The sequence below is a fragment of the Crocinitomix algicola genome (genome assembly GCF_001661595.2).
Taxonomy (GTDB): domain Bacteria; phylum Bacteroidota; class Bacteroidia; order Flavobacteriales_D; family Crocinitomicaceae; genus Crocinitomix; species Crocinitomix algicola.
Map to the genome: position 1 here is coordinate 173,015 of NZ_LYPF02000007.1, position 115,343 is coordinate 288,357.

The following is a 115,343-nucleotide window of genomic DNA, read 5'->3' on the forward strand; positions in this document are numbered from 1 at the left end:
GTTATCCTGTAACACATAGTTTGTTAAGTGCAACTGTGGTAGCTGAAAATTGTGCCCTTGCTGATGCTATGGCAACCGCATTTATGGTTAAAGGAACGGAAAAAACCAAAGCGTTCTTAAAAAACCGACCAGAATTGAATTTAGAAGTATATTTAATCTATACTGATCAAGATGGTGCATATAAAACATACGCAACTCCTGGGTTCAATGAATTGTTAGATTAACATTAAGGCATGTCATTCAAAAAAATTAATAAAAATCTGCTTAAAAAAATGCGTAGCGTAGGAATAGAAGATCCTACGACGTTGCAAGCTGAGTTAATTCCAAAAATAAAAAGTGGGGCTCATGTATTTGGAATTGGAGGTGAAGGAGCAGGGAAAACAGAAACGATTATTATCAGTACCCTACAACGGATTCAAATGCGAGCTCAAGGCGATAATCCAACGGCGTTAATTTTTGTAAAAGATAAAGCCGCTGTTTTAGCTTTGGAGGAACGTTTCAAGCCTTATGTGGAATTTAGTGATGTGCGGGTAAGAACAGCGTATGAGGAAAGGATTATCAATCATCAAAAGGATGAAATTTATTTGGGAGCAGATATTGTTATTGCAACACCGAAGCGATTGAGTAAGTTATATTTTTTAAACGGAATAAATTTAATGGAGCTAAAAATGATTGTTGTTGAAGATGCAGAGTTTTTAGTGGGTACAGATCAGCATACAGATATTCATCGCATTACAGAATCAATAAAGGCACAGCATGTCGTTTTTGCGAGCGCTTGGACAGATCATTTGGAAAAGCTAAAAGATTTGTTTATGGCTAATGCTCAAATTGTTAAGGTAGATTAAGCACAGTTTTTACAAATTCCTTTTGCTTGTATTTCTACAGCATCAATTTGGTACCCTTTAAGGTTGATTTCCGGATAATCATCTATATCCAAACAGAATATTTCAGCACAACTATTACATCGAAAGTGAATATGTTGATGTTGATGTTCTTTGGCATTGCAGTTGTCGTGGCATAATGCAAGCTTTTTGATATTGCCAGGCATTGTGATTTCATGAATAATTCCCTTTTCTATGAATGTTTTAATCGTTCGATAAAGAGTTATCCGATCAAATTCGCCAAGTTCATTTTCTATTTGTTCTGTTGAAATCGCATTTTTATGTTGTTCAAAAATGGTTAAAACAGCTAGTCTAAAGTCTGTTACGCGGAGTTTTTTGGATCGGAGTAAGTTTTTCATAAAAATAATTGCAACAGTATTGCAAAAAGATAGTACATTTGCAACGGTATTGCAAATATATGAAATTATTCTTTCTAAATATAGCGTTTTTTTGCTCGTGGATTGGTTTTGGGCAAACAATAAATATTACCGTATTGAATGAGGAGAATCAAACAATACCGTTTGCTTCTTGTTACGTTCAAGAGTTTGATGCGATGTATATCGCTGATTCAACAGGGAGAGTGAAACTAAAAGATGTCCCACCTGCTAATTATCATTTCGATTTTAACGCATATGGTTTCGATAAAGGACATTTGGATATTCGGATAAAGAATGATACTAGCTTTCAGTTTGTCTTGTTTGAGAATCATCGTGAGCTGGATGAGTTGATCATAACACATACTGGCGAATTACAACGAGAAAATATCACCAACGTCGCTCATTTAAAAATTAATGAGGTTAATCAAATCGCAACCACAACAATTGGACAAGCTTTAACTCAAATTCCGGGAGTATACGAAACTGGAATTGGAACGGGTATTAGTAAACCTGTTATTCGCGGTTTGTCTGGTAGTAGAGTGGTAACTTACATTAATTCATTACGAATTGAAAATCAACAATGGGGAGGTGATCACGGTTTGCCAATTACATCTTTAGGCGTAGGAGGTGTAGAGGTTATTAAAGGGCCGGCTTCTCTTTTATTTGGTGCAGATGCCTTAGGTGGTGTGCTTTATTTTGTAGATGAACCTTATGCTAAATCGAATAGTACAGAGCTTAGTTTTAAATCACAGTTTGAATCAAATACTTTGGGTACTGTAAATGAACTAGGTTATAAGATTAATAAGAATAAAATAAGATTGAATGCCTTTTTTGGATATGACAACCATGCCGATTATCAGCTGAGTAATGGTAAATATGTGCAAAACTCAAGGTTTCATCAGTACTCCGGTAAGCTTGCGCTTGGCTATAACACGGAGAAGTGGTTGGTAAATGTCCGGTATAATTTTTACAGAGGTCTGTTGGGGTTACCCGGACATACGCATGATAGTATCATTAATCCGGAAAGTTTTCAACGTGACGAGCAAAGTAGGGCGCATACCATCCCACAACAAGTAGCAACAAATCATTTTTTATCGGTAGAAAATAAGTTCTTTTTTGAAAAAGGTGAGTTAGTGGTTGGATTAGGAAATACAAACAATCATTTGGAAGAATTTGAAGAAAAAATTTTTACCCCAGCAATAAATATTAACTTAAATAATACCTTGCTTAATGCCAAGTTGAAGTATCAATTGTCTAAAAGAACAAAACTTGTAGTTGGTACTCAAGAAATGCTCCAGTTCAATAAAAATGCTCCCGGGGCTGAAGAGTTGATTATTCCAGATGCTCAAACATTAGATTATGGTGCTTTTGCTTTGTTGATGTCATCCATAAAAAAGTGGAAAATTCAGGGTGGAGCGAGGATTGATAATCGGACAATTGAAACAAGAGGCTCGGAGTTTTACAATTCGTATACCGGTTATAATTTTGCTTTTGGATTGGCCCGTATTCGACCAAAATCAACCACACGCTTTAATGTTTCATCAGGATTCAGAGCGCCAACTAGTGCTGAATTACTTTCGGATGGAGTTCATCATGGTGCTTTTCGATATGAACGTGGAAATCAAGGGCTAAAAACAGAGAAAGGATTACAAGTTGACTTGAGTTATGCAGTGCATTTTTCAGATTTAGAATTGATTATCAACCCTTTTTATCATCGTGTATACGATTATATTTATCTCCAAAAATCATCAGATTTGGTTGGAAGTTATCAAGTTTTCGACTATGTGCAAACGGATTTTGCTCAACTCTATGGAGTTGATTTTGGATTCCATTATCATCCTCATCGTGCACATTGGATGCATATTGAAACGAATTTTTCAACCATCTTCGCCGAAGATGAGTTTAAAAACGCACTTCCATTAATTCCACAAAGTAGAATTAACAATCAAATTCGTGCAGATTTAAAAGCGCCGCGTTTCTTCAAAAAATTGAACTTGATTGTTCAGTACAATTATTCATTCCTCCAAGATCGTGTTGGCATACTAGAAACACCTACGAACGATTATCATTTGGTGAATTTTGGGGCGAATGCGAAGTTGAAAGGAGAAAATCCAATAATAATTGGGATTGGTGTCAATAATTTACTCAATCAAGAATATACTAATCATTTGTCAGGCCTAAAGAATATTGGACTGGCAAATCCAGGGAGAAATGTTTATCTCTCCTTTAAATATCAGTTTGCTAAACCTTTAAAATCAAAATAAAATGAGAAAAGTTAGATTAACAATTGGAATTGCTGCAGTAGCCTTAGCTGGATTAACAACATCATGTAAAAAATGTCACGAATGTCATTATGATGGTCCTGATGGAGAAGTAGAATTAGGAGAAAAATGTGGAGACGATTTAGAAGCATTGGAAGATAATGGTTATACAGTAGACGGAACAAACTATACTGTTCACTGTCACGAACATTAATGGTGCAGGGTGTGCGCTTAAATTGATCAGTCAAAGAAAAATGAAATAAAACCTTTAAATTAATAGAGGTAGAATTAAATTTTTCTTAAATTTGCCCTCCGCAATTGGAAACTTCCAATTGAAGAAAACTTTGTCTCGCCAGAGATAAAAGCCCGAGTGGCGGAACTGGTAGACGCGCACGACTCAAACTCGTGTTCCATTGGAGTGCCGGTTCGATTCCGGCCTCGGGTACAAAGCCAGCTTTTAGCTGGCTTTTTTAGTATTTGGGATTTTGAGAGGGTTTTGTTGTTTTTGAGGGTTTGTTTTTTAGTCTTGGAAAGTGATGGTTAATTGGTTGGTTAACTGTCTCGTATAAATGTTGTAGCGGTTTTTTCTCCATTTTCTTTCGGCTAATTTACTACTTTCAATTTATACAAGAATTTTGAATTTAAGACTTTAACCGCTATTACATTTATACCATGTTAGCAAACGTTTCTTCTTTAACCTAAAGCCTCAATCTCGTCCAACATTTTTTGAACTTTATTCTCCGAATTTCTTTTTACAAATGGTCTGAAAATAAAAAACATAACCAATGTGAAAAGCGTAATCCCCGAATAGGTTAGAATCAAATGGAATTGATTATCTCTGACTTCCTGATAAATGAAAAATCCATAGCCTACTGCTAAAAAAAGCACAGAAACAATTAAATGCCAATTCATTTTTGACCCTTTTTGTTTTGACTTAATTATTAAGTTTTCCAGAAAGTCTCGATTGGATTTTAGTTCATCTTGAGTAAGATTTCTAAGTGTTCTGAATTTCAAAGCTATTCCAGACAAAAAACCTATGGCGATTAATATTTCTCCAAAAGTGGTAGTCCAAAGTAATGGCTTATAAAAAATGACAATTAAAGGAAGGATAACACCACAAGCAATAAAAAAAATGGTATTTAGAAAAGCATTTCTTTTTTTCTTAGCCTGGAAGTTTTTTATAACTGTTTGTATTTGTCCAGTATCGAGAGTATTCAATTTTCTATTGGAATTCCACAGTTCTTTTATGTTTTCAAAATCATCCATTTTAGTTGAATTTTTTAGTAAGTTTTGCTTTAATTCTATGAAATTTTACTCGAACATTGATATGTGAAATTCCTATTATTTCTGCAATATTTTCTTGAGGAACACCTTCGAGTGATAATGTGATTATTAACTTCTCCAATTCCGGAAGTTCAGAAATGTATTGATGTAACTTAGATAATTTTTCTTCTTGTTCAAAATTCGATTCTACATATTTTAAATTTATTGGAAGTTCAGTTTTGGTGTGCGACTTTTCTTTTTGAATTTGGCGCAGACATTTATTAGTTGCAATTTTGTATATCCAAGTTCCAACAGATGAACGTTTTTCAAATTTTGGAAGATACTCCCAAACTGATATGAAGGTTTCTTGGGTAATATCCTTAGCCAAGTCTTCGTCATTGAAATAGCCTAAACAAATTCGAAAAATTTTTGAAGAATAGGTACTATATATTTCGTCAAAGTTCACTTGTATAATTGTAATATTCCTTGAACATAAATACTGAAAATTAGGATTTTTTTAGATGAAGTCTGTCTTTTCTTATCAAAAGTAATCCAAGTATTTCAAATCCTACACCTATTCCTATCAATAATCCTTTTGCTAAATCTGAGATATGCCAAGAACTCAAATGTTCAATAATATTGGGAAGTATTACCATTAAAAGTCCAATTGAAATTAGTGGAAACCATTTTGATTTTTTTTTTGTATACATTTTTTAGAATTTTTATACCCTTTAGATACACAACGAAGTCAAATGTTACAGATAGATGTGATTTTTTTGCTTTCGGTTTCCAAATGTTTGCTCACAAGTGTATAAATAAACCTTTTTTAATATTAATTATTTAAAACCGTCTATACTCTTGAGAATAGTGGTGGTTGTAAGTCTTAGTGGTTTAAAGCTAGTTATTTTTATGAATTTCTTTAGGTGCAAAGTTGTTTTCTCTTTGTTATCGGAGTGAGGTTATGACTTAAAAAGTACGCTTTATCTCGGTATATGGTAGTATATATGTAACGTGATTATACCACCAGTATTAGTAAATAAACGCCACTAAACAAGATCCAAGTTTGTTTATTTTTTCCTCATGAATAGATAAGTGGATACAAAAAAATGAATAGAAATTTTTGTCTAAATAAAATTCATTAAAACACTAAAATGGGTGATTTTCTTAACCTAACTTAAGCAACAAAAAGCCGAAAATTTTGTCCAAATTCCTCAATTAATTTGAGGTCATCAGTGATGGAAAAGTTCGATAAATGTTGCGTTTCGGGTACATTAAAAGACTAGCCATTTTGGTTGGGCTTTTTTTGTAGGGATAAGGGAGGTGAAGTTGAGGTTGTTTGCGTATAGCGGTTAGGCTATCTGACGTGTCTTGAAGGGCATACACTACGCCCAAGTTAACTTCCGTTTTTTATTAACTTTTCTTTTTCAATTAGTATCAATATTCCTCCTAGAAAAAAACCGCTTATTAGTCCACCAAAATGAGCAGCATTGTCTACGCCACCTAATAGTCCGAACAACAGACTAACTCCTGCATAAAGTCCTAAGAGCATCCAAGTCATTCCACGCATATGTGCCGGATAAATTTTGAAAACAGTAAAAGCTAAAATCAATCCATAAAGGCCAAATATTGCACCTGAAGCACCTACACTTATTGTATTCTCGTGCCAATAAATACTTGCCATACTGGCTAGAATACCACAAACTATGAAACTTATTACTAGTTGAATTCTTCCGATAATTCCCTCAAGCATGCTAGCTCCTAATCCCAAACCGAACAAATTCATAAAAAGGTGTAATAATCCACTGTGAATAAATATTGAAGTGAAAAGTCTCCAATATTCTCCATTCATTACTTCAAATCGCCTGTTTCCTCCAATTTCCAACAGCTCTTTAGGTGTTGGTGAGACAATATTCAGTCCTGCGAAAATCATTATTACGAAAACAGAAATATTTAAAAGTAATAGGATTGCAGTAGCTTTATTAGGTCCTCTTGGATCTAAAAATTTCAGCATATCTTTAAGGTCGTCTTCTTTTAATGGCTTATCCTTTTTAAAATCTCTTAGTTCTTTTTCGTCAATTTTTGGAATAAGTATCATCAATAACAAAATAAAAGCTCCTATCCCAAATGAACCAAATATCCAAGGAAAGGTATTCCCAAGCCTTTCCTCAAAAACGTCAAATTTAGGAACAAGAATGATTTGTTCAGATTCGTTGATAGCAGGATTCTTTTCTTTGATTGCTTCTATAAAACCGTCTCTATCGTCCGAATAACCAAGTTTTTCAAAGTATTTCGCATTTTGGAAATCATAAGTGTGAAATTCTCTTTCAGATTTTTGAAGAAAATTTCTGTATTCTTTATCTTTTTTATTGTCACTAATTCGATTGCTCAAATTCTTAGTGTATTCAACTCCGTACCAAACATTATCGGAATTTTCAAAAGGACAGGCGAGATATAGATAGAAGTTTAAATTGTCATTGTTTTTACCTGAGGTCCTGGCTGTAATATATGAAAGGCTGGTATTTTTGGAAACTTGAAATGAACTGATGTCAAAGTACTTTTCATTTTTTTCATTTTTAGCTTCATATGGACTGGAGATTGATACGAGATCAAATGAGGCTTTTTCGAGATAATTCTGGCTTACAATTATTGGAGCTGCCATTGCTACTACCATCGCAAATTGATAGCCGAAATATCCGTTATCTCTTTTCCCCCTTATATTTAGTACTCTGATTCTTCTTCTAAGCCAAATTAATATTGGAACCCATGGAAGAACAAAAGGAATCCAAAAATTAAGCAAGTCTTCTTTTAATGGAAGAACTCCGAGTTTAATGTCAAAAGTCCACCTGAATAGGTTGTAAAAAAGAATAGTCCCAATTGAGACTACTAAAAATGGTAGGTATACTTCCTTTAGTTTTATTCCAATATTGTTCAAAGTTCGATTTGTTTTTTTAATGAGAGTTGATGTTTTGGCTAAGCTGCGTTTTAATGCTCTTTATTTTTTTGTTGGGGTTAGTTCTTTATTAAATTAATAATCAGCTTAGTTATTAGCTCTCTTTGTTCTGGTAAGCTTTGAGCAACGGCAAGTGCTAATGCGACAAGAGTGTTATCATTAATCTTCCTTTTTCCTTTTCGATTTTTGTGATAATTATTCTGCTCAAGAAACCACACAAACACGAATGATCCAATTCTTTTATTTCCGTCACTAAAGGCGTGTCCTTTTATTATTGAGTAAAGTAACTGAGCTGCCTGTTCTTCAATTGTTGGATAAGCGAGTTGTCCAAAAACTGTTTGGGAAATGCTTCCTAATATTCCCTCAAATGAATTGTCTTTTTCATTTCCGAAGATTTCGGATGCTTCTCCTTTTTGAATCAATGACTTTTTAAGTTCTTGGATAGCTTTCTTTACATCATCGTAGTTTATAGTGTAAATGACATCTTCATTTAGTCCTTCCATTGACAATTCTTCAGTGTCATATTTATTTAGAAGTTCAAACGATTTTGAATAGTGTCCTATTATAGAAAGGAAGCCAGCGGTTATTTGTTTTTGATTTTGAAAAGCAGTTTCATTTAAATAATCTATCTGTAATTCAAGTTCTTTAATTTTGTCAGCACTTGATTGAAGCAGGTTTTTATTTATGGTGTACCCTTTAATTAAGTATTCTTTCAATTTAGCTGTCGCCCATATTCTAAATTCCGTTGCTAGAGGAGATTTTACTCTATATCCAACAGATATTATTACATCTAGATTATAATGAACTACTTCTCTTTGTACTTCTCTACCTCCTTCTAATCGAACTTGTGCAATTTTTGCACTAGTTGCTGCTTCATCAAGTTCTCCTTCTTTATAAGCATTTTTTATATGTCGATTAATAACGGTTCTATCTCTTCCAAAAATATCTGCAATTTGAAGTTCAGTCGCCCAAAGAGTGTCAGAATCTTTGTCTAGAATAACTTGGTATTCAGTAACACCTTGAGCAGGCTTAAACGCAACAAATGCTCCATTCTCATCTATATTATTAGTTTCTTTACTCATTTTGTGTTTTCAAATTAACCCCAACGCTCCACTAAAACTACTAAACTTTATTTCCTTTTAAAGAGATAAAGTTCAGAAATAACCACAAACTCTCATTTATTTATAGTCAGGCATTCAGGACATAGGATGTCGAGTTATTTATGAATTAATAGTAGCAAAAGGAAGGCGTAAAAAGAAAGCGTTAATGGCCGTTTGCAACAAACTTTTAAAGCAAGTTTTTGCTATTGTTATATTTGGTAAATATGACGAAACTTATAGAAGTGTGCAGGTAAAATTTACTTGCTTTTTAGCACAGTTCTTTGTTAGGCAGTAGTTTTTATTTATTCAAATTTCTTTAATTCGTATGTGTTTAACTCCTTTTCTGGGTAGTCACCCAATTTATTCCATATTTCTACACAATCAATTAATCCATCAGTTAAGTGTACCGTTGTATCAGCAAGTACATTTAAATCCGAATTAATGAGTTCAAAATTCTCAATTTGATGATTATACTTTCCAAATAATTCGTCCAATTGAGAGTCAGATAGTCTATACTTTTTGTTGCCCTTTCGTTTTTTATTTTGTGAGTTTATAACTGTTTACTAGTACAGAAGCAGATATGTGTAAAATTCGTTCTAATTCCCTTATCATTTCTACCGTTAGTCTTTTCTTTTTATTCAAAACTTCGGATACTCTACTTTTTCCACCAATGATTCCAATTAAATCTTTCTGTTTCAAGTTCATTTCTTCCATTCTAATTTTAATTGCTTCAATGGGATCCGGCGATTCAATGGTGTAGTATTTATTTTCGTAATTTTCAATAAGTAATGACAAAATTTCAGCTTCATCTCCTTCTTTTGAATCAGGAGAAGCATCAAATATCAGTTCGAGTCTTTCCAGAGCTTTATCGTAGTCTTTTTCCGTTTTTATTGGTCTAATTTCCATAATTCACTAATTTATATTGCATTTGCATCAATTTTGTCGTATTCAGCGTGGGTCCCTATAAAGCTAATAAATGCCCATTGTCTTTCGTAGTTAAATTTAACAATAAGTCGATATGAATTCCCTTTTATATTGAACACAACTCTACTTTCTTTTAAAATACTAGCATTAATATATGTTTCTTTAACTTCGTTAGGTGAATTCCAATTAGAATTTTTTGCGGTCTCGTACCAAGTCTTAAGATATTGTTCAGAGTCTGCGTGTTTTTCCCAAAATTCCCGCAAGGTTTTCTTCGCTATTATTCGTTTCATAATTATTGCCTAATACAAAGATATAGATTAGTTCTCTAATTACGAACTTTTACGCCTTGTTTTTTCAATGAAGCCCAACGCCTTGACTAAAATAAGGAAACGGTTTGGTTAGGCAAGGTCTTTATTTTAGTCTTTGTTGTGTGCAGTTATTATTTATATTCTTTATGAGCACCAGTAATAATAGCAACTTTGTTGGTTAGGTTCCAGGCTTCATTTAATTCTAGTTCAACTTGCTCAAAATATGCATCGTCAAGAGTCTTTTCTTTTGGATTTCCTTCAAAGTAGGACAAGCGCACCTCTCTTCCATCTGTAGCTAACTCTCCATGAGCAAAGGCATTTCTGTAAGACATTGTTTTTCTCAGAAGTTGATCATAGTCGGACTTTGTTTGTCCTGTCAAAATACCATCCTTATTTATTATGTGGGTTATCAGTTTACGTTTAGCTGCAAAAGTACACCAATCAGACCTGAGAATCACGTCCTCAAATTCTTGGGTTGAATCTTTGTTAACGTCATGATCTTTGAAAAAATGATGAGAAATGATTCTCTCTAAAACTCGCTCAATATCAAAAGCCGCGTCAATAATTTTTGCTTTGTTTTGTTCAATTGGTGTCATTAATTCGTCCAATAGTGAAGGAGTGATTTTTTCAGTTGGACCGTTAAATGCTGATATCTTGACGCCCTTAGGGATTTTAATTATTTTCATTTTGCTTGAATTGCACACAACTTTTGACTAAAAATAATAAACTTTATTTCCTTTTAAAGAGATAAAATTCAGAAATAACTACAAACTCCCATTTATTTATAGTCAGGCACTCAGGTTAAAGCAGGTCGATTTATTTCTGAATTAATAGTAGCAAAAGGAAGGCGTAAAAAGAAATTGTTAATGGCCGTTTGCAACCTGTTTCAAAAGTAATTTAATTGAAAAATGAATTGTTTTTTAGCACAGTTCTTTGTTAGGCAACAGTTATATATTTCTTTTTCCAAAAAATGTAAGAAGTTATTATCAACAACAAAGCCAATGGTGGAGAGATATAGTCAGGAACTGGAGCATTTAATTCTGCTAAAAACGCCAATAAGAGGAGAAAGGAAAAACCACTATATGCCCATTCTTTCAAAACTTGTGATTTATTTGACCAAATGGCTATTAGCCCTAAAGTGTTCGCAGTCTTTAAGGGAAATATCAAATAAATTGGAAACCCTATCTCTGAAAACCTTTTTGCAAATTCAGGATTGAATATACTATTTCCGATAGTTGCCAACATCATCAGTGTAAGCAAACTGGTGAAATGAAGTAAATGATTTTTTTAGTCCTTGACTTCATTTCTGTTAATTCAAGGTTTCTAAAAGCTTTTCTAATCTATCCAAAGCTGAACCCCAACCGTTATAGAATCCCATTTCTTCTTGTTGTTTACAATATTCAGGCGTTGCGTGAATAACACTAAAAGTAAACTTGGTTTTATCTCCATCTGCTTCAAAGTAGGTTTGTAGTTCTACGTTTTCGGTCATAGGTTTAAAGTCCGCAGAGGTAATTATTTTCTTAAATTCTTCAATTTCTTTATATGTACCTTCCGATATAAATTCATTTCCGTCAGGCATTGGCATTGAATATTTCCATAATCCACCAACTCTAAAATCGTGTTGAATTATTTTAATATTCATTCCATTTGGAGCCCACCATTTTAAAATGTGATCGGATTGTGTCCAAGCATCCCAAACCAATTGTACAGGTGCATTAAGTGTTTTCTCTATTGTTAGAGTTCTGTTTGCTAAATCACTCATTTTTTATCGTTTTTAGTTTGTATTTGATAAATGTAATTTTCAAAGGAATCTATTCTGTCTTCCCATAATTTGTGGTATTGTTTTATCCACAAAAAAGCAGGTATTAGTTTTTGTGGTTGTATTAAACATAAACGCTCTCTACCGATTTGGTTAAAATCGATTATTCCGCATTCGTTTAAAATTTTTAAATGTTTAGAAATTGCAGGTCTACTGATTTCAAACTTTTCTGCAACTTCATTTACACTTAAAGTTTCAGTAGCAAGTAATTCAATAATTTCTCGTCTAATTGGGTCTGCTATTGCTTGAAAAACATCTCTTCTCATTATATGTGTAACTATTCGGTTACAAATATAAGAGTAACCGTTCGGTTACGCAAATTATTTTATCACAAAATGATTTCTGTACCGAATTTTAGCGGTGTTTTTTTGTTGTTGCTAACGTTTGACTAAAGTTAGCAATTTATTGCGGTGCTAAGTGGGCGGGAAATCCGGATAATGGGAGCAAGGGTCGGCTGCTCGGATATGGACACAATATGGGCGGTCTTTGTGCGCGGATGCGGGCGGCAGTTAACTTTAGTTACTGTGTTAGCTACAGTTTTTCTAATCTTTACTGACTTGAATCCCGTCTTTAAAGACTCTTGTCAAATAGATGACTCCTTCTTCGGTATAATAAAATAATGTACCGTTTCCGTTTGAGAGTGTACCGTGATCTAATTCTTTCCCATTCTTATCATACAAGTGGTTCACTTCTTTTAAGAGCCCATTTTCATATTCACGCTCAACCCAAAGTTGACCGGATGGGTAATAGTATTGAAATATATTGTCAAGTTTCCCGAGAATGTAAAAACATTTTTCTTTAATGTTTCCATTCTCATACCAATGAACAGATTTTCCATTGAGTTCTCCGTCTAAGTAGCTATTCTCAAATTTTTTATTACCGCTCTTATAGTATCCAATTGACGACCCACAAATAATACCGTTACAGAAATTATAAACATGTTTTATCTCTCCAGTTTCATAATAGATTTTAGTCTCGCCTTCACCTTTACCATGTCTATAATGAATTACTTGGTAAATGTTTCCGCTTGAGTAAAATGAAGTTAATTTTCCATTTACTTCTCCTTTTATTTCTTTGCTCTCAGCGGCTTTTTTTCCATTTGGAAAATAATAAATCATTTTTCCATCTCTAATATTTTCTGAATAGTTTGCAGTTAACGAAAGAAATTTTTTTCTTGTTTCATTCTCAATTAAATAAAGATTCCATTTACCGGTTCTTTTTCCAGCTTTATAGTTCCCTTCTCCGTAAGTTAAAAGGTTTTCAACATAATAATTAACTATACCTTCTTCCTCTTTATAATAATAGAATCGATCAAACAAAAATTCTTTCCAATGCCCTTCTTTCAGACCATTTTTGGTTTCCCCTTTTCCTCTTGGGTCAAAATATTTTGATGCTTCTTCATTTTTAACATAAATACCCATTATACTGTCGTTTATATAAGTTTGACAAAAAATGGTATTTAGATAAAGAACGGAAATTACCAAGAGTAATACTTTCATATTATTTGATTCTAATCGATATTGTAGCTAACGGTTGAATAAAATTAGGCATTTATGCCGAACCGCGCTAGCGGTGAATTTTATTTTTGTGTTGTAGCCTGTTTTATTTTTTCATTTATAATTTCGCTAATTTCATCTGCTCTATCTACAATCATAAAATGTTCGCCACCTTCAACTATGATTGTGTTTTTGCCTTTAGGAGCGAGCAACTTATCCTTTGAACCGCCTATTTTAATCAAATTTGGTAATCTTATTTGATTTTGCCAATTGATTAGCTCTCTTGTTGCCCATTTCGCAAAATTCAAATCCGTATCATCTAAAATGGAATTCAACAACTCCTTTTTATCTGTTCCAAATAGAAAATGAGCTATTGCTTTAGGAGGATTAAACAATCTTTCAGGTATCAACTCAATTAGTTTCGATTTCCCAGCAATTTTGATTACTCCACTTAAATCATCTCTTGTTTCTGCCGAAGAGATAAGAACTGACACCTCTGGGCTTAATAATTTACTAATTTCAACTGTTATTAGTCCTCCAAAACTGACTCCCAAAATTCCGAAGTTTTCATCTTGGTCTATTTCATATTCGTTAATTAAACGATTTGCATATTCAACTATGGATTCTTTACTTTTAGGTGCAATCCAAATTATGGGAACTAATTCATGTTCAAGAGACAAATACTTAAACACCCTTTCGTCTGCTCCTAGTCCGCTAATTGCATATATTTTCATTTTGTATACATATTGACACGTTCTATAAGTGTTTTTAATACTAAATTATTAGATGCACTTTTGTCAACAAATAACTCTACATCACCAATCATTTCATTTAAATGTAAATTAATTTCAGCCCCTTCAAAATCAAAAACCCAATAATATGATTCTAAATCATTCAGTTTTTGCCTGAATTTAATTTTAAGTTGTGTTTCAATAATTTGAGCTACTTTCTTAAACTCCTTTGAATATCCACTCGGTGAAATTACAAAATTATAGATTCTTTCTTTCTCTTCAATCTTCATTTCTATGGGCTACAACTTTTGTCTAAAAATAATAAACTTTATTTCCTTTTAAAGAGATAAAGTTCAGAAATAACCACAAACTCCCATTTATTTATAGTCAGGCATTCAGGACAAAGGATGTCGAGTTATTTATGAATGAGTAATATCAAAAAGAAAGCGTTAATGGTCGTTTGCAATAAACTTTTAAAGCAAGTTATTGTTATACTTGGTAAATATGATCACACCTCTAACAGGATGCAACCTGTTTCAAAAGAAATTTAAAAAAAATTAATTGTTTTTTAGCACAGTTCTTTGTGAGGTGATATTTTCTTTAAGTAGAGCATATACTTTTGCCAATTGATTATCTTCAATAATCTCTTTTTCGTATTTGAAATTGAGCTTTTCAAGAACGTTAATTGAACCTTTATTGTCTGGGAGAACCATTGCAATTATTTTTTCTAATCCAAGTTTGTTAAATCCAAGATTCACGCATGCCTTTCCAGATTCGGTAGCAATTCCTTTTCCCCAATATTCTTTCATAAACCTATATCCGAGATCCACTTCGTCCATATCATCAAGATATTTTAGTCCCGTAAATCCAATAAATTTATTTTCTCCTTTTAATTCAACAGCAAGCCGTCCAAATCCGTATTTTTCGTAATCTCCAAATACATTTTCGACAATCCTTCGTTCAATTTCTTTTTTAGATACAATTCCACCGTCTCCCGTGTATTTACTAACTTCTGCATCTAAATTCATGATATAGGATGACGCTATGTCTTCCATTTTAAATGGACGGATTAATAACCTTTCAGTTTCAATAAATAAATTCGGATTTGTCATTAGTATGTGTTTTTAATTACACGCAACGCCAGGCTGTCTAATAAGTAAAATTAAGTCCTTGAGAATTGGCTATTTCAAAATTTTCCAAGGTACCTGTCCAACTATCAAATGGTCAAAATTAGGTTATTAGACAGCCTGACGCTCCACTAAAACTAATAAACTTTATTTCTTTAAAAAGATTTAAAAACACAATCTAATAATTCAACCGTTGAATTTCCCTCAATTAGTATGGCCTTTCCCTCATTTTAGGTTGCTCACTTTAGGTTGTTCTCATAATTTTGGAAAATGTTCAAGTCTCCGTGTTTTATCTTTGCATCGTTGTTTATTTTGTTGGGTGAGGTTTCTTTTGCGCAATTTTGGAAAAAGCCGAATGAAGATGCCTTTAAGGCTCCAATAGTCCATGTTTATCCTTATAAAAATGGAGTGCAATTAATTGAAATTGATTATATCCAAACCTGGGATTCTTACACTTCTTATTTAGATGCTTTGCATCCAAGAGGATCGAGCTATAAAGTTGATATCGCTGCACCGCGTATGAATGCCTATGTTTTTAGAAATGAACAAAAACAAGTTTTTAAAGCCTATAACACTCATGAAAACTTAGATTCGCTGACTAAGCGATTTTACGATTTTAGTGTTGATTCTGTGTCCAACAATCAACAAGTGTTCGCTTCTTTTCCTGGTTTTTATAGGGGGGCATCTTTTAATAAAAAAGAGCAGACTCAGTCTCATTTTTTAATCTATAACATTAATGAAGTTTTTGATTTAGAACCTTATACTTCTGTCGAGGTTGCGTCCAATAAAGTTGGAATAATTGATGATTTGGGCAATGAACTAGTTCCACCAACTTATGCGTTTATTGAATTGTTTGAGCATGGTTTTTTGGCGAGAAATGAATCCAGTTTTGGGTTACTGAATTTTCAGTTGGATACTTTGTTGCCTTTTGGTTTTACACATTATCGATTTCTCCCTGAAAAAGAGGAGGTTTTATTGTTCGAGAATGACAGGGTAACAAATGTTTATCGCCGGTCCACCAATGCGGTTTTTGAGGTTGAGTTCTCGGATATTTTACCGCTTAGTGAAGGGCATCATTCCAACCGAACAGCAAATAAGTTAAGGTTGGCTCATCTGAATTATGCGTATCAAATAATTGACACAACTTATGCGCCAATCAATGAAGAAGTATATGAATTCGTAGAGGGACATCCGCAATTCAATTTAATTCGCGTAGTTAAAAATAAGCTATGGGGTTTAATTAATAAGAAAGGAGAAGAGGTTATTCCATGTAGTTATGATGATGTTTGGATAGTTAATCAAGATTCAAGCATCGTAAAATTGGAAGAGAAATATCACTGGTTGAATCATGAAGGAGAAGTTTTGGGACTTTGTGATCAACTGCCATTTCAAATCAAACAACGCCTCCATTATAATGTATTTCAACGGGGAGCATATTTCGGTATAAATAATGGACCGTTAATTTATACGCATGTAAGAAAGATCAATGATTCCTTATACATCGTTCAGAGAAATAATGAAAAATTTGGCATTGTGAATGAAAAAGGACAATTGCTAAGTGATTCTTATTACAATTCAATACATCCAATTAATGAGAACAGGAGTTTTGTCACCATGAATCGCACGTATATTCAAAAAGATGGATATTTCTATTCACAATCTTACTTCTATCAAGAGCGCCATGGAGCAATTTTAAATGATTTTGCACAAACCATTCCTTGTGTTTATCAGCAAATTGATGCTGTTCCTCACAACGGACTGATATTATTTAAAATCAACGATCGTTACGGGTATATGGATACCACAGGAAGAACCGTTATTCCCAACCAATTTAAAAAAGCATTTTCATTTAATAACGGACTAGCTTTAGTAGGAAACGACAGCCTTTATGGTTTAATTGGTACTGACGGCCAGGTCGTCATTGATATTGGATATCAGTCTTTAGGTTATTTAAAATACGGTATGATTATGGCGAAAAAAGAAGGTAAGTTTGGGGTGATCGATTGTGATGAGGACATTTTAGTACCGTTTAAATATGAAGGTCTAATGGTGCTTTCTGAAGACTATTTGAAAGTGCAACAAGACGGTAAGTGGGGGATGATTAATTCAAAATCAAAGGTTAAGATTCCTTTTGATTATGAATGGATTTCGGAGATAATTTGGGACAAATATGTACAAGTCAAACAAAATGGAAAGATTGGTGTTCAAACCCTCGCTGGTAAGGAGGTTTTTCCCTGTAAATTTGATCGAATAGTTTCTTGGAGTGCTAACCCAAATATGAATAACTATCAGATAAGGGTGGTCGATAATAAAGGAACTTATTGGTTGGATTTCCCAAGGTAGCTCATGATAGGCGCGAAATAAAAACACCGACACTTGATCCCGCCTTGGAAATGACTATGGATACTGGCTTGATGTTGGATGATGCAGATATTCAGGACCTTGTAAACTTTCTAAAAACATTGACTGATGAACGATACTTGAATAATGTTGAATATCAGCAATTGAACTATTAAGCCCCATAACTTGTCACGAACAAGAAATAAAACCTTATTTTAGGCGTTAATCAAACGATTCAAAACGAGATTAATGGATTTATTTTCATGTGTAAACCTAATTAAAGCATACGGAAACGGTGGATTTAGACTAGGAGAGGTATCAATCAACCTAGCGGCCGGAAAAATTACGGGTGTAGTAGGAGAAAATGGGAACGGTAAAACGACACTGCTTCGAATCATTGCAGGCGAATTATCACACGATCGAGGGGACCTTTTTTATTTTAATGGAAAACCTGCAGATACACTATCTTGGGAACAGATACGCTCTCGTATTGCCTATATTCCTCAACGAATTCCAAAATGGCATGGGTTTCTTCGAGATAACCTTGTTTTTCAAGCTAGTATTCGTGGAATTCACGGAGAAGATGCCGACCGATTAATTGATGATTTACTTCAAAAACTGGGTCTAGAAGAATACGCGGATTTAAAATGGAAAGAAATTTCAACCGGTTACCGTCTACGTTTTCAATTGGCGCGAATGTTAATTGGTAGTCCTGAATTATTAGTGTTGGATGAACCAATCGCCAATTTAGATATCAATGCACAAAATAAATTTTTATCGGATTTAAGGGAAATTGTTTCCGAACCTAATCGAAAAGTAAGTGTAATCCTTAGCTCGCAACAGCTCCATGAAATTGAAAATGTCTCCGATTCAGTTGTCTTTCTGAAAAAGGGAGCCATGGTTTACGCCGGAGAAGTCGATAAAATTGGAGAGACAAGAACTTTTAATGAATTCGAAATTCAAGTTAATTTATCGCAAGGAGTATTAGAGGAGTTGATTGGAGAAAAGGGTGTTTTAAAACAAGTGGGAAAGACAGCCCATGTCAAAGTACCGCTCTCCGTTTCTGCACAAGAGTTCTTAATGCAAGTACTCCAAAAGAACGGTAAAATAGCATACTTCAGAGATATTAGTTCGTCTACTCGTAGATTATTTAATGATTAAAACCTGACACGTGAATCTTTTAAAAAAAATTGATAATTACTTATTGCATTACTTTCCTTCAATTTGGGTGACACGGGTGCATTATTTTTTTCCGTTAGGATTAGTTTTTATTGCTTTGGTCCTTCTTTTAAACCTAGCAGTAGGATGGAATCCGGCTACAGATGAAGTGCCGTCTTCAGAATTATTAATCGTTAGTTTAATTATACCTGTACTCATTTATTTGGTCTATTGGTTTGTTTTTCAGGCACGATATAATGTTGCAAAAGCTGGAGGAAAAATGAACCTTGGGTTGGAATACTTGAACTATTTTTTATACGCTTTAGTTTTTTTTACTGCCCTTGCAGTGGTATTGATTGTTCCTTATTCGAATGATTTAAAAGTGAAATTTTCAACAAGTGCAGAAGAAGTTTTAGTTGATATCCAAAACTTGAATAAAGGTGAGGCTCTGATCGGAGGAACATATTTGGAGGTATTACCGAATGGAGATTTTAAATATGATGAAGTTGATTTTATTGATAATTGGGGTGCTAGTGCAGGCTATTATGGTGGAGGAACAGAACAAATTATTGGACGAGCTGAAGCAAAAAGAAGAATTGAGAATTATATCAAGTCTTACAACAAATATACAGATCATAAAATTTCCATATCAAGTAATGAAGTCATTCAGAATAAGTTAAATAATTTAGATGGGATTGGGTCTGATTATTATAATGAAGATTGGGGCATCAAAAAGAAGGTGCGTTTATTGAGGGACTTGCATTTTAATGGGAGAAGTAATATATGGAGTGATTTTGACTTTTGGATGATTTGGATCGTTGTTATCGGATGGTTGTCTTTAGTCGTTTGGATTTTTAAGCAAATGAAAACCCGGCAATTTGTCTTTGGTTTAATTAGTGTTTGTTTGACACCACTTGTGGCAGGAATTGTTACTTTTTTGATCTTTTCAATACTTCGTCGATCAAATGATAGTGCAGCTCAACTTGGGTTAATTATAGTTTTTTTAGCTTACCTCCTAGTTGCAGCCATTGTACTGCGAGGATTTTCCGAACGCAAATTAAATTTATCAGCCTATGTTATGACGATGTATCTTAATTTTTGGTTACCCATTTTACCACTGTTCATTTATGCTTTCATTTGGTCGAACAGAAATTATACTTGGTGGTATAAATATCAAGAAAGGCGTATTTTAGGTCTGAAAGAAGAAGAATTTGTCTATTGGACCTGTGTTGTACTCGGTGTGTTGAGTGTTGCAGTATTCAAACCAATTTATGCAAAATTTAGAAGTTTGCCCGCGCAGAAATAATCACGGCTCTATGAGTTCATGGCGCATCATAATATGAGTGATTATTGGGGGGAATAAGAGAGCAATTTTAAATGCAACAGGCGTATTGCTTGGAAAATTTCCGTAAGCATCCCAGCGATCATAATCTTCTGAAAAACTTGTTCTAATATCTAAATGTCCATCATCAAAGTTGGCATCCCAGTCATCCCAGTTTTCACTGTAAGAAGTGCGTACTGTTGCATTCCAGTCACTGTTTAAGTCATCGATTCTCCAGTTCTCCCAATCTTCATTAAAAGAGGTTCTAATTCTCAGTGAAAACTCATCGTTTTTTAAAGTCCAATGGTCCCAGTCTTCTGAAAAGTTGGTCTCAATTCTCGCTTCAAATTCGTCTCCGCTTACTTCCCAACTATCCCAATCATTTGTAAATCGTGTTTCAAGCTCATACGACAAATCGTCTATCTCAAATTCCCAATCATCCCAGTCTTCTGTAAAAGTGGTACTAAGTTTAATGTCTTCTGTAGTAATATCGGTATTAGGCTGAACGGGTTCAAGTTCACAATTCCACAATAATAAGGGTATAAATAGCAAGGTCATCAGGTATGATTTAAAAACTTTCACAATCCTAATTGAACAAAAATAATGCCTAAACAAAAACTCACCGGTCTTTTATAACAGTGAGTTTTATTTTGCATAAGAAATGCTTCGGGCTTAGGCTTTTTCACTTGCAATCATTATTTTACCTTCGAAAAGTGTATAATAAGCAGTTCCAATTTTGATGGTTTTATTGGTTTTGATATCCTGACAATTAATGTCCTGTTCTATGGTATGAATACTGCCTTTTGTATCGTATGCCAATTGGATATAATGCCTGTTTATTGTTCGATTTAATGCGCCGCATAAAACTATTCGAACCGGAACATTGAGTTGTTTAACCAAAGATAAATCTCTCGGTGTGGCAAAGTTGTCTGCAACTAATACAATTGCGTCACAATCCTTAAAATTAGATTGTACTGATAACATGGCTTCAACATTGTTTTCTTCTACATCTCCACCTCCGCCAGCGAGCATTGCTTTTTTTAAAGTGCTAAAAACAGAATCAAATATTGTATTGTTTACAGAATAAATCCCTCCAACCTCTCCAATCACTTTCGCGAAATCTGGTGTGGTGTCGCCATCGTTAAAAAAGGTGAATGAATCAATTTTATTTTGCTGTTGATTGTGTTTTAACCAAGCCAAAGTTTTTGCAATATAGGGAGACATACTTCCTGTGACATCCATCACTACATGCGTGTTTTGCCAATTGGTATTACGCTCATAAATAGTTTGTACAAGTTCATAGTCTCCTGCGTTAAACCAATCGTCAAGAACAGCTGTTTTGGCAGTTGTGGCTTCGGCATAGTCGCAATCCTTCACTTCTGTTAAATAGGTGCCTTGGTACAAATACAAATCAGGTACTTTACTCGTCGATACGTTTATTTGATGTCCCGCATACCTCGGAAGTTGCCTGATCTTTTCAACGAATTTTACTATCGTTGCGGTATCTGATAAATCTTTGAACTTTGTAACCTCATAACATGAACCAACTGCCAAATCAAATTCAGATGGAATGGCAGATATACTGGTTTTGACAGTTTTTTTTGAAGCGGTAGAGGAACCCGAATCAATACGGTGATTTCTGGAAGATGAAATCAGGTTTCCTTCAACTACTGAATCAATAAAGGCAATTTCTTTCGCTATTGTTTCGACAGTCGGTTTTGGTCGATAGTACACCACAAATCCATGAAACAAATTCTTGGCGTGAAATGCTGTTTTAGCGATAGTTTGGCCATAATCAGTCCATTGGATGTTTTTTTCAGTAACAAATGGGAAACGGTTTTTAAATTTTGCTACACGAGAATTGTTTAGTTTAAGTTGATCAAATGTAGGGTTGAGTGCGTAGGTAGTATATACCAAATCAATGCGTTCAACAATTCTATCCTCTAATGAATCGGGTAGTGCTTCAAGTGGATCGTCTAAATTAAAATTGACAGGGATTTTACACGAACAAACGCCTGGATTGGAATTTTCGATTTGGTAGGTGTCAACAAGTTTCACAGGACGCTGTTGAGTGAAACCGATGAGTTGAGTTAGAACGAAAATTGAGGAAAATAATAATTTCATAACACGTTTATTAAGAAATATCCTTTCTTCAAAAAAGTAACCTTATAGATCCATCTAATTTTATTTTTTTATCTAATCAGAAGTGCAAAATCCTATTAATTATAAACCTATTATCTCTTTTTTACGTAAAGTTTTTAACCTTGGAATTGGCATTATTGTTTAATTTCGTGACTCAAGTTTTAAAGAATTATGAAGTTACTTTTCGCATTAATAGGAATAGTTGTTTTATTTCACAATGGATTTGCACAAAATTTATACGATGCCGAACAGCTTACGGAAATAAGGTTGGAATTTGAAGTAGACGATTGGGATGATTCTTTAGATTTATACTATGCAAATGATGAAGGAGAGCGTTTAGTTGCAATCTGTTATATCAACGGGGATTTTTATAATCAAGTAGGGGTGCGCTTTAGAGGTGGCGACTCGTACGACCCGGACGGGTTGAAGAATGGTTTGAATATCTCTTTAGATTACATTACAGATCAAGAGTGCCAAGGGTATACAACCTTAAAACTATCGAATAATAAAAAAGATCCTTCTTATGTTCGAGAAGTGCTTGGGTACGAAATTGCTCGAAAATACATGGATGCCCCTTTGGCGGGGTTTACACAAGTCTTCATCAATGACAATTATTATGGTTTGTTTTCAAATGTTGAAGTTGTAAATGATGCTTACCATCAACGACGTTTGTATTGTGATCGTGATAATATTCGCTTTAAATGCAATCCGCCAAGTGACATTTCTTCGGGTGCTACTTTGGCTTATTTGGGTGAAGATTCTATAACTTATTATGATCATTATGAGTTGGAATCCCAAGAAGGTTGGGGTGATTTAGTGGACTTTATCTTTACGTTGAATTTTGACATAAGTGAATTGCCAGAACATCTTGATATTGATCGAACTTTATGGATGTTGGCTTTTAATAATGTTGTTGTAAACCTATCTTCATACACTGGATTCTCACAAGAAAATTACTATCTCTTAAAAGATAATAACAATCGATTTCTACCAATAATTTGGGATTTAGATGAGACTTTTGGAGGGAATAGGAAAATTACCGATGTACCGGCAACATTAGAAGAGTTAATAGAAATGGATCTGTTTCTTAGGGTTTCGGACGGAACACATCCATTAATTTTGCGTTTATTGTCGCATGCTTCATATCGTAAAAAATATATAGCGCACGCTAAAACAATTCTGGAAGAAAATTTTTTAAATGACTGGTATTTGGATCGTGCCCTAGCGCTCCAAACAATCATCAATGAATCTGTTTTGAATGAGTCTGACCCCTTTTTTTCTGAAAGCGATTTTTCTGAAAATATTAACCACACGATTTTCCATCCTGATGGAGATATTGTTGGACTTACGGAATTAATGGAAGGAAGAATTACTTATTTAACAAGTTTGCCTGAATGGTCGTTTGATGCCCCAATAATTTCAACGGTGAATACCCTACCAGCTCAACCATTAGCCTATAGTTCGGTAATTATAAACGCCGTCATCACTGATGCAAGTTCAGTGACGTTAAAATACCGTAGTGATTATCAAGATCAATTTAGCGAAATACAAATGTTTGATGACGGTCTTCATGATGATGGTGCAGCTGGTGATTTTGTTTACGGTGCTTCAATTGAAACAACGGCTAAAGATATTCAGTTTTATATTTATGCTGAAAATGAAAACGCGGGTAAGTTTTCTCCAGTTCGTGCAGCGCATGAGTTTTATCATATTGCACTTGCCGGTGAAGTTGTAATTAATGAAATCATGCCGCAAAACGATTTGTCGGTTGTAGATGAAGAAGGGAAATTTGAGGATTGGGTTGAGTTGTATAATCGCACCAATGAAAATAAAGATATTGGAGGCTATTACCTGTCAGATAGTCCTAGTGAAAACCCGCTGAAATGGAGAATTCCAGAGGGCACAATTATTCCTGCAAATGAATATCTTACAGTTTGGATGGATGAAGATACTTTAGATGAAGGGCTACATGCTAATTTCAAACTTTCTGCAAATGGAGAGTCGATTTCATTTTCCAGTCCTGAAGGGTATGAATTAAGTCGTGTGAAATATCCAGAAATGCCGTCGTCAACTACTTATGGAAGATACCCTAATGGTACAGGCCCCTTTATTCGAATGTTTCCTACTTTTGGTGCAGAGAATCGTTTTAGTCCCCTTTCCGTTAGAAGTAAAGGAACTGAACATCTTGAAGTCAAGCTTTATCCAAATCCAGCAACCACTCAGTTCACCCTTGAACTAACTGATGAAAATTGGGAAGATTATCTTGTTTTCAATGTACACGGGGCAATTATTGCGCAAGGATCTTTCTCTAAGCAAAAAACTATAGATGTTTCAGATTGGAAGGCAGGTCTTTACGTTGTTTATTTGCTTAATCGTGGCAGTTACCAAAAGTTGGTTGTGCATTAATAGTCTGTCATTCATTGTTTTACGTTTTATTATTTTGTTAAATTGAGAAAACTTAAAACATGATTTATGAAATTGTATTTTCTTTTTTCTAGTTTAATGTTAATTGCTTGTAAGCAAAATCAATCCAATTATAGCTATAGTGGAGTTGACCCTTTAATGCAACTGAGTCTTACAGCCAACCTATCATTCGAAGACAATAAAAAATCAAATGGCTCATTGAACAATTATTGTGAAACTAATTTTCAAGCTTATTTATATGATCCAGGCGAGGAGTATACAAACATAAGAGTTTCGCCAAATGGTAAAATTCTCAAGGCATTGCCGTGGAACGACGGCGAGGCGGAATATATGATTCATATAGTCGCTTCAGACGGGGACTGGTTTAAAATTGAAAGCCCTATTATTGGCATAGATGAGGATTTCAATATCAAAGGGCATTTTGCATGGGTGCATTCATCAGTGATTGCTTTTGACACGCGGAATTATGGTGGGCAAGAAATTTCGTTGTACACAGATCCGAACGACAACGGTCGAATAGAAAATTCGTTCAATAAAGAACTGGGCGGTTTAAGACCGTTAAAAGGGTGTGGTGATTGGGTTTTTATTAATACCGAAATTGATGGATTAACATACCGGGGTTGGATTAAAACTAAATGGATATGTGGTAATCCACTTACCAATTGTTCATAGTTTAAATCAAGTTCTTTAATGCAGGTTTTAGCGCGGTGAATTCAAATTTATAACCACTGTTTTTAATTTTTGTATTATCTATTCGACTACCTTTCAGTATAATATCTGCCATCTCACCAAACAATAATTTTAAAGCAAATTCAGGTACATTTGGCGCCCATAGTTTTTTACGCATTACATTAGCAATCGTTTGAGTCATGGTTGCATTTGAAACATGTTCGTCCGCTACAGCATTATACGGACCTTCAATGTCAGGATGTTCCAAAATGAATTGATATATCCCAGCGATATCATTCATGTGAATCCATGGCATATATTGTTTCCCAGAGCCAAGTGGTGATCCAATACCGTATTTTATAGGCTGAAGGATTTTGCTCAAAGCCCCCGAATCTTTTTCTAAAACAATTCCAGTTCTCACCATTGCAACTCTATCGCTTATCCTAGAAAATTGCGCAGCTGCTTTTTCCCAATCAATACTTACTTGCGCTAAAAAGTCATCTCCAAAATCATCATTTTCCGAGAATATTTGATCAACAGTTTGTGTGCCATAAATGCTTATCCCAGATGCCGAAATCAATCCTGAAAGGCGTTGCCCTTTTGGCCATTTATCTAAAAGCAGGTTTAAGCTTTTTATTCGACTATTTCTAATCCTTTCCTTTTGTGCTGATGTCCAACGGCCTGCGCTAACGTTTTCACCTGCTAAATGAACGATGTAATCGAGGTTTTCAAAGGCTTTTATGTCAAGCTCACTAGATTCAATATCCCATTTAAAGTTTTTATATTTTTTAGCAGGGTTAGGATTTCGCGTTAAATGTCTTACTTCAAAATTTGCTTGGGTAAGATTTCGACTTAATACCATTCCAATAGACCCACTTCCTCCAGTAATTAAAACAGTTTTCATATTTAAAGATAACAAATTGCGCAACAAAAAGTTTTGCGATACAGGCCCTAAATCATTAAAGTTGATTTTTTAACCAGCCTATAATTCACCTGCTTTTAATGAATGAACTGGGGGTAGACTTTTTGGAATTTTTTATTGGATAAAAATCTTTTGATGATATCCAATTTCAGGGATGCTGATAAAAAACAACCCTGTTTTATTCCAAGCTACCGTTCCAAAAGAGCTGATTTTTTCGGAGTATATTTCTTTGCCGTCAGCCTGATAAATAATAAATGTAGCATTGGTTTTTATATCCATACTTGAGTCAATTTGGAATTTACCATTTGAATAATGAATTTCACCCTGAGAAGAATGATCGATAATTATGGCTTTTGATAGCGTATAATTTCCGTCAAAATCAACTTGTTTAAGTTTGTAATAATGTTGTTTGCTTGAAGCTTCTACGTGGTTATTAATGTATTCGTAGTTTAATGGTTTTTGCGAATTGCCATTCGCGTTAACCGAACCGATTGATTTGTAAAATTGACCATCTTCGGACATTAATATTTCGTACGTGGCGATGTTATTTACAGTTCGTGTTTTCCATGCTAACCTGTGGCTATTTATACCTATCTGTTTTCCGCTAAAATCATCTAATTGAAGGGGGAGTAAACAGTTTGTACAATTCACCTCAATATTATCAAAGTGCCAATATTCATTTCCTGCCCAAGACATGCACGACAATCTAATTTCGAGGTTCGTACCGATATCCCCACAAGGCGACGTGTATAACATCGAACCACCTCCAATATCTCCAATTTGTATCATTTCGCCGGGTGATGCCGCTAAAGCGCAGGTAAATCCTGTAAATTCTGTCCAACCCATACCATCTACATTGTATTCGGCCTTTACCCAGTCAATGCAAGGTTCTCCAGTTCCTCCACAGTCTGCACAGTCTTCCATTTCGCCTGACTCCTCAAGGTCAAAACTAATCACAAAACCTAACGAACAAGAAGAGATATCAATTGACGAAGTGGTCCATTCTGCGGCAGGACTGTTGGTGTCTCGAGCTTCCAATTTTCCTCCAACAACTTTAAAATAATCAGATGCCGCAACTGAACCAGGGCAAGTTGAATTCCACGTGACACCTCCAACCGCGTCGCTTCCCGAAGTAGCGTCAGCGGCTTCATCAAAAGTTTCTGAAAATACGAGTTGCCCAAAGAGTAATTGAGTGGATAATAACGCAGTGAGTAGGAGTAGTTGCTTCATTTATAAAATAATGTTTTAAAATTAGCGTTTCTACTTCACTCTAACAATAACTGGGGGATTACTTAACCTAAAAATAAACTTTACCCATTTCCAGTAAATTCCTCAAGTCCTTGTTTATAAGTGTCAATAGCTCGTGTTCGTGCCATTTTATGCTCAACCATTGGGGCAACATAGCTGGTTGATTTATATTCAGGTACCCATTTTTGAATATACGCTTCGTTCTTGTCAAATTTTTCGGTCTGTAAACTCGGATTAAAAACCCTGAAATACGGCGCAGCATCGCAGCCGCAACCAGCAGCCCATTGCCAATTGCCGTTATTTGAAGCCAAATCAAAATCCAATAACTTTTCAGCAAAATATGCTTCTCCCCAGCGCCAGTCTATTAATAAATGTTTGACTAAAAAACTAGCTGTAATCATCCTAACCCTGTTGTGCATAAATCCAGTTGTATTTAATTCTCGCATGCCTGCATCTACAATCGGATAACCTGTTTCACCATTGCACCATCGTTTAAATTCTTCCTCATTGTTCCTCCAGTGTATGCTGTCGTACTTTTTTTTAAAAGAATCGTGCACTACGTGTGGAAAATTTGCCAGTATTTGAATGAAAAAATCTCGCCAAATCAATTCCGATAAATAGGTGTTGTTTTTCCGGTTTGAAAAGTAAACTAAGCTCCGTATACTTACGGTTCCAAACCTTAAATGATGCCCTATATGGGAGGTTTTATTAAGCGCTGGATAATCCCGATGTCGTTCATATTGATCAACACAGGATAGATCATAAGCTGGGGCATCAATCTCGCTTTTAATGAATCCGATATTTTGCAAGCGAGGTAATTCGTATTCCGAAGGGGCAAAATGCTGATTTAATTCAGGCATTTTTTTAGGAATTACAGCATTGTGTTTTGCGTGTTTTTCCAGCCATTTGTTCTTGTATGGGGTATAAACAGTGTAGGGGGTACCGTCCTTTTTCAAAATCTCATCAAATTCAAAAAAAACATGGTCTTTAAAATCATGAACTTCAACGGCATTCGATTCCATTAAAAACCGAACGTCTTTATCCCTTTGTAAGGTGTCTGGCTCATAATCCCTATTAAAATACAATGCTTCAATTTCACCTTCTTCCACTATTTTTTTCCAAATTGCTAATGGTTGTCCATGTTCTATCCGAATACTCGCCCCAAATTCTTTTAATTCATCATTTATTTTTTCAAGTGATTTCCAAATAAAACTAACTCGAGCATCATCTTTGGGTAGGTGGTCAAGAATTGTTGTGTCAAAAATAAAAACAGGTTGCACAGCTTTATGTGATTTTAAAGCATGTCTCAGTCCAGTATTGTCGTTCAAGCGCAAATCCCTCCTAAACCAGAAATACGTCAATTTTTGCATTTTTCGTTTACTTAAAAACAGTTGAATTTATATTTTGTTCGCTGTCAGTTTATCTTATACAGACGAAAGATTTTATGAAGACGTGATGTGAGAAAGATTTTTTTGGGCGTTCCTTTATCGCCAGCTATTACTGGCAATAAAGTCGAGCTTTTCGCTCTCGCTTCCGTCTGAGCCGGAGAGCTCAAACAAGTGCTACAATCTCTAACGCGGAGCATAAAGTTCACGTTAAAAATTGTGGAGCAATTAAACGTGTTAAGTTTGAATGATCAATGGTAATTTTAACAAAAAATAAAAGGGTATTTCTACTATCAGAATTACTCTTCTAAATTACTGCTCAACCACTGTTTCATGCGTTCTAAAGGAATGTTTTTTGCATTTGCTAGTCGCTCTACCTGATCAAGTTTAATTTTTCCAACACCAAAATATTGGGCCTCAGGGTGGGCAAAATACCATCCGCTTACCGATGCGGTAGGGTACATGGCCATTGAGTCAGTAAGACTAACCCCCGTTATTTCCGTTGCATTTAATAATTCAAATAAACCAGGTTTTTCGGTGTGGTCAGGGTTAGCAGGGTATCCTGGGGCAGGCCTAATTCCCCTATATTTTTCTTTAATTAAATCCTCTTTCGATAATTGCTCCTTTTCGTATCCCCAATAATCTTTTCGTACAAGCTCATGTAAACGTTCGGCAAACGCTTCTGCAAGTCGATCAGCCAAAGCTTTTAAAAGTATACTATGATAGTCATCATGGTCGGCTTCGTACTTCGCCAATTGTTCTTCAATTCCTTGACCCGCTGTCACCACAAATCCACCAATATAATCTTTAATTCCACTCTCCTTTGGTGCGATAAAATCGGCCACACATATATTGCTTGCTTTTGCGGCTTTTTTAATTTGTTGCCTTAAGCCGTATTGAGTATAAGCAACTTCAGTGCGTTCTTCGTTTTCGTATATTTCAATATCATCGTCATTTACTGAATTTGCAGGCCATATTCCAACAACAGCATTGGCAATAATCCATTTTTCGTTTATGATTTTGTCCAACATTTGATTGGCATCTTCAAACAGTTTCGTAGCTTCCGCACCCATGTCTGGATGTTCCAAAATTTGGGGGTATTTTGCCCTTAGTTCCCATGTATGAAAAAACGGCGTCCAATCAATATAGCCTCTTAATTCGCTTAAATCATAATCTTTTAAAGCAGTTGTTCCTATTTTTTTAGGTTGCGCAATGTCTTCAATTTTCCAATTTATTTTCAATTTATTCTCTCTGGCTTCATTGAGCGATAGGAACTTTTTGAACCCTTTTTTCTTGGCATAATTCGTTCTAACCTTATCATATTCAGCTTGAATGCTTTCAACAAATTGAGGTTTTTTATCACTTAATAACTCACTTACTACGGTCACCGATCGAGAAGCATCTAAAACATGAACAGTTTGTCCCTTGGTATAATGTTGATCAATTTTTACAGCCGTGTGTACTTTAGAAGTTGTTGCTCCACCAATTAATAAAGGTAAATTCATGCCGGCATTTTCCATTTCTTTAGCCACATGCACCATTTCGTCCAATGACGGCGTAATTAACCCACTTAATCCAATAATATCGACTTGGTGTTCTTGAGCGGCTTCCAAAATTTTGTTGCCCGGTACCATTACCCCCAAATCAATAATATCATAATTATTACATCCTAAAACAACGCCCACAATATTTTTACCAATATCATGTACGTCTCCTTTTACTGTGGCTAGCAACACTTTTCCTTTCGAGCGACTTTCAGTTTTTGAAGCTTCAATATAGGGGAGTAAATAGGCAACCGCTTTCTTCATCACACGAGCAGATTTAACCACTTGGGGCAAAAACATTTTTCCTGCTCCAAACAAATCACCCACGATATTCATTCCAATCATTAAATGTCCTTCAATTACCTCGATTGGTTCAGCGACTTCATTTCGAGCTGTTTCAACATCTTCTTCAATATAATCAGCAATACCTTTTACCAAGGCATGAGAAATACGATCCTGTAGCGGCGCTTCTCTCCATGATAAATCTATCGTTTTGGCTTTGCTTTCACCGGTTACCGTTTCAGCAAAAGCCAATAGACGCTCAGTAGCATCAGATCTTCTATTGAGTAAAACATCCTCGACATGGAGTAGTAAGTCTTTAGGAATGTCATCATATACCTCAAGCATCGAAGGGTTCACAATTCCCATATCCAATCCTTCCTTTATGGCGTGAAAAAGAAAAGCGGAATGCATCGCTTCACGTACTACATTATTTCCTCTAAATGAAAAAGAAACATTACTTATTCCTCCACTTACATGGGCTCCCGGTAAGTTTTCTCTAATCCATCTTGTCGCTTGAAAAAAATCTAGCGCATTTAGTTTATGTTCATCCATGCCCGTTGCAACTGGGAAAACGTTTGGATCAAAAATAATGTCTTGAGGAGGGAAATTAACTTCATCAACAAGTATACGATATGAGCGTTCACAAATGTCAACTCTCCTTTGGTAGGTGTCGGCCTGTCCATCCTCGTCAAAGGCCATAACCACAACTGCAGCTCCGTATTGGCGAATTTTTTTCGCTTCCGTAACAAATTTTTCTTTGCCTTCCTTTAAACTGATTGAGTTAACGACACATTTTCCTTGAACGCATTGCAGACCTGCCTCTACAATTTCCCACTTTGATGAGTCTATCATAATCGGTACGCGAGAAATATCAGGTTCAGATGCGATTAAATTCAAGAATTTAACCATAGCCTCTTTCCCATCAATTAAACCATCGTCCATATTGATGTCGATGATTTGTGCACCGCCCTCCACTTGGTTTCTTGCGATTGACAATGCTTCGTCATATTCCTCTTCCTTGATCAATCGTAAAAATTTTCGCGAACCTGCTACATTAGTGCGTTCACCAATATTGATGAAATTAACTTCAGGACTAACTTCTAAAGGTTCTAATCCACTTAATTTCATGTTCGGAAGATGATTCCACTTATACTCGTATTTTCCTTTGTAATCAGGATGTAAACTCATTCTAGGTCGTATTTCTGTCGGATGTTTTATAAATTTATAGTGTGAATTTTACATCACTACACTCCAGTTGTCATCACCTGCTTGACCGCCCCAATCTTTGAAACGTTCATCACCTCCGCGGGCAGCCCAGTCTGAGTCGATTGTAAGTTTTGAGCTAATGCCTCCACGTGGATTACAGATCATCATTAATCTTAGACGCTCTGGTTCATACACTTCCATTAAATGATCATAAAAAATATTGATCAATCGTTCGTATGAAACCACAATGTCTCTTAAATGATAAGCGTATTGTTTTAAAGATTTTAGCTCAATTATTTTTCCTTTTGGATAAAAGGTTAGAAATATGGTTGCAAAATCTGGTTGTTCCTGAACTCCTAAGAAAGTGAATTCTGGAATTTTAACTTTAATTTCATAAGCTTCTTTGGTCGGGTTTGGTAAAGCGACCAAAATACTCTTGTCTATTTCTTTGTACAATTTAGGCATGTTATTAATTTTTCGTATTTAATTGGTTATATTTTTCTGCTAGTAAGGCCATCTCTTTGATATGGTCAGGTGTTGTACCGCAACAGCCTCCAATGATATTCACCAGTTTCTCTTCTAAGAAAGTGTCAATTTGACCAGCCATCATTTCGGGACTCTCATCATATTCCCCCATTTCATTAGGAAGGCCAGCATTTGGATGAGCACTTATATAAAAAGGTGCTTTTTGCTTTAAAACCTGTAAATAAGGTCTTAACGCATCTGCACCCAAAGCACAATTTAAGCCAATGCTTAACAAATCCGCATGCTGCATAGAGATAAGAAATGCCTCTGTGGTTTGACCTGATAATGTCCTGCCACTGGCATCCGTAATTGTTCCACTTACCATGATGGGTAACTCGGTCTTTAGTTCGGTTTGTACTTCTTCAATAGCAAAAAGAGCGGCCTTCGCATTTAAAGTATCAAATATGGTTTCGACCAGTAATAAGTCTGCTCCTCCTTCAATTAATCCCCTCACTTGTTCAGAATAGGCTATGACCATTTTATCAAATGTGGTATTTCTAAAACCAGGGTCATTCACGTCTGGTGAAATCGATAAGGTCATATTCGTTGGTCCTATGGAGCCGGCTACGAATCGTGGTTTTGCAGGGTTTTTTGCTGTGAACTCTTCACATACTTCTTTCGCTATTTTCGCGCCATAATAATTGATATCATAAGCGGCTTTTTCTAAATTGTAGTCAGCTTGTGCTATCGTCGTTCCGCTAAAAGTATTCGTCTCTATTATGTCAGCGCCAGCCTCTAGGTATTCCGCATGAATGGCCTTAATAACATCCGGACGTGTTAAGACCAACAGGTCGTTATTGCCTTTTAATGAGTCGGGATGATTTTCAAACCAGCCTTTTCTGAAGTCTTCTTCCTCCAGTTTATAGCGCTGAATCATAGTTCCCATTGCTCCATCGAGAACCAGGATACGCGATTTTAATATTTCTCTAATGTCATTCATAGTTGAACGATTGTAGAGTGGACCGGGAAGTTTTGAAATGATTTTTAAAAGTTTCGCTTATATCGTTAATGCAAATTTGCTTAACAGGAATTGGCACCTTGTCCTCTTGAATGAGTTCGGTTGCCAAGGTTTCAAAGGGCCGGTCCCTCCACCTTTCTTTATAAGTGTAATTAAATTAAGAACTGGGACAAAGTTAGTTTTAAAGTTTTGATTTAACAAAAATATAAGCTGTTAAAAATTTTTTCTTTCGGTTGAAAATTTATCGACCTCTGGTATGAGGTGATGTTTGTTTTTTTTGAATTCGTCGAAAAGACTAGGTTTTACTGGTGTTTACTCAGTGTTAGGTAGTTTTTATTCTGTAAATTGGAATACCCTACCGTAACAACTAAACCTTATAAAATGAAAAAATTAGTACTGCTTCTAACTGTTATGTTAGCCTTACATAACGGTTATTCTCAATTCGAAATTGCGTGTGGATGTGATTATATCATCCCTGTTTCTGAGGAAAGTTTTGATGCTTCATTAGTGGCACCGGGGAAAGTGATTTGTATTGATGACGGTTATCGAGAAAGTCTAAAAATCACGAATGTTGAAGGAACTCCATCTAATCCTATTTTGATAAAAAATTGCGGAGGAGATGCTATTATCGGAGATGGCGTTAGTTCAGGCGGTTTACTTATTCAAAAATCAAAATACTTTAAACTGACAGGTGGAAGTTTTGGTGTTGGTACTTATGGTATTAAAATTAATGGGGGGAATTACAGGGGGTTAACTGTAAATAAAGGCTCTTCGAATTTTGAAATTGATCATATTCAAATTACAAACGTTAAAAATGCACCAGCAGTTAAAATTGGGGATAACCCCGATTGTACTAAAAAATACAATGCTGAAAATTTTAGCATGGACGATTGTAGTTTATATGATTTAAAAATAGAAGATTGTGATTTTGGTATCTTAATAGGACATGCCAAATACAACGTTGGTATTAATAGTTTTTTTTGTGGAAGAATATATCCTCATGGGCTGAAAAATTTGTCCATAAAGAATTCTATCATTAAAAATATCGCTTCAGGTTATGCCATTGCATGCTATGGAACTCAAGGTGTTTTTCATGGGAATAGAATTGAAAACACACAAACTGGTTTTAAAATAGGGACTCATTCGAATTTATACATTTTTGAGAATAAAGTGATCAATACATCGGGACATGGTTTGGAATGTAACGGTAGTGATTTTTTAGATTTACAGCAGAATTTGTTTGCTAATAATGGGGGTATTGCATCGAGTGCAATTGCGATCAATTATGGGATTGCATTAGATGGATTTACACTTGGTTTAAATATGGTGCACAACACTATTGTAGGTTCTGGAAAGTATAATTTGGAGGTTGAAGATGCGTTTTTGATTTCCGAATCAGGAGCGATAAAAAATAATTTATTTTGTCAACCGGATATTAGTTTGACATCTCCTTATGATGGAGCACCGTACGTTTTTATGGCTCCATCTCCTAGTATTGATGTTGCCAATAATGTTTATGGGCCTTCGATGTTTGACTTTGGTTTTGAAAACCCATTTACAAATGATTTTCGTTTGCAACATTCATCACCTGCAATCAACCAAGGAACAATATCAGGATTAATTTACGACTTAGACAATAACTACAGAAATCTTGCAGGTGCACCCGATGCGGGGTGCTTTGAATATCGACCAGAAAGAATAGGTTATTTTGATCAAATTCCTTTAAAAGGTTTATATGTGGACGGTTTTAAAGATATTATAGGGAACTATAGTGCAGAGACAGAATTGTTAAATTTTGCCAAAGACGAAGGTTTTAATTATTTGGTCCTATATAATCTCGCCTATATTCATGCTAATCTTTATGATTTAACAACTTATGGCGAAGCTGTTGTTCTTGCTAGCTTTATCGAAAGAGCGAAAAAAGAATTTGGGATTGTGCAGGTTGCAGCAGTAGGTGAAAAGGATGCTTCTTTTGATAAAATCGAAGCGTTTAATGATTTGTTCTCTAATAAATGGGTCAAAACAATTGACGTTTTAAATCTAGAGTTTGAATTCTGGGCCAACGAAGATTCGGATGTATTCGACTATTACGCAGATACCTACTTGACACCTGGAGGATATCCTTTAACAAATGAAGGCGCTTTTGATTTTTATATGGATCAACTTACCCTGATTGATTCCAGAGCAGATGAAATGGGAGTGATGAGTGAAATTTATTTAGGTAAGTTTGATTTGACTGAAGGCCTTGAATTGAGTGAGAATGTTGATCGAATTTTATTACATTATTACCGAACATCTGATGTTTATTTAGATGGTTCAAGTATCTACAATTATAATTCAGATCGCATAAAACATATTGGATTATCAACCAGAAAACCTGCCGTTATGCCTATTTTTTCTAACCGAGAATATCATATGGGCCCTTGGTTGCTTACACACGACATGGATCAGGTGATGGAAACATGGATGTCAGGAATCGATGCTTATGAAGATGATTTTTCTCCTGGTGTTCAAGATTTAAATATCGCGGGACATCAATGGTATAGATATACGAGTTTTGAAGGTGTAGAAGGGATTAGTTTTCAACCGCACGAGGCAAAGTTTGAAATAGACCAAAAGAATGTTCATATTATCAAGCCGGTGGAGGTGAATCAAATAGTTGTAGATGATTTGAATTACGATAAAAATGTTCAAAAAGCCTTGGCGCTATATGATTTAAATGGAAAATTAATCTCAGTAAACGAGTTGATAGGGATTCGATCTAAAGTGAATTTCAATGTGTCACCAGGGATGTATATTTGTACAGTTAGTAAAAATAATAGGGTGGTAGAAACGAAAAAAGTGGTGTTCAATTAAACCACTTTTTGAATATCACACAGCGATTTATAGTAACCACCTTTTTCGATTAAGGTGTCATGATTACCTTGCTCGACAATTTCACCATGTTTTAAAACAATGATCTCGTCTGCATGACGAATTGTACTCAAACGATGAGCGATAACCAAAGAAGTTCTATTTTTCATCAATTTATCAAGAGCGTCTTGAACAAGTCTTTCTGATTCAGTATCTAGAGCAGAAGTTGCTTCGTCTAAAATCATTATTGGCGCATTAGAGAGAACTGCTCGAGCTATGCTGATTCGTTGTTTTTGCCCTCCTGACAGTTTGTTGCCACGGTCGCCTATATTGGTGTCGTAACCGTTCTCTAATCCCAAAATAAATTCATGGGCATTGGCTACTTTTGCCGCTGCTATTATGTCTTCTTTAGAGGCTTCTGGATTTCCAAAGGCAATGTTATTTGAAACAGAGTCATTGAACAAAATAGATTCCTGAGTAACCACACTGATTAATTTTCTAAGGTCTTCTTTTAGAACCGATTTTACATTGATGGAGTCAATTAAAATTTCCCCATTAATAACATCGTGAAATCGCGGTATTAAATCGGCAATTGTTGATTTGCCACTACCTGATTCACCAACAAGAGCAATGGTTTTTCCTTTTTCTATTTCAAAACTAATATTCTTTAATACTAACTCATCCTCATAACCAAAATCTACATTGGAAAGCGTGATCCTATCTTTAATGTCTAACTTTTGCAGGGGTTCAACAGGGTTTTTAATTGGGTCTTCTAAGTCAATAATTTCATTTACACGTTGTAAAGAAACTTCCGCTTTCTTTAAATAGGTTAAAGCGCTTGCAATACTACTTATAGGTCTTAAAAATTGTGAGAATATAATGATGAACGTGATGAAATCGGCACCATCCATTGTAGAGGACTTGTCTAGAATTAAACCTCCGCCATACCAAACAATTGCAATAAGCACACAGGCTCCAAAAAATTCGTTTAATGGTGAAGCAAGGTCTTTTTTTCTGAACGTCCTTGTGATTAAATTTTGATGATGAATATTTTTATTATCGAATCGTGCTACTGCAATTTTTTCAGCGGTAAACGCTTTTATAACTCGAATTCCACCTAAACTTTCTTCGATGGTTGAGAGCAATTCGCTCATTTGCTCTTGCCCCTTCTGAGAGGTACGTTTCAAACTTTTCCTAATTCTTGAAATCGCAAGCGCGCTTATTGGGAGTAAAATCAAGGAAAATAAGGTGAGTTGTGGACTTAAATAGAATAGGATTGCCAGGTTGACGACTATAGCAATCGGCTCTCTAAATACAAGTTCTAACGTAGAAACGACTGCAATTTCAACTTCGTTTAAATCTGCCGTTAAACGGGTTAATAAATTTCCTTTTTTTTCTTCTGAATAATATGAAAGTGGCAAATACATGGCACGTGAAAATAATTTTCGTCGTAAATCTCTCACAACTGCCATTCTCAAAAAAGATTGATGATAAACTGCACTGTACCGGAAAAGGTTTTTTAAAAAGAAGGCAATTAAAACTGAGATACACACAAATTGTAGAGCTCCCATTTGTCCAGCTTCAAGAACGAATTCATATTTCCAAAACTCAAAATACTCTTTAAAATATTCGATAAAATTAGCCCTTTCGTCCCAATTTGGCTTTAATACAATTTCAGCGTTTGCAATTTCATTTTCTGTTTTTTTAAAGATAATTTCTAAAAAAGGAATGAAGAGCACTAAGGAAAGCAGGTTGAATATGACAAATAATAAATTGCTAAGAATCACGAGTATGGTGGTTCTTTTGTAGAGAAATGTATGTTTAAATAGTTGTTTGATGCCTTTCACAACGACAAAATTAGGATTGCTTTTTGAATAACGAGCAATATATTAAATTCTTTTATCACAGTAGAACGAATCCCAACGAAAATAATTTTAGAGACGATATCCGACTGAATTAAATTGTTTAAAGGTGCAAATTACTATTTTTGTATTATGGGATCAATAAGACAAAAAAAGGTGGAGGCCGTAATTCAGGCTGAGTTGGGAAAATACTTCCGTGAAAATGCGCGTTCAATTTGTTTGGGTGCTATGGTTTCTGTGACAGAAGTTCGGGTGGTGCCAGATATGTCATATCTCAAAGCATTCCTTAGTATATTTGGTCATCCTGATGTGAAAGAAGTTTACAATCATATCAAATCACATAAGGATGAAATTCGATACGAAATGGGGAAGCGTTTAGGAAAGTCAATGCGCCGAATTCCAGATTTAAGTTTCTACATCGACGATAGTATTGATTACGCAATGGAGATTGATAAACTCCTCGGTAAATAGGTGAATACCCCTTTTTTCATAGCAAGGAGGTACTTATTCTCCAAAAAGGCACAAAATGTCATTAACATCATTTCCGGAGTTTCTGTTTTCGGTATTATGGTGTCAACGGCTGCAATGGTTATCATATTATCGGGATTTAATGGTATTGAAGGTCTTGTAGTTAAAATGTTCGGATCGTTCGATTCTGATATTGAAATAACAGCAAAAAATGCTAAAACCTTTGATAAAAATTTCATTCCACCAACGATTTATGAGATTGATGGTTTAGTTAATTATACTGAGGTTATTGAAGAAATTGCCATTGTTAAAAACCAGGATAACTTTATTATAGGAACGATAAAAGGTGTTGCCCCAACTTTTTTGGAAATGTGTGAAATGAATAATCATTTGCTCGATGGTAATGCTAGAATTAATGATGATTTCGGTCCTGTTGCGCTCATAGGTGGCGGTGCTTTAGAAAATTTAGATGGTTATATTTTCCAAATTGAGGGACAGTATGAATATTTTACGGTTTATTCGCCAAACCGAGACAAGAAAATTAGTTCCAATAAATTGAAAAATATTGACGCATTTACAACTTCTCAAATTCCTGTCGGAGGAGTCTTTAGTTTTAATAATGATGTGGATCAAAACTTTTTAATTGTACCAATTGATTATGCTGCAGAAATATTTAACTACAACAATGAAATTACCCAATTGGAGCTAGACTTTGAAGATGGACTCGATTTAAATGAAGTCAAATCGAATTTAGAGGAATTGGTAGGACCAAGTTTTGAGGTTAAAACTAATTTTGAGCAAAATCAACTCATTTATGAAACCAGTCAAAGTGAAAAGTGGATAACCACCTTGTTGTTGGGGTTCATTTTTTTTCTTGCAACCTTTAATATGATTGCTTCAATAACGATGCTGGTTATTGAAAAAAAGAATAATATGAAAACACTTGATGCGCTCGGAGCAAAGCAAAGTCAGTTGCATAAAATCTTCTTTTTCGAAGGTCTTTTAATCAATGGTTTTGGTCTGATCTTTGGATTAATCATCGGATACGGTATTTGTTTCCTTCAACAGCACGTTGGGTTAATAAGAATGGAAAATAGTATGGTGGAATATTTTCCCATTATTTTTAAAGGGATTGATTTTGTGTTAATTTTAGGAATCACTTTATTTTTTGGTATTCTTGCAGCGTATCTCCCAAGTCGATTTTTGATTAATAGAATTTTAAATGAATAGTATATGAAAAATTTAATTGTCGGGTTTTTAGTTTTATTCTCATCCATAGTTAACAGTCAAAATAGAATGACACCTGAATTACTTTGGAAATTAAAACGTGTTTCTGGAATTCAAGTTTCTCCTGACGGAACACAGGTATTGTTCAGCTTAAAATCGTATAACCTAAATGTTAATAAGGGTGAAAACAACCTTTATGTTGTTCCTGTTGAGGGTGGAGAGATAAAGCAAATAACTGATTTTCCTGGTAATGAATTGAGTGCGCAGTGGCGACCAGATGGAAAAAAAATTGGTTTTATTATGAAATCTGAAAAAGACCAAAATTTAGCAATTTTTGAAATAGACCTTAACGGTGAAAACCTTCAACAAATTTCGCATACAAGCAATCAAATTAGTGAATTCAAATACTTTCCAAATGGCAAGCGAATTTTGTTTTCTGCGGATGTAAAAATGAGAAAAGTCAACTCTAGGGAGATTGTTTCGGACTTACCTTTGTCTAACGCTAGAGTGATTGATGATTTAATGTATCGTCATTGGAGTACATGGGATAATGGAATACGTTCGCATCTGTTTATTGCTTCAATTGAAAATGGAATAATGCAGGGTGACGGAACGGACATTATGAAGGGGGAAGATTTTGACGCTCCTTTGAAACCATTTGGTGGACTAGAACAAGTAACAATTTCGCCTGATGGTGTTGAAGTTGTCTATGCTTGTAAAAAAATGACGGGTAAAAATTATGCAATTAGCACAAATGCTGACCTTTGGTCGTATAATGTTTTATTGCGTAACTCTAATAACCTTACGAAAAACAATAAAGGATATGATTTAGATCCGCAATTTTCGCCAGATGGTAAAAAACTTGCTTGGCTAAGTATGGAGCAGGATGGTTTTGAGTCGGATAAGAACGATATTGTGATTTACGATTATGAGACCAGTTTAAAAACGAATTATACCAATAAATACGATATTACTGTTTCCGGATTCACATGGAATGATAAAGGGGATAAAGTTTATTTTAAGTCGGTTAAAGAAGCAACTTATCAGCTTTTTGAATTGGATTTGAAGAATGGAAAAATTCAACAACTTACAACTGGCGATCATAATTATACTTCAGTTGATTTTGCGGGGAAATATTTAGTTGGTGGCCGTCAATCTATGAATCACCCAACCGATATTTACACGGTAAAAATAAAATCAGGTGAACAAACGAAAATAACGGATGTGAACAAAGCTATTTACGATAACTTGGAAATAGGTAAAATTGAAAAACGATGGGTGTCAACAACGGATGATAAAAAGGAATTAGTTTGGGTCATATATCCTCCAAATTTTGATCCAAATAAAGTATATCCCGCATTATTGTATTGTCAAGGTGGACCGCAAAGTGCAGTGAGTCAGTTTTTCTCTTATCGATGGAATTTCCAGTTAATGGCTGCAAATGATTATATCGTAATTGCTCCAAATAGACGAGGTTTGCCAGGTTTTGGTCAAGAATGGAATGATGCAATTTCAGGAGACTGGGGTGGTCAACCTATGGATGATTATTTATCAGCAGTTGATGAGATTAAAAATGAACCTTATATCGATGCCAATCGAATTGGTGCCGTTGGAGCGAGTTATGGAGGTTATTCGGTTTATTACTTAGCAGGTATTCATGAAAATCGCTTTAAGTGTTTTATTTCCCATTGCGGTTTGTATAACCTTGAAAGTTGGTATGGAACTACAGAAGAATTGTTTTTCGCGAATAAAGATATCGGTGGACCGTACTTTTCTCCGATTGTTCCTACTTCTTATAAAAAATTCTCACCTCATAAACTGGCACATAAATGGAATACACCAATGCTGATTTTTCATGGGGAGCAAGATTTTAGAGTGCCTTTAAATCAGGGATTGGAAGCATTTCAAGTATTACAATTAAAAGGAATTGACAGTCGAATGATTCTTTTCCCAGATGAAAACCATTGGATACTCTCACCACAAAATGGAGTTTATTGGCATCGCGAATATTATAAGTGGTTAGACCAGCACTTAAAATAATTTGGAGTTTAAAAAATTGATGCTATCACCTTTTCTTTGTAGGATTGGCCAATAGGAATATGCTTGTCTCCTATTAATAAGTTGCCTGATTCTAAAGCGTTAACCATGTTTGCGTTTACAATAAATGACTTGTGGCAACGAATGAAAGTAGAACTCGGTAGTTTGCTTTCCAATGATTTTAACGACATTAAAGCGGTTATCCTACCTGTAGGGACATGGAATGAAACGTATTCACGCATTCCTTCTATGTATTTAATGTCCGCGTAATGAATTTTATAAAGCTTGTGATCGGCCTTAACAGTAAGGTAGTTATTTTTAAATTCAGGTGTTTCTTGTTTGTGACGCATTTCAAAAAGTTCCTTTGCCTTGTGCATCGACTTTAAAAATCGGTCAAACCCAAATGGCTTTAACAAGTAGTCAACTGCCTCTAGTTCAAACCCTTCAATGGCGTAATCTTGATACGCTGTTGTAAATACGATCAATGGTTTAATAGGGAGCGATTTAATTAAATCTGTCCCTAATAAATCGGGCATTTGTATATCTGTAATTACCAAGTCTATTACCTCTTCCTCTAGTGGTTTTAATGCGTCAATTCCACTTTTGTAAGATCCTGCTAATTCCAGAAATGGAATTTTTGCGACATAGCTTTCTACTAAATTTCTTGCCAACTGTTCGTCATCAATAATTATGCATCTCATGGTCTAAATTTATAGTTAATTTGACTTGATATTTAAATTTGTCCATCGTTAAAGTCAACGAATGATTACTCGGATATAATAAGGATAATCTTCTTCTTACATTTTCCATTCCTACGCCTCCTACCTTATCCTTGTTTTGAATTTCATTACTTGTGCTGTTTGCAGCGATTAAAGTCAAAATGTTGCCTTCGGTTTTGATGCTGATCTGGATCCATCCGTTGGTTTTGTCATGGTGGTTTCCGTGTTTAAAACAGTTTTCAATAAAAGGTATAAGAATAAGTGGGGCGATTTTAAAGTTATTCTGTTGGATATCAGTTTCATAGGAAATGTTGCTGTGGTCGTCGTCACGCAATAGTTGTAGTTTAATAAAACTGTTGATGTGCTCCAATTCAGCATTTAAATTCACCATTTTTTGATTCCCTTCATAAGTAACATATCTCAAAATATCAGACAATTGCAAAATGGCATCGCCAGTTTTTTGGCTGTTAAATTGAGATAAAGAATAAATATTGTTTAAAGTATTGAATAAGAAATGAGGATTAATTTGTGCTTTTAAGGCTTTTGTTTCAGCAGCTAACATCTTATTTTGGAGTTCTAAACTTTCTTCTGTTTTTCGTTGTAGGAGAATGGATTTACGTATTAATGCGCCGATTAAAATAGGGGGGACTAAAGACATTAATCTTCCAACAAAAATAAAAAACACAGGATGTTCGTGGATGCGTTCGTACTTTAACGGAAGGTGTTTTATGGCATAGTAATCAATCGATCCAAAGATGAGTACAATGGTTAATACAACAATAATTAAGCTAATGAAAAATGTTCGTTTCTTTTCTTGCTCTAAATACTTTGGAAATAAATAAAGTAAGTTGAAATAAAATAAAGCTGCTTGAGGCAGAATGAACAGTAAAACACGTAGAAATATTGTGTTAAAATCTCCAGATAACGACAAAAAATAACTAACCAGGACAATATAAACAGCCCAAAAAAGATAAGAATATCGTAAGATCATTTTCATGGTACAAAGCTATTAAATGTTATTTGATTGAAGTTTTATAATCAACAAATGAATGGCTTTTGTCAAGAAGATTGAAACTTTTATCTATTCCTACAGCTATTTAAGAACTTTTTAATGCCAATTGTTGATATTTGCCGTTTATTGATGAAATTGAGCACTTTGTAGATTTATTGACGTTCTTTTTATTAAATTTTACAACTTTGTGCGGCCTAAAACTGTTACCTAGGTGATTAATGATAAACGAAATGAAAAAAATAAATCTTTTAACATTATTGGTGGTTTTCTCCATGTTCGCTTTTGGACAGGATGTAACGCTAAGCGGAACACTAAAGGATGGCGAGTCAGGAGAGGATATTATTGGCGGTAGAATTGAAGTTGCTGAATTGCCTGGTGTGGGAGCAATTACGAATACGTATGGTTTTTATTCCCTCTCAGTTCCAAAAGGAACCTACACTTTTACTTTTAAATCATTAGGATTTCAGTCTCAAACCGTGAAACTAGAAATGAACGATGATAAAACGTATGACCTTGAGCTAGAGGTTGAGGGGAAAGTTTTTGATGCTGTTGAGGTTACCGGTGAAAAGCTCGATGAAAATATCAAATCAGCTGAAATGGGAATCGACAAAATTAGTATTAAAGATGTTGATAATATTCCTGTCCTTTTTGGGGAAAAAGACATCCTTAAAACTATTCAACTATTACCGGGAGTAAAAGGAGCTGGTGAAGGGAATTCAGGTTTTTATGTGCGTGGTGGATCAGCAGATCAAAACCTCGTTTTATTGGATGAAGCACCTGTTTATAATGCTTCTCATTTACTTGGTTTTTTCTCCGTTTTTAATTCGGATGCACTAAAGGATGTTAAGCTGTATAAAGGAACGGCACCAGCGGAGTTTGGAGGTCGCTTATCTTCTGTAATGGACATTAAAATGAAAGATGGAAATGCAAAACGATTAGGTGTGAGTGGTGGATTAGGTCTAATTTCGTCGAAACTAACACTAGAAGCACCAATAGTAAAAGATAAAGGTTCGTTCATTGTCTCTGGTAGAAGAACGTATGCAGATTTGTTTTTAGCTTTTTCAAAAGATGAACGAGCAAAAAATTCGACACTTTATTTCTACGATTTAAATGCAAAAGCGAATTATCGAATCGGTAAAAAAGATCGGATTTTTATTTCTGGCTATTTCGGACGAGATAAATTTGGATTTGATGATCAGTTTGGATTTGATTGGGGGAATGTAACTGGAACGGTACGATGGAATCATCTGTACAGTGATCGGTTATTTGGGAATACCTCCTTTATTGTGAGTAATTATAACTACAAAATAAAATTTGGAAGCGAGAATGAAACATTTGAAATCGGATCTGAAATTCAGGATTTTAACCTCAAAAAGGATTTCGATTTTTATATTAATTCGAACAATACTCTAAGTTTTGGAGGTAACGTGATACACCATACTTTTAGACCAGGTGAAATTGATACTGGAAGTGATATTGATTTTGTTTTAAATGATATCCAAGAGCGCTACTCAATAGAGTCAGCTGCCTATATTTCAAATGAGCAAAAAATAGGTAAGCGATGGAATGTGGTGTATGGGTTCCGTTATTCTAATTTTACTCAAATCGGACCCGGTGATGTCTATTCCTATAACGGTGCAGGCGATGTCGTGGATACAACAACATTTGGTGATTTCGAAGTGGCCTCTTCATACCACGGATGGTCACCTCGTGCAAGTGCTAATTTTAGCTTGGATGAAAAGAGTTCTATAAAAGGTTCATTCAGTCGTACATATCAATTTTTACATCTCATATCAAATTCAACTTCTTCACTACCGACGGATGTTTGGGTGCCATCAAGTGTAAATGTGAAGCCGCAAATTGCAAATCAAGGGTCGATTGGTTATTTCAGGAATTTCATGGATAATTTACTCGAATTTTCTGGAGAAATCTATTATAAAGATATGCAAAATGTAATCGATTACCGTGATGGGGCAGAGGTTACATTGAATCCTACTGTTGAAGGGGAACTTTTATTTGGGGTTGGTCGTGCTTATGGAGTGGAACTTTTGCTTAAAAAGCGAAGAGGAAAATTTACGGGCTGGGTTTCTTATACCTTGTCCAGAACGGAACGTAAGTTTGATGAAATTAATAACGGAGACTGGTTCTCTGCTCGCCAGGATCGTTTGCATGATATCTCAATTGTGGGAATGTATAATTTTACCGAACGATTAACGGCTTCCGCTACTTGGGTATATTATACGGGTAACGCTGTTACTTTTCCTAGTGGTAAATATCAAATCGGTGATCAAGTTGTGCCTTTGTATACGGAGCGAAATGGTTACAGAATGCCGGATTATCATCGTTTAGATTTAGGTGTTACGCTCGAGAACGAGAAATATAAAGTAATCAAAGACGTTGAAACAGGAGAAGAGAAAAAGGTGGAAAAAAGATTTCAATCCAGCTGGAACTTTTCAGTGTATAACGCCTATGGAAGACAAAATGCTTTTTCAATTACTTTTAGAGAAAATGAAGAAACTGGAAAGACAGAAGCGGTTCAGTTAGCACTATTCAGGTTCATTCCTTCAATTAGTTATAATTTTAAATTTTAGTATGAAAACAGGAATTAAATTTTTGACTTTAAGTCTGGGGGTATTTGTTTTTATGGCTTGTGAAAAAGTAATTGAAGTACCTTTAAACGAAAGTGATCGTGAATTGGTCGTGGAGGCTGTTGCTCGAAGTGTTGAGGGGGAAAGTTATGTGAAGATTTCAAAATCTGGATCTGTATATGATGATAGTGGTTTTGAGAAGATTTCAACAGCAAATGTCACAATTACGGATAAAGACGGTGTCGTTTACACCTTCTCAGAAGATGATGGAGAACCCGGAACTTATCGCGCTGAAGGTTTTGTAGTAACCGAGAATAATCAATATGAATTAAATGTCGTAGCTGAAGATTTATCTGTGGTTGCGAATAGTACTAGTTTAACAAAGCCTGTATTAGATTCACTTTCTTACCTTGAAACTACCGGTGGCGGATTTGGTGGAGCTGGATCAGATACAACTTACCTTGTTTTTTATCACTATACTGACAATGGAGCCGAAACCAATTATTACCGCATTCGTGCTTGGGTGAATGGTGAAGAAGATGAGTTCTTTTATTTAGGTGATGATCAGCTCGGAAACGGTCAGCCAGTTCAGGCTCCTATTTTTGGGTCTTCAGTTGGACCAAGGGATACTGTTTTAATTGAATTGAGTTCTATAGATAAACCAACGCACCTTTATTTAACGACGCTGGCTAGTACACTTGCTGGTGGAGGTCCTTTTGCACCTGCTCCTGCTAATCCGGTAACAAATTTAAGTGAAGGAATTGGTTATTTTGGTGCTTTTGTCGTTGATACTATGTCAATTGTAATGCCCTAATAAATGGGGAAGTTAAAGGTCCTTTTAGTGGTGGCTTTTGCAGGGCTTTTAGCATGTGAAAAAGTGATTGATTTGCCTTTAAATGAGGCTGATCAACGGGTTGTTATTGAGGCGGTGCTTAAGGATGTTCCTGATAGTAGTTATGTGCTTATTTCCCGATCAGGTACGGTTTATCAAGAAGAGGATTTTAGTACAATTGATGATGCTACCGTTAAAATTTATGATGGAGATGGGACCTTATTTAGCTTTGATCATGTCGAAGATGGATACTATGCTAATGATGGGTTTCTAGTTGTTCCAGGGCAGCTCTACAGGTTGGATGTTTTAGCTGATGGTCAGAAGTATGAAGCGGTTTGTGCTGCTAAAAGTAAGCCGAGTATAGATTCATTGTCGTTTTTACGTATATCTGGTCAATTCGGTGTGCCTGAAGAGGATACCCTAAATCTAATTTCGTTTCATTCAGTGGATAAACCTGATGAAGCAAATTATTATTGGATGCGAATTTTTAGAAATGGGAAGATGAATTCAGGTTATTATCTTGGAAACGATTTGTTTATTAATGGTTCGTATTTTGAAGCACAATTTTTTGGTTCTGAAGCCAAAAATGGTGACACCGTTTTAGTCGAAATGATCTCGATGGATAAAGCAAATTACAATTATATGTACGGATTGGCTAACGCTCTGTCTTCAGGTCCAATATCGGTATCGCCTGCTAACCCTCCTTCTAATATCTCAAATGATGCCCTTGGATTTTTCGGTGCATATACAACGGATACTTTAAGTATTATTCTCCCATATTAAAGAGAATTGTTTCGGTTTTAAACGTTTGCTTTTAAGACCGTTAAGGTGTTTTAATAAATTTTTCTTTAATTTTCTTAGGTTTTTAAAATAATTCTAACTTAACTTTGCATTGTCGGTTGCAGTTCTTGTGATTGTAATTGATTTATAAAGAAGAGGTGAGAGACAGGCTCTATGACCCTCTGGCAACCATTTACGGTAAGTGAAAAGGTGCCAATTCCTGCTTCTAAAGGATGTTCCTTTAGAGATATATAAATGAATTGCAGAAATGACAACATCAAAATTTAAACAACAGTTAAGTAAGTCAAAATTATCAAATCATCAACATTGTTGTTGTATGACTTGCTGTTGTATGCATTAATCCATCTTTCCTTTCTGGAAATCGTTTAACCTAGCCACTTTCCGTGGTGTGGGAATTAGCTTGTTTTATTTAAATTATTATGAATCAGTATTTTACAGTTGAAAAAAATGTTGAGCTCGAATCAGGGCAGAAGATTGAAAATGTTCGAATAGCTTATCGCGATACCGGTCCTGAATCGGGAGCTAAAGTGGTTTGGGTCTGTCATGCTTTAACTGGTGATGCAAATGTTTTTGAATGGTGGTCTGGTTTGTTTGGGTGTGGACAATTGTTTGATCCTAAAGAATATCGTGTAATATCAGCAAATATTTTAGGTTCTTGTTATGGTTCAACAGGTCCTCAAGATTATGATTGTCCCAATGAATTTCCTTCTATAACTATAAGGGATATTGTTCGTTTTCATAAAATATTGGCAGATGAATTAGGTGTTGAACGCATCTCGATACTAATTGGTGGGTCAATTGGTGGGCAGCAAGCACTGGAATGGGCTTGCATTGAAAGCGATAGGATTGAGCAACTTATATTAATTGCAACGAATGCTGTCCATTCTTCTTTTGGTCGTGGCTTCAATGAAGTGCAAAGACTGGCCTTAAAGGCGGATTCAACTTTTGGCTTAGTCAATGGAGGAAAAGCAGGGTTAAAAGCAGCTCGGTCAATGGCGATGATCTCTTATCGTTCTTATCAAGATTTTCAACTCAGACAAAAGGATGTTGATTCGGAATTAGAGTCTTTTAAAGCAGTGACTTATCTTAATTATCTCGGGGAAAAATTTGTAGAACGTTTTCATCCAAATGCTTACTTCATACTCACCAAAGCCATGGATAGTCATAATGTGGCTCGAGATAGAGGGGGTATAGAAGAAGTTTTAGGTCGAATCACTTGTAAGACGTTAGTAATTGGTGTTGATACGGATTTGCTTTTTCCAATTGAGGAGCAACAACTAATAGCAAACTGTATTCCCAATGCAGAGTTTGGGGTGATAAAGTCTATTCATGGTCACGATGCTTTTCTCATAGAGTATGAACAACTGAATTTTTTAATACACGAATATTTATTTAATGGCTTTAAAAAGTTTAAGCCAACAACTTTAAAAAAAAGAACAAATGTCAAATAATTTAAAAATAGGTCTTTTTGGTTTTGGCTGTGTCGGAACCGGGTTATATAAGGTCTTAAATCAAAGTAGTTTATTAAGTGCTTCAATTGAAAAAATTGTCGTGAAAAATAAAAATAAACAACGTGAATTGTCGGCGGACAATTTTTCTTACGATCCTAATGTGATTTTAGATGATCCTGAGATAAATTTAGTTGTTGAGTTGATTGATGATGCGGATGCTGCTTTCGAAATCGTTAAGACGGCTTTTCGTCGAGGGAAGAATGTGGTTTCTGCGAATAAAAAATTAATTGCAGAGCATTTGGAGGAGTTATTGAAGCTTAGCGCAGAATTTAATGTGTCATTTTTATATGAAGCGGCCGTTTGTGGAAGTATTCCTGTGATAAGAAACCTGGAAGAATATTACAATAATGATAGTTTAACGGCTATAGAGGGAATTTGTAATGGTACGAGCAATTATATTCTGACTCGCATATCAAAGGAGTTAAAATCGTTTGATGAAATTCTTACTGATGCTCAAAATGCCGGCTTTGCCGAATCTGATCCAACATTGGATATTGATGGTTTCGATAGTAAATATAAACTCCAAATTTTACTGTTGCATACCTTTGGTATTCTTTCTCAGCCGAAAGAAGTGCTGAATATTGGGGTGCGTCATGTGAAGCAAGCAGATGTTTCGTTTGCTAAGGAGCGAGGGTTGAGGTTGCGATTGCTTTCTTATGGACGCCGGGTAGAAGACGAGGTAGTCGCTTTTGTAGCTCCTGTTTTTGTAGATGAACTTAGTTTTTCATTTGATGTGAATTATGAGTTTAATGGTGTGTCTTTTGAAGCTTTGTTTTCGGATAAGCAGGTTTTTACGGGGAAGGGTGCTGGTAGTTTCCCTACAGCTTCGGCTGTTTTATCAGATGTTTCTGCTTTGCAATATGATTATCAATATGAATACAAGAAAAAGAACAGCACGCATTTAGGGCTTGCTAAAGATTTTAAAGTGAAAGTTTTTGTGTCTGCGAATGATCAATCGAGGTTGGCATTGTTTTCTTTTTTGTCTATAGAAGAAGAGTATCAGTCTGCTGGCTACGCGTACAAAGTAGGATGGATAAATAGAAGTGATATTTCGCATGAGTTATATCGGGATAATCCAGATTTGTTCATTGCTTTTTACGGAAATAACCCTGTTGAATTAATTGGTACGAAATGAGAAGAATAGAGACAAGATTGATTCGAAATCAATTAAACAGATCAGAGAATAGGGAGCATGCAGTGCCTTTGTATCTTACATCAAGTTATACTTTTGAAAATGCGGATCAAATGGCGGATTTATTTAGTGGTCAGCAAGAAGGGTATGTTTATAGTCGGTATGCAAATCCAAATGTTACAGAATTTGGAGATAAAGTTGCTGATTTAGAAGGTGTAGAAGCTTCGTGGGTGACAGCTTCGGGAATGGCAGCCGTGTTTTCGACTTTTGGAGCATTGCTTTGTCAAGGTGATGAGGTGTTGGCTTGTCGTTCTGTTTTTGGTTCAACACACCAGTTGTTTGAACGTATTTTGCCCAAATGGGGAATTATTACGAATTATGTTGAATTTGACAAGGTTGACAAATGGGAAGAGTCAATTACGGATAAAACAAAGTTAATTTACTTGGAAACACCGACTAATCCGGGCGTGGATATTATTGATTTAGAGTCTGTGGGATTGTTAGCAAAGAAGCATGGACTTTTATTGATTGTGGATAACTGCTTTGCAACCCCGATTAATCAAAGGCCAGCCAAGTTTGGTGCTGATCTGGTGATTCATTCTGCAACCAAATACTTTGACGGTCAAGGTCGTGTAATGGGAGGGGTTGTTGTTGGTTCTAAAGTTTTGATGGATGAAATTCAGTCGTTTGCAAGGCATACTGGTCCTGCAATTTCTCCCTTTAACGCATGGGTGCTATCCAAGAGCTTGGAAACGTTACCAATTAGAATGGAGAAGCATAATCAAAATGCGTTATTACTTGCGAAAAAGTTGGAGCAACATCCCAAAGTGCAGAAGGTTAAATATCCGTTTTTACCCTCTCATCCCCAATTTGAAATTGCCCAAAAACAGATGAACGGCGGTGGCGGTATTCTAACCTTTGAAGTGCGCGGGGGGCTGTCTAAAGGAAAGCTGTTTCTTAATAGACTTAAGATGATTTCTTTAACAGCAAATCTTGGTGATTCTCGGTCAATCGCGACGCATCCCGCAAGCACAACGCATTCGAAATTAACAGAAGAACAAAGGCAGGTCGTTGGAATTAGTTCGGGTTTAATTAGAATTTCAGTTGGTCTGGAACATATTGATGATATCTGGGAAGATATTGTGCAGGCTTTAGCCTAAAAGGGGTGCAGTTTTAACTGCGTTGTTTAAGAAGTGACTCATCGATGGTGGGTCATTTTTTTTGCGTTTAATTCAAGAAAAAAATGATTGACTTTTCCACAATTTGAAAATTTATCCCACTTTTTACCACTATTAAATAATTGTGCATATTCCCTTGTTTTATTGTAACTATTGATTAAAATTGTAGTATAGATATAGTCGATAGTCACAAAAGTTATCAACAAAACTGATTAGAGTGGTAATTTGTGGGAGTTTAATATTTATTTTTACATTTTAAAGTATAGAATGTCAGGTTTAGTCGGAGAATATGAATGCAAATTAGATGCGAAAGGAAGGTTTCTCTTCCCTGCGGGTCTAAGAAAGCAATTGGATCCTTCGGCTAATGAGGTTTTTATGATGAATAAGGGATTTGAAAATTGTCTTTCGCTTTATCCAATGAACGAGTGGGATAAGGTAAGTGCAAAGCTTTCAAAACTCAATTTATTTAAACCGAAAAATCGAATGTTCTATCGTTTGTTTCATCAAGGTGCGAAACAGTTGACGCTGGATAAAACCGGGCGAATGCTTATTCCTACTGCATTGATGGAACGAATTGGTTTGAAAAAAGAAATAATGTTAACGGCCTACAACGATCGGATAGAGGTGTGGGATAAATCAGAGTACTTCCAGGTGCTGGATGAAAACATGGGTGATTTCTCTGATTTAGCTGATGAAGTTATGGGGGAAATTGACTCGAATGACGAATAACGAATATCATATTCCTGTTTTATTTGAAGAATCTATCGCTGCGCTTGATTTAAAGGGTGACGATATTGTTGTGGATGTTACTTACGGTGGTGGAGGACATTCTTCAGAGATTCTTAATCGCTTGAATGATGATGGAATTCTTGTTGCGTTCGATCAGGATGATGATGCCGCTGCAAATGTAGTTGAGGATGACCGTTTGATTTTTGCAAATTCTAATTTTCGGTTCATGATTAATTTCATGAAGTTTCATGATGTTATGGGGGCTGATGCGATACTTGCGGATCTCGGGGTGTCGTCACATCAGTTTGATGCTGGTGATCGTGGTTTTTCTATCCGCGAAGAAGGTCGGTTGGATATGCGAATGAACCAAAATGCAAAATTGACGGCTTTTGAAGTGGTGAATAAGTATGCCGAAAAAGAACTGTATCGAATTTTTAATTCATATGCAGATTTGAAAAATACGCATAAAGTAGTTCAAACTATTGTCCGAACTAGGAAAGGTCAAGCTATTGAGACAACTAAAGAGTTGGTTGATTTAATGAAGGGCTTGGTGAAAGGAAATAAGCAAACACAATTTTTAGCTCAGGTTTTTCAAGCTATACGTATAGAGGTGAATGATGAGATGGGGGCCCTAGAAGATTTTCTTCAGCAAACTGTGCCTGTTTTAAGAGAGGGTGGTCGCTTGGTAGTGATTTCTTACCATTCGATTGAGGATCGGTTAGTGAAGAATTTTATTCGTGCCGGAAATTTCACTGGAGAGTTAGATAAGGATATGTACGGGGTGGTTAAAAAACCGCTCTCTGCAGTGAATAAAAAACCAATTGTACCAAGTCCTGAAGAGATAGAGCGAAATCCAAGAGCAAGAAGTGCTAAAATGAGAATTGCAGTAAAAGGGTGAGTAACGAGTTTGTAGATAAAGAAGAGTTAAAGTTGCGTGAAGCGCAAAAGGTAGCGAAAGAGAAAAAGCAAGCTGCTAAAAAATCGTCGCGCTCAAGAAGAAGCTTTGTGCAGATTATGAATGGAGAGTTCTTGTCAAAGGATAATTTCGTTCAAAACCTTCCTTTTGTGTTCTTTATTGGGTTTCTCCTTGTTGTTCTTATTAGTTGGGGGTATTACGCGGAAACTATAACGCGTAAAGAGGTGCGACTGGAAAAAGAATTGGGTGAATTGAATTCGGAGTTTTTCACTTTGGGAAGTATTTATAACTCGAAACGTGGGCGACGGTCGATAGGAGAAAGGTTAAATGGAACTGGTGTAGGTGAAAGTCTTAATTCACCAAAAAAAATTAAAGTAAAAAAATTTGTCTTTGAAGACGATGGAGAACAATAAGCAAATAATGCTAAAGGCGTACTTTATGTACATCTTTATTGGAGTCGCAATGGTTGTTGTGATTGCCCGTGTTATTGCTATTCAATATGGTGATGTTGCTCCTACGCCTCATTTGTCTGAGGCGGATACCAATGGGGTTGATGGGGAGATGCCAACTCGTATTGATTCTATTCAGCCGCTTAGGGGGCGAATTTTGTCTGATAATGGTAGTGATCTTGTAACATCAATTCCAATCTACAATCTCCATATGGATTTAACGGTGGTTAAGGATGAATTGTTTGAAGAGGAAGTGGATTCTTTAGCTTTTTATTTGGCACAAGTGTTTGATAAGCGGAATAAGTCAGAGTGGGAGCAGGCGCTAAGAACTGCTCGGGCTGATGAAAGTCAATATTATCCAATTCAAAATAAGGTACAGTATGATGTGTTGCAGAAAGTGCGTGCATTTCCAATATTTAGAGAAGGGAAGTACAAAGGCGGGTTTATTGAAGAGAAAGAATCGATTCGTCAGAAACCTTATGGGTTATTAGCTAGACGAACGCTTGGTTCTAAACGAATCGGGGCAATGAATGTTGGCTTGGAGGGGGCTTTTGATCAGTATTTAACTGGAGAGTATGGGTTGGTGACAAAGCAATATGTGAGCAATGGTTGGAAGCCAGTGTCTGGCGATTATCTTAAAGAGCCTGTGCCTGGTGCTGATGTAATTACTTCAATTGATATTGATGTGCAGGATGTTGCTGAAAATGAGTTGAAAAAACAGCTCGAGGAACAACAGGCTTTATATGGTTCTGTGGTTTTAATGGAGGTGGAAACTGGTTTTGTAAAGGCTATAGCAAACCTCAAGAGAGCTGGTGATGGAGAGTATTACGAGATCTATAATTATGCTGTAGGACAAAAAACGGATCCGGGCTCTACATTCAAATTGGCGACATTAATGGCTTTGCTGGAAGATGGTAAAGTGGCAATAACAGATTCGGTTAATGCAGTTGGTAAATATGATTTCTATGATCAAAGTTTTGTGGATACAAATCCATGGGGTTACGGTAAGATAACTATCCAACATGCCTTTGAAGTTTCTTCAAACGTGTTTTCAAAAATTGCTAATAAGGCTTATTATTCTGATGAACAAAAATTTGTTGACCGTTTAAAGTCTTTCGGTTTAGGCGATACATTAGGTTTGGATATCGCGGGAGAAGCAATACCTGTTCTTAAAAATGTAGGTGAAGATGGTTGGTCTGGGATTACATTGCCGTGGATGGCGATTGGTTATGAGGTGGAAATAACTCCTATTCAAACACTCGCTTTTTATAATGCGGTTGCCAATAATGGGGAATTGGTTAAGCCTCAGTTTGTGAGTGAGATAAGGAGAGATGGTGAGGTGATTGAGAAGTTTGAAAAAGTGGTTTTAAACGAACAAATCTGTTCTGACGAAACTATTATTAGCTTAAAAAAATGCCTAGAAGGGGTAATTGAGCGTGGAACAGGGAAGAACTTGAAAAGCACAAACTTTAAAATTGCGGGTAAAACGGGTACGGCGCGTTTGGCTGATGGTGCTGAGGGTTATTCTAATTTTTATCAGGCATCTTTTGCTGGTTATTTTCCAGCAGATAACCCTAAATATTCTTGTATTGTTGTGATTGCTGGTCCAACTAAACAGATCTATGGTGCGCAGGTTTCAGGAACGGTGTTCGCGAGCATTGCAAATAAAGTTTATTCTTCTTCTTTGGAATATCACCCTGATTATAATGGGAAGCCTATGGCGCAATCCTTGCCGAGAGTTAAGGCTGGTCGTGCGAATGAGACAATAAAAGTGTTGAATAAAGTAGGGATTGCGTATGAAGGTGCTGTCCAACAATCAGGTTATTTGTCCGCCGAGAAATCCAATAATAAAATACGATTAAAAGATAGGATTCATGATAAAGGGAAGGTTCCTTTTGTTGTAGGTATGCCTTTGAATGATGCTGTTATGGCCTTGGAGTCTGTCGGGTTAAGGGTGAAGGTGCAAGGAAGTGGAAAAGTAAAGTCTCAATCAATTCAAGCTAATTCTAAAGTGGTAACTGGTCAAACAGTAAAAATTGTTTTAAACTAATGCAGAATTTACAAAACATATTATATAAAGTTGGTTTAGTAGCTGTACATGGGTCGTTAGAACTTGATGTCGCACAAATAGATTTTGATTCACGGAACGTAGTTGATGGAAGTGTGTTTGTTGCGGTTGTTGGAACAGTTGTAGATGGTCATGGTTTTATTGGTAAAGCGCTCGAAAAAGGCGCGGTTGCCGTGGTTTGCGAGCGCCTTCCAATGGATCTTAAAGAGGGCATTACATATGTGCAAGTAAAAGAAGCTCATCAGGCATTGGCTTTGTTGGCTTCTAATTTTTATGGAAATCCATCCCACGAATTAAAACTTGTTGGGGTAACAGGAACTAACGGAAAGACAACCACCACAACATTGTTGCACGATGTGTTTTCTGATCTTGGATATATGGCGGGGCTATTGTCTACCGTTGTGAATAAGATTGGGAGAACAGAAATTCCTTCAACGCATACAACACCAAATCCTGTGGCGCTTAACGCTCTGCTGAGGGAAATGGTTGATGCGGGTTGTGAATTTTGCTTTATGGAAGTAAGTTCTCATGCCATTCATCAAGATCGTATCGCCGGATTGGATTTTAATATTGCGGGCTTTACGAATATTTCACATGATCACCTCGATTATCATAAAACTTTTAAAGAGTATATCTATGCTAAAAAGAAGTTTTTTGATGAGTTAAATCGTCATGCGGTAGCCATTGTGAATGATGATGATGTAAATGGAATGGTTATGGTGCAAAACTCGAAAGCAAAGGTGAGAACCATGGCGCTAAAAACCGTTGCTGATTATAAGGTTAAAATCGTAGAAAATTCTTTTTCAGGCTTGGTCTTAAATATTAATCAGCATGAACTTTGGACCAATTTAATAGGTGGTTTTAATGCTTATAATTTATTGTTAGTCTATGCTGTAGCAGTAGAGTTAGGGATAGATGAGGTTGAGGTTTTACAGGCAATCAGTAAGCTTAAATCAGTAGAGGGTAGGTTTGAGCATTTGGTTTCTGAAAATGGAATTATTGCAATTGTCGATTATGCGCATACGCCAGATGCACTAAAAAATGTGCTCGGAACTATTCAAGCAGTTAGAACAAGGAATGAACAAGTGATTACAGTTGTTGGATGTGGTGGTGACCGGGATAAATCGAAGCGTCCTTTGATGGCAGGTATTGCCAGTGAGGAGAGTGATCGCGTAATTTTAACATCGGATAATCCAAGAACGGAAAACCCAGATTCAATTATAGAAGATATGAAAAAAGGCGTGCCGGTTGAAAAATCAGCACGTGTAATGGCAATTACAAATCGTGAAGAAGCGATTAAAGTAGCTTGCACATTAGCTTCCCCAGGCGACATCGTACTTGTAGCAGGTAAAGGTCATGAAAAATACCAAGAAATCAACGGTGAAAAGTTTCCGTTTGACGACTTATCAATATTGAGCACAACCCTAAAAAACCTGAATAAATAATGTTATACGCACTTTTTACTTATCTCAACGAAGAATTCGCCTTTCCCGGCGCAGGATTGTTTAATTATATATCCTTTCGAGCGGCCATGGCAATTATTACATCCCTACTCATCTCTATGGTCTTTGGTAAAAGTATTATACGGATGTTACGTCGTCAACAAATTGGCGAGTCTGTTCGGGACTTGGGCTTAGAAGGTCAAAAAGAAAAAGAAGGGACGCCAACAATGGGCGGTTTAATTATTCTTGCTTCTATTCTTATTCCTACCTTATTATTTGCTAACCTCAATAATATCTATGTTATCATCATGTTGGTGTCGACAGTGATGTTAGGGGCAATTGGTTTTATCGATGATTATATCAAGGTTTTTAAAAAGAATAAAGAAGGTTTAGCGGGGAAGTTTAAAGTAGTTGGTCAAATTGCTGTTGGTGTCTTTGTCGGTGCTACGCTTTATTTTCATCCTGATGTGCAGGTTCATGACGAGGTTCTTGTCTCAAAAACAGTTGAAAATAGCACGGATGTAAGCCATCTTCATACCGACGATAATGAAGGGACCAAATGGATTAAAACGAAGGATATGACAACTACCATTCCCTTTGTGAAGGGGAATGAGTTTAATTACAATTGGTTAATTGGGGATACAAATAAAAGTTATGGTTGGTTATTATTTATTCCAATTGTGATTTTTCTTGTGGTTGCTATTTCTAATGGGGCGAATATGACGGATGGACTGGATGGCCTTGCGACAGGAACATCCGCGATAATTGGAATTGCATTGGCGATTTTTGCTTATGTCTCTGGGCATATCGAGTTTGCTGATTACCTCAATGTAATGTATATCCCGTACTCTTCCGAATTGGTGATTTTTATCTCTGCTTTTATGGGGGCTTGCATAGGTTTTCTTTGGTATAATTCTTATCCCGCTCAGGTTTTTATGGGAGATACAGGAAGTTTGGCCTTGGGTGGAATTATTGCGGTATTCGCAATAGTTATTCGTAAAGAGCTGTTGATTCCTGTGCTTTGTGGTGTTTTTATTATGGAAAACCTTTCTGTAATCATGCAGGTCGGATGGTTTAAATATACCAAAAGAAAATACGGCGAAGGTCGAAGGATTTTTAAAATGGCACCATTACATCATCATTACCAAAAATTGGGCATGCATGAGTCTAAAATCGTCTCACGATTCTGGATTGTAGGGGTCTTGCTTGCAGTAATCACAATAGTAACGTTGAAGTTGAGATAGGTTGAAAACGAATTTTAAACATATCGCAATTCTAGGAGCTGGAGAAAGTGGAGTTGGTGCCGCTTTATTAGCTCAAGCTAAGGGTATGCAGCCTTTTGTATCAGATTTTGGTACGATTAAACTTCCTTTTCAAAAAGAATTGGAGTCGGCTGGAATTGAGTTTGAGCAAGGAAAACATTCTGTTGAGCGCATTTTAAAAGCGGACCTTATTATCAAGAGCCCTGGAATTCCAGAAAAAGTTAGCATCGTTCAAGCTGCATTGGAAAAAGGTATTCCTGTTGTCAGTGAGATAGAATTTGCAGGATGGTATACGAATAAAAAGAAGGTGTGTATTACTGGTAGTAATGGTAAAACCACAACAACCATGTGGATTCACCATATCCTAAAAAATGCGGGGGTAAATGTTGCAGTTGCGGGAAATGTCGGAGAATCTCTCGCTCGACAGGTGATTGAAGATGAGGCGGATGTATACGTGATTGAACTTAGCTCTTTTCAGTTGGATGGTATGTACGAATTTAAAGCGGATATCGCCATTCTCTTGAATATTACTCCTGACCATCTTGATCGCTATGATTATCAAATGCAAAACTATGTGAACGCTAAGTTTAGAATTATACAAAATCTAACCAAAAACGATTGGTTCATCTATAACGCAGATGATCCGATTATAAATAAAGAGTTAGCCTCAAGAAAAATAGAGGCAAAACTCGCTCCATTCTCACTTGAAAAAAAAGAGGGAATGGCTGCTTATGTAAACAACAACCAAATTATAATAAACATAAAACCAATTGTAACTATGTCAATTCACGATTTATCGCTTAAGGGTAAACACAATGCCCAAAACTCAATGGCTTCTGGTATTGCGTCCAAAATCCTTGAAATTAGAAAAGAAAATATCCGAGAAAGTTTATCGGACTTTAAAAATGTTGAACACCGATTAGAGTTTGTAGCTAAAGTTAATGGAATCGAATTTATTAATGATTCTAAAGCTACAAATGTAAATTCGGCTTGGTTTGCTTTAGAGAGTATGTCAAATCCAACTGTTTGGATCGTTGGTGGAGTGGATAAAGGAAATGATTATGAGTCTTTGATTCCCCTAGTAAAAGATAAAGTAAAAGCTATAGTTTGTTTAGGAACGGATAATGCGAAAATTATAAATGCTTTTTCTGGAATTGTAGATGTAATTACTGAGGCTAAATCAGCTATGGATGCTGTAAATCAGTCTTATCGACATGCTAAGAACGGTGATACCGTGTTGTTGTCTCCGGCTTGCGCTAGTTTTGATTTGTTTGAAAGCTATGAAGATCGTGGTAAACAATTCAAATTTTCGGTTAGAGAATTATAAAATCGAACTAATTCTCGATTCACGTGCGTACATTTTTTAAATATCTAGGAGGTGATCGAAATATCTGGGTAATTGCATTTTTACTCGGAATTATTTCTGTTGTTTCTGTGTACAGTTTTATTCCCATCTTGGTAAAGGTGAAAGGGCTGAGTTATTCTTTCCTCTTTTTCAAGCATACTATACTCTTGGGATTAGGATTTGTATTGATGTTTGCCGTACATAAAATTCCACCCAAGATTTTTTCTAAACTCTCAAAAGTCATATTTTATGTTGCCATAGTTTTATTGGTTTTAACTATGTTAATCGGAGAGAGTGTAAATGGGGCAGATCGCTGGCTGAAAATACCATTTGTGCCTTTTTCATTTCAAACTTCTGACTTTGCAAAATTAGCTTTGGTGATATACTTGTCAAGGCAAATGGTAAAGTGGAAGGATCAGTTTAATGATTTAAAAATAGTTGGGAGGTATATATTGTTACCCATTGGGTTGACGATTTTTTTAATCCTTCCGTCTAACTTGTCAACTGCAGCATTAGTTGGGGTCATGGCGCTAATCATGTTGATTATTGCAAATTTCCCTTTTAAGTGGATTGCTTTATCAGTAGGTGGAGCTGGAGCCGCATTTATGCTTTTGCTTGCTGTTGCAAGTTATCAACCTGAGGTATTACCGAGAGTTGAAACTTGGAGGATGCGAATTGTCAGAATGTTTAGTGATGAAGAGTCACTGGATCCAACTGAAAATATGCAGTCTAACAATGCGTTAACGGCGATTAAAAATGGTTCCATAACCATAAAAAATGGCAAGTTTTATGGACCAGAATTGCCTGGTAATGGTGTGTTGAAGCATTGGATTCCAGAAGCTTATGCCGATTTTTATTTTGCGGCCTTGGTAGAGGAAGGTGGATTGCCTTCGGCAATCTTTGTTATTATGCTTTATATGTGGTTGTTTTTTAGGTTTATTAAAACGGCGCTTTCGGCAAAGACAGAATTTATGACCTACATGGTATTAGGTATAGCAATTATGATTATCTCTCAAGCTTTAGTGAATATGATGGTGAGTACTAAATTGATGCCTGTAACTGGGCAAAATATGCCGCTGTTGAGTATGGGAGGTACTTCAGCTTGGTTTACATGTATTGCATTTGGAATGGTTTTAGGGGTGTCACGTGAAAGTTTAAAATTGAATAATAATTCGAATAAAGAAGAAGATCATGGGGATAAATAAAGTGGTTATTAGCGGTGGGGGAACAGGTGGGCATATTTTTCCGGCGATCGCAATTGCAGATCGAATTAAAGAAAAGTATCCCGAAGCGGAAGTCGTGTTTGTTGGAGCGGAAGGAAAAATGGAGATGGAGAAAGTTCCAAAAGCCGGATACGAAATTGTTGGTTTACCCATTCGTGGTATTCAACGCCGATTGACTTTGAAAAATTTAGCAGTGCCGTTTAAGCTATGGTCGAGCCTAAGAATGGCTAAAAAATTAGTTAAGCAATTCAAGCCTGATATTGCAATTGGTGTTGGTGGATATGCAAGCGCTGCTACGCTCAGAGTTGCTTCGAAACTTAAAGTGCCGACCCTTATTCAAGAACAGAATTCTTATCCCGGTATTACCAACAAATGGCTTGGGAAAAGTGTGAATACAATTTGTGTCGCTTATGATCATTTAGAGCGTTTTTTTCCGAAAGAAAAAATCGTAAAAACAGGTAATCCTGTTCGTGCAAATGTTGTAGATATTGATGGGAAACGAGAGCAGGGTTTGATGCACTTCGGATTAAACCCTGCTAAAAATACAGTGCTGATTATCGGAGGAAGCTTAGGGGCGAAAACATTAAATGACAGTCTTAAGTTGAAGGTGAAGGACTTGATAGATAGTGATGTGCAGGTGATTTGGCAGTGTGGTAAGTTTTACAGTCAAGAACTCAATGCGTTTGTAGCCAATTTAAAAACAGATTTAATTTATTTGTCAGATTTCGTTTATGAAATGGATTATGCATACGCCGCAGCGGATGTGATTGTGTCCAGAGCTGGTGCAATTTCTGTTTCAGAGGTTTCTTTAATTGGTAAACCTGTGATTTTGGTGCCTTCACCGAATGTTGCTGAAGATCATCAAACAAAAAATGCCTTGGCTTTAGTCAATGAAAACGCTGCTGTTTTGATAAAAGATCAAGAGGCTCGCGAGCAACTTGTCCCAAAAATAATTGCCGTTTTGAAGGATGACGAATTAAAATCAAATCTCTCTAAAAATATAAAACAATTAGGTATTTCTAATGCAACTGATCGCATCCTTACCGAAATTGAAAAATTAACAAAAAATAGTTGATTGCATGAATTTTAATTCCATACATAAGATTCATTTTTTAGGCATTGGTGGTATTGGTATGAGCGCAATAGCGCGCTATTTTATAAGTAGGGGGAAAGTTGTTTCTGGTTATGATAAAACTGAAACTGAACTCACTAAAAAATTGATTGCTGAAGGAATTGAGGTTTATTACGAAGATCAAGGAGTACGTGTGCTGGAACGATTGAATGTAGAAACTGATTTAGTCGTTTATACACCGGCAATACCTAAAGGATTTTCAGAATTGCAAATATTACAAGAGAATGGTTTTAGGGTTATCAAAAGAGCGAAAGCGTTAGGGGTTATTTCTTCTGCTTTTGAAACATACGCTGTAGCAGGAACACATGGTAAAACAACGACGAGTTCTATTTTAGCGCATGTCCTATTTCAATCTCATTTAAAATGTAACGCTTTTATTGGAGGAATAAGCTCGAACTATAATTCGAATTGCATCATTGATCCTGAAGCAAAAAATATAGTGGTGGAAGCGGATGAATTTGATCGGTCGTTTTTAGAATTAAAACCTAACTATTCAATCGTTACGACCATGGATGCTGATCACTTGGATATTTATGGAAATAGTGATGGGTTGATAGCGTCTTTTAATGAATTTGTGAATTTAACAAATGTTAATGGACGTGTTTTATTACAGGCCAATATTGATCAATCAAGTTTTGAAGTAAAAGAGGGGTTAGAACTGTTAACCTATGGTTTTGGTGTTGCGGCGGATTGGCAAGGAGATAACTTAAAATATGAAGAAGGTAGATTCTTTTTTGATATTTTGTATCAGGGTAAGTTGTTTTCAGAGGTTGAATTTGGTTTACCGGGTAGGCACAATGCTGAAAATGCTCTTGCTGTGTTTGCTATGGCTTATCTGAATGGTGTTTCAGAAATCGAAATTCGAAAAGCTTTTAAATCGTATAAAGGAGTAAAGCGTCGTTTTGATTTTCATATTCGTACAGAAAAATTGGTGGTGATTGATGATTATGCGCATCATCCGACTGAAATTAACGCTTTGTTATCTTCAATAAGAACTATTTATCCGGGTAAAAAGGTGACATTGATTTTTCAGCCTCACTTGTTCTCTAGAACAAGAGATTTTTATCAGGAATTTGTCCAGGTTTTAGCTTCGAGTGATTTATTGTATTTATTGGATATCTATCCAGCGAGAGAAGAACCAATTCCTGGTGTAAGCAGCGAGTTGCTTTTGGCAGATATTCAGATGACTCAAAAAAAGTTAAGTACCAAAAGCACAATTGTGGAAGATCTTAAAAATCAAGAGCATGAGGTTGTGTTAATTGTAGGTGCTGGAGATATAGATACATGCATCCGCCCAATTGTTTCATTTTTTAATGGACTACTGAATTTATGAAAAGTTGGTTGAAAAATACACTTTGGGTATTAGGGGGGGGAGTCGTTCTAATTCTAATGACATTTATGCGTTCTTCGCAGTCTGCAAATCTGATTGGTTTGCCTGATATTCATATAGATATGTATGAGGATATGCGTTTTCTTTCTAAGGATGATATTCTGCAGCGTTTGAGTGATAAAGGGTTTATTCGTCCAGGGCAGACTTATGATGATTTGAATTGCTTGGAAATTGAATCGTATTTGGCTGATTTACCTGAGGTTAAAACGGTTAATGTTTATAGTCATTTAGGAGGTAAATGGTCTATAGATGTAGTGTTGAGACAACCAATTGCTCGTATTTTCAACCTTGATGGCAGTAGTTGTTATTTGGATAAAGACGGAACTTTAATGCCTTTGTCCACTAATTTTTCGGCACATGTTTTGGCAGTTACGGGAAATATAAATGAAATTGATTTTTCGAAAGATGTTAACACGATAATCAACAATGATAGTTTGAAAACTATTGAAATCCTCGATGATTTGTATCGATTATCATCTTATGTTTGTTCTGATGAATTCCTTTCCGCTCAATTTACTCAAGTACACATTAATCCGTACAATGAGTTTGAGCTAATCCCAAGGGTAGGAGAACATCGTGTTTTATTTGGTGAAGCGGAGAACATTCCAGGTAAGTTTAAAAAATTAGAATTGTTTTATACGGAGGGGATAAGCAGAGCAGGATGGGAAGAATATGATACGATAAATGTGATGTACGCCAATCAGGTGGTGTGCTCACGAAAATAGTAAGGGTAGTAGAGTAAAGTTAAAAGTAAGTTATTAGCATTGGGCATTAATTGACCGCTTGATAAAAAATTAAATATGTCTGAAATTGTTGTAGGATTAGATATTGGAACCACAAAGATTGCGTGCATTGTAGGACGTAAATCTGAACATGGTAAAATTGAGATTTTGTCCATGGGCAAATCTGAAAGCGTTGGAGTAACTCGCGGTGTCGTATCAAATATCGAAAAAACGGTACAATCGATTAAAGCGGCTGTTGAGGAGGCTGAAAGTCGTGTGGATGGAGAATTGCAAGTTCGTGTTGTAAATGTAGGTATCGCAGGTCAACATATTAATAGCTTGCAGCATAGAGGAATGTTGATGAGAAATAATTTGGACAATGAAATTTCTCAGCAAGATATCGATACCTTGATTGAAGATATGTACAAACTGGTAATGCAACCAGGTGAGGAAATTATTCATGTTCTCCCGCAAGAATATATCGTGGATGCAGAGCAAGGAATTAAGGATCCTATTGGAATGGCTGGTGTGAGATTGGAAGCCAACTTTCACATCATTACTGGTCAAATTGCAGCTGCTAAAAACATTAAGAAATGTGTGGATAAAGGGGGCTTAGAAGTTGATGAAATGATTTTGGAACCTCTGGCCTCTTCTGAAGCAGTGTTGAGCGATGAAGAGAAAGAAGCAGGAGTTGTACTTGTTGATATAGGAGGAGGGACAACAGATATCGCCATTTTCCAGGATGGTATCATTCGCCATACAGCAGTAATTCCTTTTGGTGGTAATATCATCTCTGAGGATATAAAAGAAGGGTGCACAATCATGAAACGTCAAGCAGAATTATTGAAAGTGAAATTTGGTTCTGCATTAGCGAGTGAATGTCAAGAAAATGAAATCGTTTGTATCCCTGGTTTGAGAGGTCGTGAACCAAAAGAAATTTCTGTGAGAAATTTAGCTTCTATCATTCAAGCAAGAATGGAAGAAATTATTGAACATGTGTACTACGAGATTAAAAATTCTGGATTCGAAAAGAAATTGATTGGTGGAATCGTCGTAACGGGTGGTGGTGCACAATTAAAACATATCACTCAACTATTCGAGTATATCACTGGAATGGATACAAGAATTGGATACCCTAACGAACATTTAGCTCCAACCACAGTTGTGGATAATATAACGAGTCCAATGTATGCAACAGGTATTGGATTAGTGATTAAAGGGTTTAAAGAAGCTTATTACAATATGAACGAAAGTCAAGTTTCAGATAATCTCGCTAAAAATCACTCAACAAAAACCAAAGGAAGCTTCTTTGAAAAAATCTTAACAAAGAGTAGAACTTGGTTCGAAGAAGAAGATTAGACAACAAGGAAATAATGGTTGGTTAAGATGGTAAAATAATATCTGCCCAACCGAAGAAGTAAGAGAACATAAAGTAAAAAGGAGAAAAAGTAGAAAGAAAAACGGTTGTAAAGATTATTGGAAAGAGACGAATCTCAATCGGTTTTCTTTGAATACTAAAAAATAAGAATTATGGAATTCGATTTACCAAAAGACCAATCTTCAATCATCAAAGTAATTGGTGTTGGAGGGGGCGGTGGAAATGCAGTCAACCACATGTATAACCAAGGCATTAAAGGTGTTGATTTCGTTATTTGTAATACCGATCAACAAGCATTGGACATTAGTCCTGTTCCTATCAAAATGCAATTAGGAGCAAGTTTGACTGAAGGTCGTGGTGCTGGAGCAATTCCTGAAATTGGGAAAAATGCTGCAATCGAAAACATTGATGACATTAAGGCGTTCTTGCAAACAAATACCAAAATGGTGTTTATTACGGCAGGAATGGGGGGTGGTACTGGTACAGGTGCGGCACCGGTAATTGCCAAAGTTGCCAAAGATATGGGAATTTTAACAGTAGGTATTGTTACAGTTCCTTTTGGTTTTGAAGGAAGAAAGCGAAAATTACAGGCGGAAGAAGGTTTGGAAGAAATGCGTAAAAACGTAGATACCTTACTTATTATCAATAATGATCGTCTACGTGAAATGTTTGGAAACCTTTCGTTAGGTAATGCATTTGCTCAAGCTGATGATGTATTAGCTACTGCAGCGAAAGGGATAGCCGAGGTTATTTCAGTGACAGGAATGATAAACGTCGATTTTAATGACGTTAGCACGGTGATGAAAAATAGTGGTGTTGCCATCATGGGATCAGCAGTTGCAGAAGGCGAAGATCGAGCTATTGAAGCGGTGCGTAATTCACTTTCTTCTCCGTTGTTAAATGATAATAATATCGAGGGAGCGAAATATGTGCTTTTAAATATTACCTACGGTAGCAAAGAAATATTAATGGATGAAATCGGCGAAATAACCGATTATATTCAAGATGAAGCTGGAGCGACTGCAGATGTAATCTGGGGACACGGGTACGATGAGTCATTGGGCGAAGGTATAAGTGTGACAATTATCGCTACTGGTTTCCATTCATCGCCTATCACGGGTTTTGAAAAAGAGCCTGAGAAAAAGGTGGTAAACCTTGATGATCAGGCGCCAACTATGATCTCTGAACCAATTGCTAAACCGACTCAATCGAATACGTGGAAGGCTGAGCCAAAGGAAGAGGTTGAGGATATGCCGTTCCTAAAAACAAAAGACACGGAAGAAGAAAAAGGAGAGACGCAAGCAGAAATTAATTGGACCTTTAACAATGAAGAGTCTGAAAATGTAATTGCTGAAGATGAAATTACATATTCAAATGAGACAAATGTTAATAAAACAAATGACGAAGCACAATCAAATGTTAACCGTGAGGAGAAAAAAGAAGAGGTTGTACGTCATTATTTAACTGATGACCTAGAAGATCGTGTAGAAATGAATACAGACGTAAAACCAAAATCGGTTTTATCTGCAGAAGAACAACAAGCACGTTCTAAGGAACGAATGGAGCGAATTCAGGCGTATACATCCAAACTGAAATCATCAAATGGATTAACTGACCTTGAACGTGAACCAGCTTATAAGCGTAAAAACATTCGTATCGATGATGTCCCTCATTCTTCAGAAGAGAATATGAGTAAATTTACTTTGTCCGGGGATGGAGAAAAAGGTGGTTTGAGAGATAATAATTCTTTCTTACACGATAATGTAGACTAGTCAATTTTATACCATAACTACAATAGAAAAATGCTGCACTTTACTGTGTGGCATTTTTTTATGCAACATTTTTTAGGTGAAGTTCGTTTTTCACGTAAATCCTTTGTTATGAAAGTATTGTCTGTCTTATTCTTGTGCTTTAATATCCTTTTAGCAAACGCCCAATGCGAAGGTTTTGAAGCTCCAATTACTTTTACGCATCCAACTTGCCCTGGTTTTCATGATGGCTCTGTTCATCTAATGCCAACTGGTGGCGCTACCCCTTACGAAGTAATTGTTAAAAATTCCATGGACGAAATTATGACGGAAGGATTTGTACTAGAAGCAGGTTGGTATTATACGTCAGTAACGGATGATCTTGGTTGTGAAATTCTAGATTCTGTAGAACTTATCGATCCAATAGAAATTGAAGTCGAATCAATTTCTTATGTCCTCCCATCTGATGGAGAAACCTGTGATGGAGAAATATCTATCGAATCTGTGACTGGAGATTTTGATATCCTCTATTACTTTTGGAGCCCAGACCCTCATGGTATCTCTGGTGAAGGTGCAAATACTTTGTCTGATGTGTGTGAAGGTGTCTATAATCTTACATTGAGCAATGAAATAGGTTGCTCCACTGATGAGCTGCCCATTTCTATTGGTCCTTTAACATCCTTCAATGAGCACGCCAATCAATTTAACTACCGTGTTGAACAAAATAATTTGGTAATCGAATGTTTTTATCTCAATGCAAATTATAACCTACTCATCGCGGGAATAGATGGTAAACTAATCCATCAAAGTCGAATTCTAAAAGAATCAACGAATATTTCGCTACCCTTCTACAATCAAATTTATAGTGTATCAATAATTAACGATAATGGCATAGTCTGGAAAAGAAACATCATCCTTCTCGATTAATCCTATAATTTCTTTGAAAGCAGTCCATCTAATTTGCTAATAAAAATGTAATTTTGAGGAAGAATCAATCAGATAAAAAATGAGCTTAACAGATAAAATTAACGATGATATAAAAGCCGCTATGAAAGCGCGAGAAAAAGATAAATTGGCGGCTTTACGAGATATTAAAGCAAAACTTCTACTAGAGGCGACTAGCGGTGGTGATGGTGAGGTAACCGAAGAAGCGGCAAATAAAGTCGTAATGAAACTCTACAAGCAGAGAATTGATACCTACGAGTTGTATGTAAAAGAAGGGCGTGAGGATTTAGCAGCAGACGAAAAGTTTCAAGCGGATATTATTAAGGCTTACATGCCAGAAATGATGTCTGAAGACGATGTTCGAAAGGTTGTAAAAGAAAAAATAGCGGCTATGGGTGCCACCGGTCCTCAAGACATGGGAAAAGTAATGGGACCAATCATGGGGCAGTTGAATGGAAAAGCGGATGGTAAATTAATTTCAACCATCGTAAAAGAAGAACTAGCGGGTTAGTTTAACGCTAATATAAAGTCAAACCTCACCAATACGGTGGGGTTTTTTTATGTCTAATTTTTGTTTTGGGCGTTCCTATAAAGCGCCATTTTATTCAAACTGGCGCTTTATAGTCAGGCTTTACGCACTCGCAATTTTGTCAATCTGATGATGATTGTCAAAATGTGCTTAAACAATCGCTTCAATCCTTAACGCAAAATCAAATACTTGCCCTAATCGTCTAAAAGAGTAAAAGAACGAATAATACTCTTTCTGGTCAGCGCAATAACACCAACTTTTGTCTCATTTCATTTTTCCAGAAGCAAATTGGATATGATTTTAAAAATTGCTAAATTTATTATTGTTTTGTTGGTTAATAGTAGGGGCGGAAAGACGAACCTCATTAAGTAATGGAAACCAAAGACTTCTGTTTAAGTTTCAAGTAAATGATAAAACTCTAACCACAAAAAAATGTGTGATTTAAAATATAAAACTCTTACAATAGAAAAGATGAATGTGCTTTTTATAGTAGGATTATTTATTTTAAGTAGTTTAAATTCTAGAGGACAAATTGCAACTATCAAGGATCCAGACGGATGGACAAACGTGCGAAAATTACCTGATATAGAATCAGCGATTATTCATAAGGTATACGAAAACGATGTTTTTTGGTATAACTATGAATCAGTCCAAGAAAAACGAGAATGGATTCCCATTTACTTTCCTAAAAACAAATTTTCTCTTGGGAAAATTGAACCTAATTTTATCGAAGGATACATCCACAGGTCTAGGTTTCAAAAGCTAGAATGGTTAACAGAATATCATGGAAACGATTTTTATTTTAAATATCAATTAAGTAGTTTCAAGGTTGAAAATAGAATGATTGATAAGCAGGGTGCTAGCTTTATTAGTGGAATTGATGGTCGACCAGTTTGGGGAATCGATGGAGGGCTGCCAAAAATTCAGGTTGATAATGTAAATGTCATTCTTAATGGTTCTGAAATTCTAATTCAAAAAATATTCTATTCTGACATTTTTGAGTGTATTGGCCGAATTTCAATTTACAAAAATGGAGAAACTTATTTGGTTCATCAATTAAACAGTGACGGAGCTGGAGCTTACGAAATTGTTTGGGTTATAAATAAAGACGGATTGCAACAACGACTGGTAGGAACGATGATCTGATTATGGTGTGGGTTCATTTTAGTCAATCAAATAAATCAAATGTAACAAACCATCCAAAATTTGCGTCGTATTAGAAACCAAACGATGAAACTATATTTTATAACTCCCTTATTTTTTTTATTTCACTTTTCGGTAAAGGCTCAAGACTGTGATTGTCATAATGATTTTGAATTTGTCGTTAATTATTATGAAGAAAATTTACCAGGGTTTAAGGATAACGTATCCGACAGCAATATTGATGACTATAATCAATTCAAAAATAATTTATCCACTTTATCGAAAAACTATTGCAGTGATGAAGATCTTTGTTATAAAACCTTACTGGTTTATGTTGAGTTCTTTAAAGATAACCATTCTTCATTGTACACAAATAATTCGGTTTATATCGATGAGGATAATGCAAAAGAAGTGGAACAATTTCTTCTTTCACGTCGCTTTAAAAATCGCGAAATAATTAAAAATTATAATTCCTTTTCTAAAAATGCGATTCAAAATATCGAAAATTGCTACCAAACAAAGGACAAAACTTATTCAGTTGTCGTGGTGGAAAATAAAAATGAATTTAGAGACTATGTAGGTATAATTATCGATTCAAAGACGCCATTGTGGAAAGAGGGACAGGTTAAATTTGAATTAAAAAAGATAAAAGAGAATACTTATGACATGTTCCTGTACATGCGAAATCACGCGGTGCGATACTACAAAAATGTAAAACTTGAGAATGGTGTTTTAAATGATGATTGGTATAATACTCAACTTACAGATAGCAAATCCTATAATATTGAAATGCCGTACACTGACCTTACTTTTACAGAGTTGGATGATGAGACAAATTATATGTATATTCCCACTTTCGACGGTAATTATTACGCAAAAATAGCTGAGTTTTATGCGCAATATGACACTTTAATTCAAGCAAAGCCTTATTTAATTATTGATGTCAGAAACAATGGAGGTGGGAGTGATGCCTGCGTAAGTCCATTATTGAAGTATATTTATACGAAGCCTTTCAAAGATGATATCGTTGATGTCTATGCCACAAAAGAAAATATTAGAAAATATTCTAAATGGTATGAGGTAATGAAAAATGATACGGCAAATTTTAGCGATGAATTTTTAAAAAGCTTTAAGGCTGAAATTGAAACGTTAAAGACTGTTCCGAATAAAACTTTCATTCCAAGAAATAGTGGTGAAACTATTGAATTGGATACTGTATTGGATAATCCTAAAAAGGTCGTCATCATTACCAATAAATATTGTGCTAGTTCTTGCGAAACTCTTTTATTTTGGGCGATGGAAAGCGAAAAAACAATTATTGTTGGTGAAAATTCTGGAGGATTTGTAGGGTATGGAGATATTTCTGCTGTAGAAACCCCTAATTTTAAATATGAATTAGGTTGCACCATGACCCGTTATGTCCACCAAAGGAAGTATGAAACAGATGGTATTCCACCAGACTATTATTTGAGTGATGATAGGGATTGGATTGAACAAGCTAGAGTTTTACTAAAGGATCACCAGAATAAAACAGAACACGAATAATGTGCCTATTTACAAATAAGCTGTCTTGAATTGTATAATGCATAAAATAGTATCTTTAGTAATTTGTAAACCCAATTACCTAAGTAAGCAATGAGTTCTGGAAATATCTTATTTTTAACCTTTTACCTAACGACGATTATAGGTTTGGCGGGGTACTTTTTAAGACAAAAAGGGATTAAAAAGCAAGAGTTGGATTACCCTAAGGACTGGTACAGTTTTCAATCGAGTTGTCGAATCAATGATGAGGTAGAAATACTGAGGTTAGGAACTGAGTTGATTTACAATAAGCACTTGAAGCTTGATCATCTCAATGAAATTCTGCGAATAGCTTCCGAGAAAAAGGCGCTTAATTCTAAATTTGAGAAACTCGAAGAAGATGCTTACGCGAAATGGATTCATTATACTAAAGGAACAGGGTCAGTAATATGATTCTGCTATCATGCATATTAATTTTTCAATAAAATGAATTCTTTTAAGATTGAACTTGGTAATATAACGGAAGCGGCTGAAGTGTTTCAAGTTTATGTTCGAGCGAAAGAAGTGTTGGATCAACTTGGTGTTTTTCAATGGACTGATGATTACCCTACAGAATCGATTATTTTAAAGGACCTGCAAAATAAAGTCCTCTATTTACTAAAAAAAGAAGGTGTTATTTGTGGAGCAATTAACCTTAGTAGTGAGCAAGATGAGCCGTATAAAACGGTACAATGGCGATATAATATTGGACCTTTTTTAATCATTCATCGCTTAGTGATTGATCCAAAAGTACAAGGGCAGGGAGGAGCACAATGTTTAATGAATTTTGCCGAAAATTATGGAGCGATGCATGGATTTAATGCGATTCGACTCGATGTTTATAGCAAAAATAAGAGGGGGATAAAATTTTATCAAAAGCAGAATTATACCCAAGCTGGAAGGATTTATTTTCCGGGACGCACAGCACATTTTTATTGCATGGAAAAGAAAATTGTGCCTAGTTCAAATGAATAAAATAGCCAACTCTTCTAATAACGCAACATTGTTGCGTTATTAAAAATAAACTGTACATTTGCAACAATATTGCATTTAACAGTTAGAGAATATGGATAAAAAATTACCAGTTACCGTGCTAAGTGGATTCTTAGGTGCGGGTAAAACAACCTTGCTTAATCATGTATTAAATAACAAAGAAGGTTTGAAAGTCGCGGTTATCGTCAATGATATGAGTGAGGTTAATATTGACGCTGAATTAGTTAAAAATGAAAGCACCTTGTCCCGAACGGAAGAAAAGTTGGTGGAAATGAGTAATGGCTGTATTTGTTGTACGCTCCGCAAAGATTTGATTGTTGAAGTAGAACGTCTTGTAAAAGAAAATCGATTTGATTATTTACTTATTGAAAGTACGGGTATAAGTGAACCAGTGCCTGTAGCACAAACATTTTCATTTGTGAGCGAGGAGAATGGGATAGACCTTTCTCAATTCAGCTATATTGATACAATGGTGACAGTAGTTGATGCCTTTAATTTTTTTAAAGATTTTGGTAGTCCAGAAACCTTGATGGATCGCCAGTTGACTGATATGGAAGATGATTTTCGCACAATTGTCAATTTACTAACAGACCAAATAGAGTTTGCAAATGTCATTGTCTTAAATAAAGTTGATCTCGTAAATGCTGATCGTCTTGGTGTATTAAAAGCGGCCATTCATAAAATGAATCCTGGAGCTAGAATTATTGAATCTTCATTCAGTAAAATTAATCCAAAAGAAATATTGAATACGGGCTTGTTTAATTACGAAGAAGCCGAGCAAAGCGCTGGATGGATAGAAGAGTTAAAAAAAGAAGGGCATACACCTGAAACAGAAGAGTATGGTATAAGCTCATTTGTTTATCGCAGTAAAAAGCCATTTAATCCAGCTCGTTTTTGGAATTATGTTCAACATAAATTTCCGGGTACTGTAATTCGAAGTAAAGGGTTGTTTTGGCTGTCTTCTCGTCCTCAGCAGGCGCTCGTTTGGAGTCAAGCAGGAGGTTCGTTAAGGGCGGATAGCGCAGGCGTTTGGTGGAGCAGTATGCCGTATGAGAAAAGAATTCAATTTATTTCATTTGTGGAGAATCAGAGAGCAATTGAAGAGGTTTGGGATGAAAATTTTGGAGATCGGAAAAATGAATTGGTTTTTATAGGTCAAGAAATGGACGAAGAAAAAATTAAGGCCGATTTGAATGCCTGCCTGGAGACTTTTGAGGAGTTGGAAGACGGTACGTGGATGGATGGAGCTGAAGATGATTGGCCAGTACAGCGCATGTATGCACTGAATGAATAAATTGATGTAATAGCACCTCAGTTGTTAAAGATGGATGATTCATCACTGCTTTTTTCGACCAACAACTGAGGTGTTTGATTGTTAGTTTTATCAGCGTAAAATTGGCTATTTGTTAAAATGCGTAATTAAGCACCAATTCTAATCGACTTTTGCCAAAAAAAAGTGGTTAAAAATGTAATATTTCGTATCTTTTCGCCCTATTTATCAACAATACATCAGTTTTATTTGTAAAATTATATGAGTCTATATTCGGATTATCTTAAAGAGATCGAAGAAAGAAAAACAGAATCTCTTCACCCCAAACCAATCGATGACGCAGCTTTATTGAGTGAAATTATCGAACAGATTAAGGACAAAAACAACGAACACCGCAAGGAATCGCTTGACTTTTTTATCTATAATGTCTTGCCTGGTACAACTAGTGCGGCTAGTGTAAAAGCAGATTTTCTTAAAGAAATTATTCTTGGTGAAGCTGTACTTGAAGAAATTCAACCAGCCTTTGCATTCGAACAATTAGGTCACATGAAAGGCGGCCCTTCTGTTAAAGTTCTTTTGGATTTGGCTCTTGGAAATAATTTGGAAATTGCAAAAGAAGCTGCAAAGGTGCTAAAAACGCAAGTTTTCTTATATGAAGCTGATATGGAACGCTTGGATGCAGCGTATAAAGCGAATAATGAAATTGCAAAAGAAATCCTAGAAAGTTATGCTAAAGCTGAGTTTTTCACAAAACTTCCTGAATTAGAAGAAGAGATAAAAATAGTAACATTTGTTGCAGGTGTAGGAGATATTTCCACAGATTTATTATCTCCAGGAAGTGATGCGCATTCACGTTCTGACAGAGAACTACACGGTCAGTGTATGTTCGAACATAACAAGGAGCAACAACAAGCTTTACTTGATTTACAGAAACAGCATCCGGATAAACGAGTGATGTTAATCGCGGAGAAAGGAACAATGGGTGTAGGGTCATCAAGAATGTCAGGTGTAAATAATGTTGCTTTGTGGATAGGTAAACCAGCCAGCGAATATGTACCTTTTATTAATATTGCACCAATTGTAGCTGGAACTAATGGTATTTCACCAATTTTCTTAACTACCGTAGGTGTTACCGGAGGAATTGGTTTGGATTTAAAAAATTGGGTAAAACAAAATGATGAGACTGGCAATTTAATTGTTGATGAAGAGGGAGAACCTATCTTAAAACAAAATTACTCAGTTGATACAGGAACGGTTTTAATTATTAATACCAAGACCAAAAAATTATTAGATGAGAATGGTAATGAATTAATGGATATTTCTTCTGCATTTACACCACAAAAAATGGAGTTTATGAAGGCAGGAGGATCATATGCTATTGTCTTCGGTAAAAAATTACAAGCTTTTGCAGCCAAAACATTAGGCGTTGAATTACTGCCTGTTTTTGCACAGGCAAAAGAAATTTCTCATGAAGGACAAGGTTTAACAGCTGTTGAGAAGATTTTTAATCGGAATGCTGTGGGGACCTCAGGAGCAGTTTTACATGCAGGCTCTTATGTGCGTGCTGAAGTAAATATTGTTGGATCACAAGATACCACTGGTTTAATGACTTCGCAAGAGTTAGAAATGATGGCAGCAACGATAATTTCACCTATTGTTGATGCAGGATACCAGTCCGGTTGTCACACCGCTTCGGTTTGGGATTTTAAATCGCAACAAAACATTCCGCGGTTAATGAAATTCATGAATGATTTTGGACTAATTACAGCGCGTCATCCAGAAAATAAATATGCGCCACTTACAGATGTAATTCATAAAGTGTTGAATGATCTTACGGTAGATGACTGGGCCATAATAATTGGTGGTGATTCGCATACAAGAATGTCTAAAGGTGTTGCTTTTGGTGCTGATTCTGGTACAGTTGCTCTCGCCTTAGCAACAGGGGAAGCGTCAATGCCAATTCCTGAATCTGTCAAAGTAACTTTTAAAGGTACAATGAAAGATCATATGGATTTCCGCGACGTTGTTCATGCCACTCAATCTCAAATGTTAAAGCATTTTAAAGGAGAGAATGTTTTTCAAGGGCGCGTAATTGAGGTGCACATCGGTACCTTACCATCTGATCAAGCTTTTACTTTCACAGATTGGACTGCTGAAATGAAGGCAAAAGCTTCAATTTGTATTTCACAAGATGATACGCTCATTGAATCACTTGAAATTGCTAAAAGTCGAATTCAAATCATGATTGATAAAGGCATGGACAATGACAAGCAAGTGCTTCAAGGCTTAATTGATAAAGCGAATCAAAGAATAGATGAAATTAGAACCGGTAAAAAGCCACCGTTAACGCCGGATGAAAATGCCAAATATTATGCGGAGTTTGTCGTTGATTTGGACGTGATAGATGAGCCAATGATTGCTGATCCGGATGTGAATAATGAGGACGTTTCTAAGCGATATACGCACGATACGATTCGTGAATTATCTTTTTATGGTGGTGAAAAGCATGTAGATTTAGGATTTGTAGGTTCGTGTATGGTTCACAAAGGCGATATAAAAATCGTAGCGAATATGTTGCGTAATTTAGAAGAGCATTATGGGAAGGTTGAGTTTAAAGCTCCGCTTGTTGTAACTGCCCCAACTTATAATATCATTGATGAATTAAAAGAAGAAGGTGATTGGGAGATTTTACAAAAATATTCAGGCTTCGAGTTTGATGATGCTGCTCCTAAAAGTGTCGCAAGAACGGAGTATGATAATATTTTGTACCTGGAGCGACCTGGATGTAACCTTTGTATGGGTAATCAAGAAAAAGCTGAAAAGGGAGATACCGTTTTAGCAACTTCTACCCGTCTATTCCAAGGTCGTGTGGTAAAAGATTCAGATCGTAAAAAAGGGGAGTCTTTATTGGCCTCTACACCAGTTGTGGTACTTTCAGCTATTTTAGGTCGTACTCCTACAATGGAGGAGTATCGAATTGCTGTAAAGGGTATTAAATTAACGCAATTTGCTCCGCCTTTAAAACAAATGACATCGAAACCTGGTCATTTACAATCTTACTAAAAAAGTTAAATCAGCAGAATTTGACTGATTTAAAATGATTTAAACCGGACAATAGCAAGCTGTTATTGTTCGGTTTTTTTATGGGTTTAATTCCCGCTTATGGGCTTGTTAAATTCGCAATTATTCTTCAATTCTTGTACACAAATATTTAAATTCGTTGTAATGAGAAGTCAAATTTTGGATTGTATTGTCATTGGTGGAGGTCAAGCAGGTTTATCTGTAGCTTATTTTCTAAAGCGTAAAAAAGTCAATTTTTTAGTATTGGATGATTGCGAAAATCCCGGTGGTTCATGGCAATATACTTGGGATAGCTTAAAGCTATTCTCCCCAGCTCAATTTAGTTCGCTTTCGGGTTGGCAAATGCCAAAAACGATGGGCGATTATCCAACGAAAGATGAGTTTTTGAATTACCTTAGAGCATATGAAAAAAGGTACGATTTTCCTGTTGAACGCGGCGTTTTAGTCGATGAGGTTGTAAAGGTAGGTAAAGTCTTTGAGTTGAAAACCCAATTTGGAGTATACAAAGCTAAAACGGTTGTAAGTGCTACAGGAACAGCCAAAGAACCTTTTATACCTCACTATGCGAATCAGCATAAATTTAAGGGAATTCAGATGCATTCGAGTGTTTATAAGAATGCGGATAATTTAAATGGAAAACACGTTCTGGTGATTGGTGGAGGAAATTCCGGAGCACAAATTTTAGCAGAAATATCTAAGGTGGCTACGACAAAATGGGTTACGTTAAAACCTCCCGTGTTTTTACCTAAAGAAATAGATGGACGATATTTGTTTAATCAAGCTACAGCATTTTATTTGAATCAACCTGGTACAGAAAAGCGTCCTGCCTCGCTAGGTGATATTGTTCAGGTTGAATCTGTCAGAGAAGGATTAGAACGAAATGTTTTTAATGATGTACGTCCATTTGAGGAATTCACAGAAAGAGGGGTGATTTGGCAAGATGGAATAGAAGAGGTGGTTGATGCAGTGGTTTGGTGCACAGGTTTTAAGCCAAATTTACGACACCTGAAAAGTTTGGGGATTGTCGACAATTTTAGAGTTGAAACGGTCGGTACACGTGTTGTACATGAACCTAACTTGTGGTTGGTTGGCTATGGTAACTGGACAGGTTTTGCTTCGGCTACCATTTACGGTGTTGGCAAAACAGCAAAACGAACCGTTGAACAAATTGTTGAGGTCTTAAAACGTTAATAAACGGGTTTAAAATTGTAAAATTCAAGCTAGTCTCCTGTTTTTGATGTATCTTGTTGTTCGCGCAATCATTAACCAATTAATCATAGTGAATTAATGAGATTTTTTAGCATTTTACTGCTTTTAAACAGTTGGTCAATTTTTGGTCAAGTCTCAGTACTTGGTGAGTCAGAATTTACCATTGGTAAACAAGTTAAATTGCATTCTAAGGTTTTGAATGAAGAACGGGTGTTAAACATCTATTTGCCCCCGAGTTATGTGCAAGATTCAACGAAGAATTATCCTGTTATCTATTTGTTAGATGGCTCTGAAGATGAGGATTTCATTCACATTTCTGGTCTTGTTCAATTCGGATCTTTTTCTTGGATAAATATGGTGCCAGAATCCATAGTTGTTGGTATTGGGAATGTTGACCGAAAACGGGATTTTACTTATCCTTCATCCAATCAATTGGATCAAAAAGAGTTCCCAACCGCTGGTCATTCGGCGCAATTTATTCAATTTATAAGAGAAGAACTGCAGCCATTTATTCAAAATAAATATTCAAGTTCTTCAACCAAAACATTAATTGGGCAATCATTGGGCGGTTTATTGGCTACGGAAATTTTGTTAAAATCGCCCGAATTATTCGATAATTACATCATTGTAAGTCCCAGTTTGTGGTGGGATGATGAACGTTTGTTATCAATAGAATTGACCGAATTGAATTCGTTGAAAAAGGTATTTATTGCAGGAGGAAAAGAAGGTGAAATTATGGAGCGTACCGCGAAAGAATTGTTTAAAAAATTGCAGGGTTCAGCCTCCAATCAACTCGATGTTTATTATGAATTTTTGGAAAACAAAAGCCATGGGGACGCATTACATATCGCCGTTTATCACGCCTTTGAAATGTTATTTAAAGCAAAAGAATAACAAAACGGGTAATTCCGATAAATCAAAACTACCCGTACATTTACGTTTGTTAATGGACTGGAATTAGAAAGTTAATTTTAACATCAGTCTTTTCTGGTTTTTTCTTTTCGTATCCGAACTTATAGTTGGCAGCTTGAATGATGGTTTCCGCTGTAAATATGTTATTTTCGAATCGAAATGTGATTTTTTCTTTCCGTTCGGTCTCTTTAATTTTCATGGTGCCATAAACGACAAATAGTCCGCCTTCTTTTTGAATATTAGTTGACTTAAATGTCATTTTTGGGAACTTTTCAACGTCGAAAAAATCTGAACTTTTCAAGTGTTCATCTCTCTTTTTTACACCGGTTTTTAGAGTAGAGACATCGACTGAACCTTCAATGTTTGAATTCATTAAATTGTTGGAATCAAATTTAATTTTCGCTTCAAAACCGCCAATTGAACCTTCCGTTTTTTGCATGTCAGCTAAAAATGTGATTTTAACAGCATCTGTTTTTACAGTATAAGAGTTAGGTACGCTGAAAAGCGAAAATCCGAGAAAAAATGTAAATAAAGTTTTCATAATTTTAAAATTAAAGAATTGGAATTAAATACGTTCTACCGACAATCACGAAAAGTATAAGTGCGAGCAGAAAAAGGTTGGTTAATACTGATTTGAATTCTTTCCGTTTTTGGTGGAGGAAAATCGCACCAATCATGGTTAATCCTAATCCAATTGCCGCAATTATTGCTAGGCTTGGTAGAATGTCGAGCAGCTGAGGCAGTATAAGTCCAATAGCTCCTAATATTTCTAATGCCCCAATGGTTTTAATGAAATTCAGAGGAGTTTGGTCAACCCAATCGCCTACTTTTTCTTTTAATTTAGCTTTTGGCAAGCTCATTTTCATAGAGCCGGCCATTAAAAACATCAAGGTTAAAATACCCTGTGTTATCCATAATATAATATTCATGATTTAACTTTTATTTGTTGGAACAAATTTCGGTTAATTCCAATACAGCTGCATTAATCTAGATTAAGAATTCTAATGCTTTTTAAGCATTTTACTTTTTATTTTACTCAGTGCTTCGGGTGTTACTCCTAAATAAGAGGCAATCATACGCTGTGGCACCCGCTGTACGATATCTGGATATGTTTCAATAAAGTCTTCATATCGAGTTAAGGTGTCTGCGCTCATTAGTAAAATAATTCTTTTCTGAAGTACGCGAATTCTGTTCATTAACTGATTAATTTGATTCGGCACTTGCTTTGTTTCGAATAGGCGATTAAGTTTTATGATATCGTTTTGTTCGATGATTTCGAGTAAACTATCTTCTATACAGTCGACAAAAAGTAGAGCAGGAGCATTTTCTCTCCATTCAAAATCACTCACCATCCAGCCTTCAGATGCAAACATAAAGATATGTTCTTTCCCTTTTTCATCTATAGTATAAGCCCTTACCAATCCTTCTTTTACATAAAACGCCCTTCCTCCTGGTTCTCCTGCCCGCTGTAAAATAGTGCCTTTATTGATCTTGGTTTCTTTAATTTGGATTGAACTTATTTCATGAGGAGAGAGAATGCCATTGGTGATTAATTTTTTTAATATCGATTTCATAGGCAGCCTAAATTTAAAAATTATACGCTGCGGATTTTAAAAAAAAAGGATCTTTTTATCTTGTTATTTTAGGGTTTTATTAATTTTAAATCGATGTACACCGTTCAATCCGAGCATTTCATTTCGCCTAAGAGGGTGTTGTTAATCTTACTTATAATACTCTTTATTTTGTTATGGCTGTTTTATGGAATAGGAGTTTATGGTATACTCTCGTTAATCTCTAGTGTTGTTCTGATTTTTCAGTTTATGACATATAGTAGAACAACATTACGAATTACTGCGCTTTATTTGCAAGTGACTGATTATAGTTTTGTGAGGGGAGAGTATAAGAAATACGCCATTGCATTGGATAAAATAAGTAGTAGCCATTATGAGGTAAACAAATTTGATAGGTGGGAATTGTTGCAGCGGCCCTTTTTAGAACTTTTATTTCCCAGTGGCAACTCTATTTTAATTATACATACTCAAGAAGTGAAAGGAATTAAGATTCCGTTCAATGGAAATGATAACGGATTGAAGCAGTTGCAAGAAAAATTACCTGATCGGTACAAAAACGTTTTTTAAGGGTGAAAAATTGTTTTATTAATTAATGACTATATTTAATTTTAAAGTGATGAAACACATTATTACACTCCTATTTTTATTGCCTTGCTTATTAGTGGCCCAGGTTGAATTTCCTCCATTACCTGAAAATAATGAAGATGATTTAGAGCGTCAATTGGCTAGGAACTATGTTCAGCTGTACCAAATTTCAGCATTTCCTTTTGAAAGGATTTATACAACTAATAAAGACATCGTCCGGTTAATCATTAGTTTGTCTTATGAATTAAAAGAATTACCATTGGATATTCGCCAGTTTCAGTCCTTAAAACGAGTTGTAATTTCTGGTACGGCTATAAAGAATTTTCCATTAGGATTGTGTGAAATAACAAATATGGAAATTTTAGAATATGGAAATAATCATACCACCAAAATACCTTCAGAAATAGGCAATTTAACAAACCTTACCTCATTGTCTTTAACCACTATGCCAATCACGGAAATTCCAAAAGAAATTGGGCGTTTAAAAAAATTAACCGCTTTAAAAATTGCTGATAACCGGGGTAGGTGGAGTATTGCTGACCAGTCATTTAATTTAATGGGTGTTAAAAGATTACCAAAGGAGATTGGAGAGTTGACAGAACTTGAAGAATTACAAGTTTATCGGAATGCTTTAAAAGAAATACCAAAATCAATTAAAAATTTAAAAAAGCTAAAAAGATTGGTTTTATTTGGCAATTATTTGACCGAATTACCTGATGAAGTTTGCGAATTAACGAGTTTAGAATATTTGGAATTAGGAGAAAATGAGTTGCGGGAACTACCGCAGAATATTGGAGATTTAAAAAATTTAAAAAGTATAAGAATTAATAATAATCCCATAAAATCAATTCCCGAAAGCATAACTAATTTACAAAACTTAAAGGCCATTTTTTGCAAGGAAACAGCTATACCGGAAGAAGACCTTATTGCGTTAAAAAGACAAATGCCCAATACGAAAATATATAACGGCAAGTATATTGAGTAGCATTCATAACTTGGATGCTTATAGGTTTGATTTCAAAGGTTTTAAACTAAAGATAAGGTTGTTGTAAAAGCAAATGGCTTAGGGCGCAGGGCACTGTTGGAGCTCACCGTCCGACTGAGACGGACGGAAGCGACTGCCCGAAGACCGCCCCAACCGAATTTATGAGGTTGGTGAAGCCCCAAAAATTAATACTCCACAACTTCCATGACAAAACGAAATCCACGATTTGCTGAAGTTGAATGGGCACTTTTATAGGTTTGACGCACTGAGTTTTTTAAATAAAATGCTGGATCGATATAGCTTCCGCCGTGTGTTATGCCCTCTTCAGCAACCATTTCAGAAACGTTGCCGGCCATATTGTATAAACCAAAGTTGTTTGGCCAGTAGGACTTGGAAGGGCTAGTGTAGTCAGCATGATCATTGGTAAAACCTGCTGTTCCGTCGTTGGCGAATGGTGAGGTGATGTAAACCAGTTTTGGTATAAACTGACCATCTTCTGTCTTATAATAAACAGTGTCTCGGTAAGTATTTTCGCTGCCAATCTTAAGGCAGTTCGCTAAAAAATCGCCAGACGCATTTCTAATATAGGGGCCTGCCCAAGGGTATGTTGCAGTTTCATTCCCTCCATTTGCAGCGTAGATCCACTCACGTTCGGTGGGTAAACGATACTTAACCTTCTTGAAAATGCGGTTGGGGTTATCGTTGTAAAGCTGTGTTAGCCATTCGCAAAATAGATTTGCTTGTTGAAAAGATACCCCAACGACTGGATAATTGTGGTAAGCAGGATGCTTGTGATATAAATTTTCTAGTGGGTTAACGTTTTCATTTTTTCCACGCCAAACCGTGGTGTCTAGGAGGAGTTGGGTATATTTTTCGGGATCTTTTGATTGATGAAAATAAAGAAATTCTTGGTATTCTAAATTGGTCACTTCATGATTGAACATGAAAAATGGGTTGATTGTACTCGTTAGTGAATCATCTTGGGCTAATTGTAGTGTGCCCCCAGGAATCCAGACATATTCGGTGAATTCTTTAAGGAACTTTTTGGTAAGTTTTTCGATGTGCTTTTGATTAGCTACCGCTTGAGAAAGGCCTGTAACACAAATGAAAAAAGCAAAGTAAATAAATATTAAAAATTGTTTCATAGGTTTACCCTTATATGGTAATTGGCAGTTAAGGTTACAAAAAATGCTTCACCATTGGCGAAGCATTTTCAGATTAGTAGAAAAAGGCTTTATTTAAAAAAGCCACCTAATTTATTTTTTAATCCGTCAAGCATGTCTCCATCGGTAAGTAAATCCATAATTCCGTTACCTTCTTTATCGCCATTTGCTTCAGCAACACCTGTAAAACCTCCAAGAACTTTTGACATCACTGCAGTTTTAATTTGGTCGATTATTCCATCGGATATGCCTGTTTTATTTTTGAGGTTAAAGGCTAAATCACCTTCTAGTTTTTGAGCAACTTTATTGGCGTCAGTAGAATTATCATGAGCTGAAAAGAGATTTGAAAGAATGGAGTCGTTGCCACGAGCTTTTTCTTTGTTGGTGCGGTATTTAACGGCGTCAACGGCTTGATTTTTTACTTCTTCTTTATCATTATCTGATAGACCTACTTTATCTAAAATATCGCCAAGGTCTACGTTTTTTATTAAATCATCTAATCCAAACATTATAATTTCATTTTAAGCGTGCGGTTATTCGCAAGACGAATTTAAGGAACGAAAACTGTAAGATTTGTGATTATCGATAAACGAACAATTATTTTCTATGAGTGTTATAGTTCGTAATTTAAGAGGTTGGGTTTATCGATAATTTGTTTGAGATGAGGATTTGTTCGCAAGCTATTCATTAATTCAAGATGTCCCATATGATGGCAATCTGATCCGATGACATCAATTAGATCTCTTTCAATTAGTTGTTCCGCCATTTTTTTAACATGCGGTCCATACTGCCCAGAAAGTGAGTTGATATTTAACTGTAATAAAACGCCTCGATCTTTGTATTCATTCATTTTATCCCAGTCGTTGATGTAAAAAGGATAACGCTCAACATGCGCAAGAATTGGTTTGTAACCTTGGGTAATGAGGTTAAATACGGTGTTTTTTATTCCCGGCTGTTCTTGGCTAAAAGACAATTCGAAAAGGACGTGATTGTCTCCAAACGTGAGTAGATTTCGTTTTTCAATTTCCTCGTCAAAATGAAAGTCGAGGTAATATTCTGCAGCTGCTTCAATAGCTATTGGAAGATTTTCACTTTTGATTGCCTCACGTACCGCTGCTAATCCATTTTTTATGATTTCGGGTGTGTTTTTATAATAATCACTCATGATATGCGGCGTTGTGATTACTTTTTTATAACCAAGATCGATGAATTTTCTGAGCATATTTAGAGTGTCATCCATCGTTTTAGAGCCATCATCGATTCCCGGAATTAAATGGCTGTGCAAATCCGTTTTTAAACTTGAATAGTCGAATTCAGGTACTTTAGGATGTTTGTTGAATAAGCGATTAAATAAACCCATTTTCTGTAGAATAGTTAAGGTGAACAAAATTAAATAAAAACTTGCTAAACATGGGGAATTCGTGTTTCTTTTCAAGGAGGGGGATTGAAGGTGGAGTAAATTGCAAGTTGTGTTGACCGAATGAGGAGGGAAGTGAGTTGGGTGCGTTAGGGATAGGAGCAATTGTTTGAGCTCTCTGTCCGACTGAGACGGACGGATGGACAGAAGCGAGTGTGGATAGCCCGCCCTGTTTCGATGCAATGGAACAGGGAACGCCCAAAAAATTTTTCAATAAAATAGAACGAAAAAGAGGCTGCCCGACAAGACAGCCTCATTTGAAACCAAGTAAAAATAAAAACAACAATTATAAGGTGGAAGGACAAACGTAGTCTGACACCGGAATTGAAGTGTTTTTTATAGCGTTAAATCCGCCTTGTACATCGATTAAATTATGAATACCACGCGATTTTAAAATGGATGCAGCAATCATTGATCGATAGCCTCCAGCACAATGGATATAGTGAAAATCATTACCTTCAAAGTCATCTAGAAAGTTATTGATAGTGTCTAAAGGTGTGTTTGTGGCAGATATGACATGTTCAGACAAATATTCTGAGGGTTTACGAACATCAAATACTTTTTTAGGTTCATTTTGCATCGCCTTTTCAAAAGCTTCAGCGTTGATGGATTTTACTTCATCCAATTCTTTCCCTGCGTTTTTCCAAGCATCGATTCCTCCTTTTAAATACCCAATTATATTGTCAAAGCCTACACGGGACAGCCGAATGATTGTTTCCTCAATTCGATCATCTTCGGCAATCAGTAAAATGGGTTGCTTAACATCGCCAATTAAAGCTCCTACCCATGGTGCAAATCCTCCATCTATACCGATAAATATTGACCGCGGAATGTGTCCCTGAGCAAACTTATCTTGGTGACGAACATCTAATACTACCGCCCCGGTTTCATTGGCTGCACGTTCAAATTCATCTGGACTCATTCCTTTTTGGCCACGTTCAAGCACGATGTCAACATCTTCGTACCCCTCTTTATTCAGCTTTACATTTAATGGAAAGTATTGAGGTGGTGGCGTTAAACCATCTGTGACTTCTTTGATGAATTCCTCTTTGGTCATATCTGAACGTAAGGCATAGTTCGTTTCTTTTTGTTCGCCAATTGTACCAACTGTTTCTTTGCTCATGTTTTTGCCGCAGGCCGATCCTGCTCCATGACCTGGATAAACGATGACATCATCTGGTAATGTCATGATTTTTTCCCTTAAACTATCAAATAAAGTTCCTGCTAATTCCTCCTGTGTCATTGACGCTGCCTTTTGTGCTAAATCAGGTCGACCAACATCTCCGAGAAACAAGGTGTCTCCACTGAATATTGCATGTGGTTTTCCTTCTTCATTAATAAGCAAATAGGTGGTGCTTTCCATAGTATGTCCAGGGGTGTGTAGTACCTTAATTTTGATTTTACCGAGGTGGAATTCCTGATTGTCGATGGCAGAAACACTTTTGAAATTAGTAGTTGCATTTGGTCCATAAACAATATCTGCTCCAGTTTTTTCTGCCAGCGTAACATGACCACTTACAAAGTCGGCATGGAAATGTGTTTCAAAAATGTACTTTATTTTTGCACCGTCAGTTGCGGCTTGATCAATATAGGGTTGTACTTCGCGAAGCGGATCTATAATAGCGGCCTCACCATTACTTTCAATATAATAAGCGCCTTGCGCTAAGCAACCTGTATAAATTTGTTCTATTTTCATTTTAATGCTTTTTTAATCGTTTGTTTTGTGTTAGAGGATGGTTTCTTTTAAGACGATGTATACGCCCATGATTAGGACAAACCAACCAAATCCTTTTTTTAATTTTTTGCCATCAATAAAATTATTGAGGTATATTCCAATAAAGATGCCTCCAATCGATATTCCTGAGAAGATTAATAAGAAGGTCCAATCAATGGATACATTATCAAGATCGCCTAAGAACCCTATTAATGATTTAATTGCGATAATTAGTAATGAGGTGGCTACTGCTTTTTTCATTGGTAATTTTGCTAACAATACCAAAGCTGGAATAATTAGAAAACCTCCTCCTGCGCCTACTATCCCTGTTAAGACACCTACTACAATTCCTTCAATAACGATCATGGGATAGTTATAGTTAACTTTTTCTGGTACTTTTTCATTGTCTTCTTTTCTTCCTTTTATCATCGAATATGAGGCGAGAAGCATGATGATTGCAAAGAATATCATGATGGCAATGTCCTTTGTCAAAGTAAAAGTTTCCGTTGTAAATATTACGTCAGGAATGGCAGGAACAAGAAATTTACGGGTTAAAAAAACAGTGGTTAATGCTGGAATTGCGAATACAATTGCTGTTCTAAAATCCACCATTCCTTTTTGTGCATTTCTCACGGCTCCAACTAAAGCGGATGTTCCTACAACAAATAACGAATAGGCGGTAGCCGTTACTGGATTGATATTTAAAATATATACTAGGATAGGTACAGTGAGTACTGATCCGCCCCCTCCGATTAATCCTAAGACTAAGCCGATGATTAAGGCGCCAAGATATCCTAAAAGTTCGAATAATTCCATTATTTAATTTTCTACAAAGTTGATAAGATAAGTTAATTTATACAGCTACAAATGTTACATAAGTATTTTGATTCTAATGTGGAAGTTTAGCACGGAAATATCCATAAATAAATGTTCCTATTACAGCCGAAATCAACACAATTAAGATGGACCACTCTCCTGTGCCAAGTAAAACGTACATTGGTCCAGGACATGCACCAGTTAAAGCCCATCCAAGTCCAAATATAGTTCCGCCCAGTAAATAACGCGTAATGGATTTTGCTTTTGGTGTAAAACTTATTGGTTCACCATAAATTGTTTTCATTTTTGTGCGCTTGATAATTTGTACAAGTATAATCCCCAGTGTAAGTGCAGATCCTATAATACCGTACATGTGAAAGGATTCAAATCGGAACATTTCGTGGATGCGATACCAAGAGGCAGCTTGTGACTTGTACATGATGATTCCAAATAGAAATCCGATGGTGATGAATTTAATGTATTTCATGTCTAAAATATTATGTTTAAAATAAGGTTGATATGGTGAAAATTTGTCTTGTAAAATTCGTTGGTTAAGTTTGTTTTGGTCGCGTGTTCGGTGAATCTATAGGCATATAAAAAAGAGAGGTATAGTCCACTTAGTTGGTCTTGAAAATTATATTTAGCTATTAGAGTTGACTGAAAGTAGGAGGGAATTTGATATTTGTTCAATTTGGGAGATTTTGAGACTTGTACGCGTTCAATCCTGAAGTCGGTTGATAGTCCTTCAAATTTTTGCTTTGTTGGTTTGATTTGTGCGCGGAGCATGTATATATCAACCCCTCCTAGACCATCCACCCAACTCCTGGGTTGTGAGACGTAAAAATTTTCACGACTTAGCTCGCGAGGGAAGAGAAATTTACCGCTGTTAAATCCGTGTAAATAAGCTGCTGAAAATCGATTTTTATTTTCCTTGGATTTAAAACCAATTTGTGTGGATATGGTGTGACTTTTTTCATCGGGTTGAAAATACCTGTTCTCAATTGCAAGCGTTGATTGATAGGTGTCAGCGAATTGATGAACATATTGGAAGCCAGTGAAAAATCTATCGTTTTCATAATCGGCTTGACTCCAAATTGTGTGGTAAACTTGATGCAAATAATAATGCCACATAGTTAGATTTAAGTTTTTTATAGATTTATTCTCAAAGCCCAATGCTGAAAGGCCTTCTGTTTGTGCATGTTCATGATAATATAGGGTCTCATAATTTTGATGTGCTCCATTGTTCAATATGCCTATCGCTTCATTAAGTTCGTACCACTCTGTCATTCCCCGTGGTGATACAGCATAGATAAATCCACCTTTAATTGATTGATTTTTAATCTCGTTGAATTCGAACCATCCTCCTTTGTATGCAAATGGCTTCATTCTACCGTCTCTTTTTAATAATAATGGGCCTTCATTGATATCAATCTTTCCAAATGTTGCTAAGGAATTTTTATAATGATATTTAATGTATAATTCTTCTAAACGGTCTAAATCTTTACGTTCTTCGGGGCGAGTAATGTCAAAAAGTTCTTTTTCCCATTTGGCTGATTTTCCCGATACCGGGTCAACTTGATTTAAGTCGGAAGAAGCTAGATTATACGTAAATATTCCTTTGACCCCGATTTGAAATCCTCTCCATATTGCGGTGTGATAACCTAAACTACCACCAATAGCGTTTGCCCAATAATCATAAAGTTGACGATGGTTGATGGTTGTCATAAAATAGCTTCGAATATGTCCTTCTGTATGTCCTTTTAAAAATATTTCACGAATGTTTGATGTGTAGTCACTGCTGTCTGATTCTAAGTTATGATGTATTTCATCTTCTTGTGTCCACACGATTTGGTTTGGGAGTATAACAATACCCAAAAGGAGTATGCGTATAAGTTTCATTTAAAATAAGATTGGAAACAGAAGGTGAGTCATTATCAATCCACCAATAAAGAAACCAATAACCGCAATTAAAGAAGGGATTTGTAAATTACTCAATCCACTAATTGCATGTCCTGAAGTACAGCCTCCAGCATATCTTGAACCAAAGCCAATTAATAAACCGCCGATTATTAAAAGTAAAATCCCTTTAACAGAGGTCAAAGCTTCTAGACCATATAATTTAGCGGGTAGATATGCTGCTCCTGGATTCTCAAATTGAGCACTGGTGAGAGCTGCCTTAGTTTGTTCGCTAATGTCAACGCTGTCTGTAGCAGATAAGAAGTTAGCTGCAAAAAAGCCACCTATTATTGCTCCAAGAACTACCATCAAATTCCATGTTTGTTCTTTCCAGTTAAAACGAAAAAAATCCGAAAATTTTCCTCCACCTGAGATACTACACATTGTTCTAAGATTACTGGACATACCAAAGTTTTTTCCGGCGATTAATAAGGAAAACATAATGAGGGTTAATAAAGGTCCGGCCACATACCATGGCCAAGGTTGTTGAATTAAGTCTATCATAGTTAGTAAATTAAAATAGGTGCATAAATGTGATTCACGATATTGTTGATTTCTGATCCGCCAATGAAACTGGAAAAAGCGGATTCATGTGCTCGGGCAATTGTAATTAAGTCAGTTTGGTGCTCTTCTTGTATGCTTTTAATTCCTGCTTCCTTGTCAGAACTTTCAATAATTCTAAATACCGGTTGTAAATCATTTAATTGCGCGTATTTCTTCATCACAGCTAAAATGTCTTCGTGTTTTCTTTTTTCTGTTGGTGTCAAAATTTTTGTTAGGACGAATTCACTGTGATGCGCAGCGGCAATTTCTTTTAACGTTTGGATATCTTCTTTTTCTGCCTGTAAAAATTCGCCGACTAATGCTATGCGTTTTGGGCTGAAATTATCGCGGTTGCATTTAATGGTCAAGAAGGGTTGTTTAACATGGTTTAGGATATCCGATGCAAATGTGGTTGAAAAAACATCTTCCATTAACGTTGTTCTATGCGCTCCGCTAACCACTATATCGATATTATTCTTATCGATATAATTTTTAATAATGTTTCGCCTATTTCCGATCAAAACCACCTTGGCTTTTATGCTGTTGTGCTTGAAGTTTTGTAAATAAACTTTATTTTCTTCAGCTCTTTTATAGTAGTGGTTTAGGTCAAATTCGGTGCAGTTTTTTAAAACTTCGCCATTCATTTGGGTGGGAATTTCTCCTGTTGTTGAGACTATATTTAAAAGATGGATAGCGGTGTTAGTTGTATTAAAAAGGGAAGAAACAAAATTGACAACGGAATGGTCAAGGTTGCCATGTTTCAATAAAACGAGTGCGTTCATGCTGTTGTTTTTTAATTGTGATAATTACAATTGCAAAACTACGGTCAAGAAAAGGCTAATACTGTAACAAAGGTGACAGAGGAATGTAAATATCTGTTTAACCATTTATTACAATAATGATTAAATGCAAATAGGAGCGATTTTAAATGATGTTTTAAAGGAAGAGGTTATTCTTTTTCAATTAAACCAAATGTTTTATAAAGATGGTATAAACCTGGTAGGACAAAAACAGAAGCAATCAATAGCGAAAATCCTAATGAAACAAATACGGTATCAGGCGGTGTATTTTCAAGAATTGAAAGCTCTCCATTTTTAAACAATATTAAATTAGGAAAAGCGAGAGCTGCATAGATGAACACCATTAAAAACAATTGGATGCCTAATATTAATCTTGGAATAATCTTGGATGGACCTGTAAGTGTTTTCCAAAGTGGGAAAAGTAATGCAGTGACAGTGAAAAATACAATTAAAGTGAGTTGATTGTCTAGAAAAAGGTAAATGAATTGACGTCCGTTTAAATAGGCTTCAATAAACAAAAGTACGCCAAATAAAACGGCTAAAATATTGGCGCGTTTTGCTTTACGAATAAAATAGGTTTGGATGTCAATTTTTGTTTCTCCAACTAAGAATAAGGCTGAAATAAGAGCAAAAATAGAAACTATAAAAAATCCGGAAAGTATAGCGAAGGGATTGAGCCATGAGTAAATGTATAAAGTGGCAAAATCACTTGAGGATATCTTATCGGGATGAATCATTTCTCCGCTGAGTACGGCACCAGCAGTTAGTCCTATGAAAAAAGGAGCAAAAACGCTGGAAATTTGAAATATGCGGTCGTATAAAATTTGGCTATTATCCGTAAAAGCATCATAATGACGAAATACAAAAGCAGTTCCTCTTCCAATTATACCAACCAAAATTAGCGTTATTGGAAAATGAAGTTGGGTCACGATGAGGTTGTAGTATTGAGGGAATCCAATCCATAAAATTACAATACATATAATCAGCCAAATATGATTTGCTTCCCATATTGGACCTATAATTCCGTAAGAAGTAGTTTTGGTAATTTCTTTATTTTTAGACTTTGAAAAGAATTCTAAAATCCCTACCCCAAAATCGGCGCCGCCAAACATCACATAAAAAAGAATGGATAAGAATAAAAAAGCGAGAACAATAATTAACATGTCAAGGGGTGTTTAATTTGCGAACTTGTCGATTCATTAACCAAAATACTGTAAAAGATAAACCGAGGTAAATCAATAGGTATAAGTAGAAACTGTATTGCATGCCTTGGATCGGCGTAACTGCATCTTTCGTTTTCATAATGCCTTGGATTATCCAAGGCTGGCGTCCTAGTTCGGTGACCATCCATCCAGCTTCTAAGGCAATAAATCCAAGTGGAGTGGCAAGAACAAATGCCCAAATGAACCATTTTTTACCGATGAGGTTTGATCTTTTCATTGATAGGAAATAAATCGCACCCAATAACATCAACAAAGTTCCAATACCAACCATAACCTGAAAGGAGTAATGCGTTAACGCTACTGGTGGGTGTTCATCTTTTGGAAATTCGTTCAAACCTTTGACTTCTGCGTTGAAATCCCCAAAGGCAAGAAATGATAGTGCATTTGGGAGGTGAATGGCGTAATCAACCGACTGCGCTTTTTCATCAACAATACCACCAATTATTAGGTCTGCGCCTTTCTCAGTTTCATAGTGTGCCTCCATGGCAGCAAGTTTTACAGGCTGTCGGACAGCGATATCTTTGGCGGCTATATCGCCACTAATAGGAATTAAAATTGCGGCTATTGAACCATAGAGAAGGGCAATTTTAAATGCGTTTAAATGTAAAATTGGATTTTTTTTACGATGATATTGCCATAAATGTAGCCCGCCAACGGCAAACCCTACAGCAACAAAAGCAGCTAAAGACATGTGGAGAGCTTGTGAAAACCAAGCATCATTTAATAAGGCTCCTATTGGATCAATATTTGAGAAAACACCATCTTTATAAGTAAATCCACTTGGTGAATTCATCCATCCATTGGCGGCAACAACCAGAATACCAGAAGCCAAACCAGAAATGCCAACTATTAAACCTGTGGTCCAGTGGAACCATTTGTTTTTGATTTTTTGCCAACCGTAAACATAAAAGCCGAAGGCAATTGCTTCTACAAAAAATGCAGTACCTTCTAATGAAAAAGGCATACCAATTATTGGACCAGCATGCTTCATAAATTCAGGCCAAAGTAATCCTAACTCAAATGATAACATCGTACCAGAAACAGCTCCCACCACAAAGAATATCGCGACTCCTTTTTGCCAAGCTTTTGTCAGGGTTAAAAAATGCTCTTTACCGGATTTAATCCATTTATAATGCGCCGTGATCATGAGAAAAGGCATCACCATTCCGATTGCGGCAAAAACAATGTGAAAAATCATTGAGGTTGCCATCTGCATTCGTGCAGCAATTAGGGTGTCCATTTTGACCTTGTGTTTTGAACAGTGAATTTACGAAAAAAAGTATTCATAAACGGAATAAAAAATAGATTCCTTTATTAAATTTTGCATTTAAACTTTAGAAATTGAAATAGGTTAAAATCATTTGGATAAGCTCAAGTTTTTTTTAAAATTTTTATCCGTCTTCAAGTTTGTGAAATTACATTTTATATATAGTTGTTGGACAGGTGTATAGCTGCTTTAGTTGGTTTATTCTTATTCGTGAATCTCAAGGCAACTTTAAAGAATGATTGGTGTATTAAAGCCGGGCAACAAACCCTTTTGAATTTTTACCAGTTATCTACTACATTATACGAAGCTAAAATATGAGGAAAATGTACAAAAAAGGGAAGGTTAAATTTGGAAACATTCTAGTAGGCCTAACCTGTCCTTATGATTCATTTGATTATATTTACGGCCGACAAAATATCCCCCGATAATGATTGATGGAAAAAAAGTAGCGGTAGTTGTTCCTGCATATAATGAAGAAACGCAGATAGGCATGGTGATTGAATCTATGCCTGATTATGTTGATCGAATTGTAATTGTAAATGATAAATCAAAGGACAAAACAGAGGAAGTAATATTAGAGTACATTAAAAAAGATGGTAAATCTCCAATCAGTTTAAAACCATTTCCTACCCCTGTCGTTAAGAACATATATAATGAAGCGGAGCAAGTTGTTCGCCAAATAGAACTCGAAGAAATTAAGTACTATGTTCCTTCCGAAATCAAGAATGAAGATCCTGACAATAGTCGTATTATTTTGATTAGCCACCTTGAAAATGGTGGGGTTGGAGCGGCAATTTCAAGAGGGTATAAATGGTGTAAAGACCATGAAATTGATTGTACCGCAGTAATGGCTGGTGATGGGCAAATGGATCCAGCAGAATTATTTGGAATTTGTGCACCTGTTGTTCATGATAATGTGGATTATGTGAAAGGAAATCGTTTAATTCACCCAAGTGCAAAATATGTCATTCCTAAAACACGTCTTTTTGGTAATTCGGTTTTGTCAATTTTGACAAAAATGGCCTCAGGTTACTGGCGAATTTCAGATACACAAACTGGTTATACAGCGATTTCCTTATCGGCTTTGAGAAAGATAAAAATACATGATATTTATAAAAGTTATGGTATGCCAAACGACACCTTAATTAAATTGAATATCAATCATTGTACGATAAAAGAAATTGAAATCAAACCAATTTATAAGGTTGGGGAACAGTCTAAGATGAAGATCATGAAGGTTATTCCAACCGTTTCGATGCTTTTGTTAAAAGGATTTTTCAAGCGATTATGGATAAAATACTTCGTGCGAGATTTTCATCCTTTATTCTTGTTTTATTTGTCTTCCTTTATTTTAGGGTTAGCATCATTACCTTACTTGTTTAAAATTTTGAAATTCGTGTACAATGATGTTACAATAAATACCCAGCCTTTATTAGCCTTCTTGTTTTTGTCAATTAGTGGTTTGCAGGCGTTTATTTTTGCAATGTGGATGGATATTCAAGATAATGAACGACTTTACAAATAACTAATTTCCTTTACTTATATTAGAGGCGACTATGTTGAAATAAGGATAAATTTGAAAACTTATTCGACTTTGTAAAACAAAATTACTTTTAATGGTTTATTTTATACTTCTTGTAAAGTATTTTATTTACGTTTTTTTAGGAGGACTGGCTTTCTATTCTGTTTCAACCCGTTTTTTTAATTTGAGTGAGTCCAATAAAAAAATGTACTTTTTATACTCGCTAGGAATAGGCCCCGCAATAGCGAGCATTACGCTTTATTACCTTTATCTTTTCTTTCCAAAGCAAGAAAACTTTTTCTATTTGGGAGCTATAATTTTTTTGTTTATCAGTATGATTGTTCTGAATAAAAGCGCAATCGGAGAGTATTCAAATTATTACAAAAAAGCGATTAATTCGTATAAGAGTCTTTTCTTATTCAACAAAGAACTTAGAAATTATTTATACAGTTACAAATCGTTAATTGTCGGTTTGATAATAGCTTTTGTTTTATTTGAAATTAATTACGGCTACCGAACATATTTAAATATTATATATGGTGGTATCGGATTAATTATATTAATTGCTTGCATTGTAAGTAGCAATTTTAGATCCAAAGTAAAACAGGGGTGGAAATTTTTTTCGAATCTACTCAAAGACATATTTACCTTGAATTTTTCACGTGAAAATTATCCCGGTTTAAATGCTTTCTACTCGCATTTTGTTAGGGACAATAATTTTTATTTTTTAGCTATTACTTTATTTTTTTTGGTTGGGCTAAAGGCGCTTTTACTTTTTTTTACGATTGGGCACGATTTTGTACAGTACCTTGTTCAAGCAGAGTTTATTTTTAAGCAAAAAGCAATTATTTATGAGTCGCATATTTTTTACCCTGAAAATGGTTTTTATTATGTTGGTTTGCATGGTTGGTCGTTTCCACTACAATATTCACTAGAGTGTTTAGTCGATGATTTCATGGGGTATGGTTATGGTATGTATTTTAAGAGCTTGACGACATTCTATGGTATATTAATAATCTCAGTGGTTTATTTTACTGTAAAAAAACATTTTAACCTCTTTTATGCTTGTGCGGCAATGTTTGTTTTGATTTTCGCAAAGGGATTCTTAACAGCGACAACAAACGCTCATATTGATGCTTATCGTATATTTTTCTTTGTACTATCCTTCTATTTTACACTTAGGTTGATTGATAATGGTAGGTCAAATGAAATTCCTCTGTTAGCATTTCTTTCTGGAACCTCGGCTTTTGCCCATTCTTTAGGGGTGATTATTGCCGTAATATTTGGTTTTACAATACTCTTTTATCTTCAAAAAAAATGGGTTTCTAAAATCAAAGACGCTCTAATTTATGGGGTGTTAACATTAGTTTTTGGAGGGGCTCATTATATTATTGATGTATTTTACGGTACAGGTTGGATTTTTAAAGAAATAGAATTTTATTAATGGAAGTAGAAAGGAAGCATACCGCTAAACTATTAGTTTTGGTAACAGTTGGCTTTTTGCTGTTTACAGAATTATTGAGATTAATATTGAACAGAGAAGTACCTGGTGCAGATTTTAATTTGACTTACCGAAAAATTGAGACACTCGATAAATTGATCATGAACGGTATGTTAGGTCATTTTTTTCGCTTTAGTGTTTTTGGGATTATCAACCTTATAATTCTTCCATTCTTAGTCAATGACTTACTTAAATATAAAAAGTTGCCAAACTTACATCGAGCATTTCTTTTTATGTACTGTGGTATTCTCTTAGTAGTAGGAATTAAAGGTTATTTTAATCCAAGATATACATTAACCTTATTCCCTGTTTCAGTGGTTTATCTTTTATATAGCCTTTGGACTTTGTTTAGGCGGAAGGGCTGGGTGATTTATATGAAATGGGTGCCGTTTGTTCTTGCATTTTTAGCAATTTACGATTTTGGAAGGAAGATCGTTACCATTGAGCCTTATCATGAGTTCATGGAAGAGCATCTATATAGTCAACAATATAAAGGAACGAAAAATGGGGTTAACATAGAAATGGAAATTACTCGTGTTACAGCGTTTCAAGGAATGGTTGATGCCATAATAAACCAGAATCTCGCAGATTATAAATACAATCCAGACTTCTACGATAGTTATCCTAATTTGTCTCAACGAAAAATTTTCGATTTTATACAAGCAAATTATGAAAATGGAGGAAAAAGAGTATTGACGAATAATATTCCAGCTATTTATCATAATACGGAAGCTTATGCTGTGTTCTACTGGTGCGGTGAAGATATTGTTTATGATGGTGATGGACAATGGCACTTATTTGAAGGTAGAACGCAAGAAGAGGTAAAGTCTTACTTGCTAGATACCATGGATGTTGGTTTCATTTATACCTATGAGCCTTACAATAATTATAATCCAGAATTCCATGAATTTTTGCATGATGAATGCAAAATAATCGAACAGACTTTCAACACCTATCAGCTGTTTAAAATAATTGAATAGATGAAAAAATCAAAGATTAATAAATTCTCTTTAGATGCTTTATTTAATTTGTTGTCAGTAGGATTAGGAGGAGTGCTCTACATATTGATGAATACCATCATCTTGGAAACTTTTGGCGAAGAATTGTTGGGTATTTTTAATTTGACTTACGCCATATATATGGTTTTGGCTCAAATTGCAATTTTTGGTGTACACTTATCTGTCCAGATGCATATTCCAAGTTTGTTACGTAATCAGGAAGGAATCAATAATTCAATATCAGCTTCCTTAATTTTATCTTCATTAATTTCAGTTGTTCTCGTGCTTGTGGTTTTTCCAATGTCTGGGTTCATCGCAAATTCTTTCGGTATAGAAGAGCTTGAATTAGCCATAAAGAGTTGTGTTTGGGGGCTATTCTTTTTTTCCATGAATAAAGTTTTGATGGCTTATCTAAATGGGCTTAGAAAAATGCAAGCCTTTGCTTTTTTCACTTTTTTAAGACTTCTACTAATGTTCTTGTTTGCCGCGTTAAATTGTTATGTAATTGAAGATTCAAGTGGTTTAGTATCGTTATTCGCATTTACAGAAGCTATCCTCTTTGTTGGATTAATGATCTATTCATTAAAGTTTTTTAAAATTCGGTTCAATAATGCTGTCCAATCATATATAGTCAAGCATTTTAAGTTTGGTAAACAGGCCTTTTTAGGCAATTTATTGTTAGACATTAATACACGTGTTGATGTTATAATGCTTGGCTATCTTACCAATGAAGGGGCAGTGGGTGTTTATAGTTTTGTTTTGGCAGTTTCTCAAGGTGTTTTGCAGATACCTGTAGTTTTTAGAAATAATATTAATCCGGTGATAACGAAAGCGGCGGTTTTAAAGAATGTTTCTGGAAAATTGGGGGTTATTCTACGGGAGAATATTAGCAAGTTTTATAAGGTAATAGGAGTAATTGCCTTAACAACTATTGCTTTCTACCCTCTTGGTTTATTAGTGTTGGGGATTGAAGAAAATTTTAATACCTATTGGTTGCTTTATGCTATAATTGTAGGTGGAATTGTGATTTCCGCAGGTTATCAACCATTTACAATGCTTTTTAACCAGATGAAAAAACCAAAAATACAATCTAAGTTGTTTTTTTACTTGTTTTTAATCAATCTAGTGGCTAATTATGTTTTTATTGGATTTTTAGGTGTTTTCGGAGCGGCATTGGGAACAGCCATTTCTTATATTTCTTTGATTTTCTTAATCAAGTTTTTAGCAAAAAAACACTTTCAACTTTATATATAACAGCAAGTTTTAACCGTAATGCTTCTTATAATAATCTTGATAGTTGCCGGAGGTGATTTCTTTTACCCACGTGTCATTTGCTAAATACCAATCAACTGTACGGTTTAATCCTTCTTCAAATTGAATAGAAGGCTCCCAGCCTAAGTCATCTTTAATTTTTGTTGCATCTATTGCATAACGCATGTCATGACCGGCACGATCCTGGACAAAAGTAATTTGTTTTGCTGATGTCCCTTTCTCACGACCGAGGCGATCATCCATTATCTCACATAAAAGATGTACGAGTTTTATATTGGTTAATTCATTCCATCCACCAACATTGTAAGTTTCGTTGATTTTGCCCTTATGAAAGATAGTGTCAATTGCACGGGCATGATCATTTACCCATAGCCAATCTCTTACGTTCACTCCTGTTCCATAAACGGGTAGCGGTTTTCCTTCTTTAATGTTATTTATCATTAAAGGGATAAGTTTCTCTGGAAACTGATGTGAACCGTAATTGTTGGAGCAGTTCGACAGTTTAATATTCATCTTGTAAGTGTGCCCATAGGCTCTTACAATATGGTCTGAACTGGCTTTTGATGCTGAATATGGGCTGCGTGGATCATAAGCGGTTGTTTCTGTGAAAAATCCTTCAGTTCCTAACGAACCATAAACTTCATCTGTGGACACATGATAAAAAATGTGGTTATCGGCTTTCCATGTCGTTCTTGCAACATCCAACAAATTGGCGGTGCCAACAATATTTGTTGTGATAAAATCCAAAGGACCGCTAATAGATCGGTCTACATGAGATTCAGCGGCAAGGTGAATAACATCTGAAATAGCATACTCTTCAAATACTTTAGCTAAAGCAACTTTATCGCGAATGTCACATTTAACAAATGCGTAATTCGACTTGGTTTCAATATCGCTAATATTTGCAAGGTTGCCCGCGTAAGTTAATAAATCAAGGTTGATGATTTTATATTGCGGATAATTATTTACAAATAATCGAACCACATGGGAGCCGATAAAACCGGCTCCACCAGTGATTAAAATATGCTTTTCAAACGTGTTCATTTTATAAACTCCAGTAATCGATAGTTTTGATTTTGTCTTTGTAAATTCCTTTTAAATCTACGACAATACCATTATCTCCAGTTAACATTTTAGCAAAATCTGCCTCAGTTAAAGATACATATTCTTTATGATTAACAGCAACAATGACTGCATCATAATCGTTTGTAGGTGTTTCTGTTAATGAAAATCCGTATTCCTCAAATAGTTCTTCAGAGTCGGCATGTGGGTCGACAACATGCACTGTACAAGCAAATGATTGTAATTCTTGAATCACATCAACTATTTTCGAGTTTCTAATGTCGCTGACATCTTCTTTAAACGTAGCACCAAGTATTAATACTTTAGATTCCATCGGGTTTTTTCCATGAGCAATCATCTTTTTCACAGTTTGTTTACCTACATAGAATCCCATTGAATCGTTTACGTAACGACCAGAGTTTATGATTTTTGCGTGATACCCTAATTGTTTTGCTTTGTGTGTTAAGTAATAAGGGTCTACACCAATACAGTGGCCACCAACTAAACCTGGTCTAAAATTTAGGAAGTTCCATTTAGTTCCAGCAGCGTTTAAAACATCATACGTGTTAATACCCAGACGATTGAAGATAATAGACAACTCGTTTATCAAGGCAATGTTTACATCGCGTTGCGTGTTCTCAATAATTTTTGCAGCTTCCGCAACTTTGATTGAGGCTGCACGATGTACTCCTGCTTCAACAACAAGTTCATATGTTTTCGCAATTTCTTCTGCGGAAAAATCATCACAACCTGAAGAAACCTTAACGATTGATGCTAAAGTGTGTACTTTATCTCCCGGATTAATTCGTTCAGGTGAATAACCCACTTTAAAGTCGTCCATGAATTTTAAACCAGATACCTCTTCTAGTACAGGGATACAATCCTCTTCTGTACAACCTGGGTATACGGTGGATTCATAAACAACATAATCTCCTTTTTTTAGGGCTTTTCCTACAGTAGTACTCGCGCCTATCAACGGTTTTAAGTCTGGCATTTTACCAGAGTCAATTGGTGTAGGAACGGCAACGATAAAGAACGTTGCTTCTTTCAAGTCATCAATATTTGCCGTGAATTCAATATTACACCCTTCAAAATCAGAAGCTTCTAATTCATTACTTGGATCGATATTGTTTTTCATCATCTCCACGCGCTTTTCGTTGATGTCAAATCCGATTACATCAATTTTACGTGCAAACTCTAAGGCGATTGGTAATCCAACATAACCAAGACCAATTACGGCAAGTTTCGTTTCTCTATTGACTAATTTGTCATAAATGTTTACGTCCATTTTTTTTCTTTTATCAGTATTTTAGTTGCGCAGTTTTTGCTTGTCTCTAACTGCGTAAATTCGTTCAATTATTTCAACCACTTTCAATCCTTCTAAAGCATTGGTGGTAGGTTGCTTTCTCCCTTTCAATGAGTCTACAACGTTTTCAATAATATAATGGTGATTGGCTGCAGAACCTTTGTAGGCCCCATAATCATTAGCCGGGTTTGATGGTGGAAGCTCAGGCATTTCGTAATTTTCAATATTACAAACTTCAATCTCATTCATGTATTGACCACCAATTTTAACACTTCCTTTTGAACCAATTATGGTCATAGAACTTTCGAGGTTAGCATTCCAAACTGAAGTAGAATAATTGAGAGACCCCATTCCGCCTTTAATGAAATCAAAACTTACGAATCCTGAATCTTCAAAGTCAGTGGAATCCTGGTGCGTGAAATCGGCAAATTTACCTTGGATATTTTCAATGTCACCAAAAAGCCAATACATTATGTCTATAAAGTGGGAAAATTGGGTGAATAAAGTTCCTCCATCGAGGTCTTTTGTTCCTTTCCATCCACCAGGTTTGTAGTAACGTTCATCTCTATTCCAATAGCAGTTCAATTGCACCATAAAGATGTCGCCTAAAAGTTCTTTTTCTACCACCTCTTTTATCCATTCAGACGGAGGTGAGTATCGATTTTGCATCACACAAAATACTTGTTTAGAGTGTTGTAATGCCGTATAAATTACACTTTCGCAATTGTCTTTTGAAAGACCCATAGGTTTTTCACAAACGACGTGATGATTTTTTTCTAAAGCTGATTTTGCTTGTTGTGCATGTAAACCATTTGGTGTACAAATATTAACGACATCATAAGACAATTCACTTGCAAGTAATTCGTCAATTGAATTAAAGAAAGGGACTCCTTCAAAATCTTCTAATCCACATTCCTCTTTCGGTCGTACATCAACTAATGCGATTAATTCTGATTCTTCATTACGTTGAACCATAGTTGCATGACGTTTCCCAATATGTCCACATCCAACAACTGCAAATTTTACTTTTTGATCTGTTTTGATCATGCTATTCGTGTTACTTTATTATTTTCCAATTTGTATTTTTCGCCACTTTCTGGGCAAGTCGCAAGTCCATTTTCGTTAAATTCTAATCGGTGACCAAAGGTAGACATCCAGCCAATTTGTTTAGCCGGATTTCCCACGAGTAATGCGTAAGCAGGAACTTCCTTGGTTACAACAGCACCAGCACCAATAAAAGCATATTCACCAATTGGGTTGCCACATACTATAGTTGCATTAGCTCCAATAGACGCCCCTTTTTTAACTACAGTCTCAAGGTATTCACCTCTACGGTTAACAGAGCTACGCGGATTTATGACATTTGTAAAAACCATTGAAGGTCCTAAAAAAACATCATCCTCGCATATTACTCCCGTGTAGACCGAAACATTGTTTTGAATTTTAACATTATTCCCTAGAATGACTTGGGGTGAAATTACAACATTCTGTCCGATGTTACACCTGTTTCCAATCGAACAGTTCGACATGATGTGCGAGAAGTGCCAAATTTTAGTGTCTTCACCGATTACACATCCTTCGTCAATGACTGCTGTTTCATGCGCAAAATATTCTGCCATAAATGCTTATTTTACGATAAATTTATCAAAATTATAGTGATCCTTCTCATTCAGTTCATCTTCGGATAAACTTTTGAAGTATTCATATGTTCTTTTTAATCCTTCAGCCCGACCAATTTGAGGTTCCCAACCAAGAATTTCTTTTGCTTTCGAAATGTCCGGTTGACGCTGTTTTGGATCATCAGCAGGAAGGTCTTTGTAGATTACTTTTTGGTCGGTACCCGTTAGTTGAATAATTTCTTCGGCAAATTCACCTATAGATATTTCGTTAGGATTTCCAATGTTTACAGGTTGACTATAGTTAGAGTGAAGTAGACGAACAATTCCCTCCACTAAATCATCAACATAACAAAACGATCGGGTTTGTGACCCATCTCCAAATACCGTTAAATCTTCACCTCTTAGCGCTTGTCCAATAAATGCAGGTAAAACACGACCGTCATTTAAACGCATTCTTGGTCCATAAGTATTAAAAATTCGAACAATTCGCGTTTCTACGTTATGGAATGTATGATAAGCCATTGTCATTGCTTCTTGAAATCGCTTGGCTTCATCGTAGACACCGCGTGGTCCAATTGGATTAACGTGTCCCCAATAATCTTCTGTTTGTGGATGCACCTGTGGATCACCGTACACTTCAGAAGTTGAAGCAATCATCAGTCGTGCATTTTTTGCTTTAGCTAAACCTAAGCAATTATGAATTCCTAAAGATCCAACTTTTAATGTCTGAATAGGAATTTTTAAATAGTCGATTGGACTTGCAGGAGAAGCAAAATGGAGGATAAAATCCAGCTCTCCAGGGACGTGAATAAATTTACTTACATCGTGGTTGTAAAACTCAAAATTTTCTAATGGGAAAAGATGTTCAATATTCTTTAATCGTCCAGTAATCAGGTTGTCCATTGCAATTACATGATAATCGTCCTTAATGAAACGATCACATAAATGCGAACCTAAAAAACCTGCAGCACCTGTTATAAGGATTCTTTTTCTATTTGCCATGTTTAGTTGGTTATTGTTTCTCTTCCGATACTTTCATAATAGAACCCTTTTCCTTTCATTTCTTCAAGTTCAAAAAGGTTACGGCCATCAAATATCTTTGGTTGGTTTAATCTGCTTTTAATCTGGTTAAAATCCGGATTACGGAATGCGCCCCATTCGGTTGCAATGATGAGTGCATCTTTTCCGTCGAGAGCATCGTATTGATTACTTGAGAATTCTACAATATCTCCTTTTTGCTCTTTCACATTTTCCATTGCTTCGGGATCAAAAGCCGTAATGGTTGCTCCCGCTGATGTTAAGGCATCAATTATGTATAAAGCCGGAGCTTCACGTATGTCGTCTGTATCGGGTTTAAAAGCTAATCCCCACAAAGCAAAGGATTTACCTTTAAGCTCACCGAAATGATTTTTAAGTTTCTCAACAAGCCTTAATTTTTGAATATTATTCACACGTAAAACGGCATCAATAATTTCAAATTTATAATCGGCTTCATTTCCTGATTTCACTAAAGCTTGCACATCTTTCGGAAAACAAGATCCACCATAACCAATACCTGGAAATAAAAAACGCTTTCCTATACGAGTATCAGATCCAATTCCAATTCTTACTGCATCTACATCTGCACCAACTCTTTCACAGAAGTTTGCAATTTCGTTCATGAACGTGATTTTAGTAGCCAAGAAAGAGTTTGCAGCATATTTTGTAAGTTCAGCTGACTTTTCGTCCATGAATAAAATTGGATTTCCTTGTCTAACAAATGGTTTGTATAGTTCACGCATTACACTTCGCGCCTTTTCAGAGCTCGTTCCAATCACAACGCGATCAGGTTTTAGGAAATCATCTACAGCGAATCCTTCTCTTAAAAATTCTGGGTTTGAAACAACATCAAAGTCAACAGTCGCATTTTTTGCAATTGCAGCATGAACTTTCTCTGCTGTTCCTACAGGTACAGTTGATTTGTCAACAATTACCTTGTAATCGCTAATCATTTTCCCGATATCATCTGCTACACCGAGTATATAACTTAAATCAGCAGAACCATCTTCTCCCGGAGGTGTTGGAAGCGCTAAAAATATAATTTCGGATTCGTCTAGCGCCGACTTTAGGTCAGTGCTAAAAGTTAATCGTTCTTGCTTAATGTTACGTTCAAAAATAACATCTAAATGAGGTTCATATATGGGAACCTCACCATCTTGCATTTTTTTTACTTTCTTTTCATCTATATCAACGCAGATTACTTGGTTTCCAGTTTCTGCAAAACATGTACCGGTAACAAGACCTACATATCCTGAACCTACTACAGCTATTTTCTTCATGAAATTATAATTTTCTTTTTCCGTGCTTTATAAAAGCGGATTATTTTAAATATGATTTTACCGATTCGCAAATATAACTTAATTGTTCTTCAGACAATTCGGTATGCATTGGTAATGAGATTACACACTCGCATAATTCGTTGGTTACAGGAAAATCATCATGATTGTATTCATCTGCTCCGTATGCTTTCTGTGTATGTAACGGTACAGGGTAATAAATCATAGCAGGTATGTCTTTTGATTTTAAATATTCCTGTAGCCCAAACTGATCAAGTCCTTTAATTTTTAAGGTGTATTGATGGAATACATGGGTGGAATAATCAGCAATTTTTGGTGTTTCCACTCGGTTATCATCTTTGAAAAATTCAGAATAATAAGCTGCTGCTTTTTGACGTGCGTCAATATAGTCATCCAAATGTCTCAGTTTAATTCTCAATACAGCAGCCTGAACAGAGTCTAAACGTGAATTAACGCCTAAACGGTCATAATAATAACGTTTACCCATTCCATGATTTACTATTGATCGAAGGATAACTGCAAGTTCATCGTTATTCGTGAAAATAGCTCCGCCATCACCAAAACAACCTAAGTTTTTTGAAGGAAAGAATGATGTTGTACCAATGTCACCAATAGTTCCTGCAGCCCTCTTAGTTCCATCAGCTGAAGTATGAATGGCTCCAATTCCTTGGGCTGTATCTTCAACTACTGCTATATTGTGTTTTTTTGCAAGCGCCATAATTGCATCCATATTTGAACATTGCCCAAATAGGTGTACGGGTATTATAGCCTTGGTTTTTGGTGTAATTGCCTTTTCAATTTCAGCAATTGAAATATTGAAAGTATCTCTATCTACATCAACAAGAACAGGTTGTAATTTTAGTAAACCAATTACCTCTACTGTTGCTGCAAAGGTAAAATCGCTTGTAATTACCTCATCTCCTGGCTCCAAGCCAAGTGCCATCAAGGCGATTTGAAGGGCATCTGTACCATTTGCACATGGGATAACATGTTTTACTCCAAGGTAATCTTCTAATTCTGTTTGAAATGATTTGACCTCAGGTCCATTGATAAACTGCGCGGTTTGAAACACATTTTGTGTTGCTTGATCGACTTCGTCTTTTATTTTTTCGTATTGGGTGACTAAATCAACCATTTGTATTTTTTTCATCTCTCTGTTCGTTTAACGTGTGATGGGGTATTTCTACTTGTAAAAATACCTTTCTAAAAACTTTGCGAATATAGCCAATAATATTGGCACTGTGTCGTTTCATTAACGTGCTTTTTATAAATTTGTGATATGAAAATAATCTTCTTTTTTCTCGCTCTAGGAATTTCAACTTCGATTGGGCAAAAAATACTTCGTGATTCTACTCAACGTACTTTTATGATGAGTGCTAACTATAAAGGTGCATGGGCCGGTGCAGATTTAGCTGACCGTTGGGGGTTTCATAATGGTTTAGGTTTGGATATTGACTATAAGTTCAAGAATAACCTTACGGTAGGCGTTAGTGGAGGCTTTTTGTTTGGTAAAGGTTTGCGTGATTCTACGGTTTTTAAAGATGTATTTAATTCAAAAGGAACAATAACGAGTTTAAGTGGCTCACCTGCGAATGTTTTATTGTTGATGAGAGGGATGACAATTTATGGTTCGGTTGGATACGTTTTTAATCGTCTGGGTAATAATCCTAATTCGGGATTATGGGTGAATGCAGGTGTTGGCTTTTTTGCACATAAAATCAGAATCGAATCGATTTATGATGAAGTGCCGCAAATTGAAGGAGACATGAAATATGGTTATGATCGACTAACAATGGGGCCATCCGCTAAACAATTTATCGGATATTTATACCAGTCAGATTGGCGCTTATTAAAGTTTTATGCAGGATTTGAGATGACTCAGAGTTTTACGAAAAACGTAAGAAACTATAATTTTGATCTTGGTGGACCGGATAATAAAAATTATTTTGACTTACAGTATGGTTTCAAAGTTGGTTGGATTATACCTATTGCGCAACGTACAAGAGGACAATATTATTTTGATTAATGAAGTTCATTTACCTTATCGGTGTTCGACTGTATGAACTGGCAGTTAGAATTGCGGCGCTATGGAATCCGAAAGCTAGAAAATGGGTAGCGGGAAGAAAAGCCATTTGGAGTAAGCTCGATAACTGGAAACGTGAGGAAAAAACGTTGTACTGGTTTCATTGCGCTAGTCTTGGGGAATTTGAGCAAGGGAGACCGATTATAGAAGGTTTGAAATCTACGGAAGACTGCCAGGTTGTGCTTACTTTTTTCTCGCCGTCTGGTTATGAAATTCGCAGTAATTATGATTTAGCTGATCTTGTGATTTATTTACCATTAGAAAGAAAGTCGCACGTTACACGATTTTTAGATGCCATTGCTCCGGATGCTGTTTTTTTTGTGAAATATGAATTTTGGGCGCAGTTTATTTTTGAAGCAAAAAAGAGAGGTGCAAAACTTTATTCAGTAGCAGCTGTATTTAGAGAAAAGCAAATCTTTTTTAAAAGATATGGGGGATTTATGCGTTCTGTTTTACAATGCTTCGATAAGATATTTACACAAGACGAAAAGTCACATAGATTATTGAATGGGATTGGGATTCAGAGTATTGTTGCGGGGGATACTCGATACGATCGGGTGCTTTCGAATGCTGAAAAAGTGGAGGGTATACCGTTGATAGAAAACTTTGTAGGAGATTCTTCGGTGCTCGTTGTTGGATCTTCTTGGAAAGCCGATGATGAAGTGATCTTACCATTTATTAATCATCCGGATTTCGATTGGAAAATAATTATTGCACCGCATGAAATTCATGAGAATAGAATTGTTGAGCTTCAAAAACAAATTACAAAATCAGTTGTGCGATATTCTCAAATGAACACATCAGATGGAGCGGCAACTGTTTTAATTATTGATAATATTGGCATGTTAATGAATGTTTATCAATATGCAACAATTGCTTATGTAGGAGGAGGCTTTGGTACAGGGTTGCACAATATTCTAGAACCGGCTAGTTTTAACGTACCTGTAGTGTTCGGAAATCAACATGAAAAGTTTTTTGAGGCGAAATTATTTATGGATGCTGGGATTGGATTTGAGGTAGCTAATGCTGCAGACTTTGAACAGTGCTTGAAAGAATTAATGGATAAATTTGAAGCGAAAAAAGTTGCTGAATATATGCAAAAACATCAGGGAGCAACCCAGCGTATTTTGGAGCATGTATAAATAAAAAAACCGATTCAAAAGAACCGGTTTTTAATATGTTTAGAGTGTTTAGTGATTACTTTTTAACAAGAATTGCTTCACATTCAAAAGTAGTTTCAATTAAATCCTCAGTAATAGAGTCATACTCTTCTTGAGCAACTTCTTTTCCACTTTCAGCTGCGTCATCCAATAAATGTTTTTGGAAATCTACAGATAAAGTGTCAACAACGGCTTTACCGTATAAAATTGCTTCTGTTCCTGCTGCTGTGTTAGTAGGAATAGTAAAGTGGTCTTTAAAGAATACGCGAACAGATTTTGCTTCGCCATTATTAAACGTTATCCAACAACCGGCTTTTTGACAAACTTCGTCAATATTTACATTTACTTTTCCTTCAAATCCACCAGAATTAACAATCGAGTCATTCATTTCAGTAACTGTGATGGCATTTCCATTCGGTTCAATTTCAGTATGACCATACAAGGTATAATCACCTTTGTCTACTCCGTCAAATGCTAATTCTGTGCTTTCCTCTTCATGAGTTTCCGCTGGAGCGTTTGTTGCTGTTGTGTCAGTAGCGTTTTCGTTTGCTTCACTTTCGTTTGCGTTTCCGCATGAGTTTAATGATGCTAGTCCAGCAATCATTAATCCGAACAATAATTTCTTTTTCATTTGGTAAAATTTTGAGCAAAGATAATGAAAGTCTTGATAAATGAATTTCAAATTTTTCTTCCTTATTTTTCTGGGGCTTCTAATTTAAAGCCAACGCCATGAATGTTGTTTATGGAAACAGATTCGTCTGATTTAAGATATTTTCGAAGTTTTGTGATGAATACATCTAAGCTTCTCCCGACAAAATAATCATCTTGACCCCAAACGGCATTCAGTACTATGTCCCTAGTGAGTACCTTGTTTCTGTTTTGAGCCAGAAGTTTTAATATTTTAGCCTCTTTTTTGGTGAGCTTTTTTTCGGTTTGATCTGGGAAAATTAGTTTGAAATTTTCACTATCAAAAAGAATGCTGCCCAATTGGTATTGTGTCTGAACGCCATCATCTTCTATTAAATTTACACGTTTGAGAATAGCCTTTATCCGTAGCTGGAATTCCTCAGTAGAGAATGGTTTAGTCAAGTAATCGTCACCTCCAGCTTTAAATCCTGCAATACGGTCTTCAACTTGGTTTTTAGCAGTCAGAAAAAGGATTGGAATCTTATGATCAACTTTTCGAATATCCTGCGCCAGAGTTATTCCATCTTTTTTAGGCATCATGACATCGAGAATGCACATTTGGAATTTTCCTTCGTTAAAAGTTTTTAATCCTTCAACGCCATCTGTGCATAAGGTAACGTCATATCCTTCCGATTTTAATTGGTCCTGAATAACAAATCCTAAATTATAATCGTCTTCTACTAATAAAATTTTAATTTTTTCGCTCATTGTATTTTACTTTAAAGGAAGAGCGATACTAAATTCGCTCCCTTTTCCAGGGTTACTTCTAACATGAATGGTGCCATTATGTGCTTCGACAATAGTCTTGACATAAAATAATCCTAATCCAAATCCTTTAACGTCGTGTAGGTTGCCTGTGGGTACACGATAAAACTTATCGAATATGTACTTTATGTTATCCCGTGAAATCCCTTTACCATTATCCGAAAATTGTATTATAATTTTGTTTTTTTGATTGGTCGTTTTAATCGTGAGATTCGGTATTTTGTCACAATATTTTATCGCATTGTCAATCAGGTTGTTTACAATATTTGTAATATGAACGACATCTCCTTTTAGCACGGCATATTCAGCATTTAGTTTGAGGTTTATTTGTCCGCCCCTTTCTTCTAGTTGGTTGTACTCAAAATTCTCTTTCGCTTCTTCTATTATTTCATGAAGGTTTATGGTTGAAAGATTTAGCTTAATTTCTCCTTTGTCTAAGTTGGCTACATTTAATACTCTTTCAACTTGCGATTCTAAACGCTTATTCTCTTTGTAGATTATGCTTGCGTAACGCAAAATTTTATCATCCGATTTTTCTGGATTTATATTCATCAGTGTTTCACTAGAAATACCAATTGTTGCAATTGGCGTTTTTAGTTCATGTGTCATATTGTTGATGAAGTCATTTTTAATTTCAGATAATTTTTTTTGTTTAAAAATTACAGAAATAGAAAAGCCAAAAAAGATAAGGACAAACAATATGATTGCAAATAAATAATACCACGGGGTAACATCATGTGGCCGATCAGCAATGGCAATATTTTCTCGTGTAGGAAAAACAACTGAAAAATAATGTAGGTCTGAATCGAGTTTTAATTGTGCTCTTGAATCAATTAAGGGTTCATCAGTAACCGATAAATTAGTGAAAGCGGAGTCTCCTTCAAATCGAATATAATCACCATAAACTATACTGTCCGAAAAACAATCATAAATACCATACTGAAAGTCTTCTGTGATGTTGTGATCATAAAACTCATGCTTTAATAAAAGTTCTAATAAAAATGGGTGTAAAGTGTCATGTAGTTCAACGGTGAAGTAGTTGGAGGTTAGTTGTTTAACGTTGCCGTATAAATCGCCCGGTTGTTGGTTGATTCGTTGAATTTCATTGGCAACGCGTTTCAAAGCAATGGTAACCTGATCGTTAAATTGAACTTGACTCAAGCTGTCTTGTTTGTTTTGAATAGCAATATTAGTTTGTTGAAAGTCAATATTCTTTTTAATCCAAAAAAATTGAATTGTAAGGATGCTTAAAATGGAAGCGATTCCTAAAAAGATGACCGTTCGTAGATTTTTATTGCTCATTAATAGATAAAATTAAGGCTAAAAAAGTGAAGTCCATAAAAAGGAAGTAGATTTAAGAAAAAATTAACCAAAATTGATTCGTTTCTGGAGAAAAACGAGGATATATGAGTTAATTTTTAGGAGAATAATTTTTTAGTGTTAAAGTAGGGAATGGTTTCATTTGTTTTTTATTTGATTTGAAGTGAGAGAAAATAGCGACCCTACTCGCGTTTTGACCGTCTATTGCAAATGTGATAGACGGTTTTTTAATAAATCAACACGTACGATTTTTCGGTTTTATTTCCTTTATAGTCCACGGCCGAAATTCGAATTTTGTTTTTCCCTTTTTCCAAAATCGGTTTACTGTATTTGTCTAATGGAATGATGAATCGTTTTTTACGTCTATTATGGATCATTAATACCCATTTTCCATTTAAGTATGCTTTGTATTCCATGATGCCGGCAAGGTCATCTTTGATAGATAGTTCGAGCGTATTGTATTTTGTAATAACCTTTTCATTTTTAAAATCTAAGGGTTGAATTGTTGGTGGAATTGTATCGATTGTTAACACAAATTGGCCGAAATTTTTAGGATGAGCCTCTACCCATCCATCGATATATGAACCTCCCAAAAAACTTAAGTTACCACGATCATTTATTAGACCAATTCCGAGCTTGTGTACTGGAAAGTCTTTTGGTAGAACTGGTGTTTTAATTCGTATGTCATACTTTTCTTGCACCGGAATACTGTATTCTCCAAATTGATAGATAGCGCTAAGATAAGTTGATTGGGTGTCTTCACGATAAATTTTTTGAAGAGGTTCGTAAAAAGTACCGGGTTCCAATAAAACCTGCAGGTTCTCTTTTATTAAGGTGTTTACATCATGGGGGAAATAATAATTGTTGCTTTCAAAAGGGTTTTTTGATGCAGCTTTTGGATTGGGTGTTGCGATTTTAACATGCAAGACTGACTTGTTTTTATGGATGTCATATACATCAAAAGTGTAGGTTCCTCCACAGCTTTGCCAGTCAAACTTTCCATTGTTTTTAATGTAGATTGGTAAAGGGTTCAAAAGGGTGGTGAATTGCTTGTGGATATTTCTTCTATTTTGTTTGTTTTCAATATAATCTTTATGCGAATTCATGTAGCGATTTGCGGCAAAATCTATATAGTCTATTTTTTGCTCATGATGCACATGATTTTCTTTTTGAACGACCGTATGGTGAACCCCACAAACATTATGAGCACCGTCTAATTTATCTGTTGTATGAATGCCAAAGGCAAGTTGGCTGTGTTCTGTAATAATTGAGTTTAAATCTATTGCTTGGTCATTGTTTACTGTATAGTTATTGCCCTCTTTTTTTGCTGTAAGATAGATGGCTTTATTTGGAATCATATAACCGTTTGAATCAATAGCATAAATTTTTAACCCGCTTATTTTTGGTTTAATCTTATCCGAAATAGCATCGCGATAAACTTTAAAGAGAAGAGGGTTTAATGCGTGCTCTGTAGCTGTTTCTCTAATTTCAAAATGTAAATGTGGGGCCGATGAACTTCCTGAATTTCCTGAAAATGCAATCAGTTCACCTTTTCTAACAAAAATTGAATCATCAAGCACGATTTCATCCAACACATAGGCTTCTTTTTCCATATGTTTTTTTCGAAATAGGGAATCTATTTTTGCTGGGAAAGTACTGAGGTGCGCATAAACACTTGTTAAGCCATTTAAGTGGTCGATGTAGATGGCGTTTCCGTAACCCCATGGAGAAACTCGTATACGAGAAATATATCCGTCCGCTATGGATTTAATTTTATGTCCTTCAACACCTTGTGTTTTTATGTCAAGTCCGGTGTGAAAATGATTTGAACGCATTTCACCAAAATTCCCAGCAAGAATTAATGGGATGTCCATAGGAGCCCCTAAATCCAACGATTCATAAGCTATGTTTTTGGGTGCATAGGTTTGTCCAAAAACGGATAGATTGAAAACCAAAAGAAATAAAAATAGATACTTCATGCGTCATGATTTAGTAAGGGATGTACAAAATTAATTCCAAGTCTGTAATTCTTGGATAAAAGTTCTTTTTATTATTAAAAATTTCTTTTTGATAAATCCTTAAAATTTTCTTTGAAATTGGCTTTCTGAATCGTATTTTTGTATCGACTATTTTGAATGGAAAATCATGTCTGAAACGAAAGAATTACTAGAAGAATTGGATGGTAGAATTGTGCGAATGCTTTCTGAAGTGAAAGTGTTAAAAGCCAATTTGAATGAAAAGGAACGTGTAATTGGGACGTTAGAAGCAAAAATTGCTGAGCAACAACAATCGATAAACGGATTGGAGCAGGAGCGAGATGAGTTACTTGAGCGAACTTCAGGTGAAAATCAGGAAGCGCTTAAATTCAAGATAGGGGAAATGGTAAAGGAAATAGATCGTTGTATTTCGTTACTAAAAGTGTAAGAACAGGTGGATAAGATATCACTCAAAATAATAATAGCAGGTAGGACTTATCCTTTAACAATAAAAAGGGAAGAGGAGGCTGCCATTCGCAGAGCTGCTGATCGGATAAATTCAAACATCCAAAAATTACAAAGCAGCTATGCCGTAAAAGATATGCAGGATTTGCTCGCAATGACAGCATTGCAAATTACGGTGCAACAAGGTAATCAAACTAACTCACAGGCTTCTAACACTTTTAACGAAGATCTTCGGAAAATCATTGATAAGATAGATTTTTAAAATCGTGCTCTTCAATGGATGTATTTTTTTACTCATTTCCCTGACAATAATTTGGTCAGATTAGGGGAGATGGACAATACTTATTTTACATAGATATGGAAATTACAAATATTATTATCGCGGCAGTGATTGGATTGGTTGCCGGTGGATTAATTACTTTTTTGCTTCAAAAAAGCATCCTAAAAGGAAAAGCAGAAAACATTTTAAAAGAGGCTGAAGCTGACGGCGAAGCAATTAAAAAAGATAAAGTTTTACAAGCAAAAGAACGTTTTTTGCAGCTCAAGCAAGAGCACGAAGAAAAAGTTAGAAATCGGGAGAGAAATATCCAAAGTTTAGAGGATAAAACGAAGGCTAAGGATAAGAAGTTGAATCACAAACTAGAAGAGCTTAATCGTAAAGATAAAAAAGCTGAAAACCTGAAAAAGGAATTAGAAGAGCAGTTAGAAGTGATTGAAGCAAAAAAGAGTGAAATCATAAAACTTCATCAAAAGCAAGTCAATGAATTATCTAAGATTTCTGGATATTCACCTGATGAAGCGAAAACAACGATGATGGAAGCTTTGAAAGACGAGGCTAGAACGGATGCTATGGCTTACATCAAAGAAATCGTTGATGAAGCTAAACTAACGGCATCAAGTGAGGCAAAAAAGATTGTCGTTCAATCCATTCAACGGGTAGCAACCGAACAAGCGATAGAAAATTCCGTGTCAATTTTCCGAATTGAAAGCGATGAAATGAAGGGTAGAATTATTGGTAGAGAAGGACGAAATATTCGGGCTTTAGAAGCAGCAACAGGTGTCGAAATCATTGTAGATGACACCCCTGAAGCAATTATTTTATCTTGTTTTGATTCTGTCAGACGTGAGGTGGCTCGTTTGGCTTTACATCAATTGGTGTCTGATGGTAGAATACATCCAGCGCGAATTGAAGAAGTGGTTGCTAAAACTCGAAAGTCATTGAATGAAGAGATTGTTGAAACAGGAAGAAGGACATGTATTGATTTAGGAATTCATGGATTACATCCTGAGTTGATGAGAATGGTGGGCCGAATGAAATATCGTTCTTCGTATGGTCAAAATTTATTGCAGCACTCACGCGAGGTGGCAAATCTATGTTCGATAATGGCTGCCGAACTGGGGCTAAATGTGAAAGTGGCGAAAAGAGCTGGTTTATTGCATGATATTGGAAAGGTTTCCGAAGATGAACCAGAATTACCGCATGCAATATTGGGTATGAAGTTAGCTGAGAAACACGGTGAAAAGCCTGATGTTTGTAACGCAATTGGTGCTCACCACGATGAAATTGAAATGACAACATTGATTTCTCCAATTGTCCAAGTTTGTGATGCCGTTTCTGGTGCACGTCCTGGAGCACGTAGAGAAATTGCTGAATCGTATATAAAGCGAATAAAAGAATTAGAGACCACCGCACTTGGATTCGATGGAGTGATCAAATCTTATGCAATTCAAGCCGGAAGAGAATTGAGAGTGATGGTTGAAAGTGAAAAAGTAAATGATCAAAGAGCTGATGAACTATCATTTATTATATCTCAAAAAATTCAAAATGAAATGACCTATCCTGGCCAGGTAAAGGTTACCGTAATTCGAGAGAAACGAGCAGTACATTATGCAAAGTAAATTCTCAAAAAAGACAATAGATCAAGTGTTTGAATGGGATGTTCAAACATGGTCTAAAGTCGTACCTTTTTGGGAAGAACATTGTGATATTAAACCAGGGTTAAAGGTTTTAACGGTTGGTGAAAGAGGAGGCGGATTGAGCCTCTTCTTTGCTTTAAAGGGGTGTCATGTTACCTGTACAGATTTTCGTGAGTTTCCAAGTTCCATTTATGAATTGCATCGTAAATATGATGTTCAAAATAAGATTGAATATGTAGAAGGTGTGGATGTCAGCAAACTCGATTGTTTTGCTGATGAAACCTTTG

The 115,343-nt window shown here is 35.8% G+C and carries 108 protein-coding genes, 1 tRNA gene, 1 pseudogene and 2 riboswitches (2 of these 112 running past the window's edge); of the genes and pseudogenes, 57 read left to right on the top strand and 53 right to left on the bottom strand.

Annotated features, from left to right (window positions below; translation table 11 throughout):
• A protein-coding gene (locus tag A8143_RS05020; RefSeq protein WP_070137710.1) for an FAD:protein FMN transferase crosses the window boundary here: on the top strand, nucleotides 1–224 show its end. Its footprint begins 859 nt before the window's first position; 224 of the gene's 1,083 nt are visible here — the last part of the coding sequence; the start codon falls outside the window, past its left edge; the stop codon is at nucleotides 222–224.
• Between the two features lie 9 nt (nucleotides 225–233).
• The gene (locus A8143_RS05025) at nucleotides 234–845 is read left to right on the top strand and encodes a DEAD/DEAH box helicase (RefSeq protein ID WP_070137712.1); all 612 of its coding nucleotides are present in this window, start codon (nucleotides 234–236) and stop codon (nucleotides 843–845) included.
• On the opposite strand, the gene A8143_RS05030 is transcribed toward A8143_RS05025, so the two are convergent.
• On the bottom strand, nucleotides 842–1,240 hold the full coding sequence (locus A8143_RS05030; protein ID WP_070137714.1) for a Fur family transcriptional regulator: 399 nt from the start codon (nucleotides 1,238–1,240) through the stop codon (nucleotides 842–844). The two genes, A8143_RS05025 and A8143_RS05030, sit on opposite strands and share 4 nt — an antisense overlap.
• Nucleotides 1,241–1,299: 59 nt before the next feature.
• On the opposite strand from A8143_RS05030, the gene A8143_RS05035 reads away from it, so the two are divergent.
• The 3 genes from A8143_RS05035 to A8143_RS05045 all read left to right on the top strand — a co-directional run bounded on the left by A8143_RS05035 (nucleotide 1,300) and on the right by A8143_RS05045 (nucleotide 3,964).
• Entirely contained in the window at nucleotides 1,300–3,522 is a 2,223-nt protein-coding gene (locus A8143_RS05035) for a TonB-dependent receptor plug domain-containing protein (protein WP_070137716.1), read from the top strand.
• 1 nt (nucleotide 3,523) lies between these two features.
• Complete coding sequence (locus A8143_RS05040) at nucleotides 3,524–3,733, top strand: hypothetical protein (RefSeq protein ID WP_070137718.1); 210 nt, start codon at nucleotides 3,524–3,526, stop codon at nucleotides 3,731–3,733.
• Nucleotides 3,734–3,883: 150 nt separating this feature from the next.
• Nucleotides 3,884–3,964 (top strand) — tRNA-Leu (locus A8143_RS05045).
• A 248-nt stretch (nucleotides 3,965–4,212) separates the two neighbouring features.
• Here A8143_RS05045 and A8143_RS05050 read toward each other — a convergent pair.
• The 5 genes from A8143_RS05050 to rhuM all read right to left on the bottom strand — a co-directional run bounded on the left by A8143_RS05050 (nucleotide 4,213) and on the right by rhuM (nucleotide 8,814).
• Nucleotides 4,213–4,785, bottom strand: a complete 573-nt coding sequence (locus A8143_RS05050) for a hypothetical protein (protein ID WP_070137720.1) — start codon at nucleotides 4,783–4,785, stop codon at nucleotides 4,213–4,215.
• Between the two features lies 1 nt (nucleotide 4,786).
• On the bottom strand, nucleotides 4,787–5,248 hold the full coding sequence (locus tag A8143_RS05055; RefSeq protein WP_070137721.1) for an RNA polymerase sigma factor: 462 nt from the start codon (nucleotides 5,246–5,248) through the stop codon (nucleotides 4,787–4,789).
• 40 nt (nucleotides 5,249–5,288) lie between these two features.
• Complete coding sequence (locus tag A8143_RS05060; RefSeq protein WP_070137722.1) at nucleotides 5,289–5,492, bottom strand: hypothetical protein; 204 nt, start codon at nucleotides 5,490–5,492, stop codon at nucleotides 5,289–5,291.
• Nucleotides 5,493–6,175: 683 nt separating this feature from the next.
• Nucleotides 6,176–7,714, bottom strand: coding sequence for a rhomboid family intramembrane serine protease (locus A8143_RS05065; protein WP_070137723.1), 1,539 nt, complete (start codon nucleotides 7,712–7,714; stop codon nucleotides 6,176–6,178).
• Between the two features lie 77 nt (nucleotides 7,715–7,791).
• Nucleotides 7,792–8,814, bottom strand: a complete 1,023-nt coding sequence (gene rhuM / locus A8143_RS05070; protein WP_070137724.1) for a virulence protein RhuM/Fic/DOC family protein — start codon at nucleotides 8,812–8,814, stop codon at nucleotides 7,792–7,794.
• A gap of 127 nt (nucleotides 8,815–8,941) precedes the next feature.
• Between rhuM and A8143_RS17415 the strand changes: the two are divergent.
• Nucleotides 8,942–9,127, top strand: a pseudogene (locus tag A8143_RS17415) (hypothetical protein); the annotation flags it as partial.
• A 7-nt stretch (nucleotides 9,128–9,134) separates the two neighbouring features.
• Here A8143_RS17415 and A8143_RS05075 read toward each other — a convergent pair.
• The 11 genes from A8143_RS05075 to A8143_RS05125 all read right to left on the bottom strand — a co-directional run bounded on the left by A8143_RS05075 (nucleotide 9,135) and on the right by A8143_RS05125 (nucleotide 15,222).
• The gene (locus A8143_RS05075; RefSeq protein WP_070137725.1) at nucleotides 9,135–9,326 is read right to left on the bottom strand and encodes a hypothetical protein; all 192 of its coding nucleotides are present in this window, start codon (nucleotides 9,324–9,326) and stop codon (nucleotides 9,135–9,137) included.
• Nucleotides 9,327–9,369: 43 nt separating this feature from the next.
• Nucleotides 9,370–9,738, bottom strand: a complete 369-nt coding sequence (locus A8143_RS05080) for a helix-turn-helix domain-containing protein (RefSeq protein WP_070137727.1) — start codon at nucleotides 9,736–9,738, stop codon at nucleotides 9,370–9,372.
• A gap of 11 nt (nucleotides 9,739–9,749) precedes the next feature.
• Complete coding sequence (locus tag A8143_RS05085) at nucleotides 9,750–10,046, bottom strand: type II toxin-antitoxin system HigB family toxin (protein WP_070137728.1); 297 nt, start codon at nucleotides 10,044–10,046, stop codon at nucleotides 9,750–9,752.
• Between the two features lie 149 nt (nucleotides 10,047–10,195).
• On the bottom strand, nucleotides 10,196–10,750 hold the full coding sequence (locus A8143_RS05090; protein WP_070137729.1) for a hypothetical protein: 555 nt from the start codon (nucleotides 10,748–10,750) through the stop codon (nucleotides 10,196–10,198).
• Nucleotides 10,751–11,000: 250 nt separating this feature from the next.
• A complete protein-coding gene (locus tag A8143_RS05095) occupies nucleotides 11,001–11,312 on the bottom strand; it encodes a DoxX family protein (RefSeq protein WP_083261227.1) in 312 nt (103 codons plus the stop codon).
• Nucleotides 11,313–11,373: 61 nt separating this feature from the next.
• Nucleotides 11,374–11,826, bottom strand: coding sequence for an SRPBCC domain-containing protein (locus A8143_RS05100; RefSeq protein WP_070137730.1), 453 nt, complete (start codon nucleotides 11,824–11,826; stop codon nucleotides 11,374–11,376).
• Nucleotides 11,823–12,149 carry an ArsR/SmtB family transcription factor gene (locus A8143_RS05105; RefSeq protein ID WP_070137731.1) on the bottom strand — a complete coding sequence of 109 codons (327 nt, stop codon included), beginning with the start codon at nucleotides 12,147–12,149 and terminating at the stop codon, nucleotides 11,823–11,825. Before A8143_RS05105 ends, A8143_RS05100 begins: the two co-directional genes overlap by 4 nt.
• 276 nt (nucleotides 12,150–12,425) lie before the next feature.
• A complete protein-coding gene (locus tag A8143_RS05110) occupies nucleotides 12,426–13,382 on the bottom strand; it encodes a toxin-antitoxin system YwqK family antitoxin (protein WP_139134269.1) in 957 nt (318 codons plus the stop codon).
• 80 nt (nucleotides 13,383–13,462) lie between these two features.
• Complete coding sequence (locus A8143_RS05115; RefSeq protein ID WP_070137733.1) at nucleotides 13,463–14,113, bottom strand: alpha/beta hydrolase; 651 nt, start codon at nucleotides 14,111–14,113, stop codon at nucleotides 13,463–13,465.
• Complete coding sequence (locus A8143_RS05120) at nucleotides 14,110–14,400, bottom strand: hypothetical protein (protein ID WP_070137734.1); 291 nt, start codon at nucleotides 14,398–14,400, stop codon at nucleotides 14,110–14,112. Before A8143_RS05120 ends, A8143_RS05115 begins: the two co-directional genes overlap by 4 nt.
• A 267-nt stretch (nucleotides 14,401–14,667) precedes the next feature.
• Nucleotides 14,668–15,222 (bottom strand): GNAT family N-acetyltransferase, encoded by a 555-nt coding sequence (locus A8143_RS05125; protein WP_070137735.1) that lies wholly within the window; start codon nucleotides 15,220–15,222, stop codon nucleotides 14,668–14,670.
• A 285-nt stretch (nucleotides 15,223–15,507) separates the two neighbouring features.
• On the opposite strand from A8143_RS05125, the gene A8143_RS05130 reads away from it, so the two are divergent.
• The 4 genes from A8143_RS05130 (at nucleotide 15,508) to A8143_RS05140 (ending at nucleotide 20,041) form a co-directional block, all read left to right on the top strand.
• Nucleotides 15,508–17,580 (top strand): WG repeat-containing protein, encoded by a 2,073-nt coding sequence (locus A8143_RS05130; RefSeq protein ID WP_083261228.1) that lies wholly within the window; start codon nucleotides 15,508–15,510, stop codon nucleotides 17,578–17,580.
• Nucleotides 17,559–17,753 (top strand): hypothetical protein, encoded by a 195-nt coding sequence (locus tag A8143_RS16850; RefSeq protein WP_139134270.1) that lies wholly within the window; start codon nucleotides 17,559–17,561, stop codon nucleotides 17,751–17,753. The genes A8143_RS05130 and A8143_RS16850 overlap by 22 nt, the downstream gene beginning before the upstream one ends.
• Nucleotides 17,754–17,826: 73 nt before the next feature.
• Entirely contained in the window at nucleotides 17,827–18,738 is a 912-nt protein-coding gene (locus A8143_RS05135; RefSeq protein ID WP_070137737.1) for an ABC transporter ATP-binding protein, read from the top strand.
• Between the two features lie 10 nt (nucleotides 18,739–18,748).
• Nucleotides 18,749–20,041 carry a DUF1129 domain-containing protein gene (locus A8143_RS05140; protein WP_070137738.1) on the top strand — a complete coding sequence of 431 codons (1,293 nt, stop codon included), beginning with the start codon at nucleotides 18,749–18,751 and terminating at the stop codon, nucleotides 20,039–20,041.
• On the opposite strand, the gene A8143_RS05145 is transcribed toward A8143_RS05140, so the two are convergent.
• Together A8143_RS05145 and A8143_RS05150 are read right to left on the bottom strand one after the other, a co-directional pair.
• Nucleotides 20,042–20,614 (bottom strand): hypothetical protein, encoded by a 573-nt coding sequence (locus A8143_RS05145; protein ID WP_070137739.1) that lies wholly within the window; start codon nucleotides 20,612–20,614, stop codon nucleotides 20,042–20,044. It lies immediately after the preceding gene.
• Nucleotides 20,615–20,728: 114 nt separating this feature from the next.
• A complete protein-coding gene (locus A8143_RS05150) occupies nucleotides 20,729–22,180 on the bottom strand; it encodes a hypothetical protein (RefSeq protein ID WP_070137740.1) in 1,452 nt (483 codons plus the stop codon).
• Between the two features lie 189 nt (nucleotides 22,181–22,369).
• On the opposite strand from A8143_RS05150, the gene A8143_RS05155 reads away from it, so the two are divergent.
• A complete protein-coding gene (locus A8143_RS05155; protein ID WP_070137741.1) occupies nucleotides 22,370–24,604 on the top strand; it encodes a CotH kinase family protein in 2,235 nt (744 codons plus the stop codon).
• 66 nt (nucleotides 24,605–24,670) lie between these two features.
• On the top strand, nucleotides 24,671–25,294 hold the full coding sequence (locus A8143_RS05160; RefSeq protein WP_070137742.1) for an SH3 domain-containing protein: 624 nt from the start codon (nucleotides 24,671–24,673) through the stop codon (nucleotides 25,292–25,294).
• 1 nt (nucleotide 25,295) lies between these two features.
• Here A8143_RS05160 and A8143_RS05165 read toward each other — a convergent pair whose 3' ends face one another.
• The 6 genes from A8143_RS05165 to A8143_RS05190 form a co-directional block, all read right to left on the bottom strand.
• Nucleotides 25,296–26,195, bottom strand: coding sequence for a TIGR01777 family oxidoreductase (locus A8143_RS05165; RefSeq protein ID WP_070137743.1), 900 nt, complete (start codon nucleotides 26,193–26,195; stop codon nucleotides 25,296–25,298).
• 132 nt (nucleotides 26,196–26,327) lie between these two features.
• Nucleotides 26,328–27,443 (bottom strand): hypothetical protein, encoded by a 1,116-nt coding sequence (locus A8143_RS05170; RefSeq protein ID WP_070137744.1) that lies wholly within the window; start codon nucleotides 27,441–27,443, stop codon nucleotides 26,328–26,330.
• 80 nt (nucleotides 27,444–27,523) lie between these two features.
• Nucleotides 27,524–28,831 (bottom strand): cryptochrome/photolyase family protein, encoded by a 1,308-nt coding sequence (locus tag A8143_RS05175; protein ID WP_070137745.1) that lies wholly within the window; start codon nucleotides 28,829–28,831, stop codon nucleotides 27,524–27,526.
• 314 nt (nucleotides 28,832–29,145) lie between these two features.
• Nucleotides 29,146–31,860 (bottom strand): methionine synthase, encoded by a 2,715-nt coding sequence (gene metH, locus A8143_RS05180; RefSeq protein ID WP_070137746.1) that lies wholly within the window; start codon nucleotides 31,858–31,860, stop codon nucleotides 29,146–29,148.
• A 48-nt stretch (nucleotides 31,861–31,908) separates the two neighbouring features.
• Nucleotides 31,909–32,343 carry a preQ(1) synthase gene (locus A8143_RS05185; protein WP_070137747.1) on the bottom strand — a complete coding sequence of 145 codons (435 nt, stop codon included), beginning with the start codon at nucleotides 32,341–32,343 and terminating at the stop codon, nucleotides 31,909–31,911.
• A 4-nt stretch (nucleotides 32,344–32,347) separates the two neighbouring features.
• Nucleotides 32,348–33,343, bottom strand: coding sequence for a homocysteine S-methyltransferase family protein (locus A8143_RS05190; protein ID WP_070137748.1), 996 nt, complete (start codon nucleotides 33,341–33,343; stop codon nucleotides 32,348–32,350).
• Between the two features lie 54 nt (nucleotides 33,344–33,397).
• A riboswitch (SAM riboswitch) is annotated at nucleotides 33,398–33,510 on the bottom strand.
• A gap of 232 nt (nucleotides 33,511–33,742) precedes the next feature.
• Between A8143_RS05190 and A8143_RS05195 the strand changes: the two genes are divergently transcribed.
• Nucleotides 33,743–36,217, top strand: coding sequence for a T9SS type A sorting domain-containing protein (locus A8143_RS05195; protein WP_070137749.1), 2,475 nt, complete (start codon nucleotides 33,743–33,745; stop codon nucleotides 36,215–36,217).
• On the opposite strand, the gene A8143_RS05200 is transcribed toward A8143_RS05195, so the two are convergent.
• Complete coding sequence (locus A8143_RS05200; protein WP_070137750.1) at nucleotides 36,214–38,061, bottom strand: ABC transporter ATP-binding protein; 1,848 nt, start codon at nucleotides 38,059–38,061, stop codon at nucleotides 36,214–36,216. The genes A8143_RS05195 and A8143_RS05200 overlap by 4 nt on opposite strands.
• Nucleotides 38,062–38,208: 147 nt before the next feature.
• On the opposite strand from A8143_RS05200, the gene rbfA reads away from it, so the two are divergent.
• From rbfA to A8143_RS05215, 3 genes are read left to right on the top strand one after another with little or no spacing between them, the layout of a single operon-like run.
• Nucleotides 38,209–38,547, top strand: coding sequence for a 30S ribosome-binding factor RbfA (rbfA, locus tag A8143_RS05205; protein ID WP_070137751.1), 339 nt, complete (start codon nucleotides 38,209–38,211; stop codon nucleotides 38,545–38,547).
• Nucleotides 38,548–39,774, top strand: coding sequence for an FtsX-like permease family protein (locus A8143_RS05210; RefSeq protein ID WP_139134271.1), 1,227 nt, complete (start codon nucleotides 38,548–38,550; stop codon nucleotides 39,772–39,774). It begins immediately after the preceding gene.
• 3 nt (nucleotides 39,775–39,777) lie between these two features.
• Nucleotides 39,778–41,811: an alpha/beta hydrolase family protein gene (locus A8143_RS05215; RefSeq protein ID WP_070137753.1), complete on the top strand. Its 2,034-nt coding sequence runs from the start codon at nucleotides 39,778–39,780 to the stop codon at nucleotides 41,809–41,811.
• 8 nt (nucleotides 41,812–41,819) lie between these two features.
• Here the strand turns inward: A8143_RS05215 and A8143_RS05220 are convergent, their stop codons facing one another.
• Together A8143_RS05220 and A8143_RS05225 are read right to left on the bottom strand one after the other, a co-directional pair.
• Complete coding sequence (locus A8143_RS05220; RefSeq protein WP_070137754.1) at nucleotides 41,820–42,509, bottom strand: LytR/AlgR family response regulator transcription factor; 690 nt, start codon at nucleotides 42,507–42,509, stop codon at nucleotides 41,820–41,822.
• Nucleotides 42,490–43,524: a sensor histidine kinase gene (locus A8143_RS05225; protein WP_070137755.1), complete on the bottom strand. Its 1,035-nt coding sequence runs from the start codon at nucleotides 43,522–43,524 to the stop codon at nucleotides 42,490–42,492. The genes A8143_RS05220 and A8143_RS05225 overlap by 20 nt, the downstream gene beginning before the upstream one ends.
• Nucleotides 43,525–43,769: 245 nt before the next feature.
• On the opposite strand from A8143_RS05225, the gene A8143_RS05230 reads away from it, so the two are divergent.
• The 29 genes from A8143_RS05230 (at nucleotide 43,770) to A8143_RS05370 (ending at nucleotide 79,009) form a co-directional block, all read left to right on the top strand.
• Entirely contained in the window at nucleotides 43,770–46,130 is a 2,361-nt protein-coding gene (locus tag A8143_RS05230) for a TonB-dependent receptor (RefSeq protein WP_070137828.1), read from the top strand.
• A gap of 1 nt (nucleotide 46,131) precedes the next feature.
• Entirely contained in the window at nucleotides 46,132–46,941 is an 810-nt protein-coding gene (locus A8143_RS05235; protein ID WP_070137756.1) for a DUF4249 domain-containing protein, read from the top strand.
• Between the two features lie 3 nt (nucleotides 46,942–46,944).
• The gene (locus A8143_RS05240) at nucleotides 46,945–47,742 is read left to right on the top strand and encodes a DUF4249 domain-containing protein (RefSeq protein ID WP_070137757.1); all 798 of its coding nucleotides are present in this window, start codon (nucleotides 46,945–46,947) and stop codon (nucleotides 47,740–47,742) included.
• A gap of 139 nt (nucleotides 47,743–47,881) precedes the next feature.
• Nucleotides 47,882–47,997: riboswitch (SAM riboswitch) on the top strand.
• Between the two features lie 182 nt (nucleotides 47,998–48,179).
• Nucleotides 48,180–49,211: a homoserine O-acetyltransferase family protein gene (locus A8143_RS05245; protein WP_070137758.1), complete on the top strand. Its 1,032-nt coding sequence runs from the start codon at nucleotides 48,180–48,182 to the stop codon at nucleotides 49,209–49,211.
• Nucleotides 49,201–50,406 carry a homoserine dehydrogenase gene (locus tag A8143_RS05250; RefSeq protein WP_070137759.1) on the top strand — a complete coding sequence of 402 codons (1,206 nt, stop codon included), beginning with the start codon at nucleotides 49,201–49,203 and terminating at the stop codon, nucleotides 50,404–50,406. The genes A8143_RS05245 and A8143_RS05250 overlap by 11 nt, the downstream gene beginning before the upstream one ends.
• On the top strand, nucleotides 50,403–51,563 hold the full coding sequence (locus A8143_RS05255; protein WP_070137760.1) for a trans-sulfuration enzyme family protein: 1,161 nt from the start codon (nucleotides 50,403–50,405) through the stop codon (nucleotides 51,561–51,563). Before A8143_RS05250 ends, A8143_RS05255 begins: the two co-directional genes overlap by 4 nt.
• A gap of 285 nt (nucleotides 51,564–51,848) precedes the next feature.
• Nucleotides 51,849–52,310, top strand: a complete 462-nt coding sequence (gene mraZ, locus A8143_RS05260; protein WP_070137761.1) for a division/cell wall cluster transcriptional repressor MraZ — start codon at nucleotides 51,849–51,851, stop codon at nucleotides 52,308–52,310.
• Nucleotides 52,300–53,208 (top strand): 16S rRNA (cytosine(1402)-N(4))-methyltransferase RsmH, encoded by a 909-nt coding sequence (gene rsmH / locus A8143_RS05265; protein ID WP_070137762.1) that lies wholly within the window; start codon nucleotides 52,300–52,302, stop codon nucleotides 53,206–53,208. The genes mraZ and rsmH overlap by 11 nt, the downstream gene beginning before the upstream one ends.
• Nucleotides 53,205–53,639 carry an FtsL-like putative cell division protein gene (locus tag A8143_RS05270; RefSeq protein WP_070137763.1) on the top strand — a complete coding sequence of 145 codons (435 nt, stop codon included), beginning with the start codon at nucleotides 53,205–53,207 and terminating at the stop codon, nucleotides 53,637–53,639. Before rsmH ends, A8143_RS05270 begins: the two co-directional genes overlap by 4 nt.
• Before the next feature lie 7 nt (nucleotides 53,640–53,646).
• On the top strand, nucleotides 53,647–55,725 hold the full coding sequence (locus A8143_RS05275) for a penicillin-binding protein (RefSeq protein ID WP_175437488.1): 2,079 nt from the start codon (nucleotides 53,647–53,649) through the stop codon (nucleotides 55,723–55,725).
• Entirely contained in the window at nucleotides 55,725–57,188 is a 1,464-nt protein-coding gene (locus A8143_RS05280; RefSeq protein WP_070137765.1) for a UDP-N-acetylmuramoyl-L-alanyl-D-glutamate--2,6-diaminopimelate ligase, read from the top strand. Before A8143_RS05275 ends, A8143_RS05280 begins: the two co-directional genes overlap by 1 nt.
• A complete protein-coding gene (gene mraY, locus A8143_RS05285; RefSeq protein ID WP_070137766.1) occupies nucleotides 57,188–58,429 on the top strand; it encodes a phospho-N-acetylmuramoyl-pentapeptide-transferase in 1,242 nt (413 codons plus the stop codon). Before A8143_RS05280 ends, mraY begins: the two co-directional genes overlap by 1 nt.
• Before the next feature lies 1 nt (nucleotide 58,430).
• Nucleotides 58,431–59,774, top strand: coding sequence for a UDP-N-acetylmuramoyl-L-alanine--D-glutamate ligase (gene murD / locus A8143_RS05290; RefSeq protein ID WP_070137767.1), 1,344 nt, complete (start codon nucleotides 58,431–58,433; stop codon nucleotides 59,772–59,774).
• Between the two features lie 23 nt (nucleotides 59,775–59,797).
• Nucleotides 59,798–60,997: an FtsW/RodA/SpoVE family cell cycle protein gene (locus tag A8143_RS05295; RefSeq protein WP_070137768.1), complete on the top strand. Its 1,200-nt coding sequence runs from the start codon at nucleotides 59,798–59,800 to the stop codon at nucleotides 60,995–60,997.
• Entirely contained in the window at nucleotides 60,984–62,090 is a 1,107-nt protein-coding gene (gene murG, locus A8143_RS05300) for an undecaprenyldiphospho-muramoylpentapeptide beta-N-acetylglucosaminyltransferase (protein ID WP_070137769.1), read from the top strand. The genes A8143_RS05295 and murG overlap by 14 nt, the downstream gene beginning before the upstream one ends.
• Before the next feature lie 4 nt (nucleotides 62,091–62,094).
• Complete coding sequence (murC, locus tag A8143_RS05305; RefSeq protein ID WP_070137770.1) at nucleotides 62,095–63,480, top strand: UDP-N-acetylmuramate--L-alanine ligase; 1,386 nt, start codon at nucleotides 62,095–62,097, stop codon at nucleotides 63,478–63,480.
• Complete coding sequence (locus A8143_RS05310) at nucleotides 63,477–64,262, top strand: cell division protein FtsQ/DivIB (protein ID WP_070137771.1); 786 nt, start codon at nucleotides 63,477–63,479, stop codon at nucleotides 64,260–64,262. The genes murC and A8143_RS05310 overlap by 4 nt, the downstream gene beginning before the upstream one ends.
• A 75-nt stretch (nucleotides 64,263–64,337) precedes the next feature.
• Nucleotides 64,338–65,618 (top strand): cell division protein FtsA, encoded by a 1,281-nt coding sequence (gene ftsA / locus A8143_RS05315; RefSeq protein ID WP_070137772.1) that lies wholly within the window; start codon nucleotides 64,338–64,340, stop codon nucleotides 65,616–65,618.
• A 171-nt stretch (nucleotides 65,619–65,789) separates the two neighbouring features.
• Nucleotides 65,790–67,409 carry a cell division protein FtsZ gene (gene ftsZ, locus A8143_RS05320; protein ID WP_070137773.1) on the top strand — a complete coding sequence of 540 codons (1,620 nt, stop codon included), beginning with the start codon at nucleotides 65,790–65,792 and terminating at the stop codon, nucleotides 67,407–67,409.
• Nucleotides 67,410–67,517: 108 nt separating this feature from the next.
• Complete coding sequence (locus A8143_RS05325; RefSeq protein ID WP_139134273.1) at nucleotides 67,518–68,312, top strand: hypothetical protein; 795 nt, start codon at nucleotides 67,518–67,520, stop codon at nucleotides 68,310–68,312.
• Nucleotides 68,313–68,391: 79 nt separating this feature from the next.
• Nucleotides 68,392–68,841: a GatB/YqeY domain-containing protein gene (locus A8143_RS05330; RefSeq protein WP_070137775.1), complete on the top strand. Its 450-nt coding sequence runs from the start codon at nucleotides 68,392–68,394 to the stop codon at nucleotides 68,839–68,841.
• A gap of 450 nt (nucleotides 68,842–69,291) precedes the next feature.
• A complete protein-coding gene (locus A8143_RS05335; protein ID WP_139134274.1) occupies nucleotides 69,292–70,005 on the top strand; it encodes a hypothetical protein in 714 nt (237 codons plus the stop codon).
• An 84-nt stretch (nucleotides 70,006–70,089) separates the two neighbouring features.
• Nucleotides 70,090–71,547, top strand: a complete 1,458-nt coding sequence (locus tag A8143_RS16750; protein WP_070137777.1) for a S41 family peptidase — start codon at nucleotides 70,090–70,092, stop codon at nucleotides 71,545–71,547.
• Nucleotides 71,548–71,637: 90 nt separating this feature from the next.
• Complete coding sequence (locus tag A8143_RS05345; protein ID WP_070137778.1) at nucleotides 71,638–71,976, top strand: hypothetical protein; 339 nt, start codon at nucleotides 71,638–71,640, stop codon at nucleotides 71,974–71,976.
• 33 nt (nucleotides 71,977–72,009) lie between these two features.
• Nucleotides 72,010–72,537, top strand: coding sequence for a GNAT family N-acetyltransferase (locus A8143_RS05350; protein ID WP_070137779.1), 528 nt, complete (start codon nucleotides 72,010–72,012; stop codon nucleotides 72,535–72,537).
• 91 nt (nucleotides 72,538–72,628) lie between these two features.
• The gene (locus tag A8143_RS05355; RefSeq protein ID WP_070137780.1) at nucleotides 72,629–73,849 is read left to right on the top strand and encodes a GTP-binding protein; all 1,221 of its coding nucleotides are present in this window, start codon (nucleotides 72,629–72,631) and stop codon (nucleotides 73,847–73,849) included.
• 237 nt (nucleotides 73,850–74,086) lie between these two features.
• Complete coding sequence (locus A8143_RS05360; RefSeq protein WP_070137781.1) at nucleotides 74,087–76,888, top strand: bifunctional aconitate hydratase 2/2-methylisocitrate dehydratase; 2,802 nt, start codon at nucleotides 74,087–74,089, stop codon at nucleotides 76,886–76,888.
• 162 nt (nucleotides 76,889–77,050) lie between these two features.
• Complete coding sequence (locus A8143_RS05365) at nucleotides 77,051–78,097, top strand: ArsO family NAD(P)H-dependent flavin-containing monooxygenase (RefSeq protein ID WP_070137829.1); 1,047 nt, start codon at nucleotides 77,051–77,053, stop codon at nucleotides 78,095–78,097.
• A gap of 96 nt (nucleotides 78,098–78,193) precedes the next feature.
• Nucleotides 78,194–79,009, top strand: coding sequence for an alpha/beta hydrolase (locus tag A8143_RS05370; protein ID WP_070137782.1), 816 nt, complete (start codon nucleotides 78,194–78,196; stop codon nucleotides 79,007–79,009).
• Between the two features lie 49 nt (nucleotides 79,010–79,058).
• Here the strand turns inward: A8143_RS05370 and A8143_RS05375 are convergent, their stop codons facing one another.
• The 3 genes from A8143_RS05375 to A8143_RS05385 all read right to left on the bottom strand — a co-directional run bounded on the left by A8143_RS05375 (nucleotide 79,059) and on the right by A8143_RS05385 (nucleotide 80,601).
• Nucleotides 79,059–79,568, bottom strand: coding sequence for a YceI family protein (locus A8143_RS05375; protein WP_070137783.1), 510 nt, complete (start codon nucleotides 79,566–79,568; stop codon nucleotides 79,059–79,061).
• Between the two features lie 10 nt (nucleotides 79,569–79,578).
• Nucleotides 79,579–79,956 (bottom strand): DoxX family protein, encoded by a 378-nt coding sequence (locus A8143_RS05380; RefSeq protein ID WP_070137784.1) that lies wholly within the window; start codon nucleotides 79,954–79,956, stop codon nucleotides 79,579–79,581.
• A gap of 72 nt (nucleotides 79,957–80,028) precedes the next feature.
• Entirely contained in the window at nucleotides 80,029–80,601 is a 573-nt protein-coding gene (locus A8143_RS05385) for a Crp/Fnr family transcriptional regulator (RefSeq protein ID WP_070137785.1), read from the bottom strand.
• Between the two features lie 246 nt (nucleotides 80,602–80,847).
• On the opposite strand from A8143_RS05385, the gene A8143_RS05390 reads away from it, so the two are divergent.
• Both A8143_RS05390 and A8143_RS05395 read left to right on the top strand, forming a co-directional pair.
• Complete coding sequence (locus A8143_RS05390) at nucleotides 80,848–81,165, top strand: hypothetical protein (protein WP_217494783.1); 318 nt, start codon at nucleotides 80,848–80,850, stop codon at nucleotides 81,163–81,165.
• A gap of 49 nt (nucleotides 81,166–81,214) precedes the next feature.
• Nucleotides 81,215–82,168: a leucine-rich repeat domain-containing protein gene (locus A8143_RS05395; RefSeq protein ID WP_175437489.1), complete on the top strand. Its 954-nt coding sequence runs from the start codon at nucleotides 81,215–81,217 to the stop codon at nucleotides 82,166–82,168.
• Between the two features lie 185 nt (nucleotides 82,169–82,353).
• Here A8143_RS05395 and A8143_RS05400 read toward each other — a convergent pair whose 3' ends face one another.
• From A8143_RS05400 to A8143_RS05450, 11 genes are all read right to left on the bottom strand, one after another.
• A complete protein-coding gene (locus A8143_RS05400; RefSeq protein ID WP_070137788.1) occupies nucleotides 82,354–83,313 on the bottom strand; it encodes a formylglycine-generating enzyme family protein in 960 nt (319 codons plus the stop codon).
• 89 nt (nucleotides 83,314–83,402) lie between these two features.
• The gene (locus A8143_RS05405) at nucleotides 83,403–83,840 is read right to left on the bottom strand and encodes a hypothetical protein (protein ID WP_070137789.1); all 438 of its coding nucleotides are present in this window, start codon (nucleotides 83,838–83,840) and stop codon (nucleotides 83,403–83,405) included.
• 104 nt (nucleotides 83,841–83,944) lie between these two features.
• The gene (locus A8143_RS05410) at nucleotides 83,945–84,691 is read right to left on the bottom strand and encodes a tyrosine-protein phosphatase (RefSeq protein ID WP_070137790.1); all 747 of its coding nucleotides are present in this window, start codon (nucleotides 84,689–84,691) and stop codon (nucleotides 83,945–83,947) included.
• A gap of 343 nt (nucleotides 84,692–85,034) precedes the next feature.
• Nucleotides 85,035–86,444, bottom strand: coding sequence for an MBL fold metallo-hydrolase (locus tag A8143_RS05415; RefSeq protein ID WP_070137791.1), 1,410 nt, complete (start codon nucleotides 86,442–86,444; stop codon nucleotides 85,035–85,037).
• Nucleotides 86,445–86,474: 30 nt separating this feature from the next.
• Nucleotides 86,475–87,278 carry a sulfite exporter TauE/SafE family protein gene (locus A8143_RS05420; protein WP_070137792.1) on the bottom strand — a complete coding sequence of 268 codons (804 nt, stop codon included), beginning with the start codon at nucleotides 87,276–87,278 and terminating at the stop codon, nucleotides 86,475–86,477.
• Nucleotides 87,279–87,351: 73 nt separating this feature from the next.
• Nucleotides 87,352–87,765: a DUF6691 family protein gene (locus tag A8143_RS05425; RefSeq protein WP_070137793.1), complete on the bottom strand. Its 414-nt coding sequence runs from the start codon at nucleotides 87,763–87,765 to the stop codon at nucleotides 87,352–87,354.
• Between the two features lie 2 nt (nucleotides 87,766–87,767).
• Nucleotides 87,768–89,177, bottom strand: coding sequence for an OprD family outer membrane porin (locus A8143_RS05430; protein ID WP_070137794.1), 1,410 nt, complete (start codon nucleotides 89,175–89,177; stop codon nucleotides 87,768–87,770).
• The gene (locus tag A8143_RS05435; protein WP_070137830.1) at nucleotides 89,178–89,735 is read right to left on the bottom strand and encodes a YeeE/YedE family protein; all 558 of its coding nucleotides are present in this window, start codon (nucleotides 89,733–89,735) and stop codon (nucleotides 89,178–89,180) included.
• A gap of 5 nt (nucleotides 89,736–89,740) precedes the next feature.
• The gene (locus A8143_RS05440; protein WP_070137795.1) at nucleotides 89,741–90,559 is read right to left on the bottom strand and encodes a universal stress protein; all 819 of its coding nucleotides are present in this window, start codon (nucleotides 90,557–90,559) and stop codon (nucleotides 89,741–89,743) included.
• A gap of 167 nt (nucleotides 90,560–90,726) precedes the next feature.
• Nucleotides 90,727–91,740 (bottom strand): cytochrome d ubiquinol oxidase subunit II, encoded by a 1,014-nt coding sequence (locus A8143_RS05445; RefSeq protein WP_070137796.1) that lies wholly within the window; start codon nucleotides 91,738–91,740, stop codon nucleotides 90,727–90,729.
• A 1-nt stretch (nucleotide 91,741) separates the two neighbouring features.
• Entirely contained in the window at nucleotides 91,742–93,040 is a 1,299-nt protein-coding gene (locus tag A8143_RS05450) for a cytochrome ubiquinol oxidase subunit I (protein ID WP_070137797.1), read from the bottom strand.
• 454 nt (nucleotides 93,041–93,494) lie between these two features.
• On the opposite strand from A8143_RS05450, the gene A8143_RS05455 reads away from it, so the two are divergent.
• The 4 genes from A8143_RS05455 (at nucleotide 93,495) to A8143_RS05470 (ending at nucleotide 98,342) form a co-directional block, all read left to right on the top strand.
• On the top strand, nucleotides 93,495–94,592 hold the full coding sequence (locus A8143_RS05455; RefSeq protein ID WP_070137798.1) for a glycosyltransferase family 2 protein: 1,098 nt from the start codon (nucleotides 93,495–93,497) through the stop codon (nucleotides 94,590–94,592).
• Between the two features lie 91 nt (nucleotides 94,593–94,683).
• A complete protein-coding gene (locus A8143_RS05460; protein WP_070137799.1) occupies nucleotides 94,684–96,033 on the top strand; it encodes a hypothetical protein in 1,350 nt (449 codons plus the stop codon).
• Nucleotides 96,033–97,070 (top strand): hypothetical protein, encoded by a 1,038-nt coding sequence (locus tag A8143_RS05465; protein WP_070137800.1) that lies wholly within the window; start codon nucleotides 96,033–96,035, stop codon nucleotides 97,068–97,070. Before A8143_RS05460 ends, A8143_RS05465 begins: the two co-directional genes overlap by 1 nt.
• Nucleotides 97,071–98,342 (top strand): oligosaccharide flippase family protein, encoded by a 1,272-nt coding sequence (locus A8143_RS05470; protein ID WP_070137801.1) that lies wholly within the window; start codon nucleotides 97,071–97,073, stop codon nucleotides 98,340–98,342.
• Nucleotides 98,343–98,351: 9 nt separating this feature from the next.
• Here the strand turns inward: A8143_RS05470 and rfbB are convergent, their stop codons facing one another.
• The 7 genes from rfbB to A8143_RS05505 are packed head-to-tail and all read right to left on the bottom strand — an operon-like array spanning nucleotide 98,352 to nucleotide 105,833.
• Nucleotides 98,352–99,404 carry a dTDP-glucose 4,6-dehydratase gene (gene rfbB, locus A8143_RS05475; protein WP_070137802.1) on the bottom strand — a complete coding sequence of 351 codons (1,053 nt, stop codon included), beginning with the start codon at nucleotides 99,402–99,404 and terminating at the stop codon, nucleotides 98,352–98,354.
• Between the two features lies 1 nt (nucleotide 99,405).
• Entirely contained in the window at nucleotides 99,406–100,710 is a 1,305-nt protein-coding gene (locus tag A8143_RS05480) for a nucleotide sugar dehydrogenase (RefSeq protein WP_217494784.1), read from the bottom strand.
• Nucleotides 100,711–100,731: 21 nt separating this feature from the next.
• The gene (locus A8143_RS05485; protein ID WP_070137803.1) at nucleotides 100,732–101,775 is read right to left on the bottom strand and encodes a Gfo/Idh/MocA family protein; all 1,044 of its coding nucleotides are present in this window, start codon (nucleotides 101,773–101,775) and stop codon (nucleotides 100,732–100,734) included.
• Nucleotides 101,772–102,347 carry an acyltransferase gene (locus A8143_RS05490; protein ID WP_070137804.1) on the bottom strand — a complete coding sequence of 192 codons (576 nt, stop codon included), beginning with the start codon at nucleotides 102,345–102,347 and terminating at the stop codon, nucleotides 101,772–101,774. Before A8143_RS05490 ends, A8143_RS05485 begins: the two co-directional genes overlap by 4 nt.
• A gap of 6 nt (nucleotides 102,348–102,353) precedes the next feature.
• Nucleotides 102,354–103,349, bottom strand: a complete 996-nt coding sequence (locus A8143_RS05495; RefSeq protein ID WP_070137805.1) for a UDP-glucuronic acid decarboxylase family protein — start codon at nucleotides 103,347–103,349, stop codon at nucleotides 102,354–102,356.
• A 2-nt stretch (nucleotides 103,350–103,351) separates the two neighbouring features.
• The gene (locus tag A8143_RS05500) at nucleotides 103,352–104,665 is read right to left on the bottom strand and encodes a UDP-glucose dehydrogenase family protein (protein ID WP_070137806.1); all 1,314 of its coding nucleotides are present in this window, start codon (nucleotides 104,663–104,665) and stop codon (nucleotides 103,352–103,354) included.
• Between the two features lie 40 nt (nucleotides 104,666–104,705).
• Nucleotides 104,706–105,833 (bottom strand): DegT/DnrJ/EryC1/StrS family aminotransferase, encoded by a 1,128-nt coding sequence (locus A8143_RS05505; RefSeq protein ID WP_070137807.1) that lies wholly within the window; start codon nucleotides 105,831–105,833, stop codon nucleotides 104,706–104,708.
• Nucleotides 105,834–105,962: 129 nt separating this feature from the next.
• Here A8143_RS05505 and A8143_RS05510 point away from each other — a divergent pair, with 129 nt between their 5' ends.
• Nucleotides 105,963–106,709 (top strand): hypothetical protein, encoded by a 747-nt coding sequence (locus A8143_RS05510; RefSeq protein WP_070137808.1) that lies wholly within the window; start codon nucleotides 105,963–105,965, stop codon nucleotides 106,707–106,709.
• A complete protein-coding gene (locus A8143_RS05515; protein WP_083261230.1) occupies nucleotides 106,709–107,908 on the top strand; it encodes a 3-deoxy-D-manno-octulosonic acid transferase in 1,200 nt (399 codons plus the stop codon). The genes A8143_RS05510 and A8143_RS05515 overlap by 1 nt, the downstream gene beginning before the upstream one ends.
• 55 nt (nucleotides 107,909–107,963) lie before the next feature.
• On the opposite strand, the gene A8143_RS05520 is transcribed toward A8143_RS05515, so the two are convergent.
• The 4 genes from A8143_RS05520 to A8143_RS05535 form a co-directional block, all read right to left on the bottom strand.
• Nucleotides 107,964–108,557, bottom strand: a complete 594-nt coding sequence (locus A8143_RS05520) for a DUF4920 domain-containing protein (RefSeq protein WP_070137809.1) — start codon at nucleotides 108,555–108,557, stop codon at nucleotides 107,964–107,966.
• Nucleotides 108,558–108,619: 62 nt separating this feature from the next.
• Nucleotides 108,620–109,321: a response regulator transcription factor gene (locus tag A8143_RS05525; protein ID WP_070137810.1), complete on the bottom strand. Its 702-nt coding sequence runs from the start codon at nucleotides 109,319–109,321 to the stop codon at nucleotides 108,620–108,622.
• Nucleotides 109,322–109,327: 6 nt separating this feature from the next.
• Nucleotides 109,328–110,680, bottom strand: coding sequence for a sensor histidine kinase (locus A8143_RS05530; RefSeq protein ID WP_070137811.1), 1,353 nt, complete (start codon nucleotides 110,678–110,680; stop codon nucleotides 109,328–109,330).
• A gap of 245 nt (nucleotides 110,681–110,925) precedes the next feature.
• Nucleotides 110,926–112,677, bottom strand: a complete 1,752-nt coding sequence (locus tag A8143_RS05535) for a M23 family metallopeptidase (RefSeq protein ID WP_070137812.1) — start codon at nucleotides 112,675–112,677, stop codon at nucleotides 110,926–110,928.
• Nucleotides 112,678–112,843: 166 nt separating this feature from the next.
• Here A8143_RS05535 and A8143_RS05540 point away from each other — a divergent pair, with 166 nt between their 5' ends.
• From A8143_RS05540 to A8143_RS05555, 4 genes are all read left to right on the top strand, one after another.
• Nucleotides 112,844–113,122 carry a hypothetical protein gene (locus A8143_RS05540; protein WP_070137813.1) on the top strand — a complete coding sequence of 93 codons (279 nt, stop codon included), beginning with the start codon at nucleotides 112,844–112,846 and terminating at the stop codon, nucleotides 113,120–113,122.
• Nucleotides 113,123–113,128: 6 nt separating this feature from the next.
• Complete coding sequence (locus tag A8143_RS05545) at nucleotides 113,129–113,401, top strand: cell division protein ZapA (protein WP_070137814.1); 273 nt, start codon at nucleotides 113,129–113,131, stop codon at nucleotides 113,399–113,401.
• A 95-nt stretch (nucleotides 113,402–113,496) separates the two neighbouring features.
• Nucleotides 113,497–115,038 carry a ribonuclease Y gene (rny, locus tag A8143_RS05550; RefSeq protein ID WP_070137815.1) on the top strand — a complete coding sequence of 514 codons (1,542 nt, stop codon included), beginning with the start codon at nucleotides 113,497–113,499 and terminating at the stop codon, nucleotides 115,036–115,038.
• On the top strand, nucleotides 115,028–115,343 hold the beginning of the coding sequence (locus A8143_RS05555) for a class I SAM-dependent methyltransferase (protein WP_070137816.1). The gene runs 377 nt beyond the window's last position; 316 of the gene's 693 nt are visible here — the first part of the coding sequence; it begins with the start codon at nucleotides 115,028–115,030; its stop codon lies off the right edge, out of view. The genes rny and A8143_RS05555 overlap by 11 nt, the downstream gene beginning before the upstream one ends.

What these genes read in the sequence shown, in the direction of transcription:
- A8143_RS05025 (WP_070137712.1), top strand. Translation starts at nt 234, where the DNA reads ATGTCATTCAAAAAAATTAATAAAAATCTGCTTAAAAAAATGCGTAGC.
- A8143_RS05030 (WP_070137714.1), bottom strand. Translation starts at nt 1,240, where the DNA reads ATGAAAAACTTACTCCGATCCAAAAAACTCCGCGTAACAGACTTTAGA.
- A8143_RS05035 (WP_070137716.1), top strand. Translation starts at nt 1,300, where the DNA reads ATGAAATTATTCTTTCTAAATATAGCGTTTTTTTGCTCGTGGATTGGT.
- A8143_RS05040 (WP_070137718.1), top strand. Translation starts at nt 3,524, where the DNA reads ATGAGAAAAGTTAGATTAACAATTGGAATTGCTGCAGTAGCCTTAGCT.
- A8143_RS05050 (WP_070137720.1), bottom strand. Translation starts at nt 4,785, where the DNA reads ATGGATGATTTTGAAAACATAAAAGAACTGTGGAATTCCAATAGAAAA.
- A8143_RS05060 (WP_070137722.1), bottom strand. Translation starts at nt 5,492, where the DNA reads ATGTATACAAAAAAAAAATCAAAATGGTTTCCACTAATTTCAATTGGA.
- rhuM (WP_070137724.1), bottom strand. Translation starts at nt 8,814, where the DNA reads ATGAGTAAAGAAACTAATAATATAGATGAGAATGGAGCATTTGTTGCG.
- A8143_RS05080 (WP_070137727.1), bottom strand. Translation starts at nt 9,738, where the DNA reads ATGGAAATTAGACCAATAAAAACGGAAAAAGACTACGATAAAGCTCTG.
- A8143_RS05085 (WP_070137728.1), bottom strand. Translation starts at nt 10,046, where the DNA reads ATGAAACGAATAATAGCGAAGAAAACCTTGCGGGAATTTTGGGAAAAA.
- A8143_RS05090 (WP_070137729.1), bottom strand. Translation starts at nt 10,750, where the DNA reads ATGAAAATAATTAAAATCCCTAAGGGCGTCAAGATATCAGCATTTAAC.
- A8143_RS05095 (WP_083261227.1), bottom strand. Translation starts at nt 11,312, where the DNA reads ATGATGTTGGCAACTATCGGAAATAGTATATTCAATCCTGAATTTGCA.
- A8143_RS05100 (WP_070137730.1), bottom strand. Translation starts at nt 11,826, where the DNA reads ATGAGTGATTTAGCAAACAGAACTCTAACAATAGAGAAAACACTTAAT.
- A8143_RS05105 (WP_070137731.1), bottom strand. Translation starts at nt 12,149, where the DNA reads ATGAGAAGAGATGTTTTTCAAGCAATAGCAGACCCAATTAGACGAGAA.
- A8143_RS05110 (WP_139134269.1), bottom strand. Translation starts at nt 13,382, where the DNA reads ATGAAAGTATTACTCTTGGTAATTTCCGTTCTTTATCTAAATACCATT.
- A8143_RS05115 (WP_070137733.1), bottom strand. Translation starts at nt 14,113, where the DNA reads ATGAAAATATATGCAATTAGCGGACTAGGAGCAGACGAAAGGGTGTTT.
- A8143_RS05120 (WP_070137734.1), bottom strand. Translation starts at nt 14,400, where the DNA reads ATGAAGATTGAAGAGAAAGAAAGAATCTATAATTTTGTAATTTCACCG.
- A8143_RS05125 (WP_070137735.1), bottom strand. Translation starts at nt 15,222, where the DNA reads ATGACAAATCCGAATTTATTTATTGAAACTGAAAGGTTATTAATCCGT.
- A8143_RS05130 (WP_083261228.1), top strand. Translation starts at nt 15,508, where the DNA reads ATGTTCAAGTCTCCGTGTTTTATCTTTGCATCGTTGTTTATTTTGTTG.
- A8143_RS05135 (WP_070137737.1), top strand. Translation starts at nt 17,827, where the DNA reads ATGGATTTATTTTCATGTGTAAACCTAATTAAAGCATACGGAAACGGT.
- A8143_RS05145 (WP_070137739.1), bottom strand. Translation starts at nt 20,614, where the DNA reads ATGACCTTGCTATTTATACCCTTATTATTGTGGAATTGTGAACTTGAA.
- A8143_RS05150 (WP_070137740.1), bottom strand. Translation starts at nt 22,180, where the DNA reads ATGAAATTATTATTTTCCTCAATTTTCGTTCTAACTCAACTCATCGGT.
- A8143_RS05155 (WP_070137741.1), top strand. Translation starts at nt 22,370, where the DNA reads ATGAAGTTACTTTTCGCATTAATAGGAATAGTTGTTTTATTTCACAAT.
- A8143_RS05160 (WP_070137742.1), top strand. Translation starts at nt 24,671, where the DNA reads ATGAAATTGTATTTTCTTTTTTCTAGTTTAATGTTAATTGCTTGTAAG.
- A8143_RS05165 (WP_070137743.1), bottom strand. Translation starts at nt 26,195, where the DNA reads ATGAAAACTGTTTTAATTACTGGAGGAAGTGGGTCTATTGGAATGGTA.
- A8143_RS05170 (WP_070137744.1), bottom strand. Translation starts at nt 27,443, where the DNA reads ATGAAGCAACTACTCCTACTCACTGCGTTATTATCCACTCAATTACTC.
- A8143_RS05175 (WP_070137745.1), bottom strand. Translation starts at nt 28,831, where the DNA reads ATGCAAAAATTGACGTATTTCTGGTTTAGGAGGGATTTGCGCTTGAAC.
- metH (WP_070137746.1), bottom strand. Translation starts at nt 31,860, where the DNA reads ATGAGTTTACATCCTGATTACAAAGGAAAATACGAGTATAAGTGGAAT.
- A8143_RS05185 (WP_070137747.1), bottom strand. Translation starts at nt 32,343, where the DNA reads ATGCCTAAATTGTACAAAGAAATAGACAAGAGTATTTTGGTCGCTTTA.
- A8143_RS05190 (WP_070137748.1), bottom strand. Translation starts at nt 33,343, where the DNA reads ATGAATGACATTAGAGAAATATTAAAATCGCGTATCCTGGTTCTCGAT.
- A8143_RS05195 (WP_070137749.1), top strand. Translation starts at nt 33,743, where the DNA reads ATGAAAAAATTAGTACTGCTTCTAACTGTTATGTTAGCCTTACATAAC.
- rbfA (WP_070137751.1), top strand. Translation starts at nt 38,209, where the DNA reads ATGGGATCAATAAGACAAAAAAAGGTGGAGGCCGTAATTCAGGCTGAG.
- A8143_RS05215 (WP_070137753.1), top strand. Translation starts at nt 39,778, where the DNA reads ATGAAAAATTTAATTGTCGGGTTTTTAGTTTTATTCTCATCCATAGTT.
- A8143_RS05220 (WP_070137754.1), bottom strand. Translation starts at nt 42,509, where the DNA reads ATGAGATGCATAATTATTGATGACGAACAGTTGGCAAGAAATTTAGTA.
- A8143_RS05225 (WP_070137755.1), bottom strand. Translation starts at nt 43,524, where the DNA reads ATGAAAATGATCTTACGATATTCTTATCTTTTTTGGGCTGTTTATATT.
- A8143_RS05230 (WP_070137828.1), top strand. Translation starts at nt 43,770, where the DNA reads ATGAAAAAAATAAATCTTTTAACATTATTGGTGGTTTTCTCCATGTTC.
- A8143_RS05235 (WP_070137756.1), top strand. Translation starts at nt 46,132, where the DNA reads ATGAAAACAGGAATTAAATTTTTGACTTTAAGTCTGGGGGTATTTGTT.
- A8143_RS05240 (WP_070137757.1), top strand. Translation starts at nt 46,945, where the DNA reads ATGGGGAAGTTAAAGGTCCTTTTAGTGGTGGCTTTTGCAGGGCTTTTA.
- A8143_RS05245 (WP_070137758.1), top strand. Translation starts at nt 48,180, where the DNA reads ATGAATCAGTATTTTACAGTTGAAAAAAATGTTGAGCTCGAATCAGGG.
- A8143_RS05250 (WP_070137759.1), top strand. Translation starts at nt 49,201, where the DNA reads ATGTCAAATAATTTAAAAATAGGTCTTTTTGGTTTTGGCTGTGTCGGA.
- A8143_RS05255 (WP_070137760.1), top strand. Translation starts at nt 50,403, where the DNA reads ATGAGAAGAATAGAGACAAGATTGATTCGAAATCAATTAAACAGATCA.
- mraZ (WP_070137761.1), top strand. Translation starts at nt 51,849, where the DNA reads ATGTCAGGTTTAGTCGGAGAATATGAATGCAAATTAGATGCGAAAGGA.
- rsmH (WP_070137762.1), top strand. Translation starts at nt 52,300, where the DNA reads ATGACGAATAACGAATATCATATTCCTGTTTTATTTGAAGAATCTATC.
- A8143_RS05275 (WP_175437488.1), top strand. Translation starts at nt 53,647, where the DNA reads ATGCTAAAGGCGTACTTTATGTACATCTTTATTGGAGTCGCAATGGTT.
- A8143_RS05280 (WP_070137765.1), top strand. Translation starts at nt 55,725, where the DNA reads ATGCAGAATTTACAAAACATATTATATAAAGTTGGTTTAGTAGCTGTA.
- mraY (WP_070137766.1), top strand. Translation starts at nt 57,188, where the DNA reads ATGTTATACGCACTTTTTACTTATCTCAACGAAGAATTCGCCTTTCCC.
- murG (WP_070137769.1), top strand. Translation starts at nt 60,984, where the DNA reads ATGGGGATAAATAAAGTGGTTATTAGCGGTGGGGGAACAGGTGGGCAT.
- murC (WP_070137770.1), top strand. Translation starts at nt 62,095, where the DNA reads ATGAATTTTAATTCCATACATAAGATTCATTTTTTAGGCATTGGTGGT.
- A8143_RS05310 (WP_070137771.1), top strand. Translation starts at nt 63,477, where the DNA reads ATGAAAAGTTGGTTGAAAAATACACTTTGGGTATTAGGGGGGGGAGTC.
- ftsA (WP_070137772.1), top strand. Translation starts at nt 64,338, where the DNA reads ATGTCTGAAATTGTTGTAGGATTAGATATTGGAACCACAAAGATTGCG.
- ftsZ (WP_070137773.1), top strand. Translation starts at nt 65,790, where the DNA reads ATGGAATTCGATTTACCAAAAGACCAATCTTCAATCATCAAAGTAATT.
- A8143_RS05325 (WP_139134273.1), top strand. Translation starts at nt 67,518, where the DNA reads ATGAAAGTATTGTCTGTCTTATTCTTGTGCTTTAATATCCTTTTAGCA.
- A8143_RS05330 (WP_070137775.1), top strand. Translation starts at nt 68,392, where the DNA reads ATGAGCTTAACAGATAAAATTAACGATGATATAAAAGCCGCTATGAAA.
- A8143_RS05335 (WP_139134274.1), top strand. Translation starts at nt 69,292, where the DNA reads ATGTGTGATTTAAAATATAAAACTCTTACAATAGAAAAGATGAATGTG.
- A8143_RS16750 (WP_070137777.1), top strand. Translation starts at nt 70,090, where the DNA reads ATGAAACTATATTTTATAACTCCCTTATTTTTTTTATTTCACTTTTCG.
- A8143_RS05345 (WP_070137778.1), top strand. Translation starts at nt 71,638, where the DNA reads ATGAGTTCTGGAAATATCTTATTTTTAACCTTTTACCTAACGACGATT.
- A8143_RS05350 (WP_070137779.1), top strand. Translation starts at nt 72,010, where the DNA reads ATGAATTCTTTTAAGATTGAACTTGGTAATATAACGGAAGCGGCTGAA.
- A8143_RS05355 (WP_070137780.1), top strand. Translation starts at nt 72,629, where the DNA reads ATGGATAAAAAATTACCAGTTACCGTGCTAAGTGGATTCTTAGGTGCG.
- A8143_RS05360 (WP_070137781.1), top strand. Translation starts at nt 74,087, where the DNA reads ATGAGTCTATATTCGGATTATCTTAAAGAGATCGAAGAAAGAAAAACA.
- A8143_RS05365 (WP_070137829.1), top strand. Translation starts at nt 77,051, where the DNA reads ATGAGAAGTCAAATTTTGGATTGTATTGTCATTGGTGGAGGTCAAGCA.
- A8143_RS05370 (WP_070137782.1), top strand. Translation starts at nt 78,194, where the DNA reads ATGAGATTTTTTAGCATTTTACTGCTTTTAAACAGTTGGTCAATTTTT.
- A8143_RS05375 (WP_070137783.1), bottom strand. Translation starts at nt 79,568, where the DNA reads ATGAAAACTTTATTTACATTTTTTCTCGGATTTTCGCTTTTCAGCGTA.
- A8143_RS05380 (WP_070137784.1), bottom strand. Translation starts at nt 79,956, where the DNA reads ATGAATATTATATTATGGATAACACAGGGTATTTTAACCTTGATGTTT.
- A8143_RS05385 (WP_070137785.1), bottom strand. Translation starts at nt 80,601, where the DNA reads ATGAAATCGATATTAAAAAAATTAATCACCAATGGCATTCTCTCTCCT.
- A8143_RS05390 (WP_217494783.1), top strand. Translation starts at nt 80,848, where the DNA reads ATGACATATAGTAGAACAACATTACGAATTACTGCGCTTTATTTGCAA.
- A8143_RS05395 (WP_175437489.1), top strand. Translation starts at nt 81,215, where the DNA reads ATGAAACACATTATTACACTCCTATTTTTATTGCCTTGCTTATTAGTG.
- A8143_RS05400 (WP_070137788.1), bottom strand. Translation starts at nt 83,313, where the DNA reads ATGAAACAATTTTTAATATTTATTTACTTTGCTTTTTTCATTTGTGTT.
- A8143_RS05405 (WP_070137789.1), bottom strand. Translation starts at nt 83,840, where the DNA reads ATGTTTGGATTAGATGATTTAATAAAAAACGTAGACCTTGGCGATATT.
- A8143_RS05410 (WP_070137790.1), bottom strand. Translation starts at nt 84,691, where the DNA reads ATGGGTTTATTTAATCGCTTATTCAACAAACATCCTAAAGTACCTGAA.
- A8143_RS05415 (WP_070137791.1), bottom strand. Translation starts at nt 86,444, where the DNA reads ATGAAAATAGAACAAATTTATACAGGTTGCTTAGCGCAAGGCGCTTAT.
- A8143_RS05420 (WP_070137792.1), bottom strand. Translation starts at nt 87,278, where the DNA reads ATGGAATTATTCGAACTTTTAGGATATCTTGGCGCCTTAATCATCGGC.
- A8143_RS05425 (WP_070137793.1), bottom strand. Translation starts at nt 87,765, where the DNA reads ATGAAATACATTAAATTCATCACCATCGGATTTCTATTTGGAATCATC.
- A8143_RS05430 (WP_070137794.1), bottom strand. Translation starts at nt 89,177, where the DNA reads ATGAAACTTATACGCATACTCCTTTTGGGTATTGTTATACTCCCAAAC.
- A8143_RS05440 (WP_070137795.1), bottom strand. Translation starts at nt 90,559, where the DNA reads ATGAACGCACTCGTTTTATTGAAACATGGCAACCTTGACCATTCCGTT.
- A8143_RS05445 (WP_070137796.1), bottom strand. Translation starts at nt 91,740, where the DNA reads ATGTTAATTATTGTTCTCGCTTTTTTATTCTTATCCATTCTTTTTTAT.
- A8143_RS05450 (WP_070137797.1), bottom strand. Translation starts at nt 93,040, where the DNA reads ATGGACACCCTAATTGCTGCACGAATGCAGATGGCAACCTCAATGATT.
- A8143_RS05455 (WP_070137798.1), top strand. Translation starts at nt 93,495, where the DNA reads ATGATTGATGGAAAAAAAGTAGCGGTAGTTGTTCCTGCATATAATGAA.
- A8143_RS05460 (WP_070137799.1), top strand. Translation starts at nt 94,684, where the DNA reads ATGGTTTATTTTATACTTCTTGTAAAGTATTTTATTTACGTTTTTTTA.
- A8143_RS05465 (WP_070137800.1), top strand. Translation starts at nt 96,033, where the DNA reads ATGGAAGTAGAAAGGAAGCATACCGCTAAACTATTAGTTTTGGTAACA.
- A8143_RS05470 (WP_070137801.1), top strand. Translation starts at nt 97,071, where the DNA reads ATGAAAAAATCAAAGATTAATAAATTCTCTTTAGATGCTTTATTTAAT.
- rfbB (WP_070137802.1), bottom strand. Translation starts at nt 99,404, where the DNA reads ATGAACACGTTTGAAAAGCATATTTTAATCACTGGTGGAGCCGGTTTT.
- A8143_RS05480 (WP_217494784.1), bottom strand. Translation starts at nt 100,710, where the DNA reads ATGGACGTAAACATTTATGACAAATTAGTCAATAGAGAAACGAAACTT.
- A8143_RS05485 (WP_070137803.1), bottom strand. Translation starts at nt 101,775, where the DNA reads ATGATCAAAACAGATCAAAAAGTAAAATTTGCAGTTGTTGGATGTGGA.
- A8143_RS05490 (WP_070137804.1), bottom strand. Translation starts at nt 102,347, where the DNA reads ATGGCAGAATATTTTGCGCATGAAACAGCAGTCATTGACGAAGGATGT.
- A8143_RS05495 (WP_070137805.1), bottom strand. Translation starts at nt 103,349, where the DNA reads ATGGCAAATAGAAAAAGAATCCTTATAACAGGTGCTGCAGGTTTTTTA.
- A8143_RS05500 (WP_070137806.1), bottom strand. Translation starts at nt 104,665, where the DNA reads ATGAAGAAAATAGCTGTAGTAGGTTCAGGATATGTAGGTCTTGTTACC.
- A8143_RS05505 (WP_070137807.1), bottom strand. Translation starts at nt 105,833, where the DNA reads ATGAAAAAAATACAAATGGTTGATTTAGTCACCCAATACGAAAAAATA.
- A8143_RS05510 (WP_070137808.1), top strand. Translation starts at nt 105,963, where the DNA reads ATGAAAATAATCTTCTTTTTTCTCGCTCTAGGAATTTCAACTTCGATT.
- A8143_RS05515 (WP_083261230.1), top strand. Translation starts at nt 106,709, where the DNA reads ATGAAGTTCATTTACCTTATCGGTGTTCGACTGTATGAACTGGCAGTT.
- A8143_RS05520 (WP_070137809.1), bottom strand. Translation starts at nt 108,557, where the DNA reads ATGAAAAAGAAATTATTGTTCGGATTAATGATTGCTGGACTAGCATCA.
- A8143_RS05525 (WP_070137810.1), bottom strand. Translation starts at nt 109,321, where the DNA reads ATGAGCGAAAAAATTAAAATTTTATTAGTAGAAGACGATTATAATTTA.
- A8143_RS05530 (WP_070137811.1), bottom strand. Translation starts at nt 110,680, where the DNA reads ATGAGCAATAAAAATCTACGAACGGTCATCTTTTTAGGAATCGCTTCC.
- A8143_RS05535 (WP_070137812.1), bottom strand. Translation starts at nt 112,677, where the DNA reads ATGAAGTATCTATTTTTATTTCTTTTGGTTTTCAATCTATCCGTTTTT.
- A8143_RS05540 (WP_070137813.1), top strand. Translation starts at nt 112,844, where the DNA reads ATGTCTGAAACGAAAGAATTACTAGAAGAATTGGATGGTAGAATTGTG.
- rny (WP_070137815.1), top strand. Translation starts at nt 113,497, where the DNA reads ATGGAAATTACAAATATTATTATCGCGGCAGTGATTGGATTGGTTGCC.